The organism is Sporosarcina cyprini (genome assembly GCF_022048975.1).
GTDB classification, from domain to species: Bacteria; Bacillota; Bacilli; order Bacillales_A; family Planococcaceae; genus Sporosarcina; species Sporosarcina cyprini.
In genome coordinates, this window is record NZ_JAKMHX010000033.1 from 1 (window position 1) to 115343 (window position 115343).

The following is a 115343-nucleotide window of genomic DNA, read 5'->3' on the forward strand; positions in this document are numbered from 1 at the left end:
GAAGTTGGCCAGCTGGACATGGAAAGCACCAGCCGTGGCGTAATTAAAAGGAAAATAGAACAGTGCTAGGACGCATTCTCGCAAAAAAACACGAAAAAAACACGAAAAGGGTTGGAAATCAATTTGATTTCCAACCCTTTTGTCTACAGTCTGAGCCATCCCGTCTTAATAAAGACAGGATGGCTTTTTTTATGGCAGTATCGATTGAAGTTCTATCAGATCATTGATGACCTGATCAGCTTGAGCCAGTTCTTCCTCTTTGGCAAAATCAAATCGGCATCCGATTGAAAGTAGCCCGTTGTCTTTCGCGGCACGGATATCAGACAGCCGGTCTCCAATCATTGCTCCCTTTTTAATATCATATTTTTCAAGAATGCTTTTGACTAAATCACTCTTGTTCAAGGAATCGACTTGCTCTATGCTAAACGTTTCCGTCACCCATTCATCCAAGCCGTAATAACGTACAATAGCCGACAAATAGTCCGGCAATCCGTTGCTTGCGATAAAAATATCGATACTATGCTCTTTCAGGCACCTGAAAACTTCCTTGACGTTCGAATACAGAGCCCCTTTTCCACTAGTAATGTTATCAATTAAGCTCTCGAGAAAATGCGTATCCGCTAATTCCTTCATTTCCTCCGAATGATTCGGCAACAAAGCCGCCCACACTTCAGGCAAAGTCACTCCCATCATATTGCGGTATGTATTAATCGGCGTCTCGCCTTCCCAAGCACCCAATGAACGCAAATGCGCGAATGTGTCATCAAGCGACAGTTCCAGAACCAAATCGGTTTGAAACAAAGTGCCATCCATATCGAAAATCGCTGCTTGTTTTATGTTTCTCACTCCTTTTTCCTTAAAGTCAGTGTAGCATAACGAGTAAAGAAAGGGTTTTGACTGGATGGTGGCGAACAATCGGATTGAAAGGGTAATCAAGTTGGTTTGGGAGTTTGAATATACTCTTTTTAAAGTCAAGGGTTATCATAATCTGTTATCAAATACTAAAAGTAGTATTTTTCTAAGTAGGAGCACTTAGCGTTTTTCATTCCGAACAAACAGCAGAAAGAGCAGGGGAGATTCAGTAGGATGCATTGATAGTCGAATGGAGAATAGGAATGTGAAATGGAAGGAATGGGGTCTCTTGAATACTATTGATAAAAGAAATCGTTTAGGTGAAGAACCTTTTCAGTACCGGGTGTCTAAAGATAATACCGTCTTTTTGGATTATTACGGCAGGCAGGTGAAAATCTTAAAAGGAAAAGAAGCAGAGAAATTTTTAAAGAGGATTCATGCAGCTGAAGACACAACGGAAGAACAATTAATAATGGCAAAGGTAACTGGGAATTTCAAAAGGGGTAATGAAAGAAACTGAGAAGCTAGAATAACAATACTTAGAAACGGATAGTAAAATGCTGGCCTGGGAAATACAGCCGTCGGACAGCTTTCGCATCTCCCTTTGAAAAAGGGTTTTCTTCATATTTCTAATAAGAGAAAAGTTACTTATAGTGAACAATTGATGACGAAAAGGGGGATATAAATTGACTTATAAAATCATTTTCTTTGATGTGGATGGCACATTGATCGACTATCAAACGGGTGAAGTGTCAGCAACTACTCAAAGGGCGATCCGCCAATTAAAGAAAGATAATTATGTGGTGGTCGCTGCAACTGGACGGCCGCTATCTATGTGCCTTGATCTAGAGTTACTGGGAATCGATGCATTCATTACAGCGAACGGAGCTTATGTGAAGTATAAAGATGAAGTGATATACAAGTCGGTGTTGAGTAAGGAAACCGTGACGGGTATCCGCCAATTTGCGGAACGGAGCGGACATTCGCTTACTTATTTTACAGAGACATTAACGATGAATGGCATCCGAAATGAGAATACACTTGCTGCTTTACGAGAGACATTGTCATTGGACGCATATCCTGAGCAGGATGATCAGGCCATACATAAAGAAATCTATTTGATGTGCTTATATGGAAACCAGGATACGATACAGCTTTACGAAAAAGAATTTCCCGGTTTGCGTTTTCAACAATGGCATCCCCAGATCGCAAATGTGTTGCAGAACGAAGTTTCAAAGTCGATTGCAGCCCAACATGTTTTGGAGTATTTTCATTTGCAGCCGTCCGAAGCCATTGCGTTTGGGGATGGTGAAAATGATATTGATTTATTCCAATTGGTTGGTTTTGGTGTAGCGATGGGCAATGGTCATGAGAATCTCAAGCGAATTGCAGATTTTGTTACAAAGGATTGTGCGGATGAAGGAATTGAATATGCGTTAAAAACATTGAAACTTATCTAGTAAATTGGGGAAGGACATGCTTGAGAAGTTATTTCAATATAATTGGCAGGTACGTGAGGAATGGATGAAGTGGTGTGAAGAAATTCCCTACGATGAACTAATTCAAAAGAGAATTGGCGGGATGGGGAGTTTTCTGCATACGCTTTATCATGTTATTGATTGTGAGCAGCTCTGGATTAATCAAATGTGGAACCAACCAGTCATATCTACAGACCTCAATGCCATTACTCAATTGGATGAAGTCAAATCGTACGATATGCTTACCCAGCAAAGAACAAAACTTTTTTTGCAAGAACTTGGAAGTGATCATGGGGAACATAGGATACTCGAAATTCAAAAAAGGAATGGAGACATTGTAACGTTTTCCTTTGATAAGGTGTTGTCACACATTGTCACGCATGAAGTCCATCATATTGGGCAACTGTCTATTTGGGCCCGCCAGGTTGGGCTTGAGCCAGTCAACTCGGATCTATTGATTCGCGACTTCTAACGTTGTGACTTCAAATGACTATTTACAACAGATGAGCTGGCTTGTATCTTATATAAGTGATTACTTATATAGGAGGACTTATGGATATACATGTAATGGAAAAACAATTAAAAGCCTTAGCGGATGTAAACCGTTTAACATTGCTGGCACTCATGAAAAACGGAGAAGTATGTGTATGCCAATTTGTTAATGTTCTGCCGATTTCGCAGCCTGCTGTAAGCCAGCATTTACGCAAGTTGCGAGAGGCGGGAATTATTACAGAGCGCAAAGCTGGCAATTGGAAGCACTTCCGATTGGCAGAAGGGCTATCACCAGTTGTAGAGACTGTCATTGATGGGCTTGATGCAATTCCCGTATGCCCAAACGGTGGTGATATGCGATGCTGATACTAGCCGGCCTTATTTTTATTGCAACGTTGGTTTTTGTCATTTGGCAGCCGAAAGGCTTGAATATCGGTTGGTCTGCTTGTATAGGAGCTGTGCTTGCCTTACTTGCGGGTGTTGTGAATGCCGGGGATGTGCTGGAAGTGGTGCAAATCACTTGGAATGCAACTTTGAGCTTTATTGCGATCATTATCATTTCACTTATTTTGGATGAAATTGGTCTGTTTGAATGGGCGGCGCTTCATATGGCGCGAATTGCAAGAGGACACGGCGTTCGGATGTTCGTCTATGTGAGCCTGCTTGGAGCGGTGGTTTCAGCTTTATTTGCAAATGATGGAGCAGCGCTTATTTTAACCCCAATTGTTCTTGCAATGGTGCGGAATTTAAACTTTGAAGAAAAGATGATTTTCCCATTTATTATGGCGAGTGGTTTTATTGCCGATACGACAAGCCTGCCATTCATCGTGAGCAATCTCGTGAATATTGTTTCTGTCGATTTTTTTGGTATTGGCTTTGTTGAATATGCCTTACATATGGTGATTCCGAACTTATTCTCATTGCTGGCGACGATTGTCGTGCTTCTTCTCTATTTTAGAAAATCCATCCCGCGCACGTACCGGCTGGAGAAACTGAAAGAGCCGGAAGAGGCGATTAAAGACTTGCGCTTATTCCGTCTTTCGTGGGGTGTGCTCGCCGTCTTGGTAATCGGCTATTTCTCCAGTGAATGGACCGGGATTCCTGTATCGTTCATTGTGGGCAGCATTGCGCTGCTGTTTTTAGTGCTGGCGCGCAAGAGTGCAGCCGTGAATACGGGTGCTGTCATAAAAGGGGCACCTTGGAATATCGTCTTCTTCTCCGTTGGGATGTATGTTGTGGTGTACGGGCTCGGGAATGCAGGGCTGACAAACGCTCTCGCCGCTTTGATAGAAGCCGGGGCGGATCAAGGACTGTTTGTCGGTACTGTTTCAATGGGGTTCCTTGCGGCGTTCTTGTCTTCTGTCATGAATAATTTGCCGACGGTCATGGTGAATGCCCTTGCTATAGCGGAAACGGATACTACCGGGATACTTAGGGAAGCCCTGATTTATGCGAATGTGATTGGATCCGATCTAGGGCCGAAAATCACGCCAATCGGTTCCTTAGCAACACTTGTCTGGCTGCATGTGCTGAGCCAAAAAGGGATTAAAATTTCATGGGGAACTTATTTCAAGACAGGAATTGTTTTGACGCTTCCTATTCTATTCATTACGCTAGTTGGGCTGTATTTGACATTGTTGATCAAATAAAGAATGGATTGTTCTCAATAAATAAAGCTGTCCGGCCAGAGATCCGCCGGACAGCTTATTATCATTTTAATTTTCCTTTTCGAATGGCATGTGCCGTACCCCATTCATGCATGGTATTCAGTACGGTCTGCAGGCTTCTGCCGTATTCTGAGATTGAATACTCCACGCGGGGTGGTACTTCGGGATAGACGATGCGGTCTACGATGTCTTCCTCTTCCAATTCCCGCAGCTGCTTTGTCAGCATTTTTTGTGTGATGCCCGGCATGAGACGTTTCAATTCACTGAAGCGCAACGTACCTTCGTTGAAAAGGTTTAATAAGATGATCGGCTTCCATTTCCCGACTAAGATTCCGAGTGCTTCTTCAACCTTGCATTGTTCTGCTTCCACATTGATCGACTCCAATATTTATTTTACTTACGCCGAATTACGTTTTTCGTATCCGGACGCTTCCTTCTTTGTTGTTCTCTTCGTCCCATTCCACCTGTATTTCAAACGTTCCTTCCTCGAAAAACAGGGGGAATCTCCTTCTGACGGACGGCTGCATCGGGAGGTGGGTGGCTTCCTCTATGTGTACCCACATCGGTTTCCCTTCCCGTGTCTCTTCCGACAGGGTTCCCGTAAAGGTGTCCGTCCAATAATTGAAAATCATATATCTGTCTTTTTTGACTGGGTTAACGTATTCATATAAACCTTTGTATACCAAGTGGCTGACATCCAAACCTGTTTCTTCCTTCACTTCACGAATCGCGGCATCCGTAAAAGATTCTGGGAACTCGACCTTCCCGCCTGGCGGAATAAACCCTTTGAAATGATCATGCTGCCGGTCTAGCAGGAGAACGTAGTCGCCATTTTGCACCATACAAACGGTCCAGAATTTTATATTGATTGGTTCATTCATAATTTGACCACCTCAATTACTATCCTGCCACTTTCTATTTTAGCGCAAGGCAGGCCGGATGAACATGCTGTTGCTTTTTCCAATGTAATCTTCCTGCTATTTATTGTATAATTCATTTGCAATATTCAGGACTTTAAGAACTCATTCAATGAAGGGGAAGAGGGGGAAGGTATGGGAAAAGTGGTAGGGTTTGAGTTGAACAGTCAACATCCGGAGAAGGCTATCGAGTTTTACGGTGAAGTGTTTGGATGGAGCATAGCACCGCCGAATTGGGAGTATTGGCCGGTGAAAACGGAGGATAGTGATGGCGGTATTAACGGAGGCATTTGCAAGGGGCCGAGTGATTATCCACATGGCATCCGTATCCAAATCGAAGTGGACTCGATTGATGAAACTATCGGGAAGGCGACAGACATGGGCGCGCTCGTCGTACGGGAAAAGATGGAGTTTGACGAGTTCTACTTGGCGTATCTTGTCGATCCGACGGGTCTTGGCATTGGTCTGATTGAAAATAAAAAGAAGTGAATGCAAGTTGGCCAGACGTATGGTTCGAAAGGAGAACTGTGCGGCTGGCTTTTATTATGAATTTCTCAAGTGCCTGGAGGCTTCCGTGGAATACTTGGCTGTTTGGAAAATGACTTGTAACTTGAAAGGATATGAGCATGAGGAATATGAATGCAATGAGTTCTCGGCGCGCGATGAGACGCCTGCAACCTTGAGGCGACTAAGTTATTCGTTGCCATCCACTTGGTCACTCTCAGCTCTTGATTTGACTAACCTCTTCTTCAGAAAGAGGTAAATCCCGTTTAGTAATAATACAATCAGTGAACCCGTCCATATGCCTAACGCATAATAGAGATCTAATCCAAACAAAGAGCCAACGAGTGGGGCAATAATGGCCATAGCCAGTACAGAAATAATACCTCTAGTGTTCCTGCTGTAATGTTTGAACGCCATACACTCTCCTCCTCTATGTAATTCTAAAACATTTCCAATTAAAAGATAACCATAATTACCCAGAACATTACTTTTAAATCAAGTCTGCTTTAAGTAGAAGGCAAGGGAGTGTCAAAATACATTCACTTTTTGGCTTGTAGTATTGTATTGCGCTAGTATTGGAAACCGGAAGGATTAAGGAAAGCTACTTCTGTTTATTATTATTTGATTAAACACAGTGAGAGATTCGTAATAAGTCTCTTTTCATTTGAATAGATTGGCGTGGTATTGAGGATTCGTCCGTTTTGAAACCTTGCAAGAGGGAAGTCAATGAATAGAATCCGATAATGAGGTGAGGACAATGAAGGCTTTGTTGACGAAGGAAGACTTTGTGGAAAGAAAGGATTTGCCTGCTTGGCTGCTGGAGAGTTACAAGACATTTCACGAAACAGTGACGGAGAAGACATTTCCGTGCTACTTCGGTATGGGCGGGGAAATGAAGGGGGAACTGCGGTATGCGTACATAACGCAGCAGGACTGGTCAAATCTTCCTGATGCGCTTTACGAGTTTTTAAGGCTCTTCGATGAGCCAAAACATAAACGGCATGGGTTGTTCGCCTTCGTGGAACCATTTGAGAAGGAAGGGGACCTGGAAGCATACAGAAAACAATTCTGGGACATTCTTCAGTACTTGCACGAGAATGATAAAATCGAATGGCCGCCAGACAGCCCGAAGGACCCCGAACATTACTTATGGGATTTCCATTTTGGTGGTGAACCGATCTTCGTTTTTGGCAATGCTCCTGCATATAAGCAACGCAAAACGAGGGATTTGGGCCAATCAATGGTGCTCGGTTTCCAGCCAAGACGCATTTTCCAAGGCTTGAAGGGGACAGAAAAAGGCGGTATCATGTCGAGGGAGAAAGTGCGCCAGCGTGTTGAGGTGTGGGATCAGCTGCCGAAGCATCCTGACATTAGCCATTACGGCGATCCGAAGCACAACGAGTGGAAGCAATTTTTTATCGGGGATGATGCTGAGCCAATTGTGGCAAAATGCCCTTTTTCACATAAAGAGATGAAGACGATATAAGTTATTAGCACAACAACGGATTGGCTCTGAAGCCTTTCCGTTTTTTTGCGTTCTATTTTTTATAATTCCTCCTTACGATCTCCTTACTCCTTTTCTACCTTTCTCCTATGAAACTAAACACGGAATCGAGTTAAGGTGAAGAGGACGAAGAGATTGAAAGAATCTAATTAAGTAAATCAGTTAAGACAAATGACAAAAATGTAAGTTGCCGTCTCTCTTTTGTTCGTTACTTCGATGGATGGCCTTGTGCTTCCATCGTATGCTTGGAGTATTAGGTAAAGAAAGCAGGAGGATTCACATGGAAGTCTTGTCAGTAGAGAAGCTGTCAAAAACCTATGAAACTGCAGGCGGCTCTGTACAAGCGCTGAAAAGCATTTCATTTACATTAAAGAGAGGCGAGTTGATAGCCGTCATGGGCACGAGCGGCTCAGGAAAGAGCACGCTGCTTAATATACTTGGCGCATTGGATGAACCGACCTCAGGCAAGATAGTAATGAACGGTCAAACATCAAATCAAATGTTTCGGGAACCGTATGCGACAGATTTTCGCCGGGACCATATTGGTTTCATCTTTCAGTCCTTTCATTTGCTCAAAGACTTAACGGTGGAAGAGAATATTGGGCTGCCCCTATTAATAAAAAATGAGACGAAGGAGCAAATCCGGCAAAAGACTAGTGCCATGGTGGAGCTGATGGGACTTCGGGAATGGAGGCACCACCGTCCGGTCCAGCTTTCGGGAGGCCAGCAGCAGCGCGTGGCAATTGGCCGGGCGTTGATTACAGAACCTCCAATCATACTTGCGGATGAATTGACAGGAAACTTGGACACGAATACATCCAATGATATTTTGCGGGTGCTGACAGAGTTGAAGGCGAAGCTGAACCAAAGCATGCTCGTCGTGACACATGATCCGAATGTCGCAACGTATGCGGATCGCGTACTGTTTTTCCATGATGGAGAAATGGTGGATACGTATACGTGCAAAGGGACTGGAGATATGGAAGAAATCATGAGAATCTTCCAGGTGATTTTGGAGGGACGTGCACATGAAGTCGTTAAATGAACTCGCTTTCCGCTTTTTCCGTGCTAATCCGTTTATTGTTTTCACTTCGGTTGTTAGCATCGCCATCGCTGTGTCCTTAATTGTCACTTTGTCTGTCTTTTCGTCTAATGCGAAGCAATCGGTACTGGATGAAATGAAGGCGTTGTTTGGGGAACAGGATTTGGCGATCGTCTATGACAGCGAAGGGCCGGCCTATGATGAACAAGCATTATTCGACTTTGCGGCTGTGCATCCAGGCACTGAAGAAATTTCGGAAGTGTTTGTAACAAGAGCATTTGTTGAGCCTTTAGGCGGAAGGGTGTATACCGTTGGCATGGGAAACGATGGTCTTGCGAGAAGCCGGTACCATACAACGATAGATTTGGACGAAACATCCGTCGCCATGTCGGAGCAGTTGGCCCGCTCTTTGGAGCTCGCTGTCGGGGATGAGGTGGAAATCGAAAACAGCCGGTTCAAGCTGGTCGAAATAATAGGCAATATTGAAGGGGCGGGCATTGTTCCGGATATGCTTATTTTTTCGCTGGAGACAGCCAAATCGTTCCCGAGCAACGACTATGAGCTGACGACTACTGCCCTGATGATCAAGGCTGTTCCCGGGACGGATGTCGTTGACATGGCAATCGATTTGCAAAAGTTTGATGACAGACTGCGGATTGATGTCATGGAGCAAGAAGACTTCGTCAAACAGAATATGGAATCATTGACGGTTTTCATTGGCGTCATGGCGGTTTTAATATTGCTGGTGACGTCGATGATGGTCATATCCAATTTTGATTTGCTGCTGTACAAAAACCGCAATCAGTTAGCTATCATGCGTGCAATGGGAGCACGGACAAAACAGATTGCCAAGATTGTTTTCATTCAAAGTACGTTGATAAATGTCATCGGAACTTTCTTGGGACTGTTGTTGGCAGCAAGCGGCAATCAACTGATCCAACCAATCTTCGGGCGATTATTTTCGATAGAGACGGAGGCAGCGGCATTCGGCTGGCAGGTAGCGATACCGGTAACAGTCTTTTGTGCCATTGTCATCCAAGGATTTCTGGCCGTTCCCGCATATAAAGCATCTAAGGCACTGCCAATTCAATTGTTCGAGGAGAATGAAAAGATCGATTTTACCCACTCCTCAAGGCGACGAAACTGGGGCCTCTCGTTAGCTGCTTTCTCTATACTCGCCATCATAATCAGTTATCTTAGCCCGGATGGAGAAGGAGGCAAAGCGCTTGCCTTCTTAGGGGGCGGATTATCATGTATCATCGCGTTATTTTTGCTGATGCCGCTGTATATGTCCCTGATATTGAGGGCGATACTGCCGGCCGTGCGAAGAGTGTTCGGGAAAGAGGCGGCGGTTGCGGTTCAAACAATGCTGCCGCAAATACGAAAAAATACACTTGTTATTCTATCCATCAGCCTCGTCATGACGATTACAGTTTTCGGGTCGGTTTTATTGAACACCATTCAACAGAATGGATTAACGTATATCCATACGCAATTTCCGACTTCCATTGTGTTGAAGAGCAGGTTATGGGATTCCGAGATTCCGACATTGGACCTGCAGAAGAAGGTAGAAGAACAATATCCGGGACAAACTGTATATGCAGTCAGCAACGCGGCTCCGGGCGAAATGAAACTGGCTGGTAAACAGCAGGAGTTCAGCTATGTCATGACGGATTTATCCACGTCGGGACTGTTAGAGAAAAATGTGAAAGACCTGGTAAAGGAAATGGTCGTATCCAAGGAATTTGCTAAGAAACACAATTTGCAGATAGGTGACACTTATCCGGTTGGTGTTTATTCCAACACGTCGCTGCAAGTAGAGTGGATAGATGAAATGATCATAGGTGCAATTTCCCCAACCATGTCAGACGTAGATGCCATGATGGATTGGAAAGCTACTCCATTCCTAAATGAATACACGACGTTTCACGCCCTCTACATCGATGCAACCAATGAGGAAGAAACGATGAAGGAATTGGAACCGTTGAAACAGCAATATCCGGAACTCCAATTGTTTGGCCATCAAAAATCGGTGGATGAGGCAAATGCGATGTTCCTGCAACGCTGGTCGATTTTCCTAATGGTGCTCGTTGCGCTTGTGTTATCCGTAATGACGGGCGTTTGCAATACACTGATCAACACGATTTATGCGAAACGGAAAGAGTTTGCGGTTTTAAGGACAATTGGTGTGCGTCCGCGCGGCATTGGAAAAGTCATTTTGACACAAGTTTCTCTATATGTCGTAATCGGTCTTTGTTTTGGTGCAGTCTGCGGATTTTTATTATCGTGGATCATATTGCTAGTCGATTCCGGCAAGTTGTACGTCAACGCATCATTGTTATGGGCCGTCGCATCTGCCATGCTTGCCATCAGTGTGACGCTGTTTGTGCCAATCGGCCATAAACTAGGCGCTAGAAAAATTAGCGTAGAAGTGCTGCAAGATAATAAATGATAGTGCAAGCTGCCATGAAGGGGAAACTCTTCTTGGCAGCTTTTTATTCGTAAGTTTACGTTATAAAAGAGGCAGGAGCGGGAAATGATGATAGGAAAAAATAATATACAAAGGAGTAATAGTTTATGAAAAAACTAATATTATTCATGACCTCTGCCATGTTGGTGCTGGGCGGTTGTGGCAATAAAGAAAAAGCCAATAACGACGACAGTACAAAAGTCGAGACAAACCATGAAGCTTCCCATCACGACATGGAGCATACAGGTTCAGGCGATGTGCCGGACACTCTTCAAGTTGCTGCGAATCCAACATATCCTGTCGGCAGCGAAGCCATCGTGCAGGCTGACCATATGGAAGGAATGAAAGGCGCTGTTGCCAAAATCGTCGGCGCATACGAAACGACTGCCTATGAGGTGACCTACACGCCAGTTGGTGGCGGCGCGGAAGTCCCGCACCATAAATGGGTCATCCAAGAGGAAATCAAAGACGCGGGGAAAGAACCCTTGGCCGACGGCACCAAAATAACAATTGAAGCAGATCACATGAAAGGCATGAAAGGAGCAGAAGGCGTCATCGATTCTTCCGAAAAGACAACCGTCTACATGATCGATTACACCCCGACGACCGGAGGAGAGCCTGTGAAAAATCATAAATGGGTGACGGAGGAAGAACTTTCGAAGAAGTGATTGGTTAGGCTGGTGCGGAGCTGATTATTTGGCGTTTGCTCGGTGTTATTTGGCGCGTACCGGATTTATTTGGCGTTCGTCAGATGGTATTTGGCGCGGATTTGGATTATTTGGCGTTTGTCAGATGCTATTTGGCGCAGATCTGGATTATTTGGCGTTTGTCTGATGTGATTTGGCGCGAACCTGTACCATTTGGTGTTTGTCTAAGGGCATTTGGCATGAAACCGGATTATTTGGCGTCCGCCCGCTGTTATTTAGCTTAGATCCAAACTACTTGGCACCTAGCCGAATCAATTAGCATAAAGCGATTTTATCTAGCACCCGCCGAAAGGATTTACAATTCACTCTATGCACTCTATAGTTTAGAAGAGTTGAAAAATCCTTTTAAAGGAAGTGCAACATGATGTCCCAGTTAGAAATCAAATCGAATTATCAGCCGAGCGCGTTGCGGTCCGACTGTGCCAATTGTTTTGCTTTGTGCTGTGTGGCTTTGCCTTTTGCCGCTTCTGCTGATTTCGCTTTTCATAAAGATGGAGGCACGCCATGCCGCAACCTCCAGCAAGATTATCGTTGCAGCATTCATACGAAGTTGCGGGAAGACGGTTGCAATGGATGTGTCACGTACGAATGTTTTGGGGCTGGCCAAAAAGTATCTCAAACTATCTTCAACGGGATTGATTGGAGATCAGCACCGGAAAGTGCTCCATCAATGTATGCTGTTTTTCCGATTGTGCAGCAGCTTCATGAGATGCTTTATTATTTGGCTGATGCGCTGTCCCGGGAAGCCTTGCGTGATCTTCATGCTGATCTTCAGGCCGTATTTTCGGAAACGGAACAGCTTACCGAACTGCCGGTCGACCAACTTATTCGGTTGGACGTGCCAATCCATCGAGCCAAAGTGAACGAGCTTCTTTTGAGGGCAAGTGAGCGAATCCGATCGAATGTAACTGCATTGAGAGATCCAAAGCGACAACCAAAGAAAAGGCCAGGTGCAGGTGCTGACTTGATCGGTGCTAATTTTAGGAATACTGATCTGCGTGGAATGAACTTTCGAGGGGCCCTTCTTCTCGGCGCTGACTTGCGACAAGCCGATTTGCGCGAGGCCGATATGATCGGTGCTGACCTTCGAGCCGCGAAACTATGCGGAGCCGATCTTCGTGGAAGTCTCTTCCTGACGCAAGCGCAATTAAACGTCGCTTCTGGCGATGCGAACACTCGACTCCCTCATCACTTGACCCGTCCGGCTCATTGGAATGCCGAAAAGAAATGAAAAAACCAATCTCAATCAGGAGGTTGGTTTTTTCTTTCTCTTTATTTTGAAACATATATCCGAAAGGAACGTAGATAACTTTGTAAGATTATTTCGAAATCAATTAAAGGGGGAATGTATTATGGAATTTCCGTCCATGACAACAGATCGTCTGGATCTTGTTCAAATTGAAATGAAACATGCTGAAGCGCTTTTTACTAATTTTTCGAATCCCGAAGTGGTGAAGTACTATGGGATGGAAGTCATGACCGACCTTTCTCAAGCCGAAAGATTAGTTAGCCAGTTTGAGGATATGCAACAGGGGAAGCGAGGACTCAGATGGGGAATCGTAGTCCGAAAAGAGAACCGCTTCGTCGGCACTATCGGGTTAAATCAATTATCAAAAGGTATGAGACGGGCAGAAATCGGATTTGAGATCCATCCCGATTTTTGGCAAACTGGCATCACTTCTGAGGCGCTGCAAGCCGTTTTACGTTATGCCTTTGAAGAGCTGAACCTGCATCGGATGGGGGCAGTGACTTTCCTGGACAATGTCGCTTCGATCGGTCTTTTGAAAAAGCATGGATTTCAACAAGAAGGGATTCTGCGCGGTTATCTATTCCAAAACGGACAATCCCATGATGCCCGTGTGTTTTCACTTTTGGATTCAGAGTTCCGTTTAACCAAGGAGCGTGCCGATTGAAAACCTTCTTTCACTACAATTGGCAAGTGAGACAGGAATGGTATCGGTGGTGTGAGGAAGTGGAAGAAGGGGAGCTTCTTCGTGACAGGACAGGGGGCGTCGGAAGCATCTTGCAGACTTTATTCCATATTATTGATGTGGAATGGAGTTGGATCCGTAGAATGCAAGGGAGACCCGACCCTGCGGAGAACTTCGAGGGCTTTTCAAGTGTGCAATTAATTCGCGAACTGGATGCGCGGTATCATACGGAAGTCGTGGCATTCGTCGAAGCGTGGGAAAATCAAATGGAGCAAAACGTCTTGGTAGAAACATTGCCGGATGGACGGGTGAGCCAGGATACTTGGGGGGAAATCATGAGACATCTTATTGCCCATGAAATCCATCATATCGGGCAACTGTCAGTATGGGCACGGGAAGTAGGGAAGAAGCCGATTTCTGCGAATGTTATCGGGAGAGGGCTTATCTGATTGCAACAATGGAGTATTCGTGTTGTCCATGTAAGGTGCAGTAGTCCCTATAAACAATGAAAGGAATGGATGGGATGTTGTTTACGGCTTTGCCGATCTTCATGATGATCGTCTTGCCTGGTGTGTTCATTTTTGTTTTATGGAGAGCGGCCTTCAAGAGTAAGCTGGAGTGGGGCATGGATGCGGGTTCCACCATCTTCTTGATTGCCTGGCTTTTTCAGTCGGCCAACTGGAGCTGGATTGGCATTTGGGTTCGCTATGTATGGATAGTTCTGCTGGCAGTCGCCTTGATTATGTCTTGGAGAAAAATACGTGCACTGCCTATTAAGGTGGCGTATACGGGTTCACAGAAGTTTTCGCTCGCAATCTATGGATTCCTAATGCTTGTATTTGGTTATTACAATGTCATGATCATAACGAGCTACACAACAAAAGAAGAAGGAATCGACTTGGTGTTCCCCTTGAAAGAGGGTGCCTATTATGTAGGGCACGGAGGGGACCATGTCATGATGAATTACCATAATGAATATCCGCCTCAAAAGTATGCACTTGATATTTTGGGGCTAAATGGTCTGGGTACACGTGCGAAAGGCTTTTTACCTGAAGAGCTTAATAAATATGCAATCTATGGGGATAGCTTGATAAGTCCATGTAATGGGACTGTGGTGAAGTCCGAAAATGATCTGGTAGATATGACACCACCCGAAATGGATTCGGATCATCCAGAAGGAAATCATGTGTTATTAATTTGCGATCAACATCCAGCTACGGTGCTCCTGGCTCATATGCAGCAAGGGAGTGTCGCTGTGGTAGAAGGCGATAACGTAACGACAGGGCAATATCTCGGAAAGGTCGGCAACTCCGGCAATACGTCGGAACCGCATTTACATATTCATGCGGAGCTGGACGGAGAAGGGGTGCCCATTCGATTTGACGGGCGTTTTTTAGTGAGGAATCGTGTAATCAAACCGGGGAAATGACGTCATCTTTGGGAAACTTCTGCCCACAGGAGTTTTCCTTTTATTGGCGTTCATTCCGGGTTATTGGCGTTCAACCCGGTTTATTGGCGTTCGTCCGGAGTTACTGGCGTTCATCCGAAGTTATTGGCGTTCATCCCGGGTTAATGGCGTTCAACCCGAGTTATTGTCGTTCATCCGGAGTTAATGGCGTTCAACCCGGGTTATTGGCGTTCAACCGGGGTTATTGGCGTTCAACCCGGTTTATTGGCGTTCAGCTCGATAATCAGGCGTTCGCCCAGATATACCGGCGTTTATCCCCATCTACCAACGTTCATCCCGTTTAAACCACACGCTTATTCGCCCTCTCATTAAATCCATGACCCACCACTATACATAGTAATTTCTTAATTGGATAGCCTAACGGAAAGAAAAAGTTGGGTGAGGGGATGTATATGCGAATCGAGAAATCGTCTGATTGGATGGAAGGCTTGCAGAAGCGGTTGGATGGCGAGCAGGAGTGGGACAATTGGACATTGTATCAAATGAGCTACGACGTGGAGAAGCGGAAGTTGATTCCGACTTTTTATGGTCTTCAGTCCCCGAAGTTTTTGCCCGCTCTTAAGCCTTATCCACATCAGTTGGAGGCGGCGGAGACAGTCATTGAACGGATGAATGGCAAGGCGATTTTGGCGGATGAGGTCGGACTTGGAAAAACGATTGAGGCAGGGCTTATTTTGAAGGAGTATCTCATCCGGGGACTGGTGAAAAAAGCGCTGATTCTGACGCCGGCATCTTTGTCGACGCAATGGATTGAAGAGTTGAATCAAAAATTTCATATCCCCGCTGTCCCTTTCAATAAGAAGTACGACCTGAATTTATGCAATATCGTCGTGGCGAGCCTCGACATGGCGAAACGAAGTCCCCACAAGGAAAACATCTATAATCAGAACTATGATTTGGTCATCGTGGATGAAGCCCATAAATTAAAGAATCATAAAACGAAGAACTATGAGTTTGTCCAAAGCCTGAAAAAGAAATTTTGCCTGTTGCTGACGGCGACTCCCATACAAAACGATGTCTTTGAATTATTCCATCTCATCTCACTTCTTAAACCCGGTCACCTTGGAAATTTTGAGACGTTCCAGCAAGTGTTTTCGGCGAGCAAGCACAACGTGGAAGAAGACGAGTTTCTGAAGGAATTGATTAACCAAGTGATGGTGAGGAATTCCAGGCAGCATATCGGTCTCGATTGGACGAGTCGTAGGGTGCAGATTATCCCGATCGAATTCAGCCAGAAGGAAAAAGAAGTGTATGATCTCATCGCAAATTCTGCGGAGCATTTAAAGGCTTTTTCAGAAGCATTCACCGTGATGACCTTAAAAAGGGAGTTTTGCAGCAGCAAAGAGGCTGCATGGCTGACGCTCGAGAAGCTTGTTGAAAAATGCAACGGTGCGGAAGAGCGGGCATATATCAATGAATTGTTGATGAAACTCCAGGCGCTCGAGATCAATACGAAAGCCGATAAGGCGTATGAAATTATTAAGCAGGCGAATGATAAAGTCATCATCTTTACTGAATACCGGGCAAGCCAAACGTATTTGCAGGCGTATCTGTTCTCCAAAGGAATTACGAGTGTTCCGTTCAACGGTAAATTCAATAAAAGCAAACGGGAATGGATGAAGCAGCTATTTAAAGAGAAAGCACAAGTGTTGATTGCCACAGAGTCGGGCAGCGAAGGGATCAACTTGCAATTTTGCCATCATGTTATCAATTATGATTTGCCTTGGAACCCGATGAAGGTGGAGCAGAGGATCGGGCGTGTCCACCGGCTTGGGCAGGAGCATGATGTCCATATTTACAATTTGGCCATTAAACATACGATTGAGGATTATATGTTGGAATTGCTGAATACGAAAATAGGGGTCTTCGAAAAAGTGGTGGGCGAGCTGGACGATATCCTTTCAGAATATAGATTGTCAATCTAAGGGAGGTGATTAGTCTGTATCCAAAGCAGATCCAGCAATACTTGAGGACGTTTTTCATGGAGACGAATTGCCCGATCGTGCAGGAAAGCGACCATCATCTATCAGTTCAATTAACAATCGAGATGGATAAACGGATCATGAACCGGCCCTTTTACTGGAGCTACGTGGAAAGTACAGGAGGCGAGCCGAATCCGGCGAAGCTGACATTGATTACCGACAAAACCCGAATGGGCTTGAACATTCCAGGGGAAGTTGTGCACTATGGTTCTCCCCGATTGAATCAACTGTTTCAAGTGGCGAAGGAGAGAGGGGCTTTTGTCCAATTGTTTGAGAACGTGGACAATCAAACCGGAGCACAAACCGTATTGACCCCATGGCTCGGCGTGAACTATAAAATTACGTATAGCAGCGACCGGACGAAAGAAATGCTGTACTCGCTTGGGATGAATTTAATGACAGGCGCCATTATGGACGGATTCCACGAAGCGGTCGGCGAGTTGAGGCTACAAGCGGCTATTCCTCCAAACACTTTCTATTTGCCTTATATCATTAAACCGATGCGCGCTATGGAGCGGCTTGAAACATTAATCGATGAGTTGATTGCGCAGGACGACCATACATGGGCCGACGAAGCGGCGGCCAGACAGAAAAGAGATCTGCAAGTGCTGGAGTACTTTTATAAAGACACAGAGGAACGTCCTGAAAGCTATGAAATGGAAAAAAAGGCGATTAAAGAGCAATATGAGACGAAGATTAAGGTGGAAATTATTAATGGGGGCTTGTTTTATGTCCGTTGATAGGAAAACGCGCCACGTATCCATCGTCATGCTCCTACTTACCTTTTCATTATTCTTTAGTGAGAGAACTATTCAAGCTAAGCTAACTGAAAGGCCGCCATACGAGCGGATTTATCAGGAGATTGGATACAAAGAAATAGATGTGGCACTTGGTGAAGCGGAAACACATTTCGATCATAAAATCACCTTGCCTCTCCGGGTACCTCCTGTTGCATTTACACATCAGTTCGCTAGATTTTCTGATTTGGATGGAGCCATGAACGATTCGTTTGAAATCACAATGATCAGTGATCAATCTTCCGAGAACCATTATAAAATTGTCATCCGGCCACTTGCTGAAAAGCTCATTTTCAAAGACGAGAGCATTGTAGGTACGTACCAATTGCTTGATCAAAGCGAGGCACACTACATTAGGCTGGAAGGCTTCGATTTATTGGTCTTTGAAAAGGATATTTGGCAGTACAAGCTGATGGTAGATAAGCGGATATCAGATATTGTGACACCTCAAGTTCTTGTAGAGATTGCCAATTCAATTGGGTATCCGGTTGAACAATAGTGAGCAAAGCCTGCGCCTGCAGGCTTTTTTGATGTCTTTGATTTTGTAATCAACTGTTCACCTTCCGTTTATATTGCCGCCGTAATATAAAGGCAAGAACAATAACGGAGGCGATTTCAGTGAAGATAGCATGGAAAGAAATGCGGAAGAACAAAACAAAGTTTTTGATTCTCGGCTCGATTATATTTCTCGTCAGCTTTTTGACGTTTATTATTTCAGGATTGGCGAACGGTTTGTCGCAAGATAATGCGGCGCTGATTAAGGATTTGCCGGAAGGCCGGTTTTATTTGAATGAGAACGCCAAGCAAACCTACAATTTGTCCAAAATAGATACGGGTTTGCAAGATGAAGTATTGAAGGAGCATCCAGAGGCAACCGCTTTTTCGGTGCAAATGGGGTTTGTCAACGACGCGGAGGACAAGCAGCATAGTGTCGCGTTTGTCACCTCTACCGAATCTGATGTATTTGAGAATGTTAAAGAAGGCGAAATTGTCTTGGATAGCTCCCTTAAGGAAGATGGAATCCGTGTAGGCGATGTGTTGACCAACAACCAGTTCAGCGGTGAGTTCGTCGTCAAAGGCTTTGTCGACAAGAAGAAATACAGCCACGCGCCGGTTGCCTACATTAACATAACGAACTATCAAGAGATGTACCGTGTTATGGAAATGCAAACGATTTTCGTTCCAGGGAAAGATGCACCTGCTTACAATGGCCTTGAGTCATTCAGCAATAAAACATTTTTAAATGCTATTCCAAGCTATAGTGCCGAACAAATGTCATTGAACATGATCATTTGGTTTTTAGTTGTCATTAGCGGCATGCTGTTCGCGATTTTCTTCTATATGATGAACGTGCAGAAAATCGGATTGTACGGCATTTTGAAAGCGATCGGAATGAAGACCATTGCACTGTTTAAAATGATCTGGTTCCAAATGATTGCGATTACGCTTGTCGCATTGGCACTCAGCATTGGCTTAAGCCAATTGTTTAATTTCGTAGCACCGGAAGGAATGCCGTTCCATTTGACACTCGACACTGTCTTGATGCTGTCGGCAGTTTTCCTTGTTGTCGGTTTTGTCGGTGCGACGATTTCCGGATTCCAAATTAAAAAAATCGAACCGCTTCAAGCGATTCAGCTAGGAGAGATGTAAGATGGGGACGTTTCTAATAGAAGATGTTACGAAGACCTTCACGAATGGTGAAGTGGAAGAGCAGATTTTGAAAGGCGTCGATCTTACCTTGAAGGAAGGGGAGATGACGGCGCTCATCGGACCATCCGGCTCTGGGAAATCTACCATTCTGACGATCGCGGCTGGCCTGCAGCGCGCAACTGATGGAGAAATTCTGTTTGAAGGAAAAGACATGACGAAGATGTCGCAGGAAGAAATCCGCCAAGTGCGGGCGTCCGAATTCGGTTTTGTCTTTCAATCATCCCATCTCGTTCCGTTTTTGACAGTGGAAGAGCAGCTATTATTAATGCTAGATGTAGCAGAATCAAAGCTCAGCAAGAAAGAGCAGGAAAAAGAAGTCGACAATATCTTAAAGCTCGTGGAAATGGATCACCGGAAAGACGCTTATCCGGCTTCTCTATCTGGTGGGGAGCGGCAGCGCATAGCGATTGCACGGGCGATTATCCATCGTCCGAAAATCCTGTTCGCCGATGAGCCGACAGCGAGCCTTGATACGAAACGTTCCAAGGATGTAATGGAATTGTTGCGCCAGCTGACCAAAACGCTCAAGCTGACCACGCTGATGGTCACACACGACGAAGAGATGCTGCCGTATGTCGATCGGATTATCACGATGCGCGATGGCCATATTGTGGAATAAAAGAATATAGAAAAGGGAACAGCGTGATAATGCTGTTCCCTTTTTTTCATGCGTTATTCTGCAGGATGCTCTTTCGCGTCTCTGGCGAACTTCTTGCTGAAAACTAAAGCAATGATAATCATTAAGAGAGCGGCGCCTGCGGACGTTAAGTAGATCGGCTCGTATGCTGAATGGACAGCGCTTTGGAATGCTTCATTCAAAGCATCGCGTACGTCCGCCACAGGAATCTTATCGATGCTCTCCTGGATATTCGCATAGCCTCCGCCGCTGACAGACTCCATTGCTCCGCTCGGCATTGCAGCGGGATCGATTCCGTGCGCTTTTAACTTTTCAGGAATAAGCGTGCCTAATTGACTGAAGCCTTGTTGAATGAAAGCCGCAAAAATGGTAGGCGAAATCGTCAAACCGATTTGCCGGGCGACAGACAACGTGCCGATTGCAGAGCCTTTTTCGGTGCCGGCAGCATTCGACGTCAACACTGTCAGAGGGGCGCCAAGAACGAAACCGAAGCCGATTCCCGCAATTACGGAGAAGAGTATAAAAGTTAGTTTTGAATCTACAAAAAGACCGAGTCCCCCGAAACCGATAACTGAAATGATTCCCGAGAGGATAAGTGTCTTCACAGGACCTTGTTTATCAACAAAGAACCCGCCGCCTGCCGCACCAATACCTGAAGCTAAAGCAAGTGGTGTCATCCAATACCCTGACTTGGATGCAGGAATGCCGAGAATTTGCTCCGCATAAGAAGGGATGAAGATGACGGCGCCAATGAACAGTCCTGAAAGTGCACCCATCACCATCGTCATGGAATACGTTGGTTTGCGCAATAAATGATACGGTAAAATCGGATCGACATGCTTCTCTTCATTCCGCTTTTCCACAAAGATCAGCAACGCGAAAAGGACAACGCCGAGCAGTAATAAACCAAGAGTGCTCCAGCCGAGAAGACTATTCAGCAAGCCACCTTCGCCCAAATTGTTGACTGCAAACATGACACTTAAGATGGAAAAAGATAATAGGGAGATACCAAGAAAATCGATTTTCGATAGTACGGACGTTTTAGTTTCCTGTAAAGAAACCCAGCCGAAGATCACTAATAGAATACCGATCGGAACATTGATTAGGAAGAGCCAATGCCAATTACCCGTCAAATCGATTAGAAAGCTGCCGATATTCGGGCCGACAACAGAAGCAATTCCATTCATGGCCCCAAGCAAGCCTAGCTTACTGCCTTGTTTCTCTTTCGCAAATGTACTGAGGACATGGGAGCTGGCGATAATGAAAATTCCACCGCCGCCGAACGCCTGGAATAAACGCGCCGCTAGGAACAGAGTGAAATTTGGACTTAGTGCAACACCGAGTGAACCAATTGTAAAAATGGCGACCTCAATGAGGAACAATTTCTTACGGCCATAGCGGTCTGCCAGCTTCCCGACAATTGGAGTCGCGACAGCCAGGCCGAGCGTATATAGTGTGATTCCCCAGGCACCCGATGTCGCTGATACATCGAATGAAGAGTTGATCGTTGTCAAAGCGGCACTAATAATCCCGTTGTCCAGAGCAGCCATGAACACACCGATCAATAATATCGTAAAACCTAAGGTAGTCGTCTTTTTTTCCTTCATTGCCATCGATCACACCTCCACAAATAATGATTGATTATTATAATAATCGAAGATGAACGGAAGGTGAACTATATGTTACAAGTGGTGCTTCACTAATTGTTTCTCTTCTATTAATAAATTATGCCCGAAAATGTCCATCATCGATTCTAAATTGCTAAGAATCCTTTATGCTTCGTCTATTAGACTTGTTTGGTTACTCACGTAGTACAAAGCCCAATTGGTGAGGATTGTTCTCACGTTTACGGTTGCTATTATAGGAGGATTAATGAACCGCATCCTTTGTATTGGGACAATCTTTTATGCATCAAGCGTGATCGTTTATCATTGTTTGTATAGGAATTGAAGCCTTGTTGAAAGCATCACCGTAGAGGAGCCTTTGCATTTTTTTCGATTTTGAATTTTATTTAATGAACTTGATTCGAAAAACTTATGTAAGTGCATAGGAATTTGAAAATTCATGAAATATCTATTTCATGCTACAGTGAGAATGGGAGGGATGAATGTGAAAGCGATTATTCAAAAAGAGTTTGGTGGACCCGATGTTCTTTTGTTTGAGGAAATGGAACGTCCGAAAATTAGTGCTGGAGAATGTTTACTAAAAGTTGCATTTACTAGTGTGAATTATGCGGATATAAAAACTCGCAAAGGCAATAAAGGGAAAGGACAATTTCCTCTACTACTAGGGTTGGACGCAGCTGGAATCATTGAAGAAACTCATCCTCATTCGGGTTTTTCAAAAGGGGACCGTGTTGTTGCGTTCCCTAAATATGGATCGTATGCAGAATACGTGATTGCTGATGAACGTTTAGTCTATAAAATTCCCGAAAGTCTTTCATTTGAACAGGCTGCTGCTATGCCGACTGTATCGTTTTTAGCATTTATCCTATTGCATGAGATCGGACAAATTAAGAAAACAGATACAATTGTTATACATAGTGCCGCTGGCGGTGTTGGCTCCATGCTTGTACAGTTAGCGAAATCATTTGGAGCGCAGAAAATCATTTGTACGGTAGGCCATATGGATAAAGCAAAGTATGTAAAGGACTTAGGGGCAGATCTTGTATGCACCTATGATTCGTTTGTTGAAGAAGTCTTGTATCATACGGATGGTCAAGGAGCGAATGTAATCTTTGACTCTGTAGCCGGTGAGGTAACAGGGAAGAGCCTAGAATGCTTAGCGTTGTACGGTACACTTGTGCAATTTGGAAATAGCAGTGGTCTGCCAGGAACCTTTACTACAAATGATGTCCATAGTAGCTGCAGAAGTATTAAGGGTTTTAGTTTAGGTACTACGAGAAAGCAAGACCCCGCTCGATTGGCATCTATTGCTGCCCAAGTAATTGAGTTAATTGCTTTACATCAGGTTGCTCTTCCTATCGCTCATATTTTTACATTACAAGATGCCTCAGAGGCTCATCGATTAATGGAAAGTCGTAATTATGAAGGGAAAATACTATTGAGGGTAGAGTCAAAGGGTATTGCACTATGACGAATGAAAGGAGGAGAGTAAGAATGGAAAGACATATACTAGCCATTTCAGGCGGTGGATTTTCAGAAAACACCCCTTTTATTGATGAGTACCTGTTAAAAATTTGCCGGAAACAAGGACCAATTAAAATCGCATTTATTGGAACGGCAAGCAATGATGCGCCAGGCTATATTGATAAGTTTTATGAAGCCTTCCGAGCGGAGGAACCAAGCCATTTAACAAGTAAAGACTTCGAGTCGCCGGCTATCCAAGAGGTCGTAAATGCGTTGGACATCGTGTATGTAGGAGGGGGCAACACCCACTCTATGCTTGAAATCTGGCGCCGGACCGGTTTCGATGTGGTTTTGAAAAATGCCTACCAAAACGGAGTGATTCTTGCTGGGATCAGTGCAGGTGCGATGTGCTGGTTTGAGACGTGCTTCAGTGAAAGTGAGGCAGGATATGAGGAGTTTCAAGGGCTTGGGATCGTGAAGGGAAGTCTGTGTCCACATTATAATGAAGAGTCGAGGCGTCTTGCGTTCGATGCCTGGGCAAGCAGTCGGAAGGGCAGTCCCATCTATGCATTAAGAGACAACGAAAACTTGCACTTTGTAAATGAGGAACTGCTGGCGAAGATCACAACACCCTACAAATAGCTATGATGAGAAAATGCCAGGCTCCACTATCGTGTGAACCTGGCATGTATCTTTGCTAGTTGATCAATTCCTTGAAAAAGCTAATTCCTCATAGAGCGTCAAAGATTGGTATAAGCTGCGCAACTGATCGCTATTTAGCGGAATCATCGGCAACCGGACACCGCCAACGGGAATGCCTTTTAAGTTGAGAGCGGCTTTGACAGCAGATGGATTTGGGGCTGCGAATAGAGCCCGCATGATAGGAAGCAGTCTGCGATGCTCCCGGGCAGCTTGTTCAAAATCGCCCCGTTGGAAATGCGCGATCATCGTTTGCATATCATTTCCGACTACGTGAGATGCGACTGAAACGACGCCAGCGCCGCCGATTGATAATACAGGAAGTGTCAGTCCGTCGTCGCCACTATATAATGCAAAGCTCTTTGGCGTGCGATCAATGATTTCGGCCATGGTGTCCAAATCACCGCTCGCCTCTTTGATTGCCACGATGTTGCGAATCTTCGAGAGGCGGATGACGGTTTCAACGGACATATTAACGACACTGCGTCCCGGAATATTGTATAACATGATCGGCAGAGTCGTGACCTCTGCAATGGCTTTAAAGTGCTGATAGAGCCCTTCTTGACAAGGTTTGTTATAGTACGGGGTCACGAGCATAATGCCATCGACTCCCGCATTTTCCGCGAGCAGGGTCAGTTCCATGGACTCTTTCGTATTATTGGTACCAGTTCCTGCAATGACCGGCACCCTGCCATTTACAACGTTTACGGTAAACTTGAATAACTTGGCTTTTTCTTTGTTCGTCAAGGTCGGGGATTCTCCTGTTGTTCCCGAGACAACCAATGCTTCAGTGCCATTGGAAATCAAATAATTAATCAGGTTCTGTGTAGCCTGGAAATCAATTTCACCCTGTTCATCAAAAGGAGTCACCATAGCTGTTACAATTCGTCCGAAATTCATTGTTCTCCACATCCTATCATTTTTTTATAAAAAATAGAGGGAGAAGGGCAAGTGATCAATCACGCCTCGGAGTAATTGGCCGGGATTTAGTCGAGCTGCTACGTGCATCTCTCATAATGGCTGACCCTCGCCGAAGGCTTAACTTGGAGAAGCAGGAGCATGACCTCCGTGCATCTAAACGATCCAAGTGAATTGAACGCAAAAAAGCAACAACGAGGGCTCGTTGTTGCAGTTGAAATAATAAATTATTTCATTGCATAAGATAGCCCTCCATATAGTTTCCTATATGACAATTCTGTGCTTATTCAACGCAGAACCAGCTTCGAGATAATGAGCTTCTCTCCACTTCGGCAAATTCCCCTTTCCACAGTCTTCGTCGGATCTCATTATCCTCTGACTGTGTACTGATGGTCTTTGCGCCTCTATCCTTACTTCAAAACTTGCGAAATAAGTGAATGTTAAATTACTACGACTTTACCCCTTTTCAGAAGTAAATGCAAGCAAAAACTTAAAAAGTTTTAAAAATTCGATTGAAAAGTAACTTTACAGCATAAAAGCTATTAATCCGTTTCTCTCGCCTTTTGTGTATCCCGGACATTCTTCTGGACCGTAATTGCCGCGAAAATACTTAACACAAATGCCATTGCATAAAAACCTTTTTCACTTAAGAAGATACTGCCGGCATTGTACAGGCCAATCGCCATAAGAGCGATCGCGATGATCAGCGCAAACCAGCTGATGCCATAATAAATATTTGTCACCGGGACGCCTTCCTCTTTATCTCTGACCGCCTTTTGCAATGAAACGGATGCATAAAGACCGAAAATGAGAACGGCAAAGTAATAGCCTTTTTCATTTAATTCCATGCTCGCATTGAACAAGCCGATTAAATAGGATGATACTCCAATTAGCAACGCCGCAATGGATGCCCCTTTGAAAGCAGCTGTCGGTTCACCGTCTTTTCTTTCTACTTTTATTTTTGGAATGTGGGGTTTCTCTTTTTCAATTACATATTCCTTTTCCTGAGTCATTGAATCATCTCCCTTCCCTTTACTTCATCATAGCTAAAAGTTTACGAGGCGACAATTGATATTTGAAATATTGTTTCTCTTCGCAAATTATTTGCAAGAAAAAGAACGCCAGCCTGTTAGGAAGCGTTCTGTAAAGTTCAGCTATTTACTAGAAAATTAGAAAGCCATCACGATAAGGGCGAGGAGAAAACTAATGACGGCAACTATTGCCCAATCAAGTTTCCGAGTTCGACCGAAGAGGATCGTGATAATGGAACAGATGATAAAGTTGACGACGAATAGTATGCCGAGCGTAATAAGATAAACCATAGGAACACCCCCTTGGATTCGCACTAGTTCTCTTTTCGGTTCACAAACTCTTCCTTCTTCTCGACCCAGCCTAATATTGCTTTGAAGACATCCTTGAATTCATGACCCGGCGGGGTTAATTCGTATTCAACCTTTCTCGGTGCTTTCGCTATGATGCGCTTCTCCAGCAATCCTTCTTCTTCCAGATCTTTAAGTCGCTCTGACAGCAACCTATCTGAGATGCCGTCAATTGCATTCAGCAGTTCGTGGTATCGTTTTGGACCGTCAAACAAATTAAAGATAATGATACCCGTCCATCTCTTACCAATGAACTCGATGGCGCTTCGGTATTTCTGGCAGGTGGACTCCGTGCCGGTTTCTATCGTTTTAAGATCTTTTTCCATACTTCCAACTCCGTTTTTTACTTTTACTCATCATATCACATTGCAAAACACTTGACGCCCTTGCTTACTAAAAGTATGCTAGTTTCGTACTTACTAAAGATTAGTTCGAAACAGGAGGAATTGGAATGTCAGAACATCTATCCAAATTGATTCGGGAACGCCGGTCAGTCCGAAAATACGATCCGAATGCACAGATTGAAAAAGAGGAACTGCTTGAAATGCTGGAAGAAGCGACGCTGGCGCCTTCAACAAGCAATTTGCAGCCTTGGGAATTCATTGTCTTTCTGGATGCCGAGGAAAGAAAAGACTTGCGGGCGATCGCGTATGATCAGGAACAGATCGAAACTGCTTCTGCTGTCATCGCGGTATTAGGCGACAAAGAGTTTTATAAAAATGTAGGCCCGGTCTATGACAGTATGTCAGAGGCAGGCTATATTGACGATGCGAGCAAGGAAGTGCTTGTCAGCAATACAAACAAGACGTATCCTTACGCGCCGGAAGAAGCACGTAAGAACATGGCGACATTTGATGCGGGTCTTGCTGCGATGCAGTTCATGCTGATTGCAAAAAATCGCGGGTATGCGACTGGGCCGATGGGCGGCTTCGACAAAGCAAAGTTCTCTGAACGCTTCCAAGTAGATGAGCGGTATTTCCCAATCGTCCTCATTACAATTGGCAAGGAAAATGCTCCGGCGTATCCAACTACCCGGCTTCCGATCGAGAATAAAGTGAAATTTATCTAACAGAAAAAATTATATTCATTGGCTGGGTTCATATGGACCCGCCTTTTTTGTTATGTATTGAATCTTCTATCCGGTTTAAACGTATGAAGGGTAGTAGACAAGAAGGAGTGATTGGTGTTCTTTAATAAACTCAAAAATCCTTATAGCGGGCAGCCAGCTGAAATAACGGGGGAGCTGGAGGAATTGTATCCTGTCATTCTTTATTTCACCCCGACGGCCGTCTATGTGTATGAAGATAAAACAGATTCACATGTCATCCACGATGGCGGCCATATTGAATTATGGGACGACTATGACACGGTTTGGTCCGGAACGTATATCGTGACATACGTGCATAAGCTCCAACAAGCGCTCGATCGATACAAGGTGGATGAACTGGGGCTTCTCGTCGTGCCGCTTGAGCATTCGACTTAAGCGTGCTCTTCCAAGAAAGGAATGGCCGAGATCAGGAATCATTGATCTCGGCCGTCTTGTTTATTTCAATAAACCCGCATTCTTTAAAAATTCGCGTGCCACGTCTACGGGACTTTCTCCTTCCGCGTTCACTCGATAGTTCATGTCGCGCATTTCATCGTCGGTCACTTTGCCGGCGAGTTGATTGAGTACGTCTTCGAGCTCTGGATACTGTTTCAGAGTCTCCTCCCGCAAGAGAGGCGCTCCTTGATAAGGCGGGAAGAGCTCTTTGTCGTCCTCGAGGACCGTCATTTTATATTGTTGCAGTTCGCTGTCTGTTGAATAGGCATCCATCAGGTTAATATCACCGGTTTTTATTGCCTGGTAGCGGAGTTTCGGCTCCATCGTTTTAACCGATGGGAAGTCGAGACCATATAGGCTGCGAATGCCTCGGTAGCCGTCTTCGCGGTCTTTGAACTCAAGGGTGAATCCGGCTTTGACAGCACTTTCGACAGCCGCGAGATCCGAGATGGTTTTCACGCCATATTGTTGTTCAAAGGCTTCGGAAACTGCCAGTGTGTACGTGTTGTTATATGCCATTGGAGGCAGCAGGGCGAGGTCGAATTGCTCAGCCAAGCCATCCCTTGCCTGCTCATACACTTCGTTTCGGTCGTTGCTGACAGCCTCTTCTTTCAAAAACTCGGACAAAGCGGTCCCTGTGAATTCAGGATACATATCAATGCTCCCGGATTGCAGAGCTTGGAAGACGAACGATGTCTTGCCTAGACCGGGCTTCAGTTCAACGGACAAATCAGTCTCTTCTTCAATTAAGAGCTTATACATATTTATAAGAATTTCCGGCTCCGCTCCAAGCTTAGCTCCGATTACAAGCTGTTTGTCTTCGCGCAGCGAGATGAACGGCAGAATAATAACGAGAATCGCAATAACCAAGCATGCAGTTAATGCAATCGTTGCGCGCTTAAAGGACAATCCTTCAAACTTCCGCAACAAGAAATCAAATCCAAGTGCGAGCAGGGCAGCTGGAATGGCGCCAAGCACGATGAGATAAGGATCATTACGATCAATTCCCAGCAGGATCAGATCCCCAAGTCCACCGGCTCCAATCAGTGCGGCAAGTGTAGCCGTTCCAATGATGAGGACCATAGAAGTGCGGATTCCTGCCATAATAACGGGCATGGCAAGCGGGAGCTCAACTTTCGCAAGCCGTTTCCAGCGATTCATCCCCATCGCAGTCGCCGCTTCCTTCAAGGATGGATCCACTTCATTAATGCCTGTATACGTATTCCGTAAAATCGGAAGCAAGGCATAAGCGACAAGTGCGATAATAGCAGGCACTTTGCCGATGCCAAACAAGGGTATGAGCAGGCCGAGAAGGGCAAGCGATGGGATCGTCTGAAGCACTGCGCTCGCACCTATGATCGTTTCAGCCACCCGTTTCCGGTTCGTTAAATAAATGCCGATCGGAATGGAAATGAGTACTGCAAGAAAGAGGGAAATCAGCGAGATTTGGATATGCGTCAAAAGCGCACTAGCCAATTCAGCCTTCCTGTCTTGAAAGACATTCAAAAAATTATTCATTCGCTAGACGTCCCTCCCTTGCATCATCAGCCAAATAAGCAATTACAGTTTCCCGTGATATCATGCCAACCACTTCGCCTTCTTTTTGAACCGCCACCTGATCTGAATCAACTAGGGAATGCAAGAGTTCCGCCCAGCCGTCGTCGATTGAGATGGATGGAAAGCGATCGAATCCTTCTGCAATGGGCCGTAAATGGTCTGCTATTTTAAAAGGTTCCGGTATGCCGCTTGTAATAAATTCATGGACAAAAGCTGTAGCCGGCTGGGATGTCACTTCTTGGGGCGTCCCGATCTGTTCTATTTTTCCATCCTTCATGATACAAAGCCGGTCTGCCAGCTTTAAAGCTTCCTGAATATCATGCGTGACAAAGACGATCGTCTTTTGGATCGTCTTCTGCAGATGCATCAAATCATCCTGCAATTTCGCGCGGCTAATTGGATCAAGTGCGCTGAACGGTTCATCCATGAGGATAATGTCGGGATCAGCCGCCAATGCGCGGACCACACCAATTCGCTGCTGTTGCCCGCCGGATAGTTCACTCGGTTTCCTATGCCGGTACGTTTCTGCGTCGAGACCCACCATGTCGAGCAATTCGGTCACACGGGCATGAATCCGATCCTTTTTCCATTTCTTCAGCTCAGGGACAATCGCAATATTCTCCTCAATCGTCATATGCGGGAACAAGGCAATCTGCTGCAGAACGTACCCGATACGCCAGCGCAGTTCATGAATCGGATACTCGCTGACTTTCTTGTTGTCGATCCAGATCGTACCCTCCGTGAGGGGGATGAGGCGATTAATCATTTTTAACGTCGTCGTCTTTCCGCAGCCGCTTGGACCAATCAACACAAGAAACTCGCCCCGTTTGATTTCCAAATTGATCGAATCCACAACAACCGTTTGCTCATCATAAGACTTCGACACATTTTCAAAACGAATCATCGGTTCACTCCTTTCCTATTTTCCTATCATGCCATAAGTTATTAGTTGTAGGAAATGATATCCAATTTGGTTAGGGGATATTACAGAGTTGTAGACTTACTATGTATGAGAACAGCAGGAAAGTCATGAGCTTTCTGCTGAAGTCCGAACATCCCCGGTAAAAGAGGAATGACGGATAACCCTAACTAACTGACTGATACCCTTTTAGAAGAAATAGAAAACCATGGTAAAGAAACCGATAACTTTTTCAAAGGAATCGATAAAATCTAGGAAGTGATCGATCACGCATTTAATTTGCCTGATAAAAACGGGATTAATCGATTACCATGTCAAAGTGACCGATAACACTTTTAAAGTAATCGATAACTCATCAAAACTAACCAATAAAATCAAAGCGGGCATAATAGATAACGATCGCCCGGTGAAGTGCTACAATTAAGGCAGATGCAATATATACAGAAGATGATAGAGAGGAGTTTGCCAGAATGAAAGTGTATAAGTGGCTTGTCGGTGAGCAGGAAGCACAGGATTTGAAGGAACGATTTGAGGACAATACGATCATTCATTTGAAAAATAGTGATGAGCATTTGCTGTTGCTGGAGGCAGAGACTTCGCCGGTTGAATGGACCGAGTCGTACGAGGTTCGGGACCGGACTGGGGAACTGGAGCCGGGCCGTTTTGCTGTGCTGAATAATATACCGGTCAGCGAGGATGGAAGAGAGCTGTTTGAGCAGCGTTTTCGGAATCGGGCAGGCCTGATTGAACAGGAGCCGGGGTTTGTCGCGATTCGTGTTCTCCGGCCGCTGGATTCCGATACGTATGTCATTCTGACCATGTGGGAAAACGAGGAATCGTTTACTGGCTGGCAGCAATCGCAAGCCTACTCGAAAGCTCATGCCAAACGGGGGACGAGCGAGGGCATCGACAAGCGGCCGAATATTTTCCCGCGTCCTTCATTTGTGACAACTTATCAGTGAAAGGCAGCAACACTTCATACATCCAGAAGAGGGCACTCCAGAAAAATTACGGAGTACCCGCTTCTTTAATAATCGAATTGATCATATGAATAGAATCCCATTCGCCGGATGAAAAGCGGCTGATGGGATATTTTTTTGGAAATAACCTTGCTTGAATTTCTTTCGAATTACAACCTTTCGTATATAGCTCAAGGGTTTGCGCCCGCAGTTCATAGAGATACGCCAGCTTGTTTTGGAGCGCTTGTCGTCCCTCTTTGACATAGCCTGCGTGGCAGCAGAACAGTTCGTTGAATTCTAAGGCCAATACTTTTTCGATGGAAGCGATAATGGTTGGGATGCTCTCTTCGCGCATGATCAGTTTGGTCTTTGGATGAACGAATAAATCACCTGAGAAGAGTTGTCCGGTATCATTATTTAGGAAAGCCAAATGGTCATGTGAGTGACCGGGTGTCGTAATCACGCTCCACGAGCAGTTGCGGCTTGTAAAGGACTCTTCAATCGGCTGAGCTGTAAATGGCTGCCTCTTTCCCCAGAACCATTTCCGATAGAGAGGATACTTTGCTTTTTCGGCACATTCTTCGATGGACATGTCATTGATATAGATAGGCAGCCCATACTCATTTTGTAGAAATCCTGCTCCTCCTGAATGATCTTCATGTGCATGCGTGATGATGATTTGATCAATGTCCGCATTGGCAAAGAAAGGCTTGAACTCCTCCAGTAAAGATTGGGCACCCGTATCAATCAAAACCCCGTCCGTTTCAAAGCAGTGCACATTTAGCTGCACCCCTTTCCAGGAAAGGATGCCATTTATGTATCGCACACCGCTTGATTCCCCCAGAATGCATCTCTTCTTCATGAACAATGCTGCACCCCCAATTTAATCCCTTTTAAGTAGCTTATCATAAAATGAATGACTATTCAGTGCTTTTAGATAATAAATAATTGATTAGAGAAATAGTGTTACTTAATTAATTGCGATCCGTCTTATTCAATAATTAAGAGATACGAATAGGAGAGAAGAAATGAGAAGTCACCTTACTGGAATTGTCTTACTACTGCTGCCCATGATTGCCAGTTGTACGGTATTGAAAGAGAAGGACCCGTCTATTGCCTTGCAGGAAATTGAGAGCTCGTACAGTAAACCTTCCTTTCAACGTATCACAGAGGCAGATGTCCCAAAGCAACTGAAGCAGGCGGTGGAACGAGCAGAAAGGCTACCTGGTATTGCGGACATGGTGAATCCGGATTATCAATTTGAACTAGATGGCGACACGTACTTTCTTTGGATCTCCGAAGAGTCGGGAGCAATCCAGAACACCTTAGACACGCATATCGTTTATACCTTGCAGCCGGAAGATGCAATAGAAGTGCATCGCTTGATGGCGGCGAGGGATTGATCCAGCAGAATGTCAGTCGTTTTGAAACTCCTGAAGTTCAGTTACGTATATATAAATAAGTACACTGGAAGAAAAGGGGAATGTTATGTTTATATTCATTATTACCTTTATCTTATTCAGCCCTATCTATCTCTTTCTCATCCTCCAACTGAAATATCCCGAAGATACAACATTATGGGGAGAACGATGGATGTATAACGAGGATCCCGAGTTTTCGGATGAGGGGATAAAGTATATAAAAATTAGATCTATCATCGGGATAGTAATTTTAACACTGTTTTATCTCATCTGGTTCTTAAAGGTGTTATAGAAGCTATACGCATGAAGTGTTCCAGATGTGGTACCATGAAAGAAATGGACAAATGGGACAATTTAGTAATAGGAGGTGTTGGATTATGGGCATAGAATATTGGGTTTGGGTCTTTCTCACGCTGCTTGCCGTTATCGCAGTTAATTTCACCATTTATAAAGCGCTGAATAGGAATGTGAAAAATTCAACCGTCTTAAAAATCTCTACGGCCTTCACTTTCGTCCTATTTGTCGCCTTTGTCTGCTTTAAGATGTGGAGTACTTATCCGTGGCAGTAGACCGACAGGGATCATCGATCATGATAGGAGGGACAGCATGAAGATCGGTATTATCGGAACAGGCAATATTGCGACGTATTTACTTGAGATATTCAATGAAGAAAAGCAAGTGGAAGGAAAGGTCGTTTCGCTGTTTGGCAGAAATAGCGAAGTAGGAGAGCGACTGGAACAACAATATGGTGTTGCTTTCTATACGGACTTTCAAGCGTTTCTTCAATCATCGATTGACATAGTTGTGGAAGCGGCAACAGTGGAGGCTGCTGTCCAGTATATGAGACAGATTGTAGAAAATAAAACGGACTTGATCGTCAGCAGTATTGGTGCATTAAAAGACGATGCATTCCTGAGGGAAATACGAGTTCTTGCAGAAAGGAATGAAGTCACAATCTATCTCCCTTCCGGAGCCATCGGAGGACTGGATCTTCTGCAATCGGCAAATGCCATAGGCGGGCTGCACGATGTCCGGATTACAACGAAAAAATCACCTCGTTCGTTAGGGATGGAATCCATCAAAGAAGCGGCAGTGATATTCGAAGGGTCTGCGAGAGAGGCAATCGATAGATTCCCGAGGAATATCAATGTCGCATTATTGTTATCCTTGGCTGGGCTTGGCTCCGAGAAAACGAGGGTGCGTGTCATCGCCGATCCTGATATTGATCGAAACACGCACTGTATCGAAGCTGCCGGGGACTTTGGAGAGATGCGCATGGAGATTGAAAATAGACCGATGCCATCAAATCCGAAAACGAGTTATCTCGCCGCTTTGAGCGTCATTTCGACCCTCAAGAACAAAGGGAATGCGGTTCGAATTGGAAGCTGAACAGAGGGATGTGTTGCACATGAAAAGGATCTGTCTATCACTTAGCTGTGTGCTTCTCCTGGCAGCCGGTTTGTTTTGGCTCATTAATCAATTAACCCCGCGCCCAGGCGGTGTGTCAGGGAATGGAAATGTCGCCCTCTTGGTCATGATGCCGTTGCCACTTCTTTTTATCTTAGCTTTCGTCCTCTGGTACTTTATCTTTAAAAAGATACAACCAAGACTTCCGATCGTAGCAGGTATGTTGCTAGTTCTAGCTGCCGGGATAGCGGCCGGTATTTATTTTCAGCAGCTTTGGCTTGAGGAGTACCGACAGTATTTATTTCAAGTAAACAAAGAATTACACGGATATGGTGACTGGGATTACATCCGTTCCATTACTAGTTCGCTTGCTTCCCCGCACGTCAACAGCCAGTACTTCAATGGCTTTACGTATTTATTGTTTCTTGCTGCCACCATCGTTGCTGGATTGCTCACCTATGCGGTTCGGGGCGTAACTGACTCTAGGAGGGGAAAGTCCATTGAGTAGTAATCAAGACCGAAAATATTTGGAAATGGCATTGGAGCAGGCGGAACTGGCATTACAAGAGAATACATATCCGGTCGGCGCCGTTCTCGTGGACGAGCAGTACAACGTCATTGCTATTGGACGGAATCGAGTACATTCCGCCCAAGATACTACCGCTCATGCGGAAATAGACGCGATACGTAATGCCGGTGAAGCGATTTTTGACGCCAAAATTCGTCAGAAGACATTTACGCTTTACAGCACATTGGAGCCTTGTCCGATGTGCACAGGAGGAATTCTGTTCTCCAAAATCAAGCGGGTTGTATGGCTGTTGAATGACGAAATGGGCTTTGGAGGCTTACGCAAAATGAAAGAAGCGGGCATTTTTCAGGAGAAGATGGGCCGCATGGAATTGATTGAAGAGCCTGAGGCGGACTTGAAAGACAAGCAGCGACAGCTCATGCGAGCATGGGAGGATCATCCAAACCATGTGGCCCATTTAAGGGAAGCTGCTAAAAGTAAAGCAGAAACAGTTTAAGATTGATCATGGGAGGAGACATCTGATGGAGCAGAATAAAGACAAGGCAGTGGCGTTTCTTCAAACTATCGTTGCTGGACAGATTGACAAAGCATTTGAAACCTATGTGAGCCCTGAATTAATTCATCATAACCCTTATTTCCCCGGAGATGCGGAAGCATTGCGGTCGGCAATGAAAGAGAATGGGGACAGGAGTCCGGAAAAAATCATCACGGTGAAGCAGACCATAGAGGAAAACGGAAGAGTCATGGTTTATTCACATATACAACAACATGCTGGCGATATTGGGGCGGCGGTTGTGCATCTGTTTCGCTTCCATGAAGGAAAGATCGTGGAAATGTGGGATGTGGGACAACCGCTGAACGCAGACTCGCCTAATGAGAACGGGATGTTTTAACACGGTCTTGACTATAAATAGAAAAGTCCTCGGCAAAATTGCCAAGGACTTTTTTTAATGCAACACAGAGGACTGCAAGGCCCGCTGCAAAGTGGAACAAATGGATATGTTATCGAATGACAGGCCGAGCTGCGTTGCGGTTTGCGCAATTTCCGGACGAATGCCGCAAATGGTTGTCTGAATACCAAGCAGCCGCAGGGATTCGTGTAACTGGAATAGTTGCTGAGCAACCATTGTATCCACAACGAGAACGCCTGATAAGTCGATGAATAGGCGATCCAGTCCTTTGCCGGCACTTTGTTCCAATGCCTCATCCAAAATGGATTTAGCACGTACCGTATCAATATCGCCGATGAGCGGCAGCAATCCTGTAGTAGGTGTCAGTGATATGACGGGCACGCTCAGTTCATTGATCAGTTCCCGATGGCTGTGAAGCCGCTCCATCGAGTATCTGTCATACTCTTCCAGGAACCAGATGGTCACATGGTCCATCGTATCGATAATGACTTGGCTCCAATTATTTAATTCTTCTTCCGTACCATTCTGTTCGGCAATGAATTGTTGAACGAGCTCCAAGTAATGATTTCGGACACGATAAAACTCTTTCATAATGGAGTTGATTGGCGTTACTTGATGGCTTTCATCTTTAGCGACTGCCAAAATCCACTCCTCTAAGTTTTTCAGGAATATGTCCTCATCCTCTTTTAATACTTTAAAGAATTTAAGATGAAATAACTTATTTTGTTCTTTTAAGAAACTTATTTCTTTAGGATTCGTAGAAGCATAAACGCCTGAAGTCTTGTCCGCCTCTTCATACCATCTCTCTGTTAACTCTGTTGCTTTGCTCATCAAGAATTCGTATAGTTCCTCACATCTTGTCACTGCTTTGCCTCCCCTGGTTGGATTGCGTAATCGAGCTCTAAACCTTTCTATTACTTTAATATAAATGGATGGCTATTGCTAATAATTTACGGTTCGGGATGTCAGGAGATAAAAGAAGCACATGATTAAGCAGGTAAGTGGGCTTGATCAGAAGCATCTCAATATTATCAGGCTTGCTGCAGCCGAAGGACATCAGCTTTTGTTTCTAGCAGTTCGTTTGAAAGAATGATCGCTTGCGTCTTCTTTCTGTATGGTATCACTTAGATTTTCTGAATGCTTCTTCAAATAGAATAGCTTCGACAAATAATCACCAAATTATTGGTGGGTATCAATGAAGATTGTAATAATGAGCTGTAGATTTCTACAGTAAAATAAAGGATTTAGCAGGTAGATGAAGAAATTAATTAGTAGAGCAGAAGAGTAGATACTAGATCATGAAGACAAAAGAGGTGAAGTTTCGTGAAACTTGCGGAAGCATTAATTACACGGGCGGACTATCAAAGAAGAATTGAGCAATTGAAAATGCGGATCGGAAATAACGTGAAAGTGCAAGAAGGAGAACAGCCCGCAGAGGATCCGAATACGTTATTGACGGAATTGGATGACATTATGAAAGAGCTGACGTCTCTCATTCAACGAATCAATCGAACGAATTGTTCTGTGCAATTCGATGATGACCGGACACTTGCTGATGCTCTTGCAGATCGTGATCAGCTGTGGGAAAAACGGTTAATACTTGGGAAAATTGCCGAGCAGGCATCCGTACGGGCAGACCGCTACAGTCGTGCAGAAATCAAAATGATCAGCGCTGTGGATGTGGCGGCTATGCAAAAGAAGATAGACCGGCTATCCAAGGAGTTCCGTGAATTGGATACGAAAATCCAAGGATTAAACTGGTCAGTGGATTTATTATAAAAGAGAGTCGGTAGCTACCGAATCGCAAAGGTGAGTGCAAACCCGCCAACTGGGCAAGTTGGACTAACGGTAGGCAGATGGGGCTATGCCACTCGGTTCGAGTCCGATACGAACAATTGACGCCCAGTACCGTAACATCAGTACAAGTAGATTGTCATTGTAACGACCATGTACTAATTTGCGACGGCAGTGAGGGTGGGAACGGGGACTTCATTACAAGCATGCACCTACATGAAGATGTGTAGGTGCTTTTTGTGTTGATGGAAATAAAATAAAAAATGAGTAATTTGAAAAAAATACTTTGACCTTCAACCAAGTGGAACCTTTACAATGAACAATATAAAGGGTGACGAAAGGGAGGATATGAAATGGCATTTCGATGGGATGGCGGTTTTATTATGGTGGAATGGGACAAATTTGACGAAGGGGTAGAATGGTATACGACCCATCTCGGTTGGACATGTTTGGATAAAATCATTACGCCGGTCGGGAAAAAGGCTTTCTTGAAGATGCCCCGGTTGGGGGTCGTGACGTTAAAATCATTCGAGTCAGAACTCGATCATTTTCAGTTGAGGGAAAAGTTTGAGGGCGAAACTCGCCTTTGTTTTGAAGCGATCGATCTGGAAGATACGCTCGCTTATTTTTCGAAGGAAAAAATACACTATACCGAACTGGCCCCATTGCCGACGGGACATCGGCGTTTTGACATCCAAGCATTCGACGGGGCAAGATTGACTGTTGTCCATAATCCGAAGCAGGACGGCCAATTTGAAAATGTTCGAGTGACCGGTTTCAGTGATATCGTATGTATGAGTATTGGTGTTGCTGACATTGGGCAGTCCATTGATTGGTATGAGAAGCATTTGGGATTCATCTTAGAGGGTCATAAGGTTCGACATGCTTTTTTGAAGGTCGAGGACGCCTATGATTGGAATGAATTAAAGCAAGTCGTATACGATGCGATTTTATTCGAACAGATCGATAGGTCCGATGCCAAAAATGGTTATCCATCAGTACGCAATTATTTCGATGTGCGTCCGGATGTTTTTTATGAGACGTATGAAAAACTTTCGGAAGAAGGGATCCAGCTGTCTGAAATTGCAGGCAATGCAAATACAGGGTGGGCCGGCTTTCATTTTCACGACCCGGATGGCAATCAAATCAACGTTTGGTCCTATCCATTACGGTGATACGCAAATGACATTTACAATTAACGAATTTTCTGCTCGGACAGGGTTGCCCGCCAGCACTTTGAGATTCTACGATCAAAAGAATCTACTGAAGCCAGCCCATCGATCCGATAGTGGGTATCGACTCTATGATGAAAAGCAAATTTCCTCTGCCAGGATGATCCATTCGTTGCGTCATGCAGACGTGGCCATTGAGGAAATTAAACAATTTCTCGGGTCATCAGAAGAACAGAAACATCATTTCATAACGAAATGGCAGCAGGAGGTGGAATCCAAGCTCTCCTCCATCCAAGTTGCGAAACAATACCTTGGCGGGATTCGGCCGGCAGAAAATCATGTCCATTTAGTAAAGTGGAATGAGCCCCGGAAGTTCATCTGGTTTACACATGCTGTGGAGCGAAAAATCCATCCTTTTCACGCCGTGATAGAAGCGGATTTGGAGGAGATAAAGAAATGGGGGATACGCATCGCCCCTGGCATTTACATAAAAACATTGGATTCGGTTGGCGATAGGATGACGGGAGAGGTTGGGTTTCTTTTGGAGGCAGATTGCAAGCTGCCTCAGTCGATGGGCGACGATGTGTATGTGGAACACTACCATCCCCAGCTCTACGCCACAATGGAAGGCGACGTAACGGACCCGTTTCTCTGTTTCTCTTTTATTCAAATGCTGCAGAAATTCGGGTTCCAAACAAAAGGCCAAAAATTGGAGCGGTTCGCTTCTTTAGAGGATACAACATTTACGTATTTAATTCCCTTGATGGAAAAGGAGAGGTTTTGATGGCGGTAAAGGAAATTGTAGAATGTATGGCGGTTTTTCCTGGGGGCGAGGAGGTGCAGCGCATTCAGACAGAACATCGACTGAAGCTTATTGATTTCTGGGGAATCAGCAAAGGCAGCAAGGTGTTGGAAATTGGTTGTGGTCAAGGGGATACGACCGCTGCATTAGCGTACACGGTTGGCAAACAGGGAAGTGTCATTGGCCTTGATATTGCAACCCCATCCTATGGAAGTCCGGTTACGCTTGGAGAAGCGGCTGCTCATTTGAAGCAATCTCCGCTCGGGAGCCAAACGGAAATTCGATTTGAATGTGATGTATTATCGGAGGACGTCGATTTTCCACCTGGGACGTTTGATTTTATTGTCTTCTCCCATTGCTCATGGTATTTGGAGTCGTTTGAAACACTGGCGGCCATATTTTCTAAAATCAAGAAATGGGGCGGGAAACTTTGTTTTGCAGAATGGGATACGCGTATCCAAACGATCGAGCAATATCCTCATTTCTTGGCGGTATTGATTCAATCACATTATGAGTGTTTTAAAACAGATAGTTTAGCCAATGTGCGGACGCTGTTCACTCCGATGGACGTAGAGCGGATTGCAAAAAGTACAGGCTGGTCCATTCAACGAGAGGGAACCATCGTTTCCCCGGAACTGCAAGATGGGGAATGGGAGATTGAGATGACTTTATCCGAATATAAGGATCTGCATAATCTCACAGAAGTGCCGGATAAAGTGAAGAGCTTGCTCCATGCAGAAATTCAACTGTTGGAAGAGGCACGGAACCAGCATTCAATCAAACCTCTCTCTACCTATGCATTCGTTGCAACCTGCGAGTAACCATAACAATTCCACTTACTGGGACAGCATGATAAACTGGTCATACGACAAGGGGGAGATGTAATGACTACAACACAAACGATGTCAATTCATCGGGCATTATCCGAACTGAAAACCTTGAATGACCGGATCCCAAAAGCGATCAATGAGGCAGACTTCATCGCAACAGACCGAAAATCGGCACAGAAAATAAATGGCCTCACCATCGAAGACTATGAAAAGACAATCCAAGCTGGTTTCGACAAGGCAGTATCCCTGCTCGAACGTCGCAACCGGTTAAAGGATGCGATTGTCCAGTCCAACGCGGTTACGGAAGTCGTGGTCGCCGGGGAAAAAATGACGGTTGCGAAAGCGATTGAGCGAAAATCTTCGATTGCACATGAAGAGAAATTGCTTTCGACTATGATTGGGAAACGTCGAATGGCCATCAATAAACTATCCACGGAAAACGAGTCCCTCCCAAGCCGCTTGGAAGACTACTTGACTGCCATCTTAGGCAACAAAGAACATGCGAAAAAAGAAGAAGTCGAATTGCATACAAAGTCATTCATGGAACGTAATGAATACGTCCTGATCGACCCGTTGCATTTGGATAAGAGGATTGAAGAGTGGGAAGAGCGGGTCTCGAGCTTCAAAGCCGAAGTTGATGCCGTCTTATCCGAATCAAACGCTATCACGACCATTACCATATAATGTTCACCAATGCATGAGTAATCGAAAACGATATCCACAAGACCCTTCTTTTACCGGAATTTCTTTGGGTCAAATAGAAAACCGGCCTCAACTAATCAAATGACTTTTACTGAGCAGAATAAAAGCTCAAAACTCAGCGTTCAAAGCTGTAAAACTTAGATCTTAAAGTTCTTCATCGATTAAAGTTAAACGCTTAACAATCAAGGCTCTTTCAAACCTTGGGGAACCAGTTACGGGATTCTTGTGTTGGCCCATCGTTCACTGCCAAGCTGATTATTTCGTGCATTATCTGTATCTAGCCCCTCCCTGGAGCCTGCTCCGGTGGATGGGTTTTTTGATTTATTGGCGTGAATTTGTAACCGCTCGATTAGGTGGGATAAGCGCTCGTATAACTAGGTAACCTCTCGTATCTTCCCTCGAACCACTCGTATCCACCGACAACCGCTCGTATAATTTGTGGACCGCTCGTATATTCGAGTTAACCTCTCGTATCTGCCTTCGAACCACTCGTATCCGCCTCTCGTATAATCTGTGAACTGTTCGTATCACCTTTCCCGGTCTCGTGTAGTTGCGACGGTACGGAAGTATCTCTTGTTTTATCAATCGGAAGTCGTGTCAGTATTAAAACTCGATCTCTCACAAGCGTGCCTCACCTGAAGCAGTTCTAAAAATCACTTCATCACCCCCTAAATCTCAGGCAGCATAACCCATATAGGCGAAAAACCTCCTTGCTATTTCAAAATACATTTGGTAGTCTTAAAATTAATTCCGAGTAAGTTGATAAGAAAAGGGTGTTTTTAATGGGAATTGAGTTTAATGAGCTGTTCGATCAATGGGCGGAGTCGTATGACAGTACAGTGGCTGGTTTTGATTTGGAGTATAAAGATGTGTTTGCGAAGTATGAGGAGATTTTGGAGAACGTGGCACAGCGGAGTGAGGGCTTTGTTGTGGAATTTGGGGTGGGGACAGGGAATTTGACGGAGAAGCTATTGGCTCAAGGCTTGGAAGTGTATGGGGTGGAACCTTCCAAAGGAATGAGAGAAAAAGTTCTTCAAAAACTTCCCGACTTGGATGTAGTCGATGGGCACTTTTTGGAGTTTCCGGAGCCTTCTGTGCAGGTCGGCACGATGGTCAGCACGTATGCTTTTCATCATTTGACAGACGAGGAGAAAGCGGAGGCGCTGGTCAATTTTCATCGCCTGTTAAGACAGAATGGTCGAATCGTTTTTGCTGACACCGTTTTTATGACGGAGCTGGCGAAGGAGCAGAAAATTGAAGAATCGGAGCAGAAAGGGTATTTCCGGCTGGCGAGAGATTTAAGGACAGAATATTATTCCACCATTCCAAGCTTGATGGAGATGTTTCATACTGCAGGGTTTGACGTGAAGTTTGAGCAGCAAAATGATTTCGTTTGGCTAATGGACGCTACAAAAAAGGAGAGATGAACATGTCTGCTACGGAAAAGAAGATGAACGTGGAAAGTTTCAATTTGGATCACACGAAGGTGAAAGCGCCGTATGTACGTTTGGCTGGGGTGAAAGAAGGAATCAATGGGGATGTGATTCGCAAATACGACATTCGTTTTACACAACCGAACAAGGATCATTTGGAAATGCCGGCGATTCATTCCCTTGAGCATATGATGGCGGAATTCAGCAGGAATCACTCTGATCGTATCGTTGATATTAGTCCGATGGGATGCCAGACGGGTTATTATATGGCGCTCATCAATCATGATGATTATGATGAGGTGCTTACGATACTGGAGAAGACGTTGCAAGACGTGTTAGAAGCAGACGAAGTGCCGGCGTGCAATGAAGTTCAATGCGGTTGGGCGGCAAGTCACAGTCTGGAAGGCGCGAAGGAAGCGGCAAAAGGCATGCTTGAAAAACGGAGCGAGTGGACCCAAGTATTTCAATAAAAGAGGGACAGCATGAATTACGTAAAAAGTATAAAAGACTTGATTGGAAATACGCCATTGCTCGAGTTGAGATCCTTCCCCCTACCGCATGGAGTCAGGTTATTTGCCAAACTGGAATACTTTAATCCGGGCGGCAGTGTGAAGGACCGGCTCGGCTACTATTTGATCGAGCGTGCGTTGCTGGAGGGGAAGCTGATAAAGGGTGGAACCATTATTGAACCGACTGCCGGCAATACGGGGATCGGCCTGGCCCTTGCGGCGATCCACCATGGAATCCAAACGATTTTTGTCACGCCGGAAAAATTCAGTGTGGAAAAACAGGCTTTGATGAGAGCGCTTGGTGCAACGGTTGTAAATACACCAACAGAACTCGGGATGGCAGGCGCTATTCAAGAGACAAAGCGACTACTTGAAGAGGTGCCGGGTGCCTATAGTCCAGGACAATTTCAGAACGCGGCCAACCCTGATACGTATTATCATACGTTGGGACCTGAGCTATGGGAGGCTCTGGAGGGGGACATCGGTGTTTTTGTCGCTGGCGCTGGTTCGGGCGGAACGTTTACTGGAACAGCCCGTTATTTGAAGGAGAAGAACCCGTGTATTCGTTGTGTTGTCGTAGAGCCAGAGGGTTCGATTCTAAATGGGGGAGAACCGGGAAGTCATCGCACGGAGGGAATTGGAATGGAATTTATCCCTCCATTCATCGATCAAAGCCTGTTTGACGGTATCCATACGATTTCAGATGAAGAGGCATTTCATTTCTTGCGGGAAGCGGCACGAAGAGAAGGGCTGATGATTGGCAGTTCATCCGGGGCTGCATTGGCAGCGGCATTGAAGGAAGCGGAGCAGGCGCCGCCATGGACGAATATCATTACCATTTTTCCGGACAGCAGTGAACGATATATGAGCAGCGGAATCTATGACGAGGTGAAGAAGCAATGAAGAAGAAAACTAAATTGATTCACGGCGGAATCAGCCGGGACCCTTATACGGGCGCAGTCTCGATACCGATTTATCACGCAAGCACGTACCAGCAGGACGGTGTAGGGAATTTCAAATATGAGTATGCCAGAACGGGCAATCCGACACGGGAAGCCCTGGAAACATTAATTGCGGATTTGGAAGGCGGTGCCAGAGGGTTCGCCTTTGGTTCCGGAATGGCTGCGATTGCCGCAGTCGTTCAGCTGTTTTCTGCTGGGGATCATCTCCTGCTGACGGATGATGTCTACGGGGGAACGTACCGGATCATGACGAAAGTGTTTCATCGTTTCGGTATTGACGTGACGTTTGTGGATACGACCGATCTGGAAACCGTTAAGAAATCTATTCGGCCGGAAACAAAGGCCATTTTTGTAGAAACTCCGACGAACCCGCTTTTGAAGGTGACAGACGTCAAGGCGATAGGTGAGATAGCCAAAGAGCATGGCTTGCGGTTTATTGTTGATAACACATTCAGCACTCCGTATTGGCAAAACCCGATTGCCCTTGGTGCAGACATTGTTTTGCACAGTGCAACCAAATACTTGGGTGGCCATAGTGATGTTGTAGCCGGATTGGTCGTGGCGGCCACTGATGCATTAGGCGATGAACTGCATTTTATTCAAAACTCGACCGGAGGCATTTTGGGCCCGCAGGATAGCTGGCTGTTAATCCGCGGCATTAAAACGCTCGGTGTCCGAATGGAGGAAGTGGAGGCGAATACAAAAGCGATCGTCTCCATGCTGCAACAGGAGAAGGCAATCGGGAAAATCTATTATCCGGGCCTTGCGGATCATCCGGGCCATGCGATCCATCAATCGCAGGCAGGCGGGTTTGGAGGAATGGTTTCCTTCACAGTCGAAAATGGAGAGAAGGCCAAGGACATTGTTAAATCGGCTCGCTATTTTACGCTGGCGGAGAGTCTCGGAGCGGTAGAAAGTTTAATTTCTATCCCATCCTTGATGACGCATGCCTCCATCCCGAGGGAGAGAAGACTGGCACTCGGAATCGAAGACGGGCTAATCCGAATTTCGGTTGGCCTGGAGGATGCGGAGGATTTGGTGGAGGATTTGAAGTCAGCAATACGTAGGGTCGACGAATAATAGGGAAGCGGGCTCGCAACTTTATTTGGTTGCGGGCTATTCTTATGGTTGTTTCTTTAGAGAACGAGGCTGGAGAATCCTAAGAATGGAAGTCCCCCTGTCAAAGCGCTATCATGGATGTGGACAGGGAATGAAAAGCCCTTCTTTTAAATAAATACTAGGTGGCAATTCAAATAGTAGTTGGGAGTGTGTTCACATGATCCAGTCAAACGCAAAAAAGTTCAATGGCATTCCATTTTCTATTCTCGATCTGGCGATGATCAATGAAGGAAGTGACGCCGCCCAATCGTTTAAAAATACGGTCGACCTTGCGCAGCATGCAGAGCGCTGGGGTTTTAATCGATATTGGTTGGCGGAGCATCATAATATGCAGGGTGTTGCAAGTTCAGCGACGTCCATCATTATAGGGCATGTGGCAGGTGCCACGAAGACCATGCGTGTCGGCTCAGGCGGCGTCATGCTGCCAAACCATGCGCCACTCGTCATTGCGGAACAATTTGGAACGCTTGAAGCCATGTATCCTGGACGCATCGATCTCGGGCTAGGTCGGGCGCCAGGAAGTGACCAGGCAACGGCGTACGCTCTTCGCAGGACATTGCATAGCAGCGGGGAGGATTTTCCTGAACAACTTGCTGAGCTGCGGGGCTATTTCGAGTACAACCCGACGGCACGTGTACGAGCAGTACCGGGAGAGGGACAAGACATTCCGATTTGGCTACTAGGCTCAAGCGGATTCAGTGCGCAGCTGGCGGCTGAACTGGGGCTGCCATTCTCGTTTGCAAGCCATTTTGCACCTGCTTACCTGATGCAGGCGCTGCAGCTTTATCATCAACGGTTCAAGCCGTCGAAGGATCTTTCTGAGCCGTACGTCATGCTTGGCGTCAATGTCATTGCTGCTGATACAGATGAAAAAGCGCACTATCTGGCGACGTCTTATATGCAACAATTTTTGAATATCCGCAAAGGTGTCACAGGCAAATTTAAGCCGCCACACGAAGATCCGGATGCTGCCTTCGACGAATATGAAAAGGCAGCCATCGAAGAGTTACTGGGGTGGCCATCGACGATTGTCGGAAGTCCTGACACAGTTAAACGGAAATTGGAGGCATTTCTGCAGACGACCAAAGCGAATGAGCTTATTATCAGTTCAGGAATCTATCATCATGCGGATCGCTTACGATCGTATGAGATTCTTGCCGAAACGATGTCGTAATGCATAACAAAAGCATGCCGGATCACTTTTCAGATCTGGCATGCTTCTTTTTCGTGCTAATAAATTCAGTGGAACATTATCGTTTTCGTTTCTTTGGATCCAGTGCATCTGCCTTTTTGGCTACTATCTTCTCAAATTCCACGTACACAAAATACTTGTTGTCCTCCATTGCCTCGACACTGACGACTTTTCCATTCCTTCCTTTAATGCGGATTTCTTCATCAACAGCAGGCAAGTTCCGTAATGCTTGATTGAGTACGTACGTTTTATTTTCATAGAAATGAACTGCAAACATGGTCTTGTCCCCTTTTTCAATTTAGTTACATGTCATCTATTTATTCTATGTATGTCATTTTGAAATAGACCGCTCTATCCTTTAAAACAAGTACCCTTGCAATTCGCAATAGTGTAACATGTATGGTAAGAGGAATTGCATTCGTATAGATGCTGGAGGAAGGGAAGATCTGTTTGAAACCGAAGTCTCTGCAATTTCGAATTTTTGCGTACGGAGCGCTTTTCGTTTCGCTCGTTGCTGTTATTATTGGTATTTCCTTTTATTTCACAATGTCACAGGGGATTGAAAAGCAAATTGGCGTCAGAGCGCTCAGCATAGCAGAAACGACGGCCGACCGTCCCGATATTCGAGCTGCCTTTGAACAGGCTGATCCATCGCATTACTTACAGCCGATTGCAGAAAAGATTCGCAGGCAAACTGGAGCTGAATATGTAGTCATAGGAAATAAAGAAGGAATTCGCTACGCACATCCAGTAGTAGAACGAATCGGGAAAAAAATGGTGGGAGATGATAATGAGCGGGCTCTCATATTTGGAGATTCTTATGTTTCGGAAGCAACAGGCACACTTGGACCTGCGTTAAGAGGAAAAGCACCAATTAAAAACAATGAGGGCGAAATAATTGGTGTTGTTTCTGTAGGTTACTTAAATGAAAATATATCTCATACCTTTTTTGAGTATGTCGATAACATATCCTATATCGTGTTGATTGCAATTGGCATTGGCATTATCGGCTCTAGTATTCTCGCGCGTAATATCAAAAAGGAACTGTTTAATTTGGAGCCTGTAGAAATTGCCAATCGGTTAACGGAACGAAATGCTCTCATCGAATCAGTACGTGAAGGCATAGTTATGGTTGACGCTAATGGGTGCATCACAACTGTCAATGCAGCCGCTTATGACACGCTATCCATTCCCGACCGAACAGAGATGATAGGCAAGACCATTCAAGAAGTTCTTCCAAATACGTTGTTGCCAAGAGTGCTTGAAACCGGGGAGAGGCATTTGGATCGTCCCATGGAGATTAAAGGAAAAAAGGTAATCGTCAACCGAATTCCGATTCACTCGAACGGGAAAATTATCGGAGCAGTTTCTACGTTCCGGCTCCAGTCGGAATTGGATCAGCTTGTTACGGAGCTGTCTCAAGTGAAACGATATACGGATGCCTTGCGTGCACAAACACATGAATATCATAATTTCTTGTACACCATCTCGGGTCTCATTCAACTCAATTCCTACGAGGAAGCATTACATTTAATTCATAATGAAACCGCTGAACAACAGTCGTTAATCCAGTTTGTTTCAAAACGACTGCAAGATCCTTTTCTCGGTGGTATAGTCATTGGTTTTTTCAATCGAGCCAAAGAATTGAAAGTCCGTTTTTTGCTGGATGAAGATAGTTTCCTTAAAGAATTGCCGCCCCATCTACAAAAAACTCATTTTGTCTCGATTATCGGAAACTTGGTGACGAATGCATTTGAAGCGGTCGAATGGCTTCCGGAAGAAAGAAGGATGGTGCGTATCTTTATTTCGGATAACGGCGAGGAAATATTGCTCGAGATTGAAGACTCAGGAAAAGGAATTGATTCAGAGATCTTCAATGCATTATTTCAAGAGAGAGTTTCAACAAAAGAAGGGAAGAGCCGGGGGTTTGGATTAATGAAAGTGGCGGAAAATGTTGAGGATTTAGGAGGGTCCATTACATTTGAAAAAGGAGATCTGGGTGGTGCGCTATTCATCATCTCCATTCCAAAGAGGGGAATAAAAAATGAGAACACCGATCGAAGTTTTGATTATAGAAGATGATAAGCGAATTGCTGACATCCATCGTCGGTTTATAGAAAAGATGGAAGGATTTAAAGTCGTAGGTACTGCGCATAATGGCGAGGAGGCAAAAGAATGGATACAAGCATTGTTGCCGGAACTTGTACTGCTGGATGTTTACTTGCCTGATACACTTGGTACTGAAATCATGGAGTTTATCCATACTAACAGCCCTGATACGGACATTATCTTTATTACTGCGGCAGCAGAGGTGGATATTGTCAAACATGCATTTCGAGGCGGAGTCGCCGATTATATATTAAAACCACTCACCTTTGACCGTTTCCAGGAAAGTCTCCTGTCATATAAGTCGAAGAAAGAAACTCTTGGAAGGGATGGTACTCTGGAAGAGGATTCCATCCAATTGTTATGGAATAAGTCTGCCTCAAAGCCGACAAATAATACGCCGCCTCTTCCGCCGAAAGGAATCGACCCGTTAACACGCGAGAAGGTCGTTCATCATCTCGAACAGATGGATGGAGGCGTGACTGCGGAGCAATTGGGTTTGGAAATCGGGGTTAGCCGCTCTACTGCAAGACGCTATTTAGAGCACCTAGTTACAGAAAAACGTGCCAGTACTGAATTGTTATATGGATCGGTTGGGCGTCCTGAAAGAAGATATTTCATTACACAACAACGGTGAACAATATGAGCAAAATGAACTTAACCCCCATTATCCAACTTATCGTCATAAACATTTAAAACTAGTAACTTTCTGATAAATTGATGGTAGCGAAAATGAAAACGCTATCATCAATTTTTTATATTAAGGGGGAAGTAAGATGAAGTGGAAAAAGTTCACGAAAACTGCATTGGCAGGGGTGTTGGCACTTAGCCTTGCAGCATGCTCAAGTGCGGATGGGGAATCGACCAAATATCCTGAGCGAAATATTACAATTGTAGCGCCTTCTGGTGCTGGTGGAGGATGGGATCTAACTGCCCGTGCGATTGCAAAGACGATGAACGATACGAAGTTGATCGAAAAGCCGATTACTGTAGAGAACAAACCAGGTGGTGGCGGAGCAGTATACATGGCGGAATTCGCGACAAAAGAGGTCAAGAATGACTACGCTTTACTTGTGAAATCACCACCCATCTTAATTAACAACAATAAAGCAGAAGGAAACAGCCCTTATGGTTACAAGGATACGAAGCCATTAGCGCAATTGACACGAGATTATGGAGCGATTGTCGTTAAAGCAGATTCGGAATTCCAAACATTACAAGACGTACTGGAAGCCATTAAAAAGGATGCTTCAGCTGTAACGCTTGCTGGTGGATCGGCACCTGGCTCCATGGACCATCTGGTTGGTGTCCTGCCAGCCTTTGAATATGGAATTGATCCGAAAACAGTCAAATATGTGTCTTATGATGGCGGTGGAGAAGCAATTGCAGCATTGCTTGGTGGAAATGCCGATGTTATTGCGACGGATGCTTCTACCATTGGCGCTTACATGAAATCAGGAGATGTCCGTGTGTTGGCGGTCAGCTCGTCAGAACGGCTGGGGGGAGAACTAGCTGAGGTCCCAACATTTAAAGAAGAAGGTCTTGATGCTGAATTTACAATTTGGCGAGGTCTTTTCGGACCTAAAGAGATGTCAGATACCGCGGTTGACTACTGGTCTGAGAAGCTAGAGAAAATGGTGGAGACAGACGAGTGGAAAGCTGAATTGGAGAAGAACGGTTGGGAAAGTGAATATCGTAACTCCGACGACTTTACGAAGTATTTGGAAGAACAGGATAAAGTGATAGTGGAGCTGCTCACAGCACTTGGTATGCAAAAATAAAATTCTTTCAGGGCGGCTACAACGCCGCCTTTTTCTATTAGGGGGGTGTTAAAGACTATGAGTAAAACATTCGATCGTTATGCAGGTATCGCTTTTTTACTGATTGGTCTTTTATTTGTTATTGAAAGCTCAAAAATAGCTGATAGCGCATATGGGTCAGCAGTTGGTCCGAAAATTTTCCCGATGTGGCTTGGCATTATTTTAATGATGCTCAGCTTGCGCTTGCTGTACGAAGCGTTTAAAAACAAATCCGAGGTGGAAGCGAGCGACAAGCTGCAAGTCAAAAAGTTCCTCATTATTTTCGCAGCCGCAGCGCTGTACGCATTTTTACTTGAGAAGATAGGCTATGTCATCTCGACATTCCTCTTTTTACTATTGGCATTTCAAACGATGGAGCGTGGAAGAATCTTAGTATCCACTGTTGTGGCGGCCTTGTTTTCGGGAGGAGTTTACTATTTCTTTGCGGAGTTTCTCGGCGGTTCATTGCCCGGATTCCCTGTCTGGTAAACGGAAAGGAGTTACACTATGAGCACAATACAATTTTTAGCTGATGGGTTTGGTATCGCGTTTCAATGGCAAAATCTATTGTTCGCGCTAGTCGGCGTCGTAATTGGAACAGCAGTTGGCGTATTGCCGGGTATTGGACCGATGAGCGGTGTTGCCCTACTCATTCCAGTGACGGCCACTTTAACATCCGGCATGCCGACGAGTGCCGCAGCGGCCAGTTCCATCATCTTACTAGCCGGTGTTTATTATGGAGCAATGTATGGGGGATCGACAACGTCCATTCTCTTAAATACACCAGGTGAATCATCATCTGTCGTGACAACGCTCGATGGGTATCAAATGGCGAGACAAGGTCGCGCTGGTGTAGCACTTGCCATTGCAGCGATAGGATCATTTTGTGCAGGTATCATTTCGCTGATCGGTCTTGTTTTATTGGCAGAGCCATTATCAAATGTCGCGATTAAATTTGGGCCGGCTGAGTATTTCTCTCTCATGTTATTAGGATTGGCAGCGGTTAGCGGATTAGCAGGGAAGTCTATGACGAAAGCGTTAATTATGACGGTTTTCGGTCTCATGTTGGGAACGATTGGGATAGACGCGGTTTCTGGTATTGCCCGCTTTACATATAACCAGCCGATTCTTTTTTCAGGATTGGAGTTCTTGACGATTGCAGTTGGGCTCTTTGCTTTAGGTGAAGTGTTCAAGACGATCTTGGAACGGGATCATGAAGATGGTGCCATTGCAAAAATCAATCGGATCCTTCCAACGAAACAAGATTTGAAAGACAGTTCTGTCCCGATTGTTCGTGGATCGCTGCTTGGATTTTTCATCGGCGTGCTCCCGGGCGCAGGGGCAACCCTTGCATCATTTTTTTCTTATATGACGGAAAAGAAATTCAGCAAACGTCCTGAGACATTTGGCAAAGGGAATATTGCTGGAGTTGCAGGTCCGGAATCAGCAAATAACGCAGCATCCGGCGGAGCAATGATTCCACTTCTAACGCTAGGAATTCCTGGTTCGGGAACGACAGCTATTTTGATGGGAGCACTCATCATGTATAACATCCAGCCAGGCCCACTTTTGTTTGACGAACATCCAGAAGTCGCGTGGGGATTGATTGCGAGTATGTTCATCGGCAACTTGATGCTGCTTGTGCTGAATATGCCACTAGTTCGCGTGTTTGCTAAAGTTATCCAAACGCCGAAGAAATATTTATTGCCGATCATTGTAGCCATTTCTTTTTTCGGCGTATATGCAGTGCAATATACAACATTTGATCTGTATTTGTTGTTAGGTTGCGGTATTCTAGGTTACGTGCTTTCTAAAAATGATTATCCTGTCGCTCCTCTTGTGCTAGCACTTGTACTAGGTCCAATGATTGAAAATAATATGAGAAGAGCATTGACGATATCAAACGGAGACTTCAGTATATTTATCACAAAGCCTCTCTCGCTTATTTTTATTATTGTCGCAGCAGCATGGCTCCTCATTCCCCTTCTATTAAAATTAAAAGGCCGATCGGTCATTGTTGAGGAAGAAGGGTAAGGAAAGTCTCAAAATCGGATTGCCTGGTAGTGTAGGTAATCCGTTTTTGCTTTGATTCGAAATCAAACGAATTATTGTCATGACACCTTTGACAGTTTAAGCTATAATAGGAACGTTCCAATCACCCTTTAGACGATGAAAGGGGATTTTTTTATGATTTCTTTACATAAGGTAAGTAAAAATTTTGCTGGATTTCAAGCTGTGCGCTCTCTGGACCTGACAATCCCGCAAGGCGAGATACACGGAATCATTGGGTCAAGCGGAGCTGGAAAATCGACCTTGCTGCGGTTAATGAATTTGTTGGAGATTCCTGATACGGGTGAGGTAGTTGTGAATGGACAGCAGCTGACCAGTTTGAAGGGAAAGAAACTCCGGCAGGCGCGCATGTCGATCGGAATGATTTTTCAACAGTTTCATTTAGTTTTAAATAAGACGGTCTATGAGAATGTTGACGTGTCATTGCAGCTAGGGGGCATGCCAAAAGCACAGCGGCAAGAACGTGTGATGGAGTGCTTGCAATTTGTTGGACTCGAACAGTTGAAGGATAAGTATCCTGCTCAGCTGAGCGGCGGTCAGAAACAGCGAGTCGCCATTGCCCGAGCTTTGGCAAATAAACCGCAAGTCTTGTTATGCGATGAGCCGACGTCTTCACTTGATCCGGACACGACCATTGGGATTCTTGGCATTTTAAAAGATATTAATAAAAACTTCGGCGTCACTATTGTGCTGGTCAGCCACGAAATGGACGTCATTAAAAGTATTTGCCAGCGGGTCACTGTGATGGCGGATGGCGGCATTTTTGATACGGTTTCGATTGAGCCAAAGGGGATCGGAACTGTTTCAAGCAATCCGCGTAACTTTGTCGAGCAACTGACAAAAGGCGGTGAAACAGACCATGCCTGAGATTCTGCTTCAATATCAAGATGAGATTTGGCGTTCGATCGGAGAAACAATGGTGATGGTGGGTGTGTCGATTGCAGCCGCAGTACTCATTGGACTTCCAGTAGGCACACTTTTGTACCTTTGCAGGAAAGGGCAAATTTATGAGAATCCATTGATCTTTTCCACTTTAAATTTAGTCGTTAATATTATCCGCTCTTTCCCGTTTTTATTATTAGTCGTCTTTTTAATACCCTTCACTCGATTGGTTATTGGAACGGCAATCGGAACCGAGGCCGCCACTGTGCCATTATCGATCATCGCTATTGCGCATTATTCCAGACTAGTCGAACAGTCATTATTGGATGTGCCAAGAGGGGTTGTGGAAGCGGCCATTTCGATGGGCGCCTCGGGGAAGGATATCATTTTTAAATTTTTGTACGTGGAAGCCAGATCCGGATTGGTCCTTGGTTTAACGACATCTATCATTAGTTTCATTTCGTATTCGACGATCATGGGTGTCGTAGGAGGCGGCGGGATTGGTGACTTCGCCATCCGGTACGGATACCAGCAATTCAAGACGGACTTAATGATGTATATGATTCTCATCATGATTATTCTGGTTCAGTTCATTCAATTTACAGGCATGACAATTGCTCGGAAAATCGATAAAAGATAACAGGAGGCAACAACATGAAAAAACTACTTATGCTGATGGCGGTACTCCTAGTCATCGTAGCGGGTTGCAGTAAAGATAAAGGCACAGACAAAGAGAAAGCTCTAGACGGACAAGAAACGGACAAGCCCGTTACATTGAAAGTCGCTTCTTTAATTCCGCCAATGACGGAAATCTTGGATTTGGTAAAACCTGAATTGGCAAAGGAAGGCATTGAGCTTGAAGTAGTTGTGCTAAGTGACAATGTTCAGCCGAACAGTGCGCTCGCTGCAAAAGAAGTGGACGCAAACTTCTTCCAGCACGTGCCGTACATGGAAGAGTTCAACCGAAATAATGATGCGAACCTGGTGCCGATCCAGCCAATCTATTTTGCAAATTATGGCGTCTACTCAAAAGATTTTGCTTCAATCGATGAGCTGCCGGAAGGAGCAGTCATCGCCATCGCGAATGACGTGTCCAACATTGACCGTTCACTCTCTCTTTTGGCGCAGCATAACGTCATTTCATTGAAAGAAAAGACAGGCAGCTATTATACACAAGCGGACATTGTAGAAAATCCAAAGAACTTTAAGTTTGAAGAAGTGGATCTGCTTATGCTTGCACGGATGTATGACGATGCAGACGCTGTCATCATGACACCGGCATACGCAGCACCGCTCGGCTTAACACCAAAAAGCGATGCCTTACTAACAGAAGGCGTGGAAAATGACTTTGCGATCACCCTTGTGGCACGCGAAGACAACAAAGACTGGGAGCCAATACAAAAGCTCGCCAAAGCAATGACAAGCGACGAAGTGCGCGAGTTCTTGGAAGAGAATTACGATGAAACAGCGATTCCAGCATTTTAATGACATTAATTAAACCTTGAGAGGACGATTGTCTTCTCAAGGTTTTTGTGTGGAGTGACTTATGTTGTTGAATTGTGTGATTGTTGTTTTAACCATTTAGTAGATGCTGAATTGTATTCTCGATTGAAGTAATGACACTAGAATAATTAAAGATAATGAGTATGGCCATAACAATATATAACGAAGCTGATATAATAACAGCTTTTTTCATCTTTAAGTTATGAAAAGTAAATAATCCCAACAGTACTGTTGCAGTAAAGATCACACCAACATACCAAAGAGTTTTAAGGTAAGAAATATTGGATTCTAAAGAAGTTATTTTCAGCTCACTATTCACACTGTCATCTATTGCAACTCGATTACTGTCAGCACCTTTTGCAATTAACACCTCGCCATTCTGTTTCTCAAGTGAATAACCTCCAGGGTATATTGCGAAAAAGTGAGTAAGTAAAAAGATAGATACCACGGCCACCAATGTACATACGACTATCCAACGCACTTTCTTTTTCTCGTGTTGGATATTCATTATCGTTTCTACCTTAACCATTCCTTTCATCGTACATTTTGGAAATATACATATATAACCATTATATTACAGGAGGATGGAAATTTCAAATAGTTATAAAAATATTTAGTTAACAGTTTCATTCAGAACACAGTGAACATACATATCATGCGTTTAGCCTGCCATCAAACATAAAGAGTTCTCGTAAAGGCCCTGAAATTCTCGACCTACAAATGAAAGCAAGTATCGGCAGGACATCATAAATGGCTTCATCTGAAAAGGACCAATTGACATGCGGTTGACTTGTACGGTAGCCTAAATGACAGTACATAGAGAGTTTGGAAGCAGGGGGATGGATATGGAGTTTCAATATGAGTTGACGGAAGAGGATGTGGTGGCGTTTAACGTTTACCATGTGAAAAATTCGAATTTGGGGCGGAAATCGTTGCGCTGGCAGCGGGTCGTTTCGCCGTTGTTGTTCCTATTGTTTGCTTTCTTTTTGTCGGTGTCGACGGAACTAGAGACAGGGCCGCTATTTGTTGTGTTCGGGTTGACAGCCATTCTGTGGGCCATTTACTATCCTAAGTATTTTTATTGGCATGTGACACGGCAAGTGCGGAAGGCGCTGAAGGAAGGGAAGAATGATGGGCTTGTCGGCTCCCATGTGCTGAAGATGAATAAGCAAGGGCTGACCGACATCTCTTCCAATGGGGAGTCTAAAATGACCCGTGAAGCCGTGAAACAGTTTAAAGAAGATGTCGGCCATTTCTATCTATATAATAGTGCAGTCAGTGCGGTTATTATCCCAAAGCGGGATGTGGATGCAGAGGCATTCCGTAAGTTTGTGAATAACTGGCTCGGTCACTGATCGGGCTTCATCTGGCGGATGCCGGCTTTCATGAAGACGATGGCGCTTGTAATATTCAGTAATAAGGCCATGGCGAGAAACGCCCATTTTACAGGGTTGGGCAGCTCGACGGTCAAGGAGAGTAAGAGCAGCAGGCAGCCGATCGCAAGCATAAGTATGTAGACAGACACTTTTTTGAACAAGAGAAGCACACCTTTCATACAATCTGTTTTCATTGTAGCATGAAAGATGGAAAACATGCCGGTCGCTTTGACCGGCATGTTTTTTATAGTTGCGTTGATTTAATTTGTTTGGTCAATCCCGTTTCTTCCTTGTTTCGCGATCTGTTTCATTGAAATCGGCTCCAAATTCCGCAGTACGGTTTTCGTTGCGATCATTGGTGTTGCTGTTCGTATTTTGTGCTTCTTTGTATACATCGAAGCTATTATGGGTACGCTCGTTCATCGTCTTCTTATTGTTTTTATTCACAGTCCGTCACCTCCTCACTCTACTATGGATAACCGGGAGAGATCTATACGTTCAGGGGATCGGATTTTCGGGTATAAAATAAATGAATTCGTAATCTCAAAAACTTGTAACCTTTTATTGATTGATTCGACTACTTCTATGAAGGTATACATAAAGGAGATGAAATTCATGAAAATGAAAAAAGCAGTACCATTCGCCATGTCGGCCCTATTGATCAGCGGGGCTGCCATACCAACTGCAGTATTTGCAGAAGAAGGGACGCAAACAGAAAACGTGCAAGTACAACCGGATTTCGTGAAATTCACAGGCACGATTGAAAAAGTGGAGACGCGTGAGAACTCGACACATTATTTCGTAAAAGAGGGCGAGCAGGAAGGCTACCTCGTTGTTACGAAGGATACGCTCGTATACGATAATACAGGCAAGAAAGCGGAACTGAAAAAAGGCGATAAAGTGTCGGGTTATACTGACGCTGATAAGCCAATGATCATGATTTATCCACCGCAATACAGCCCAGATGTGGTGATCGTGGAAACGGAAGAACTCGGTTCCGTGGCAGTTGGGAAGTTCGATGATAGCTTATTGAATCAATCACTTTCACTCAAATTGAATGTGGGCGACAAGACAGAGCTTTCGAGCGTATCAGGTGAGAAAGTGACTGCTGACGATCTTCAAGGAAAAGATTTAGTCGTCTTCTATACGATGACAACTCGCAGCATCCCAGCTCAAACAACACCTGAAAAAATTGTGGTATTGGATAAAGCAGCATCAGAAGACGATGCAGAAACCCCTGGCGAGGATCCAGTGACAAACCCGGCGGTTGATAAAATCGTGGAGGCCGATCACTATGATGTCAATGGCGTGAAAATGGTGCCGCTTCGACTGATTGCCGAAGAACTCGGGTACAAAGTGACATCGACTGGCAAAGGCGCCATCGTGTCGAAAGGTGCTCTTTCATTTACCATCACTCGTGGGGAAAAGGCGTATGGGTATAATAAATCCCTTCGTTATTTTGAAGCAGCTCCGGACCTTCTCGAGCCTTCGAAAACGTATGTGCCCGCTTCATTAATTGATGAATTAATGGAAGTAGGATCGTAAAAAACTTCTATAAGTCAACCAACTATAGATGAATAACGTCCATTTTAATAAAAGAGCCAGTCTTCCTTCAGTATGAAGAGGCTGGCTCTTTGTCATGTCAACCACCTGGCGAATGAAACCTTTCGGCCATGGAACCGTAGAAGAGGAAGGTTAAATGAAATTAGGTGAATTCCATGAATAATACTTTGCTTGAAATGCTCTCTACTGATTGGATTCTGCCGCTAGTCGTTGCTTGGATCCTCGTATTGAGCTGGCAAGTGATCGAACATAAATCCTTCACCTTCATGGCGCATCTTCACGTCGGGATCGATTTGCCGACGGAGGCAGCCGTTGCTGTTCTTGACAGTATGCCTCCGCTGACCGATCATATCCAATTGCGCAAGACGGTTTGCCGGTTAGAGCGTCCAGAAGACACGGAAGGTCATCACCTTTCTATGTAGAAATCAAAATTCTATATAGAGAGGAAACTTATATTGAAAAAATCCATCAACGTTTTTATTATCATCTTCAGCATCTTGCTTCTCGGTGGCTGTTCGGCCTCTGGTGAGCAGAGTGGTTTCTTTTACGACATCTTCGTGCATCCCATGACATGGAGTATCCATGAACTCGGTGCCCTTTTCGGGGGCAGTTACGGGATGGCCATCGTTGCCATTACGATTTTAATCCGTTTGCTGCTCATGCCGCTCATGATGAAGTCCTATAGAAATCAACGGGCCGCGAAAAGTCGCATGCAAAAGGTGCAGCCTCAGTTAGATGCCTTGAAAGCAAAGGCGGAAACGGCTAAGACACCGGAAGAACAAAAGAAGATTCAATTCGAAATGATGGAGATATATAAACACAATAAATTATTTAACATCGGTTGCTTACCCACATTGGTACAAATGCCGATTTTAATGGGATTATATTTTGCTATCCGTACTTCGCAGGATACGGCAAATGAAATGTTTCTATGGTTTAATTTAGGCTCGCCGGATTTGATCATTACCCTACTGGCAGGGTTGGTTTACTTTATTCAAGCCCGTGCTTCCACTGCAGACATATCAGGGCCACAAAAACAGCAAATGCAAATAATGACTTATCTTTCTCCATTAATGATCGTGTTCTTTTCATTTTCTGCGCCAGCAGTTTTCCCGTTATATTGGGCGGTCGGTGGTTTGTTTTTAATTGTGCAGACATGGCTGGCACGGAAATTGTACAGAGAGGAATAGTTGTTAGAAAGCGCTTGGCGATTCAAAAAGCCGGGCGTTTTCTTTTTTTGGAGCATGCAACCATTTGGGCTGGTCATTTATCTAATGTATTGAAACCGAAAGAAAGGGGGCCTTGCTATATGGAACCAATTGCGAAATGGGTCAAGAAAGCGAAAAAAGGGGATGGCGATGCATTTATCCTCTTAGTAAAGCAGTATGAAGACGTACTATTCCGTGCGGCTACTCGAATGCTTCGAGATGAGCAAGATGTGGCGGACGTGCTGCAGGACACCATCATGACAGCCTATGAGAAGCTTCACACGCTGAAGAAAAATGAGTATTTCAATACATGGATTTATAGAATACTCCTGAATCAATGCAATCGCCTGCTAGCGAAACGAAATAAGGTGGTTTCACTTGAGGGACACACCTTGCAAGGGCAAGAAGATGGGAACTTCCGGGCTATTGAATTGGATGAGGCGCTGGAGGGTCTTGCCGCCGATACAAAAACTGTTTTTATCTTGTACTATATTGTCGGAATGAACAGCCGGGAAATCAGTGAGTTTTTGAATGAACCGGAAGGCACAATTAAATCAAGGCTTTCCAGAGGGAGAAACGAGTTGCGGACAACTTATTTTCAAAGCGAAGGGGTGCTGGCAAATGAAAAAGGATCTTGAAAAAGAATTGGAACAGGTAATGAATGAAAAGGTAGAAATGCCTGAGCACGTGAGGGCATCACTCGATCAAACGTATAAGATGATTCAGCAGAAATCCAAAAAGAAAAGAAAGCGGATGGTTTGGAAAAGGTCGGCGGTGGCAGCTTGTGCTTTGTTGATGACAGGCGTGCTTTTATCGAATGAACAGGTACGTGCGAATATTGATGGGTTTTTCAATTTTGGTGATCGTGGGGTGGAACAAGTAGTTTCACAAGGGCTTGCACAAAGTGGTGAAAGTATGGCGACCGATCAAGGGATCACAGTCAAACTAGAAAAAAGCTTCTCGGATCCATCGAAAATCGGATTAAGCTTTTCATTGGAATTTGAAGACGCTTCCTTGTTAAAAGATGACGTTTCCCTCGTGACGATGGATTATCGAGTGAAAAATGGCGACGGTGAGTACCTGGTTGAGTTTATTCCCGATACGAAACCGTTAAAAGGAAAGGTGTTTTACACATCTGGCTTGGATGATCGGAATACAAAGCTAAACAAAAAAGAGGGGACGATCCAGTATCATGTCGTAATTGACTCTAATCAAGCGGCATTCCCAGACTTGCAAGACGCGGTTGTCGAAGTAGAAAGCATTAACATCTTTTCTGAGTTCTCGGAGAGGGGGTTGCTTCGAAAAATTGACGGAAAGTGGGACTTGCCAATACCTGACCATGGCACTGATGTAAGAACACTTGAATACGTACAGGAAGATGGAAAATCGAAACTACATGTTCTGTCTGCCCAAGCGAATTTATCTTCCTTGAATGTGAAATTTTCAATCGATCAGGAATTTGAGGATGAGACCCCATTTACGTGGTCAATGAAGCTTGTGGATGAAAAGGGAAATGGATATTATCCTAACGGCTTTTCGATGGAAACGAAGAATGGCCAAACTATCATTTCTACTAACTTCCCGGTAACTGCAAATGATCGTTATGATCAGGTGACCTTGGTAGTGGAAGGGATTGCAGAAGTGAAGCTTCAGAAAAAATAACGGTCACTCGCCAAAAGCTTCAGTCAATTGACAGCCGGTGTATAATGAATCAGAAACTATATTGAAAGAGATGAAGAGTTGATGATGACACCGAAGACAGATCCATGGGAAGCTTATATGGATATGGATCAACACGGAAAATTGACCTTATCAAGCATTGAGTTTACAACGACGTATTTGTGCAATATGCGTTGCGAACATTGTGCAGTTGGAGATATGCTGGCGCTGAAAGATCCCGATGCATTGCCGATTGATCTGTTAATTTCGCGTTTGGATGGAATTCCTCATCTGCGTACAATCAGCATTACAGGCGGAGAGCCGATGTTTTCAAAGAAATCGGTCGATCAATATGTGCGTCCTTTACTCAAATATGCTCATGAGCGCGGCGTCAAGACGCAAATGAACTCTAACCTGACAATGCCGCTTGACCGGTATATGGAGATAGTCCCTTATTTGGACGTCTTGCATATTTCGCATAACTGGGGAACGGTTGAGGAATTTATTGAGGGCGGATTTGCCAATATGGAACGGAAGCCGCCGATTGAAAAACGAGCCGAACAATTCCAGCGCATGATTGACAATAGCCGTGCCTTGGCGGAAGCGGGCGTTTTCGTCTCGGCTGAAACGATGCTCAATAAAAGAACGGCCCCTTATTTAGAATCGATTCACCGCCAAGTGGTGGAGGAGATGAAATGCAGCCGCCACGAAATTCACCCGATGTACCCGGTTGACTTTGCATCTCAGCTTGAAGTGTTGCCGCTAGATGAAATTCGGACTGCCATCCACCGGCTGCTCGATGTTAGAGACGAATCAATATGGATGCTGTTCGGAACGCTGCCGTTCTATCCATGCAGTAGCGTGCAGGAAGATCTGGAGTTGCTGGAGCGGCTATATGCCGCCAAAAATGTGTCAGTCCGAAACGATCCGGACGGCCGGTCCCGCTTGAACGTCAATATTTTCACGGGGAATGTAATTGTCACGGACTTCGGTGATGTAAAGCCGCTCGGAAACATCCAAACCGATGCACTCCCCGGCCTGCTAGACAAATGGCTGGACAGCACGCTCGCCCGAACGGTCAGCTGCCACTGCCCTGCAGTTCGTTGCCTCGGACCAAACTTGCTTGTGAAACATGCCTATTACCCGGAAGAAGATTTCACAAAAAAAGAAGCACGTCTCGCTGTAGAGGCGACAAGATAAGTAACCGCTTGGCTCATGGGAGGCCAAGCGGATTTTTTTATGGTTTGAGACTGCTGTGGAAGAGACGGTGGTAAATGGTTGAGAGTCGGTGGTAAACCCCCGAGAGTCGGTGGTAAACTCCCAAGAGTCGATGCTAAAAACTCAAAATGCCCTAGCAGTTGTACATTATTTGAATAAAAAAGGGGTGCAGGGGAGAATTCCCCTTGCACCTCTACATCTTTCGATATACTTGTGGTGTAAATTGTTCCCAGTTTTGTTCCAGATCGGACCAATCTACTATTTTCCACGGATTAATAAATATTTGTCCGCTCTTGTTAAAGAATAAGTCGCCCTCAATGCAATAAGCGGCATGTTGAACCACACCACTATCATTCACCCAGGCGACGACATCGCCGCCTTTGAAGCTGTCCTCTGTTTTCACATAAGAGGCAAGCCTTAGTTTTTCCTCGAAGGTTTGATCATGGACCCATTCCTGAATAATCCATTCTTCTAATTGCGGTTCTGTACTGATCGCGAATAAAGTAGCAGCCAGACAATTTGCTCCAGACTTCGTAGCAAACGTATTGGCGTAAGGAACCAGATGAGCAGGCAATGTACTAGGTACCGGCTTTGCATCCCATGCATCATACTGCTGAGCAATGGTGCACAACATTACTTCTTTCACTTCATTCGGCAGAGACTCCCATAAAGCTCGCTGCATAACTACATGCTGCTCGCCTTCCGCTTCGATTATGTACTCTTGCGGGAAATTTCCAAATCTCGAAAAAAGCGATAGCGGTCCGGTCATTCCTCTGCCTAACTCAACCTGTCGTTTGAGTAAATATTCTTTTTTCTCCTCATTCAATGCAATAATCCAATTAGATGGAGCGACGATAACAAACGCAGCATCTTTCTTTATCATCCAGTACGTATAACTGTTCACCAATTGGATTTCAGAGTAGGAAGAATGAGAAAAGAATTCGTTCCTCGGAAAAATGAGAGTGCCGGTCAGTTCCTTTTGTAAAAAGGAAATGTCCTCTGCACGAAGGAAAAACAAATCCTTTTCAGGAACGTATGCCTCAATCCACGCCTGCAGTTGTTCGGGTGTCGGTCGTATTGCAATATCTATCATTCTGTCAAATCCTTTCAAAATTACCTAGACGAACTAGACTACAATATCATGAAAGTTCTGAATCCGTCAAAGCGAATCCATCTCGTAATGAACCTTTTTGGATGGCCACAGGCTAAAGACGCAAAGCACATTGGAAAGGAAAAACATAACGAGCACCCCCGTAATAACCGCTATCTGAATGGTCGCTAATTCTGCCAATAAACCGAGCAATCCCGTCAATGCCATTGTCAGGATTGACTGGACAAATTGATAAAAGCTGATGACTCTGCCCAGCAAGTGGGTAGGAATGTTATGTTGATAAAACGTTAGAAATCCTGTATTGGCAAAGGCGATAAAAAAAGCGAGGAAGAAGAATCCAACGGCGGCTATCAATAAGGATGCTGAAAAAGCGTACATGAGATATCCCGTGGACACGAGCAATGAACCGAACCCAATTAGATAAGATGTTTTCGTCTTTTGTACAAGCAAGGAATTTAGCAACGCACCGCCCACAATGCCGCCCCCTGCGATGGAAACCAGAAATCCGTATTCGCTATCAGTAAGCGAAAGCACTTCCTTTGCAAAAGATGCTTCCAACGAATCGACTGCGCTGGCAGCGACGACCATGACCGACATAAAGAGCGTATAGATCAATATGACATACGGAGATTTGTGGCTGAAACGAATCACTTCTTTCCAATCGTTCTTCACCATTTGAAAAGATAATCGATTCATGGAAGACGTGTTGTCATCCACATCTGGCAGCAGCATGGTAATAAGAGCAGAAAAAAACAACGCGACTGCATTTACATAGACCGTCACGATTGGTGTACTCACCATAAACAGTAATCCTGCGACTGCTGGGCCGATCAGGAAAGCACCAGATGTGATTAAGCTATAAAGAGAATTGAATCTTTTTCTTCTTTCCACAGGAATTAATTTTGTAATATACGACATAGATGTCGGGCTAAATATGGCGCTAGCGATGTTAATAAGGAAAACAACCGTATAGATAAGTACAAGGGATGAAAGCCAAGGCAACAGTGCAATGAGAAAAGCACGTAGAAGGTCGAGCGTCACCATCAATTTGCGTTTATTTACCTGATCCACCAAGGTACCTGCCCATATATTCGTAAACAAAGAAGCAAGTGGCTTCAAGATGTACAAAGCAGTAACAGCCATTGCAGATCCAGTCATCGAAAAGATGATCAAATTAAACGAAATGAAATATACCCATTCGCCAATTGTGGCGATTCCGATTCCGGAAAGTAATAAAGATGGTTCCTTCCAATGGTTGATTCCTTTACTCAAACTATCATCTCCCTTTCATAATTTGGCAAAATAAAAAACCCGTCTCCAAGACAAAATGTCTTGGGGACGAGTTTTCAGCCGTGGTGCCACCCCTATTTAGCAAGCATGGCGTCATACTTGCCCTCTCAGGTACTAATTTTATACCCTTCCTCTATAACGGGAGTTCCCGTCACATGATCCTCTCTGAAGGTTCCCATGTGCCGCTCTGAGACTTGTTTCCATACAATCTCCTTACCTCTTCCCACCTGCCGAGGCTCTCTGTGAAGGCTAAATGTATGTACTCTTCTCATCATTGCGTTAAGTATTGTTGTTTATCGTACTGGAAAAGACTCCCTATGTAAAGCCCCTATTTTTCTTCATAATCCTCAGTCCGCAGCTGTTTATCAAATCGTGCTCTCCCACCAAACATCCTTCAAACCATTCACATACTGCTGAACAAGCTTTCGAAGTGGAAAGGGTTCCAAATCTTCCAGGTCCTTAACATCGCCCCGAAAAAAGTCAGGTGCGGTTCGAGAGCGTGGGGAGGAGAATTATCCGTCAAATTATCACATTTTATTACAAACAGTTAGTTCACTTCACATTGTAGCTCGTCTCGTTTCATCCAATGATGTTCCACATAATATACTTACTCTATAAGATTGCAAATTTCCTGAATGATAAACGGAACATCATTCTCCTGTCGAATGGTGAACAAATCGTCCGCTTCCCCCACGACCGGCACTGCTGCATCGCTGTTATAATTGTCCGCCTGTTGTCGAGCCAGTACCTCATCAAAACTTGAAGCACTGCGAAAAATCTCTGTGCCGCGTGTTGTCCTCTTGACCCGTTCCTGTAAGACTGCATCCGGGATATCAAAGTTGACGATAATTGTATCAAAGCCTTTATTCCGAAAATAGGACAACAGCTCCTCACGGCCTTTGCGGCTACGATTGGAATTGCAAATGATCATATGCAAATTTGTCTCGTGAACGGCATAATCGACAATGGTATGCGTGAGCGTATATTTCAATGTGTTTGGTCCTGACGTCGGCATCAGTTTGCCGTAATGCTTATTAATAAAAGCAGCATGGTTGTCCTGGTCGATTACGAGAGAATTAGACATGTATTGCTCTAATTCTCTTGCAAAAGTTGTCTTGCCGCTATGGGTTTTACCTACTGTTAAGATGGCATATCGTTTCATCGTTTCGTTCCCCTTCATTCCCGAATCGCCTCAATCCTGTTTCCGTTCAAACCCCAAATAACGGGTTCCTTGAAACGTTAAAATTCCAAAATCGCCTTCTGCCAGCATTCCGGTTTCAGATCCACTTAATTGCAGCTCCATCCGGTCTCCGCTTTCCACTTGGAAGGTAACGTAATAGGATGTTTGAGCTGACGAATCCCCGCTTCCTCCCCATGTTTCAGTCCTCTTCGCTACTATTTGGGCTGGTACTGACAACTTAGGGGAATTGTTATTGGATGCCCACGTGCCAATGCCTTTTATCATTGTAAAAATAAACATTCCAATTACGATAATAAAGACAGCTCCTATGAAAAACGGGCCGATAGAAAACATAGCATTGTCAAATGAATTAAATCCCACCGTATCACCTCTGAACAAGTTATACTTATCATACGATAAACTGCCTGAATAGTTTCGACTTTCGCTATGGATTGATTTATCGGAAAGAGAAAGGACTTTGTGCTAGTTATCTAGAATATACTAACCAATGTCCAAAAAAGGGGAAATGAACATGACAGTGGAGCAGTTCTTACAAGAACAGAACGACGCAATTAAGGCATTACATATCGCCAGCACATCGAGTTCATGGATGGCAGCGACGACTGGCGAGGATGAGTGGAATCAAAAAACAGCGGAGGCTTCGACAGCCTATAATCTCTACTTTGCTGACCCGGAACGATTTGAACAAGTAAAAACGTATTTAAAACACGATGATTTGACAGACGTACAGCGCCGTCAATTGGAAGGCCTGTATAACGGAATGGCGGAAAATCAAATTGCTGAAAGCGATTTGAAAGAGATGGTTGAACGCTCGACAGAATTGGTTGGACTCTTCAATACGTTCCGTGCGACGATCGGCGAGCAAGAAGTTTCTGAGAATGATATCCGCCAAATACTTTTAAAAAGCAATGACCTTGCAGAGCGGGAAGAGGCTTGGCATGCGAGTAAACAGATCGCGAAAGAAGTGGAAGCGAAGCTCTTGACGCTCGTTAAAAAGCGGAACGAAGTCGCTCGTTCTCTTGGATATGATAACTATCACCAAATGAGCTTCAAACTGCAGGAGCTGGACCGTGATGAAGTCTTTTCGATTTTTGATAAATTAAAAGACTTGTCGGATGAGCCATTCCGTGAAATGAAATTGGAGATGGATACGGAGCTTGCAGAACGTTTTGGCATTACTTTGGAGGAGCTGCGTCCTTGGCATTATGCAGATCCATTCTTCCAAGAAGCGCCGCCGATGAAGGAGCTCGATTTAGATCCGTATTATGAGGGGAAAGATCTGGAGCAGCTGACAATTTCAACTTTCGAAGACATGGGCATGGAAATTAAAGACATGCTGGCGAAGAGCGATATGTATCCGCGCGACAAGAAAAACCAGCATGCTTTCTGTACGGATATCGATCGGGAAGGGGACGTGCGGGTCCTTTGCAACAACGTGCCGTCTGACTACTGGTCCTGCACAACGTTGCATGAATTTGGTCACGCAGTGTATTTCAAATATGTCGACGAGAGCTTGCCATTCCTATTAAGAACTTGCGCCCATACATTAACGACTGAAGCGATCGCGATGCTTTACGGCCGATTTGCAAAGAATCCGGAATGGTTGAAGCGATACTTGGAGATCGATGAAACCGAAGTGAATCGTTTGACGCCAATCATCGAAGAATCCTTGCGTCGTCAAATGCTTATTGCAGGCCGCTGGATCATGACGTTTTCTTACTTCGAGCGGGAGCTTTATGAGAATCCGGACCAAGACTTGAATAAATTATGGTGGAAGCTTGTGAATGACATCCAGTTCGTAAACCCTCCGGAAAATGTAGACTATCCGCACTGGGCAGCGAAGATCCATTTCACGCTCGTTCCGGTTTATTATCAGAACTACTTGCTTGGGGAGTTGACCACATCCCAATTGGAAGCGCATATTTACAAAAATGTTTCGGCTGATATGTTTACGAAAGAAGTCGGAAGTTATCTGATTGAAGATTATTTCAAGCCAGGCGCACTTTACGCGTGGAATGAAAAAATTGAAAAAGCAACGGGTGAAAAATTAAACCCGCAATATTTCATCGACCAATTCGTATCAGTCAAGCAAGCGAACTCCTGATTACATCACATGTAAAATAGAGCAAATGCCGGGTTCATAGGAGCCCGGCATTTTGTTTACGAGAGGAAATGCATGGTCTTGCCATTTTTTCAATTAACGCTGAAAGCTTCTGTTTGCTCCAGCCCTTCCTTTATATAATACCCGCCACACATACTCGAGTGGACCCGTTCGAAAACGCCGGAGCCAAAGGGCGCTAATGGCAATTTGCAGTCCAAACAAGAGGAAAGCAATCGCTGTCGTTTGCCATACCTCCATCGTACCAAAAAGGCCAAATCCGTAGCTGTAGAAGATGAACCCACAAAGGACGGATTGCAGGATGTACATAGTGAATGCCAATCTTCCCGGATAACTGAACATGTGCAGCCATTTCGGACTCGAAGTATACCATAGCGAAAAACAAGCGACGTACGACAACATCAGCAACGGGGCACCGATAAAGACGCTGAAAATATCCAGCAGACTATTAGATGACTCCCATAGTATCCGGGGTACTGTCAATGCCAAGCCGGCTATACCGCCAATAAAGCCAAGTCTAACAAGGAACCGCTTTTTCGAAGGAATATCCTCAAGCAATTTCCGTTTCCCAAAATAAGCGCCAAATAAAAATGTGCCTAAAACTTGCGGCATAAACAGAACCATATTAAAAAAGCTAGCTATATAATCCCCGATTCGTTTCTTTGTAATTTCTCCATAGGAGCCTTCCCCGTAAATTCTTTGGTCTTGCTGCTGGTACTGTTGGATTTGCAAGGGGTCTACTGCATACATGTCATCCATGTTTTCAGCGCCGGACAGGCTGCCGAATAGCATGAATGCGGACATGATGAAAGGGATGAAAAGTGTAAAGACCATCGACAGGGTCAGCAAAGTCTTTGGTCGGCGTCGTACAAACAAAACAAATAGCAAGCCGACTATTGCATAGGTTGTCAGAATATCTCCGTACCATAGGAATACTCCGTGCAGGATGCCGAAAAGAAGCAAGGCGAGCATTCGTTTCACAAACATCCAAGTAAATTTTTTGCCTGCCGTTTCTGCGTTGCGATATAAAATGATCGCTCCATACCCAAACAGAAATGAAAACAGCAGCATGAATTTTCCTTCTACAAACAGTGTGGAGAGATATTGAATTGCTTTGTTCAGCCATCCTTCGACTGGAAGCCCGCCGAGACTGATTGCAAAAAGCGATTCATTGAAAAAATTAATGTTCACGATCAAAATGCCAAGCAAAGCAAACCCTCGTAAAGCATCTAATACGTTAATCCGTTTCATTCTCAAATCCTCCTGTATATTCGTTACTTCTACCATACGGATAGAGAATAAAGGATTGATAACGGCTGCTATTATACTTTCGTTATAATTGAGATATAGAGTGAAGAGACAAGTTCAGCAAATTACAAGAACTGAGGAAAAGGAAAGATGTGAGATGGCGAAAGCGACTGTATTGATTGTAGATGATGAATCTGAAATTGTTTCCTTTATTAAGGACGCATTAGAAGATGAAGGCTATGCGATCTTGACAGCATCGAATGGAGAAGAGGCGATCCGACAGGCGGAGAAAAAGCCGGATCTGGTGTTGCTTGATGTGATGATGGAAGGGCTGGACGGGTTTCAAGTATGTGAGCGGATCCGTTCGGTCATCCGAGGACCGATCCTGTTTCTCAGCGCCTGCCAGGATGAGATGGATCGGGTAAAGGGGCTTGTCGTTGGGGGCGACGACTATATCGTCAAACCGTTCAGTTTGTCTGAATTAAAAGCGAGAGTCCATGCACATCTCCGTCGAGAACATCGAAAAATGGATGATAGAGACCGGTCAGCGCTGCAATTCGATGGGATGATGATTGATTACAAAGGACGTTCGGTCAGTTTGAATGGAATAGAGATTGAGTTGACAAGCAAACAGTTTTCCATCGTCTGGTTTCTTGCCATGCATCGTGGACAGGTCTTTTCGAGATCTGATATTTATGAACGGGTATGGGGCCTTGAGGCAGATGGAGATGATGCAACCGTGACAGAGCATATTAAAAAAATCCGTGCGAAGTTTCAGGAAATCGAGCCGACACGGTCGTTTGTCCAAACAGTTTGGGGAGTGGGATATAAATGGCTGTAAAAACCGTGCCGATCCGAACAAGGCTCCATAGGATGATTGCGGTCATTTTGCTGTTGAGTTTTGTATGCACCATCATGACGTGGGGTGGACTGTTGTTGATCAGCGAGAAGAATATGAACTATGCCAATCATTATGAGAATATGATACCGGCCATTAAAGAACGTGTGAAGCAGAGTAAGGGGGACTGGCTGGACGGTTCCGGCAAAGAAATGCTGGATAGCCTTTTGCCAAAGGAAGGTATCTCGTATAAGGTAGTGGATCACGCAGGCGTCTATCAATATGGCAATTTCGGGGATCATGCCGACATACCTGAACGCGATATCTTGGAAAATATAAATACTGTCGAGCATGGGCCCGGAAAGTATTTTGTGAACTACATTCCATTATTTGATAAACGGGATGCTATGCAGGGCGTATTACTATTGTATTACACTCTACAAGTTACGCCCGTTCACGAATCCCAAACTGGGTTAGTGAGAATTTGGTCCTTCTCGTTTGCGGCAGCTCCGTTCGTCTACATTCTGCTTTTCACGCTTCTGTTTGTCAGCCGGCTTAGCAGGCAATTGAAAATACCGCTTTCGCAATTGATGGAAGCAACAGCCCGAATTCGCGATAAAGATTTGCAATTTCATTTCAACCAAGAAGAAAAGATAACGGAAATACGAGAATTGACGAATGCCTTCGAACAGATGAGGGATGAATTAGCGGAGTCGTTACAGCGTGAATGGAACACACAAAAGGAGCGGAAAAATGCCATTGCCGCACTGGCGCACGATATCCGGACACCTTTGACGGTCATTCAAGGCCATGTGGAAGGATTGGAAGAAGCACATCGGAAAGGGATCGACCGTTTCGAACAATATCTTCCTGTTATCAAATCAAATATTTCAAGTGCTGTAAAACTGGTCCATGATCTGAATCAAACCGCAATCCTTGATAGCGATTCGTTTTCTTTAAATAAAATCTCATTTGACCCAGAAGAATTTTTTACTGAAAAAATGGGGGAATATGAGCTGTTATGCGCGAGGCAAGGAGTGCAGTTCAACTCAGCCATTCATGATAACCGAACGGAGAGCGGAACCATTCATGCTGATCCGTACAGACTGACACAAGTTTTCGATAATCTGCTGTCCAATAGTCTGCGGTTTGCTAAGAATGGTGCCATTTCCTTTTCAGTTCAATTGGAAGATGAACGATTCGAAGTGACATGGATCGATAACGGACCGGGATTTTCAGATGGGCAGGAAGCTAAAATCTTTGAATCCTTTTATCAAGGAAATCGACGTAAAGGGCATGCGGGGTTGGGTCTTTATATCGCCAAGTCGATTATCGATAAGCATGGCGGGCTGATTAAGGCTGGGAATGCTGTCGATGGCGGAGCGGTTATTTCCATTAGTCTTCCGACAGGTTTGACTAGTCGATGAGTTCCATTTATCGCCAGTTGATTAATGCAATTTTCACATGATGTGTTTACAAAAATAATATATTATTGTTGTTCAAAAATGGTATGCACATGCCAATATCTATGGTAAGCTATTCCTGTTTTGCGAATTTGATTAGCAAAGAAGGCGATGAAATAGATGGCAGCAACTGCAGTCAAGGGCCCGGGGACGAAACTGAGTTTGTTTCACCTAACGTGGCCTATTTTTCTTGAGTTATTTTTATTTATGTTGATGGGGTTGGCTGACACATTCATGCTTAGCGCCTTGTCAGATGAGGCGGTGTCAGGAGTAGGGGCGGCGAATCAATACGTCCAGATTGCCATCCTGGTTTTAGAAGTTGTCGGGAATGGGGCAGCGATTGTTGTCGCGCAATATCTTGGTTCGCGGCGATTTGTGGAGGCGTCTAAGATATCAGCGCTTGCCGTGTCTCTTAACTTGTTGGTCGGGATTGGTATCAGTGGAGTATTCCTTCTGTTTACAAGCCATATGATGCAGGCGATGAACTTGCAGGGAGACGTGCTGGCACATGCCAAAGCGTATTTGACGATTGTCGGCGGAGCGATTTTCCTTCAGGCGATCATTAACTCGCTTGCGGCAGTCATCCGGGTGCATGGGTTTACGAAACAGACGATGTTTGTCTCACTCGGAATGAATGTCATCCACGTGATTGGGAACTATGCACTCATTTTCGGTAAATTCGGCATGCCGGCGCTTGGTGTCCAAGGTGCAGCGATTTCGTCCGTAGGGAGCCGGCTTATCGCATTGTTCGTCTTTGTGTGGCTGTTGTATCAAGTGTTGGAGTATCGAATTGAATTCCGCTACTACATCCAGTGGTCTAAAGAATATGTTCGGAAAATCCTAAGTATCGGTTTGCCATCGGCGTTCGAGCAGATTTTGTATCAGGCGTGCCAGATCGTTTTCCTCTATTATGTTACCTATTTAGGGACGGAGGCGCTTGCAGCCCGGCAATATGCAACGAACATCTCGATGTTCAGTTATTTATTCGCTCTCGCCATCGGGCTTGGCACCTCGATCATCGTTGGACGTCTTGTCGGCAGCGGCGATAAAGAGGAGGCGTATCGTCAATTATGGGCGTCGTTCCGGCGGGCAATCCTTTTTACGATTGCCGTTGTGGCGGTTGTCATGGTGTTTCGCTACCAACTCATGCGGCTGTTTACGGATAATGAATCGATCATCCAGCTAGGGGCATCAGTCTTGCTGCTGTCCTGTCTGCTGGAAACGGGCCGCACATTCAACATTGTTATTATTAACTCCTTGCGGGCGTCCGGCGATGCAAAATTTCCTGTCCTGATGGGTGCTATTTCGATGGTGATGATTAGTTTGCCGCTCGGGTATTTCTTTGTTTTTGTGCTCGACATGGGACTCGTCGGCATTTGGCTCGCCATAGCCACGGATGAATGGATTCGCGCCATTGCCATGGCACTGAGGTGGAAAAGCAGGGCATGGGAGCGATATGCACTCGTCGATCCGATTCCTGTAGTTGAGGAGCAGCCTCAACCCGAGGTAGTGTAATAAACGATAAAAGGCCGGGCGATAATGCCTGGCCTTTTGTTTTGTCTAATGAAGTAAAGAGAAAACTTATATTTTTCGCTCCTTTCTTTAAAAGTGAAGGAGTTGGTTGCACCCTTATCGAATTGATTCAGAGGAAGCAAAAGTTGTTGATTCATACATAACCAAGTACGGAAAGGGGCAGAGCCGTGTTTCAATCAAAGAGGGTCAGACTGCGAAAAATGGAAAGCGAAGATATCCCAACATATCATGCTTGGCGAAATGATATGGAAGTGATGATTTCGACAAACCCTATGCTAGATCTGTTCTCCTATCAAGAGACGGAGGCGTTTGTCAATGAGGTCATCCTCGGTTCTCCGGATGCCAAAAGCTACATGATTGTGGATCAGCTTAGCGGGCAGGCGATCGGCATTACGTCGTTAATTCATATCGATCTGAAAAACCGGAATGCGGAATGCATCATCGATATCGGGGAGAAGGAATTCCACGGAAAAGGATATGGTAGGGAAGCATTGACCTTGTTATTGGATTACGCTTTCCGTGAATTGAACCTGCACCGGGTATCATTGCGCGTGTTTTCATTTAATGACAAAGCGATCTCCCTTTACGAGAAAATCGGGTTTCAGCATGAAGGGGCCAGCCGGGAGGCGTTGTTCCGGGATGGGCAATGGCATGATGTGATCGGAATGGGTATCTTGCAAAGTGAGTATAGGAAATTGGTTGAAAGTTTTGGAGAGAAATAAATCCCATACAGTACTCAGTTCCATTCAGATTTAATATGAAGGAGGAAAACAACATGTCAATCGGTACAGAATATTTACGGGTAATCCAGGAACGGTTTGCGACATTAAAAGACCAGGCGGGAAAGACATTTCAACAGCTGGACGATGAGGATTTCTATTGGACCATCAATGATACTTCCAACAGCATCGCCATTCTCATGCAGCATATGGCGGGAAATATGATTTCACGTTGGACTGATTTCTTGACGACAGATGGGGAGAAGGCAAGCCGTAATCGGGAGGCAGAATTCATTGAATCCCGTCTATCCCGGGAGGAGCTGCTGAACGTTTGGGAGGAAGGATGGGAAGTATTCTTCAAGACGCTTGCTGAATTGAGAGAGGAAGATTTGCTGGCGAAGGTTCGAATTCGGGGACAGATCCATTCCGCTATCGATGCGATCGAGCGGCAAATGGCCCATTACGCTGCTCATGTGGGACAGATCATGTTTATTGGCAAGCAAATTAAAGGGGAAGAATGGAACAGCCTTAGTATACCGAAAGGCGAATCAGCCGCCTATTTAAAGAAAATGCTGGAGATACATCAATCGACGAATTGATGGGAGAGGGAAACTATGAAGAAGCCATGGGATCATAAAGGACTCATTGAAAAATTTGAAGCGCACCGAAATGAAGAACTGGCAGGACCGATGGAAGCGTATATGAAGAATCACTTCCCTTTCTTGGGAATCAAAAGCCCGTTACGGAAAGAGCTGATGCGGGAGCAGTTCGCGGAATACGAATTGCCTGTGCCAGATCAGCTATTCGTTGAGGCATGGAAGTTATATAACATGCCAGAGCGGGAGTATCAGTATGCTGCTATCGGCTTGATCGAAAAAATGAGGAAGCATTTGACGGTTGAAGATTATTCGACATTGCGGGAGTTCATTGAAACAAAATCGTGGTGGGATAGTGTCGATGCAATTGCGCCGGCATTTGTCGGCCATATCGTGAAGAAGGATCGAGCGCTCGGAGAACGGATGATGTTGGAGTGGTCGGATGCGGATAATATGTGGGTCAACCGTTCCGCCATTTTGCATCAATTGAAATTCAAAGGGGACACGGATACGGATTTATTGTTTAGGATCATTCGTAAGCATACGGGCTCGGGTGAGTTTTTCATTCAGAAAGCCATCGGTTGGGTGCTGCGGGAGTATGCGAAAACAGATCCTGTTACGGTGAGGACATTTGTCGATGAAAATGAGCTAAAGCCATTAAGCCGACGGGAAGCGTTGAAGCATATCGGCAACAACTAAAGGAGAATTGGGATGGATACAAGAATTGTCACGAAGATGAAAATACAAAAACGTCCTGAAGATGTATTTGAAGCGCTGGTGGATCCTGCCCAGATGTCTAAATATTGGTTTTCTTCGGGAACCCATCGAATGGAGCCGGGAAAGACGATCATTTGGCGATATGAGGAGTACAATGCGGAAGGCAAAGTGCATGTCAAAGAAGTAGAGAAACCGCGAAAAATCCAGTTCGTTTGGGGAGAGGAAGGCCAAGAGACAACGGTAACAATCAGCTTAGAAGAACTGGGTGACCAAACAACTTTAGTGACAGTGGAAGAGGAGGGGCTTTCTGAGGAAGATCCGCATCTCATCGCTAAAATGCTCGGTCAAAAAGAAGGCTGGGTGTATATGCTTACCTGTTTGAAAGGATATGTGGAAAACGGGATTTCGTCATTGCGGGCTTCTTTAGTCCATTGAATGAGTGAGGGGGTAGGCCATGGGAGGGTTACAGAAAGCGATTGAAAGCGGCATCGTGGAGGTGGAAGGAATCTGGGCTGTGGCGGCTGAAGAATTAACAGATGGCTCCATTTTCACCTTGCAAGGCGACCGGCAGTACTATGCAGCAAGCCTGATTAAAGTTCCAATTATGGTGGCAGTGTTCAAGCTCGCTGAGAAAGGCGAGCTTCGGCTTAGGGATCGGCTTACGTTGGAAGCGGAAGATCAAGTCGGAGGCTGCGGTGTTTTGCAGCATATGTCACCGGGGATCAAACTGCCTGTTCATGATCTGGTCACTTTAATGATGATTCAAAGTGATAATACGGCGACGAATATGTTAATTGACTTTGTGGGTATGGAACGAATTCAATCGGTTATGCGGGACATAGGCATGACGCAGAGCGAAATCCATCATAAATTGATGATTGTAGCTGCCGATCGGAAAGCGACTAATTGTGTAACTGCTCTAGATATGACAACCGTCCTCCGTTTGCTCGCAAAAGGCGAATGCGTCTCATTGCATGTGAGCCAGCAAATGATACACATCATGAAGCAACAGCAGCTGTCCAATGGTTTTACGTCTTTATTGCCAGCTCCTCAGGAATCCGTGGTCGGATCCATAAGTGATTGGGAAGCAGCGAGCAAGACGGGGAATGTGGAGGGGATAACACATGAAACGGCTATCCTGTTCGCCGGAAAACGTGCCGTGGCGATTACAATCCTTGCAGAGGGAGTCGCTGAACGGCAGGCGCAGGAAACGATAGCGCAAATCGGCAAGAGCATTTATTCATACATGACAACATAATGGGGGAATGGATATGAAAGAGACAGTAACGGAAACATCAATGGAACAGCATGCCGCGGAGTGGGTTGAAAAGGGGTTGGTTCCTGGAGCGATGCTTGGCATCAAACGGGACGGTGAATCTATTTTTGAAAAAGGGTTCGGCTTCCGGAATGTGGAGGCACAATTGCCTGTTACTGCTGATACGGTGTTTGGCATCGCGTCGATGACGAAATCGTTCACATGTGCCGGCATCATGAAGCTTCAGGAAGAAGGGAAGCTATCCGTTCGTGATTTGATTGTCACGTATTTACCTGAACTGAAAGGCTCCAGTGAGCAGGCGGAACAAATTACGATCCATCATCTCATGACGCATACAGCAGGCTATCCGCCGCTTGCGACGCATGTGTATGCCCGGAAAAACAGCATTGAGGCTGATCCGTCCGCGAAGGATTATGGACTGGACTTGTTGAATAATCCAGGGCCGCATATCGAAACGTACGATGAAATGCTTGCGTTCATGGCGAATGATGATTTCAAGTGGCTTGGCGCTCCTGGCGAGTATTATAGCTATTCCAATGATTCCTACGGTTTGCTCGGCGTTATTATTGCACGTGCGAGCGGCCAGTCGTATGAATCTTTTATCGAAGAAAATGTATTGATTCCGGCAGGCATGACCCGCAGTTTCTTTGATATGAAACGTTTGGACGAGTTGGACGATGTGACGACGCTGTACATGAAGGCGAAGGACGGATCCCATGTATATGAAGCGCCGCTCTGGTGGGACGCGCCTTCGATGCGTGCGGTCGGATATTTGAAATCAACAGCAAATGATATTCTCCGGTATCTCGAGATGTATATGAACGAAGGGGTAGTCGCTGGCGTCCGGATTTTATCCAAGGAAAGCATTGAGCAGATGATGACGCCGCACGTGGAATATGAGCCGGGCAAATGCTATGGGTATGGACTGCGGATCATTCCGGACTATTTTGGCTCAAAACTTATCAGCCATGGAGGCGGATTAAAAGGGGTCTCATCATATATGGTGGCCATTCCGGATAAGAAGCTCTCGGGCGTCATTTTAACAAATGTGGCCGACGTGGAAGCGGGCGACCTGTTGATGGATGCGTTGAATAAAGTGGAAGGTCGTTCCTATGATGCGTCCCCGTTCACGTATGACACTCAGCAAGTTACCGAGGAAGAACTTCGGAAATTTGAAGGAGTGTATATTTCCGGCGAAGGAATGAATGTGGAAATTGCTATGCGAAATGGACAATTTGGCGTGGAGTCCAATGGGGTCTTCCGTCCGCTTCGGTGCATCGGAAAGAATGTGTTCATGGGCTTGGAGGACCAATCGGATATTCTGCAATTCGTCGAGAATGATAGCGGAGAAATCGAACGGATCGTTTACGGTGGAAGGCATATTTTGAGGCAGTAATGCGGAATATAGCACGAAAAAAAGCGAGGAAGCTTTCCTCGCTTTTGCTATGTCGATTAATTTCGGCTGTGAACCTTCTCGCCTTGAACCCACACTTCGTGGATGTTTTCCGGTCTTGCCAAGTAGATGATTTTCTGGAAGATGTCCAATTCGCTTTCCTCCGGATCGTAGAGCGGAAGCCGGGCTGTTGCTTTTTTCGTATCAATCAGTTGAACATCCCACGCATAGCCTTCTTCCAAGCGGCCGACCTGGAGGCTGAGGCTTTCTCCGCCGCCGGCAGTCGCCAAATAGAATGCCTCGTTTAGCGTAATACGGGAGTTTGGTACTCCACGTTTTTCCGCTGGCAGCCCCGTGTCTACTCCATCTTCCAGCATTCTGGACGACATCACAGCCTGGCGTGCATTGTCATACAAGCTAGGAGAGAAACCGCCAGAAATATCAGAGCCCAAACCGATTTCTACGCCCATTTCCATGAAACGGGCAAGTGGCAGGACGCTGTTAGCAAAATAGGCGTTGGATACCGGGCAATGTGCGATGGCACTGCCGTTTTTCGCAAACAAGCGGGCATCCTCATCCGTTAGGAAATTGGAATGTGCCATGACCGATTTCTCTCGGAGTAAGCCAAAACCATGCAATGCTTTGGCGTCATTCATGCCAAACCGCTCCTGCACATACCCGTGCGCCCAGTCACTCTCGCTGCAATGAGATTGAATATGTGTATCATATTTCTCGGCCAATTTGCCGAGCCCCTGCAACGCCTCGTCTGTGCAGCTCGGAATGAACCGGGGTGTCACAACTGGATAGACCCCTTGCTTCGCCTGTTTCGCGAGTTCCTTCACTGCGACAATGAATTCCTCTGTTTCCTGGAGTGCGATTGCTGTATCGTGATCACGATAAAAATCGGGCGTCTGATCTACGTTATCTGCAACGACTTTACCGACCAGGCCACGCTGTCCTTTCTGCACACAAATTTCAGCCAGCGCGAGACTCGCTTCTTTATGAACCGTTGCAAAATAAAGAGCGGTTGTCGTACCATTTGCCAGAAGCGTATCAACCACATCGGCATACACCATTCTCGCAAAATCCACATCCTCAAACTTTGCCTCGGATGGGAAGGTGTAAGTCTGCAGCCAATCACTCAGCGGAATATCAAGCGCCGTTCCTGCTTGGATCCATTGAGGCGCATGCACATGCAAATCCACGAATCCCGGCAATAAGTAGGTCCCTTCCTCAAGGCGTTGGAATGCATCCGTCTGCTCATACGTTTCCAGCAGCTCCGCATACTCCGCATCGCTAGGCTGAACGATTTTGGCAATCAACCCGTTCTCCTCAATGCAAAATAAGCAATCTTTCCAAACCGCCACTTCCTTTGGCGACTTGCTCGTAAAGGCCGTGCCATGGAACACTCGTCTATAGGAACCCAATCGTACCACTCCTTCTATGTAGTAGGTCGAACTATGCAATTGTAGTATGGGAAATTAATAATACATTAACACACTAAAAGTTTTTACAGGCGAATGCAATAGTTTTCTGCAAACCTTAGCGGAAGCTTGCGTTTGATTGAGGAGTTGATTGATTCTAGCGGGTAAGTTCTTGAAAGTTGGTAAGTAGGCATGGAGGATTCGGGGGAGTGCTGGTAAGTACACCTGATATTTGATGGTAAACCTCCAGGTCGGTGGTAAATGCTCGAGAGTCGGTGGTAAGTGCCCGAGAGTCGGTGGTAAACGTTCGAGAGTCGGTGGTAAGCGCTTATAGAGAGAGCTGGAATAAGTTGGCGTGTGCTCGGTAGATAAACTCCAGCAACCACTCGTATCTTCTCTTGAACCGCTCAAATAACTCTGACAACCACTCGTATATTTTCTGAACCGCTCGAATAACTTCGGCAACCCCTCGTATATTTTCTGAACCGCTCGAATAACTCCGGCAACCCCTCGTATATTTTCTGAACCGCTCGAATAAATCGGGCAACCCCTCGTATCTTCTCCCGACCTCTCGTATCAATCCCGGCAACTGCTCAATCCCTCCCGAGCATCACAACAAAGCCCCCTCCACAAAGAGGGAGGGGGGCAGGACTCATGGTTCCATTACTAAGCTAGATTCATTCACCGATACGCTTTTTCTATCTCGATGTAGAAAGACGGCACCTGCTGTGACGAGCAGCGCCACTCCCGCGATGAGGAGGAGTGGGCCGATATTGGTGAAGAGGGCTCCTTCATTGCCGCCGAAGACAATCGTGTAATAGCCGTCTGCGCCATAGGTGGCGGGCAGGAAGGAAGCCAGTGCATGGTAGCCGGACGGCAGCAATTCTCTCGCGACTAAGACGCCCGAGGTTACAAGTTGCAGGGACAGGGCGAGAATGTTGAAGACCATTCCGTAGTTCCCAAAAACGTAGACGAATACTTGGGCAAACAGTAAGAAGGAAAGGAACATGACGCCTTGGAATAAATAGATGGGGAGGAATGATTCCCCGGAAGCCACGTCAAACAGCTTCATCAGTCCAATCGTTAGCAAAGGCAGGAGGAATGCGACGGCGACATTAATGACCTGCCTGCCGAAAAATAATCCCCATTTGGAATGAAAGGTGCGGATTGCTCCGGCTGCTTCGTTGATTTGCATGATCATGACCATCGCTCCTACGAAAGAGGAAATGATAACCATCAACGGGACCAGGTTGGCTGAAAATTGATCGACTGCATTCGTTTTGTTGATGACTTTGTTGATCGGTTCCGGCTGGATGGTCTTCGTGAAAGATTCGAATGCTTCTCCGATTGCCAAGGCGACAGGCGGTTCAACTGGCAACTGGCTTAGTTGTTGTTCGATGGCTCCGGCTGCAGCCGCTTTTTGTTGCAATGATACTTGTGCATTCAATTTGTTGGTCAATTCAGCAGCGACTTGCTCCATCATTGTTTTGCTTGAGGTGGCGTTTGCCTGATTAATCCAATATTGAATGGAAGGTTGATCTCCTGTCGTCAACGCGGACATAAAAAGATCAGGAATGTGGATGACCATGCTCACTTCTTTTGCGTTCATTTGTTCCAGGGCTTGCGCAACCGTTGAAAATTGTTTTGTTTGGAATGGCATGTTTCCTTTGATTTCTTCCGCAATCATGTCAGCCTTCCTATCTTCGTTTACGATTCCGATGGCTAAGTTGCCAGTCCGATCCAGGACACCATCATAGGCAGTCAGCCACACCGAAAAGAAAATTAGCTGGAACATGACCGCTGCTATGATTCCAATATAAGTTCCACGTAAGCGCAATAAAGCCTGTAAAGCTTTCATTTAGTTCTCCTCCTAGTAATGTAAGTACTTGCTTGCATCTATAATAAAATTTTTTCTAGGGGGTAATGCCCCTAGAAAAAATGGTGACGCTCGTTTGCAAAAGTTCTGTCAGATCGATTGCCGTCACATTCGTGCCGAGCCTCGCCGCTGAGATAAAATGGCCGAAATTGATGGCAATGAAAGACATGGCGATCGGTTCTACATCAATGTCCACAACTTTTCCCCTGCGCTGCATTTCCGTGAAATACTTCATGAGTTCTTCTTTGATCACACGGGGGACATTGGCAATCTCTTCATCGATTTCCGGGAATGATCCCGCTTCTCTGAAACCGATTAGCACAAAATCCTTAATGGACAGCATATAACGCAAGTATTCCTCGGAAAAGAGAAGCAAGTCGTCCTGTAACTCGTAGGACACTTCCAATTGGATGGTCTTCTGCAAGATCGGTCCATAGGAGAATTTTTCAATGATCGCTTTTAAGATGCCTCGTTTATTGCCAAAGTGGCGAAATATCGTCACTTCATTGACTCCTGCCAGTTCTGCAATTGATTTTGTTGTGGCGGCAGCATATCCTTTTTCGCTAACTAGCTCGATGGCCGCGTCCAATATTCGTTCCGTTGTCGATTTTGTTGACAACAGCACCCTCTCCCTACTGAATGTAAGTGTGTACTTGCATCCTATCATGCCGAAATAAAAGATGCAACTACAAAAAAATCGCTGGTCATCATAATGGATGTCCAAGCGATTTTCTTTGCCTTCCTTTTTCATGCTGATCAATCACGCGGGTCCCAACTAAATCCCCGGTAATATTCAAAGCGGTGGCGCCCATGCCAATCAAGGCATCAATGGACGTCAGCAGAGCGACAGCCTCCATTGGCAGACCCAGCTGCACAAACACCGTTGCAATCATGACGATACCGGCGCCAGGAACACCAGCTGTTCCGATCGAAGCGAGAGTTCCAATCAAAACAACCATCAGCATATCGGTAAGACTAAGCGGATGCCCGGTCACATTCGCTGCGAAGACAGTGGAGACGGCAATCCGAATCGCCGCTCCGTCCATATTGACCGTAGCGCCAAGTGGCAAACTGAAACTATAAAGACTTTTGGAGACCCCCATATGATTCGCTGCATTTAACGTCAGGGGAAGTGTGCCAGCACTGCTTTGCGTCACAAATGCAGTGAGCATTGGAGTTCTGGCATATTTGAAAAAGTGCAGCGGATTCACGCCAAACAAGAGCATAAACAGGATATACAGCACAATATGAGCGAGAAGGGCAATGTAAAAAACGCCAATCAAGCCACTGAGCGATACAAGAGTTTTTATCCCTTGGCTTCCTACTGTGTTTGCCATAATGGCAAATACGCCAATCGGGACATACTGGAGAATCGCTTTTAAAATGATCATCGATGCTTCATTTAATGCATTGAATAATTTCAGCAGCATCTCGCCGTGTTCGTTTAGTTTAGGTATGGAACGCATAGCGGAAATGGCAATGCCAAAAGCGAGAGCAGTAAAAATAATGCCAAGCAGGTTCATTTCTGAAAAAGCCGTCACTATATTGGAAGGGACAATATTGAGCAGAACCTTTACAATGCCTGGATTTTCAGGTACATCAAACGTTTCATTACCGGTCAGCTCCATTCCTGTACCAGGACGGAACAGGCTGGCTACTGCCAGACCGACTCCAATAGCGATTGCTGAACTGAATGTATAGTATACAAAGACTTTGGTTCCCATTCGCCCCAGATTACTGATGTTTGTTTGATTGACCCCGACAATGAGTGTGAAGAGAATTAAGGGGATGATCAAAAATGTCAATAAACGAAGAAGAAGATCACCGAACGGAGCAAGAACAGAGGCATTGTCTCCTAAAAGAAATCCAGCGATTATCCCAAGTATGAGAGCAATCGTGATTTTTAGAATCAATGAAGCGTGAAGGTAGCCTGTTATTATTTTCTTCAAGGAAAACCCTCCTTTGTATTGAGTGGACGCTGCATTGAAGCAATCGGAAATAAAGGATTCCTTATTTTATGGGATTGCCTAAAAGGAATGATTTCAAACGTTTCCTGTCTATATAGAATAAGCGCCAGAAGCTTTTGCGGCTCTGGCGCTGCGTAATTAGAAAAAGAAGAAGGGAAGAAGCGCTAGCGTTACAATGGAACCGATAGCAATTCCCAATCCGAAGGCCCAGCCTCCGCCGTATCCAATACCGAAGCCAAATCCGATGCCTCTTGAGTTTCGCTGATTGCCAATTGGCTGCAAATAAACTTTATTGTTACGAACCCCTTGAATGACGCCTCTATGTGTTTGTCCATCTCGCGTCCCGATAACGACCGCTCTGCCTACATAGCGGTTGCACATGGCATGATGGTGTTCAAATGAAGACATATTCTATTCACCCCATTTCCGTCACATCTATACCAGTATATGAGTCCGCTGAAGCAATAGTGGGGCGGACAAACCAGATGGTGTTTTAGGAATCGGCATTGAGGCCGCATCTGTCATTGGGCCGCTACAGCACATTTGAAAACATGCAAAAAATATAGGGAAGTGTCAGTTGCCAAATGGAATCAGCCACATACACTATCACTATCCCCTGAAAAGGAGGTGTTGTGGAATGTCTGGAAACGGAGGAGGCGGCTACGGTAGCGGTTTCGCTTTGATCGTAGTCTTGTTTATCCTGTTGATTATTGTTGGTGCTGCTTTCTTGGGCGGTGGGTACTATTAATTCCTCGTGCATCTAGGACGAGGCAGTACACTCTGTCTTCATCTAGTAAAGACATACGTGCCGGATGGCAAGCTTGTGGATGAAAGATTCAGTAAGAAGTCCACCCGTTTAGTTGGAGCCGGGAGCTTTTATTTACAAGCAGAGGCACATGGCACGTGTGTCTTTTTAACCCGATTTTCATTATGGCATCGAAAATGAACAAGTTTGGGTATGTGTCACGATAGACGATTGCCATTACACATACAATATGAACATCAACCGTTTGGAGGTGTTTCAATATGTCCGGAGCTGAGGGAGGAACAGGAGGATACGGTGGCGGTTACGCTTTAATCGTCGTCCTATTCATTTTATTGATCATTGTAGGCGCTGCTTTTTGGTGGGGCGGCGGCTATTAAGGCTAAGTAAATGTAAAAGAAAATCAGGCCACAGCATGATCGGGGACCTTCCTGCGGATCGTTCAATCGGCTTCTATGGATGTACTAAAACCAAGGAGACCGTAAGACGATTTGCTGGCAGGCACCGACGGCAGCTGTGTGCCTTTTTATGTTATAAGGAAGGATAAGGGACGGTTCATCCCGGAATTGATATAATGAACTAGCTGTTACATAACAAAGTGACATGACAACAAACTTAGAAAATACAAAGAGGTCATCTATGAAAAAAACGACAGTTACATTACTAATCCTGTTGATTAATCTATTTATCGCTTTCCTAGGAATTGGCCTCGTCATACCTGTATTACCGACATTGATGAATGAGTTGCATATTTCGGGCAAGGTCGTCGGGTATATGGTGGCAGTTTTTGCCTTTGCACAATTAGTAGTGTCCCCGCTAGCCGGTCGCTGGGCCGATACATTCGGAAGGAAGCGGATGATTGTCATCGGTTTGTTTATCTTCAGCTTATCAGAGCTGTTATTTGGAATGGGACAATCCTTATCGGTGCTCTTTATTTCCCGGATGCTTGGCGGTGTTAGTGCTGCATTCATCATGCCTGCCGTTACTGCCTTTATTGCGGATATTACGACAACGGAAATGCGTGCGAAAGCGCTAGGTTATATGTCTGCTGCCATCTCAACGGGATTTATTATTGGGCCAGGAATTGGTGGGTTTCTAGCGGATTTTGGCACAAGGGTTCCGTTTTTCTTTGCGGCGGGTCTTGCTTGCTTTGCGGGCATATTCTCTATGGTGTTATTGCGTGAACCTGAAAGGCAGATACAAGATGTTGTCGAGGGTCCGCAACAGTCAGGACTTCGAAAAATCTTTATTCCAATGTATTTCATTGCCTTCATGGTCATTTTAATTTCATCTTTTGGATTGGCTTCCTTTGAGTCGATTTTCAGCCTGTTTGTAGATCACAAGTTTCAATTTACGCCGAAGGATATTGCCATTATTATTACCGGTGGAGGTCTGGTTGGGGCAATCGCGCAGGTGGCCTTATTCGATCGATTGACCAAGTATATGGGGGAGATTCGAGTCATCTTTGTGAGCCTGCTCTTCTCGGCGGTGCTCGTGTATTTTATGACGATCGTCCATTCGTATTACAGTATTCTATTCGTGACAATGATTGTCTTTGTCGGCTTTGATTTAATCCGGCCAGCCGTCACATCATATTTATCTAAAATTGCAGGCAATGATCAAGGATTTGTCGGGGGAATGAACTCCATGTTCACGAGTATCGGCAATATCTTTGGCCCGATTATGGGCGGTGCGCTTTTTGATATTAATCTGGACTATCCGTTTTACGCAGGAGCTATCTTCTTGTTAATCGGTCTCGTGCTAGTACTGTTTTGGAAGCAGCCAAAAGAGAACTTATAATCAAATAAAAAAGGTGACGGGACTGGCTCCCTTCACCTTTCTTCATATCTGATTTGGTTTGTCTTATGATGCGTTTTCTTTGCAGGCACAGCCATGGATAAGGAAATGACAGCGCAAAGAAATGCAATGACCACGATTCCTGATCCAGCTGTCGCCGTACTGACAACGGATTCCGTATGCCCAAGAACCATACCGCCGATAGCTGAGCCGAGCGCGATGCCGATTTGCAAAGCGGAGTTATTGAAGCTTTGATGGATATCCGAAGAAACCGGATCGGTTTGGATGATGTAATCCTGTTGCGGGGGTGCCAAGGCCCAGCTAAGGGCGCCCCAAATCATCATGACGACAATAAATACTGGGAGCGAAAAAGTCGAATAAGGGAGCACGAACAAGCTGATGGCAAAGGTGCCCAAGATGAATAAAATACTCTTTTTCGAACCGAGTCGTGATCCAAGTGCTCCACCGAATGCTCCTCCGCTAACAGCAGCCAGGCCGAAAAGGAAATAGCAAATGCTGATCCAATATTGATTCAGCTGAAGCGTCGTTTCAAGAAACGGAGTGAAATACGCATACACAGTGTAGTGGCCTGCGAGCATGAACATCGTCGCCAGATGGGCAAAAACGATTTTTTTATTCGCAAGAGCTCGTATTTGCTCGGATAACGGCTGCACATCTCCAGTCGGGATCTTTTCAAGATAAGTGGAGATCAGCATGATCGACCCGACAGACAGAATGGCAATGCCTAAGAAGACGGTTCTCCATCCAAATGCATTTGTAATGAGAATGCCTAAAGGCACTCCTAGGACGAGTGATGAGCTGATTCCCATATAAATATAGCCTAACGACTTCGCCCGTACTTCCGGTTTAGCGATCCGGGCTGTAATGGTCAAGGAAAGAACGATGACGAGTGCTGCACTCATTGCTGTAATAATTCGTGCCATCATCATTATTGTGAAGGTCGGGCTGAAAAATGTTATGACATTCCCGGCAAAGAAGACGGAAAGTGTAATGAGATACAATTTCTTGCGTTCAACTTTGGCCGTCAAGGAAAGCAAGACGGGTCCTGCTATGGCATAAACGAGCGCGAAAACGGTGATCAATTGACCGGCTGTACCGATGGAAACCCCTAAATCATCTGCGATTACCGGTAAAATACCGCCGACCACCAATTCGACTAACCCAACTGTTATTGTGGATACCGCTAATAGTAATACTCTAAAGTCCATGAACATCCCTCCTAAATGGTCTGAAAAATATAAAAAATCCTGACCACAAATGTTCCGTTGTAGTCAGGATTTAAAGGTTCCTGGTAGAGACTCTCAAACCATATTATTGAGATTATACGTTATGTTTGCTATCAAGTTTTCCGTTCTCCAATCTATCATGGATTCGAAAGGAAATCAAGTCCTCAGAAATTGGTGGCAGTTGGAATAGCGTTGCACCAATAAAAACGTACTAACAATACTCTTTTCGAATCATATCGACAAAGTGCTGTGCGGCTTTAGACAAGTAATGATTCTTTAACCACACTAGGCCGACAGGTGCCAATAGATTGTCTGGTTTTGCTAATCGATAAGAACGAATCGATTTTTCTGGGTGGCGTTTCAAGACTGTTTCGGGAACGATGGAAGCCCCGAGACCCGACGATACCATATCCAATAAGGTAGATATATCGGAGCATTCACCGATGATATTCGGTTTCAATTCTAAGCGTGAGAACCCCTCTAGTATGATGTAATGAAGCCCCATACCCTCCTTGCTTGGCAGAAGCAACGGGAACTCCTTGATGTCCTGAAGGGACACTTCTGTTTCAAAGGGCTCGCATTGATCGGAAGTAATGAAATAAAAAGGTTCCTCGAGCAGATGAATAACAGAAAGATCTCCAATTTCAAGCGGGAGCCGAATGATGGCGAGTTCCACGACCCGATCTCGTACTAGCTTGCAAAGATGAGTGGATTCATTTTGTTTTATTTTCAGGTAAACCTTTGGGTATTGGATGTGGAAACGCTGAAGCAGCCCGGGCAATTCTGCCAAAGACAACGTATTAATGCCTAATGATAAGGTTCCATTAGCTCCATTGCCAACCGATTTTACTTCCATTTCTGCCTCTTCCATCAACCGCGTCACTTGTAGCGCATAGGCATAGAGGGCTTTTCCTGCTTCCGTCACTTCAAAGCGTTTCCCTTTGCGAATGATCAGCTGGGAATCAAGCTCCTCTTCCATACTTTTTAACTGTTGACTGAGCGGCGGCTGTGAAATATGAAGTCGATCTGCTGCAGCCGAAATTTTACCTTCTTCCACTATTGCGATAAAATAACGCAGTTGTCTAATGTCCAATCGGCAGGCACTCCTCTTCTGTATATGATAAAAGTATGCAAAATATAGTTTTTTTATATTTTTCATATAATTAATTTCATGTTACCATACTCAGTAAGCTAGAAAAAGAGATGGAGACATGTAGTTCGTATGTTGGGAAACTGAAAACATACCAAAAATATAACGATTGTAAGATTAGTCGTCATGCAAATGATTAGCATTGAAAAGGCACGGAAGAAGAGGACGACAAGTAACAGGTTCCCTTATAACATAAAGTAAATCACAAAGGTAGCCATCCAAGAAGGGTGTATAGAGAGAAACCATGGAAAAGTTATCAGTGAATAGTCTAATGCAGGCATACATCTTAGCAAAGAAAATCGGTCTTGATCCGCATTTCATTAACTTGCTGGAATCGGAGCTAAGGCGCCGATCCATCAATCTCAAGAAAATCATGGTATTTAAAAAAAGTGATCCATCCTTAAGTTCATAACTGGGATGGATCACTTTTTAGTTTCTGCTGAGTTATAAAACTGTTTCATAAAGCAGGAAAAGATTAAGGAAGATGACAACAACGGCGACAGCCCAAGCTGCGATAGTCGTGATCTTATGATTTACCAAACCGCCCATTACCCGTCTGTTGGAAGTAAACATAACGAGCGGAATAAGGGCAAATGCGATACCGAACGATAAGATTACCTGGCTTAAAACAAGGGCATGTGTCGCATTGACGCCAGACATGATGATGGCAAGCGGAGGAATCATAGTGATGGCTCTTCGAAGATATAAATTGATCCGCATGTTGATAAACCCTTGCATAACGACGTCTCCGGACATCGTACCAACTGATGAACTGGACAGCCCTGCAATGAGAAGACCAAGTGCGAAGGATAAAGCGGCAACTGGCCCGATCGTGTCGCCCAGTTGGTTGAAAGCGACGTCCAAGTCCTCCACGACTCCGCCTTTTTTAAAGAAAAGGGCGGCCGCAATGATGAGCATGCTCATATTAATGGCTCCTGCAATGACCATGGCGATGATGATATCGATGAATTCGAACCGGAATATCCGCTTTTTCTCCCCTTCGTTCCGCCCGACAATCCGTCTCTGCGTCAATGACGAATGTAGGTAAATCGCATGTGGCATAACAGTCGCACCGAGAATACCCGCTGCTAATAAAATACTGTCCACGCCATCAAAGCGGGGCGTCACAATACCTTGCACAACTTCTCCAATATTCGGTCTGGCTAAAAATGTTTGAAATGCGAAGGCAAGCACGACAATAAATAACATTCCCGCAATAACTGCCTCCAACATGCGATACCCTCGGCGCTGTAATTCCAAAATAACAAACGAGCCGACCGCAGTAATTAGCGCGGCTGGCAGCATAGGAATACCGAATAATAAATATAGCCCTAAAGCGGCTCCAATAAATTCTGCCAAGTCTGTTGCAATGATCACAAGCTCTGCCTGAATCCACAGAAAAACAGAAACGCCCTTCGGGAACCTTTCCCTCGCAACCTCCGGCAAATTCATCCCCGTTGCAATTCCTAGTTTAGCGGACAAGGATTGAATTAAAACAGCTAGCAAATTCGAAACGGCAATGACCCATAATAGCAAATACCCGTATGTAGACCCAGCCGTAATATTCGTAGCGAAATTACCGGGATCAATATACGCGACGGCTGCAATGAAAGCAGGCCCAAGAAAGGGGAGATACTTGCGGATCCCTTTTAACTCTCCTCTAAGCGCAGCCTCCGCTGAAATAGTGGTTTTCTCACGTCCACCCGCATCTCGCATGAATGCATCCCTCCCGGCTGTAATCAAGTATTTCTTTACTATGTAACACTATTTAAATAATGTAAACCTATTTTAATGTGTGCACAATCGTTAGGATGCGCATTTCGTTAGAGATTAAATCCTTTTAGTGAAAGTGCATTCTGTTGCTAGTTCGGATGCCGTTTGTTTCATACTGGCGGCCTGCTCGTTGTGTATGAATTACTTATCGCAATTGTTGTGGCAGTAGTTAGTATGTGTGTCGGAATCACACAGTAGCATGTAAATTTTAGGAGTGCTCGAATATGCCGCGCAAGTGCTCGAATAAGTAAAAGACAGCTCGTATGTGCCGTGTGAGTGCTCGATTAATTTGAAAGACGTTGTCGGAATCACGCAGTAGCATGTAAATTTTGGGAGTGCTCGAATATGAAGCGCAAGTGCTCGAAAAAGTAAAAGATAGCTCGTATATTTTTGTAAGTGCTCGAATAAGTAAAAGACAGCTCGTATGTGCCGTGTGAGTGCTCGATTAAATGAAAGACAGCTCGTATGTGCCGCGCAAGTGCTCGATTAATCGAAAGACAGCTCGTAAGTGCTCTCCAAGTACTCGATTTAGAAGCAGAAGACTTTTCGAATTCTCCTAAAAACGAGATGACACAATCTGTTTCAAGAATTGTTTATTAAATTGACTATATTTCGTTTCTTTTATGGTAGCTTATGGTACTATTTAATTAGATGTTGTTTCCTTTCAAAACAGGATTTGGAAATGGGGTATGGGATGAATTCTGACGTGAATAGATCGCTTGCATATTGAGAGATTCTTGAGGCACGAACTTGTACCATTTCATCCATGAAAGCAGTTGCTTTGAATGGGTGAGAAATTAGGGAATGCCCGCTTTGGAATGAAGGGAAGGGGGAGTATAGAAAATTAGGCATATTGGGAGAGTGCGGGACATACACATAAATTGGAGTGTTAAAATGACATCCAAATACAGGGGGATCTAATTGTGAAATTAAAAAAATTTGGAATGGCACTATCATCTTCGGCCTTGGCATTTAGTCTTTTAACTTCTGCAGTGGCGGCACAGGAAAATCCGACAGGACAAGCAGCAGAAGCAGTTGCACAAACGGTTACTAAACAAGATTTGATTGCAAAATTCAAAGCGTTGTTTCCCGAATTGGATTATGTAGCTAACGGCGAATCTCATATGAACAGTGGCAGCAGTTACAGAGGAGACGAGCAGAAAAGATTTCACTTGTCCCTCAGTGGCGTAAAAGGTGGTAAAGACTATTACGCCAGTGTAAGTTTTATAGGAGAGGAATTGAATCTAGAAAGTTTTTCTTTTGGTTCACCTAACGTAGCAGATGCGTTATTTCCTCCAAAGATCTCAAATGACGAAGCAGAGGAAATTGCGAAGTCTTTCATGAATAAAATGGTAGATAAAAACGAATTTCAGCTTGAAGAGTCACCGTACCACTATTACAATACAAAGCTGACCGAACCGGTCCGTTATACATTTACCTTCAAAAAGCTGAAGGGAGGGGTACCTGTTGCCGATCAGAATGCCCAAGTAACGGTCCTGGGTAATGGAGATGTAGTAGAGTTTTATTATATGTCTAGCCAGCCTAAGGATTTGACGTTTGATAAGACGGAGGGAAGCCTGGACAAGGAAAAAGTGCTGAAACAGGTCAAAGAGAATTTGGCTGTCGACTTGCAGTATGAAGTCAATTGGGATTACCGGACTGGTGAAAGAACAGTCGGCCTCGTTTATACACCACGAATTTCAAATGTTCATGCCCTAACTGGCAAGTGGGAGACGGTTAAAGGCTTTGGGGATGCGCCGCCTGCAAAATCAAAGGTCGAACGGATTGTAACCGAACCATTAAAGCCTAGGGAGTCAGATTTGACACCTGAGGAGGCGAAGAACTTAGCAGAGCAACTGCTGAAAGGGTCCGAACCGAAAGGGAAGCTGACGATCGAGGGAATCGATGAACGGACAAATTATAATGGTGCAGAAGTCATCAGTGTCCATTATATGTATGAGACACGCAATGGCGGGTTTGGCTCCAGCTTGGAATTTGACAAAAAGACCGGAGATGTATTGAACTACTATCAGATGCGCGACTACAGTATGACATTTGAAGAAGAAGAAAAAGATTGGAGTCATGCGATTTCTGAGCAAGAAGCGAAAGAAGCGGCTATCGGATATCTGAAAGAATTAATGCCGTCGAAACTGCATTTGTATGCCAAGCCTATAATGGATGGCCAATTTGAAGAGCGGAGCGGCATTTATCAATTTTCGTTCCCTCGGGTAGAAAAGGGAATTACTGTGCTTGGCGATCAGCTATTTGTCGCAATCAATGCGGATGGGACGTTAAGCTCCATTTACAGCGATTATAGCGAATTCAGTGAATGGCCTGATCCTGCTAAAGCGGTAGCTGAAGATGAGGCACTGGCAAAGTACAAAGAAAATCTTACGGTTGAATTGAACTACATGCGAAAAGGTGAATCCAAGCATTACGATCTCGTCTATACTCCAAAGTTCAATGACAATCTGTACGGAACGATTGACGCGTTGACTGGTGAGTGGACGCAACGCTTTGGCATGCGAAGCGATGTAACTGTCTCTCATCCGTGGGCCGAAAAGGAATTAAACTATTTAATTAGTGCCAATATCCTGGAAGTGAAAGACGGAAAAGCTTTCAATGGGGATGCTGCCGTCTCAAGGGGAGAGGCGCTGCGCGTGATCATGAGCTCGCTGACGTATTTTTACGATACACGGTTCGGCAGGCAGGAAGAAGTCAAGCAGACGTTTGAAAACATTGATCCTAAACACCCGCTTTACCCAGCGATCGAACACGCTGTATCCATTGGCCTGATTAATGCAGACCAAGCCACATTCGATGTAGATGCGCCAATGACGCGAGAGGAATTGGCGGTCTGGTATGTCAAGGTGCTTGGTTTGGAGAAAGCAGCAGAGCACACTGATTTGTATAAAGTAGACTTCGAGGATAAGGATCAGATCTCTAAAGAGTTTGCAGGCTATGTCGCTATCGCCAATGCGAAAGGACTTGTGAAAGCGGAAGACAATAAGTTTAATCCGAAACAAGAAGTATCCTATGCAGATTTAGCTGTTTCCACAATCCGTTTGGCTCATCAAATGGCCGATCGGAAAGGCAGATTCTTTTATTAATACAATCAGATAAGCAGAAGCCAGACAGGCAGAGTCGGATAAATAGATCCGCTCTGCCTGTTTTAATTGGAGAAAAGTAGAAACGGACGACTCAGAAGGTCGGCCGTTTACTGTTATTTTGCTTGATACGCCTTAAATACCTCAGCAGCCATTACGGCTACGTATCCACTTCCATTGTTGTCTTCGACATGTTCAATCATCATGGCGAGGAGGAGTGTCGGATTTTCTGAATTATATGTTACAAAAAAGCCGTTTTCCTGTCCTCTTCCTTCACCTGTCGATTTCAATTCGGCAGTACCGGTCTTGCCAGCAAGCGGGATGTCTGGTAAATTTGCAGCTTGTGCGAATCCGTCCACAACGACGCTGCGCAAATTCGAGCGCATCACAGCTGCATGGTCTGCACTAAGAACATCTTTCTTCCAAACTTGTCCCTTTTCCTCCTCGGTAAAAAGCGTTGGCTTATAAATGACACCATCTGTCAAAAAGGCCTCATACATGGAGGCTAAATGCAAGATGTTCGTCAGCATTTGTCCTTGTCCGAATGAGCTGTCAGCAAGCTGCCCCTCTGAGGTGATTTTGCCGTCATTTGAGATTTGAGAGGCCGACAGGTTCAAGGCGAACGGCAGCTGCTCGCCGAAACCATATTCATGCACCCCATCAATGAATGTCTGGCGTCCCATTTTCAATGCTTGCTGGGCAAAGTAAATATTGTCTGAGTAGATAAGTGCTTTTTTCAAATCCATTGGGTTCGGTGCTTCGGGATGAAGACGTGACACTTTGTAATTGCCCCACGAAGCGTCCTTTTGCCAGGTGCGGCCATTGATGACAATGCCTTCGGTTGGGTTCAGTGTGCCCGCTTTCATTCCGATAGCTGCCGTAATCGGTTTCATTGTCGAACCTGGTGCATAGGCAGCAGCAAAACGATTAAATAATGGCTGCAATGGATCTTCCGATAATTGCTTGTAACGTTCTCCACTCATGCCGAGCATGAAATGGGCAGGGTCAAAACTTGGCGAACTGACGAGAGCAAGCGTTTCGCCTGTTTTCGGATTTACTGCTGCACTCGTGCCAGGTTCGCCTTTCATCGAATCGTAAATCAGCTTTTGTAATTCTGCGTCGATTGTTACGTGGATAGTCTCGCCATCAGTGGCGGGCTTCTCTGCAATTACAACCGGCTCCGCTCCGACATCAGGTTTTTTAATGTAAATCCGGATTCCATCTTGCCCTCGCAGGCGGTCTTCCAGCAAACGTTCGAGGCCTTGGCGTCCGATCAGGTCGGACTCTTTGTAGCCCTGATCCTTTTTTTTCTCCAGCTGTTCGGCCGTAATTTTACCGATATAGCCAGAAAGGTGGGCAAGGGCTTCGCCATAAGGATACTCACGCATCGGCGTCTTTTGGTACGTGACACCAGGGATGGCAATGAGTGAATCAAGCAGATTGGCATCCGTTCTCGCCATTTTTGCAATCGGCACGAAATAATCGGGCTTCACCCAACTTTGGTTTAATTGCTTATCAATGTATTCCGGCGTAACCCCAACCGATTTGGCGAATTCTGCTTTTCTTGCATGATCGAATTTCCCGGGGACAATGCCAACTTCAAAGCCTTTGCCATTGATGGCTATCGGTTGATCATTGCGATCTAAAATTTCTCCGCGTTTTGATTCAATTGTTGCGATTCCTACTGTATCCTTTACATCAAGCTCGGGAAAAATGAAGGACGGATCCCATTTGGCATACCAATTTTCTTCTTCGTCTTGTGTTTCATGAATGAAAACTAGCTTCTTCTCAAAGGAGACAGGGCCAGCTAGCGTGTTCATCTTCACTTGAATAGTGAAAGTTGCAGGTTCTTTTGGGTCCCATTCCGTTTCTTGATCCGGTTTTGTATAGGTGATCTCCAGATCATCAATCGATAAATCCTTTATCAATTTCTCTTGGCGATCGATAAAATTGGCGGTGTCAAATTCCTGTTTTGTCTCATTCGTCAAAAACTGATTGTACATTTGTTTAAAATCATGTTTATTCCAATGATCTACATAGGCTTCAAGCCGTTCTACAGGCGTCGGTTTTTTTTCGCATCCTGCCAGTATGAAGATGAAGCAAAATCCTATCAGGATGAGTAGTCGATTTCTCATGCATTTCCTCCATTCTTTTCATTACTCTGTGTGTTGCATCTAGCTTCTTTTGCATCAGAATAGTACCCTTATTATAAACTTAGAAAAGATTTCCTTCAAATGGATTTGGAAAGGAGTTCCCAATATGTTCGATCCGACAATTTTTGAGAATATTAAAGTGGCGCTAGAAAACCGTGTTTATGATTTAGATACACTGGAAAGAAAAATTTTGATAACGAACCGGACAGATCAAATGGATTTCGCTATTTTGTCCCGCCGGTTTGGTCTCGAATTTATTCTGCTCGACAATGTAGATTTGCGGGCGGAGATTGTTCTGAGCACTTCGCTGCGAGACTTGGCTGGTGAAATTCTGGAGATGAAAGGAGAAGAGCCCGGCTGTTCTTTGACGCTCCGTTTTGTAAGCACCGTCCAGTCGGATGCGGTTCCATACCGCGAAATCGGACAGGTACTGCACACGATTTGGGAGCAGGAAATAGATGTCACGCAGACGGTCAGTTCCGTTCTTGGTGAGGAACCGGCCGAGTTTACGTATACCATTGAAGCTGCGTTCCATACGCGGATTGATGAAGAGCATATGCAGGAAATCGGGAACTTCCTTGTCCATGTGCTGCGTACAATGGAAGCGCTCGGGCGCATCATTGAAGCGATTCAGGAATAACCCCTATCCCTGTGCCGCAAATCCCTATATAATAAGAGAAATCTAAAATAGAAAAGGTGCACGTAAATGAGTTTATTAACAGTAAAAAACATGAGCCACGGATTCGGAGACCGCGCTATATTTGACGATGTTTCGTTCCGTTTGTTGCAAGGTGAACATATCGGTTTGATCGGTGCGAACGGGGAAGGTAAATCCACGTTTATGAATATTATTACACGGAAGTTGGAACCGGACGCAGGAACAGTTAGCTGGGCGAAGCGGGTCCGTGTCGGTTATTTGGATCAGCATGCTGACTTAAAACAGGGAATGAGCATCCGTGATGTACTGCGTACGGCGTTCCAATATTTATACGACGTAGAAGCGGAAATGAATCTTCTGTTTGCCAAGATGGGCGAAGTTGGGCCGGATGAACTGGAAAAGCTACTCGAAGAGACGGGCCAAATGCAAGATGAACTGACGAATAAAGATTTCTACATCATTGATTCGAAAGTTGATGAAGTGGCGAACGGACTTGGCTTGGATGAGTTTGGCCTGGAACGGGATGTCCACGATTTGAGCGGTGGGCAGCGGACGAAGGTACTTCTAGGCAAGCTGCTTCTTGAAAAGCCGGATATCCTCCTTCTCGATGAGCCGACCAACTATTTGGACGTGGAGCATATTGAATGGCTTCGTGGCTATTTGCAGAATTATGATAATGCCTTCATTCTCATCTCGCATGACATTCCTTTCTTGAACAGTGTTGTCCACCTCATTTATCACATGGAGAATCAGCAAATTACCCGCTATCCGGGAGATTATGATGAGTTTTTACGTGTTTATGACATGAAAAAGCAACAGCTGGAAGCGGCTTATAAAAAGCAGCAAAAAGAAATTGCCAATTTGAAAGACTTCGTTGCGCGCAATAAAGCAAATGCTGCAACAAGCCGCATGGCGATGTCACGCCAGAAAAAGCTAGATAAAATGGACGTCATCGAATTGGATGCAGAAAAGCCGAAGCCGCAATTTGATTTCAAGCTCGCCAGGACGCCGGGACGATTCTTGTTCCAGACGAACGATCTTGTCATCGGCTACAACGAACCGTTATCGAGCGCTTTGAATCTGACGATGGAGCGCGGGCAGAAGATTGCCCTTTCCGGAGCCAATGGTATTGGGAAAACGACACTTCTGAAGAGCATCCTCGGTGAGATTCCCGCGCTGTCGGGTTCAGTGGAACTGGGAGAGCATCTTCACATCGGATATTTTGAGCAGGAAATTAAATCGGAGAATAACCGGACTTGTTTAGAAGAAGTATGGGAGGAGTTTCCTCACTTCACGCAGTATGAGGTGCGTGCTGCGCTTGCGAGATGTGGGCTGACGACCAAGCATATTGAGAGCAAGGTGAAGGTGTTAAGCGGGGGAGAACGTGCAAAGGTACGACTATGTAAGTTGATTAACCGAGAAACCAATTTGCTTGTCCTCGATGAGCCCACCAACCATCTCGATCAAGACGCGAAAGATGAGTTAAAGCGCGCCTTACAGGAATACAAAGGAAGCGTCCTCCTCATATCGCATGAACCTCATTTCTATGAGGATGTTGTGACCGATGTATGGAATGGAGAAACATGGACAACAAAGGTATTCTAATGGTTGGGTACCATATTAGCTAAATTGAAAAAGAGTGCTTGGGGGATCGGCAATCATTTGTGCATACTTGAAAAGAACCATCAAATGTTGCCGGTTATCTGCTTGAATTCCAAATGATTGCCGTACGATAGATATCGCGCCTTTGAATGAACGCTAGGAAACAGTATGTTCCGAAGCGTTCTTTTTTTGGTGTATCGCCGGTTACCACCTTCTCGGATTGGATGAACGCTTCATTTGATCCATTTCTTTTGTTAATGCATCCAATTGTTGCTGCATCTTATTCAAATCATTGTCGCGGTTTGAGCCATTCCCAGAGGAATTCCCGTTCCCTGAAGACTTCGCATTGCTGTTTGCTAAATTCTCAAGTGCCATTGCTGCTGAAATAGTTGTAATCCCATCGCCGATTGTGGCAAGCAGACTTCCGAAGAAAGCGAGTTTCGCTATAAGAACCTCGTCGTATACTGACCCGCTGTCCGCTTGGTAAAACAGTCCTTCTTTATTCACGATTCCACCCCTCGCTTCATCTCATCTCCCTTATTTTATGCGGGCATGGCGGACGATGTTTGGGGGAATGAAAAAAAGGAATGCAAGCTCCATTCGGATTGCCTGCATTCCCGTATTATGCCTCATATTCTTTTAAGATTTCATCGACTGTCGACACGACTTCATCCCGCTTCATCTTGTCTTCGCCGTTCTTCAACGCATGTAAAGTGCGTTTCGCCAGTGCAAGAGGTATATTGCAGAAGAGCAGGATATTTTTCGTGGAGATGGATTCAATATATTCATCTGCCATCCGCAAATTGGCCTCCGCATACTCAAACATGTCTCCCCTTGTCCATCCGGCAGGGAAGAACCGGACTCCGCGTTCTGAATCTTCTTCTTGATTCCGTAAAATATTCACTGCCTGTAGGCCTCGTCCATATCCAATGGCAAGCTCCTGATCGGTTTCTGTGCCATCGTACTGCTTCCAAATATCCGACAACATGACACCAACGAGTCCTGCCACATAATATGTATAATCGTCCAAGTCTTCTTTTGTTTGGACTAAGAATGCTTTTCCAACCCATTTGGCCATTCCTGTTGCCATGATGCTTGTCGATTCTTTCACTTTATCGACGTAATCTACAGGGCAGACTGTGAGCCAATCGTCCAAACGCATCGTCACTTCAGGCAGCAGCTCTGCATAAGGGGAGAGAAGTTGAAGGTAGGCTTCTTTGTCAAATCCATTCGCCAGCATTGCCCCGGTTGCTTCCAGCAACTGCTGTTTCACGTCAGCATCCAGTTGTTCGTGGTCTTCGATTTCATCAATGGCGCGCATGCAGAGGTAGGCTGATCCTACTGCCATACGCAACGTAGGATTCAGAAGTTTAATCGGTATATAAAAGGTTCTGCTCGTTTGTTTCAATACGCGCATCGCTTCTTTTTGCAATTTTGTATCGGTAATCAAGAAAACTCCCTCCTTTAACTAAACACGTTCAAAAATCACATTTGCATACTATCCATCATACACTATTTAAGTGGACACATGCCAATCCAGAAACTGCATTAGGAACAATCCCAATTCGATATTTGGAAAGGATTAAAGAATAGATCGAATAAATTATCTTAAAAAAATATATAAAAAGTATTGACAATTGATAACTGGAAATGCTATCCTGAAGAAGTTAGAACAACCAAAACAAGAAAGGGAGGTACGATTATCATGACTAATGTTATTTTTTCCAACACCATTTCCATATTGTATTCGTGCCGTTCCGCTTGGTAATCATTTAACTTTTGACACTCGGAATGGCAGGATTTGCCGTTCTTTTACTATGAGCACACGCTTATGCAAAAGGCGTGTGCTTTTTTGTGTCTAAAAATGAGGGTGTACCCACGCAAAAGCGTGTGACATAAATAAATTAAAGGAGTGCATCAACATGGGAAAGGTATGTAATATCAAGTTTGCAATGAAGGAATATGTAGAAGACGGTTAGTGAAAACCGCAAGTCAACGAATGCAATGAATAAAAAAAGGAGGAAAATGAAATGATTAAGTTATGGATGTCAAAAGAGAACAACAAACGAAAAAATACAAATGAGAAAACGGAGTGGGATTCTTCACCCGACGATTTTGGGATACCATTGCCCCGAAAATAATTGAAGTTCCTTCTCCGCCTAAGGAGAATATAAATTATGCAACAACATATTGATAGAGAAGTTATATATCGACATATGAAGGATTTACAGCTGAGAACGCGTAATCATCGTGCAACTGAAATCCGCCAGAAAAGTGAAAAGAAATGGAAGTTGTCCGCCATTTGGGCATTCTTCCTGTAAGACAACAAAAACCGCCTGGATCATTCCGGCGGTTTTTGTTGCGCTATTATTTGTTTTTGTTATTGCGGTTATTTTTGTTGTTGCGGTTGTTACGCTCAGTATTAGTGTTGGTGTTATCAAAATCAGTACCGAACTCAACACGGTCGCGGTTTTGATTTTGGTCTTGATTTTGATTTTGCTTTTTGTTGTTGCGGTTGTTTTCACGGTTGTTATTTGGCATTGGTTTTCACCTCCAACATTAATATGGTCAGGTCAGCAAGTTTTATCCTCATGGAAAATAAGACAGCTAATGATCGTTCTGCCTCCAAATTTTTCACTATAAATTGGTTTGTTTTGATTGAGTTAAAAAGGGCAAAGCAAGAGAAATGGTTATTGGCCAAAAAAAGAAGCTCCATGCATTGGAGCTTCCCATCAATTTTCTATGGCTTAATCGTTCTTCCGTTGCTTGGCGCGAGCTTCTCCGCCTTTTTCACCGGCTTCTTCCAAGCTCATTTTGCCATTGCTTGTGTTGCCGTCATGCTGCTGGGCACGAGCTTCGCCACCTTTTTTACCGATTTCTTGGTAAAATTCCTTATCGTGATTGCGGGCTGTTGCTTCTCCGCCTTTTTTGCCGATTTCCTCGTAAAAGTCTCTACCATGTTTCTCGGAAGTTGCTTCTCCGCCTTTACGTCCTGCTTCTTCCACCGTCATTTTGTTGTCTTTGTTGTTGTCGTTGTTAGCCATTTGTAAAGTCCTCCTTTGAAAATAGTAGTATCGTGTTGCTATTGTTTTAGTTCCCTGGAGTACTTTATATTAAACGTTGCGATAGATAAAATATGATGTAAGAATCAAAGCTTGCTTGCTTCGAGTACTGTTATGACAAGGTTCTTAAGGTGTGAAAGTTCCTGAAATTTTTTTGCGTTTTTGGTGGATATTTAAATTAACTTCTTACAATCATATTTGTAGTATCGTACATTCCAGTGAAAACAATGGATTTATTTGCTTTGATGAATTCAAATGGCCTATTAAAAACTTACGGAAGAAAAGAGGCCTATTCTGTCAAAACGAAACAGAATAGGCCTCTTCATTGTTATGAGGAACGTATCGAGTTGATTCAAGATATTTTCAGGTTCCACTTCTTATCTTCTGTCGCTTTTCGGATCGAATGCATCCCGCAGACCATCCCCAATGAAGTTGATTGCCAGTACCGTAATTAGAATGCTAAGTCCCGGCGGAATCCATGCTTCGGGGTGATACCTCAGAACCCGGATGTTTTGAGCCTCTGAAATCATGTTGCCCCAAGTCGGTGTCGGTTGCGGTATGCCCATTCCGATGAAGCTTAAGCCTGATTCAAACAAAATCATGGATGCCATCATTAATGTGGCATTGACAATGATAGGCCCTACGGCGTTCGGTATGAAGTGACGGAAAATGATTCGTGAATCTCTGGCACCAATTGCTCTCGCTCCTAACACAAATTCCTGTTCGCGCAGCGAGAGGAATGTCCCTCGAACAATTCGGGCGAGGGAAGGCCAGGCAGTCACGGCAATAATGACGATGAAGAGCCCAATCGTCACTTTTTCGAGCAGCGCCATGATGGTCATCGCCAAGACGATGAAGGGAAGAGCTAGAATCAAATCGGTAATGCGCATGATGATGTTGTCGATAATTCCGCCATAGTAGCCGCTAACCGCTCCCATAATGAGCCCGATTAATACGGTGAAGAGCATCGCACTGAATCCAATGGTCAAAGAAATGCGGGAACCGTAAAGCAACCGGGCGAAATTATCGCGACCCGAGCTATCCGTGCCCAATATGTGGTCACTGCTCGGTTTCTGCTCTACCATGAGCAAGTTTGCTTCCTCCGGGTCGTATTCTGTGAGCAGTGGTGCAAATACAGACGCACAGACGATGAGTGTCAGAACCACGAGTCCGGCAATGGCGAGTTTGTTCCGCATGAAGCGACGCATCGATAATTGGAAGGGGCTTCTATGTTTCCGGTCCATGTCCAGCGTTAGTTCTTCTGCAGGACGTTCATTATTAGATATGGATTGCATTAGTATTCACCTCAATCATAGCGGATCCTCGGATCGACAATGCTGTAGAATATATCTGCTAATAGATTTCCGACGAGTATGGCGACTCCTAGCAGAAGGGCAATTGCCATGATGACGGGATAATCACGATTCACGACAGAGCCGATGAACAGTGTTCCGAGACCAGGAAAATTAAAAACTTGTTCAGTAATGATGGCGCCGCCCAAGAGAGCTCCGAATTCAAACCCCATCAACGTAATGATTGGAATCATGGCATTGCGAAGCGTATGCTTATACAACACGTTCCGGTCGCTCATTCCTTTAGCTTTTGCGGTCCGTATATAATCGCTGCCGAGCACGTCCATTACTTCGGATCGCATATACCTCATATAAGTCGCAGTTCCTGCTAGTCCCAAAGTTAGTCCAGGAAGTACCATATGATGAATACGGTCTTTGAATTCCGCGAAACCGGACAAGTCGTTGCTCGAAACGGTTCCTTGTGCGGGAAACCAGCCAAGATTGATAGACAGCAAATAGATGGCTACGAGACCGAAAAAGAAATTGGGTACTGCCAAACCGAAGAAACCGAAAGTCGTTGCCCCATAGTCAAGAAGCGAATAAGGATGACGGGCGGAATAGATGCCGATTGGAATGGCTACGATCAAAGTTATGCCAAGAGAGAACAATCCTAGGTAAACGGTGTTTTTGACGCGCTCTTTAATCAGGCTTTCAACTGAACGGCCGTTATAGGTAATTGATTTCCCCAAATTGCCTTTAGCCACGGAAGAGACCCACGTCAAATATTGTTCTGGAATCGATTTATCAAGGCCAAGTGCTGCACGTTGCTGTTCGAATACGATCGGATCTACATTCGGATCAAGAATCTTACCTGTGAACGGATCGCCGGGAGCAGCTTTCGCCAGTCCGAATACGATGATGGAAAGGGCTAGCAGCATGGGGATGAATACTAAAATTCTACGTATGATATACTGATACATTTTTTATCCTCCCATGAAGAGGGAGAGTATGCCGCATCCAGCCGGCATACTCCCACAGTGTCTTCAATTACTTAGCGTCCTCTACCCACCATTCGTGAGCATCCTGGTACATCGTATGCGGCATTGGCTTAATTCCTTGGATGCGGTCATTGTATGCCCAAATACTGTTTTGTGCATATAAAAGTAATGCCGGCAAATCCTCGGAGAAAAGTTGTTGCCATTCTTTATAAACTTCTGCGCGGAAATCCTTATCGAATGCATCAGGAGCTTTCAACCCTTTTTGGAGTAGCTCTTCTGATTTTGGATTGTTCCAGCGGGAGAAGTTATAGCCAACTTTAGTTCCCCATAGGCCGGATGGATCCGGATCAGTGCTTCCAAGGCTCCAGCCGATCAAGTAAAGGTCAAAGTCTGTATTGTCGTTTGTCAAATCAGGTACATACGCAGACATTTCCTTTGGCTGGCGCATGTTCACTTGAATACCGACTTTTTCAAGATCGTTCTTCAACAGTGGAGCTGATCTTTCACGCAATTCATTGCCTGTCGGATAGTCAAGGTTAAGAACCCACTTATTGCCTTCCGGATCTTCACGGAATCCATCGCCATCCTTATCGACATATCCTTCTTCATCTAGCATCTGCATCGCCTTTTCAGGGTCGTATGTGTAGTTTACAGCTGCTTTATCGTCATACACCCAGAATTGTGTCGCGATTGGAGAATTGATTGGCTGGCCACGGCCATGCAGCAATCCTTGCCCGTGTCCTTCACCGACAAGTCCTTGACGGTTTACAGAATAAGCAATCGCTTGGCGGACTTTCTGATTGGACAATTTTTTGTTTGGAATCCAATTGTCAGGATTGATGGCTCCAGATTCAACGTCTGCTGTCGTCCTGTGGTTATGTTTGAAGCCCATTAACTGATAACCGAAATCAGGCTGCTCAATAATTTTAACATTGCCATACTCGCTGACCATTTCATAATCAGCTGGGGCAATACCGCCTGGGCTTGCGATGAAATCAATTTCACCTTTTTCAAGCAGGCCGGTCATGACCGACTGGGCGATCACTTTCCAAACGATTTTGTCTAAGTGTGGCGCACCTTGCCAGTAGTCGCCATGTTTCTCAAGAACATATTGTTCCCGCTCAACCATATCCGTAAATTTGAAAGGACCTGTTCCAATCACTTTTCCTGGCTGCAAGGATGCTTCCGCTTCAGGGATTTCCGCTACAGGGATGTCCTTGAAAATATGCTCAGGGATGATAGAGAAGCTGGCCGTGTAGAGTGGTGTGACGTTCGGCTCTTTAAATTTGAAAGTTACTTGGTAGTCGCTGTCTGCCACGACGCCGATGAACTCATCTGTTTCGCCGGAGACATACTCGTCATATCCTAGCAACGGCGTTACATAGTTCGTACGGACACCGCCCGCATTGACGTAATCCGGATCAGAAATTGCTTTGTACGTATAGACGACGTCATGCGCAGTAAATTCTTCTCCATCGTGCCACTTAACGCCTTCTTCCAAAGTAAACGTAATCTCAGTCTGGTCATCATTTACTTTCCATTCCTTTGCAAGGCTTGGGGTGAACTCTAAATTCTCGTCTTGCGAAACTAAGCCTTCATGGGTGAAGTTAAGGATATTGGCTTCATAGGCTTCTTGATAGAATATTGGGTTGAACATACCAGTAGGTGCCGAGTACATTGCACCCGTGATTGTTCCGCCTTCCTTCGGGCCGGAAGAAGCATCGGCCTCATCATCTTTATTTGTCTCTTCAGCTGTCGGTTTTTCTGCTTCTGCAGGCTTCTCTTCGCCGTCTTCCTTATTGCAGGCTGCCAGCACCATGCCGAAAACCAATAGCAAAAGAAGAAGGAATACGTACTGTTTACTTCGTTTTACCAATTGAAATCCCCCTTTATATTTTGTTTGATGAAAAACTGAGGTTCGTATGAAAGCCGGTCATCTCCACTCGCTGCATCACCCCCTACAAGGAAATCCATTTTGTTATGCGGACAGACGAAGGCTTCCTAGAGTATATTTAGTTGCTGTCATATAAATGACAAGCGACAAAATGGTCTGCTTCAATCTCTATCAGCTCTGGCCGGTCAATTGCGCATCGATCGTGTGCCTGGGGACATCTTGTCCGGAATGTACAGCCCGACGGCGGATTGGCGGGGCTTGGAAGATCCCCGGATAATTTAATTTTTTCCCGTTTCGTTTTGCCTGTCTCTTCATCCAAATCGATAATTGGAATCGATGACAGCAACGCTTTTGTATATGGATGTAGCGGATTTTCGTATAACCGGTTCTTTGGCGCAATCTCAGCGAGGCGGCCCAAATACATGACCGCTACCCGTTCGCTAATATGTTTAACGACGCTTAAATCATGGGCGATGAATAGATATGTCAAGCCAAACTCATCTTGAAGATCTTTCATGAGATTGAGCACTTGGGCTTGAATGGACACATCGAGCGCGGATACGGGTTCATCACAAATGACGAATTTAGGCTTTAAGACCAATGCCCGGGCGATGCTGATTCGCTGTCGCTGGCCACCGGAAAACTCATGCGGATACTTTTGCCGGTCACTTGGCCGCAAGCCGACCTTCTCGATAATTTCCAAAATCCTCGCTTTGCGTTCTTTTTTGTTCAAAAGTCCTTGGACAATGAGGGGCTCCTCGATCAGCTGCTCGACACTCATTTTGGAATTCAGCGAGGCAAAAGGGTCTTGGAATACAATTTGCATATCCTGCCGGTATGGGCGAACTTGCCGTTGCTTTAAATGGGTGATGTCCGCGTCCTGGAACATGATCTTACCTTCGGTTGGATCCAGCAGCCGAATCAGCAGCCGGCCCAACGTTGACTTACCGGAGCCTGATTCGCCGACAATCCCTAATGTTTCACCTTTATAAATAGTAAATGAAACATCATCAACGGCTTTTAATTGGCCGATTGTACGCTTCAAAACGCCACCTTTTATAGGGAAATATTTTTTGACGTTCTTCACATCAATTAATACTTCTTTCTTTTCTTCAGATGTTTGATAGTGACTGGACTCGGTGGTTGTTTTCAGAGTCATGGCGTCTCACCTCCATCGTAGAGAAAACAACGGACGTAATGATCTTTCTCCAATTCGGTCAATGCGGGGTTCGATTCTTTGCAACGATCCATGACAAAAGGGCAGCGGGTAGAAAAACGGCATCCTTTTGGAAAGTTGTACGCTGGTGGAACAGTGCCCTTAATAGTGCCAAGCCGTTCAACGTCTTGATCGATGCTTGGCAGGCTGCTGAGCAACCCTTGTGTATATGGGTGTTTAGTCAGTTTCAAAAGTTGTTTTGTTGGGGCTTGTTCAACAATTTGACCGCCATACATCACCATGACGCGATCCGTGTATTCATAGACGACACCAAGATCATGTGTGATGAGCAAAAGCGCCATATTGTACCTCTTTTGCATTTCGAGAAGCAGGTCGAGGATTTGGGCTTGAATTGTTACATCCAGGGCAGTTGTCGGTTCATCGGCAATCAGCAGCTCCGGTTCGCAAGATATGGCCATCGCGATCATGACACGCTGGCGCATACCGCCCGATAATTGGTGGGGAAACTCGTGGATGATTTGTTCGGGTCTTGGGATACCGACGATACGCAATAATTCAATTGCTTTTTCATGTGCTTGCTTTTTCGAGAGTTTCTTATGCTTGCGGAGAGTTTCCGTCATTTGGCTCCCAATCGTGAAAACAGGATTCAGTGCGGTCATTGGTTCTTGGAAGATCATGCCGATATGATTGCCGCGGACGGATGTCATCTGTTTCGATTTCAGCGTAGCCAGATTGCGTTCATTCAACCGGATCGCACCGTCGACGATCTGGCCCGGCTTGTTAATCAACTGCATGATGGAAAGGGCTGTAATGCTTTTTCCGCTGCCAGACTCCCCGACGATTGCGACTGTTTCACCGGGATAGACGGAAAAAGAAATATCATCCACCGCTTTTGCAACAACATCCTTCTCCAAATAAAAATATGTCTTCAGATTACTGACATCCAGTACAGGTTGATTGCTCATAGGGTCACTCCATTTCAATGTGATGACACTTCCGATACGGCCAGAGCCGCCCGTATAGGAGATTGTCCTGACAATTATCTATGATACTAATGACTAATGAAGAGAGTGTCAATATAAAATTAAGAAAAATCAGTTTATTAGACAAGATAGCACCGGTTTCGACAATTTTTGATAAAAGTAGAAGGGTTTATTGGGGAGATATTCTACAAAATATTCAGTTTTTATTTGATCTAAGACTGATACGAAAGGTGAGGGATTGATAGAAAGTAACAAAAAAAGCAAAGGGAAGCTGGTCCCTTTGCCGGAATTTCTAACTATTATTCAATTGGTTAAGGCAGTATTGCAAAAGACCGAACCGGGAAGCCGGATGCCTTTTCGGGTTTCGGAACAATATTGAAGATGACAGCTCCTTTGGCAGGGCACTTGTCCAAATTCGTCATCAATTCAATCTGGTACGTATCTTGATCGAGTACATAATACTCACCTTCCAATTTTCCTTTCGCACGGAAATCTGCGGCGGAGTCAGTATCATACGTTTCATGGCCAACTGCTTTCACATGGCGCTGCTCGAAGAGGAATTGTAGGGCATCAAGACCCCAGCCCGGAATCCGGTTGTTGCCCTCGCTGTCCTTGTTATTGAAGGCTTCTGCATCCGGCCATCTTTTACTCCAATCTGTACGAAGCGCCACAAACGTTCCTTCTTCGATCGGTCCATGAATCTTCTCAAAATCAAGGATATGTTGAACCCCCAGTGTAAAGTCGTTATCTTCCGCCGCTTCTTTTGATTTATCGATGACGACAAGTGGCAGAACTAACTCTTTTAACTGCAGTTCTTCAAGATAGCGGGTATCGCGGACAAAGTGAATAGGTGCATCGATATGCGTCCCATATTGCCCTGGAAACGTAAATTGTTGAGCTAGAAAACCATCATCATGGTTAAAAAGTGTCTCAAATTTGGCGTCGTCGAACATGAAAAAGTGTGGAGAATCAGGGCCGAACGTATGGGTAAGATCAATCCACTCTTTTGATTTCAGAAGCTGCAGAGCCTCATGTATTTCAGTACTGGTTTTAATCGTCATTTCCATCCCTCTTTCTTCGCGTGTTTTCTATATTAAATGAGCAGTTTCATGTAACTCTGAAGGTACTTTACGACAAGGAGGACACTTGCTCGGTCGTTCTGCTGGCGGCTTTCAATGCTTGCTGAACATCTTCAATTAAGTCTTCTGCATCCTCCAGGCCAACTGAAAACCGCAGAAGCCGGTCATCAATCCCACGGCGCAGGCGCTCCTCGAGCGGGATATCCATATGAGTTTGTGTCGTCGGATATGTAATGAAGCTTTCGACTCCGCCAAGACTTTCAGCAAACGTAATCAGCTTTAGATTTTCTAGGAAGGGGCCGATCCATTCGCTCTTTTGAAGACGGAAGGATACCATGCCGCCTTGCCCTGCGTACAAGACACTATCGATCAGCGGCTCTTTTTCTAAATAGGCGACAATCTCCTTGGCATTCGCATCATGGGCGCGCATCCGTACGTGAAGTGTCTTCAACCCACGGACAACAAGCCAAGAATCAAATGGGGACAATGTCGCGCCAATGGCATTATGATTTTTGCCGAGCTGTTCACATAATGACTCTCCCTTGGCAACGACGAGGCCAGCAAGTACATCATTATGTCCGCCGATATATTTCGTAGCACTGTGGATGACGATGTCTGCTCCATCTTCAATCGGCCTTTGATAAAAAGGTGTTAAGAATGTATTGTCGACGATGAGATAAAGGCCGTGCTTCTTTGCCAAATCAGCATAAGTGGCAACATCGATTTGCTGCATGAGTGGATTTGTCGGTGTTTCTAGAAAGAGAGCTTTAGTCTTATCGGTAATTAATTGTTCAACTTCTTCTACGGTTTCAAAGGAAGCGTATGTTGTCTGGATGCCATAAAGATCTTCATATTGGTCAAATAGGCGGTAGGTGCCGCCATAAAGATCCTCCGGCGCAATCAATTCATCACCTGAACGGAACAAGGAGAGAACGAGTTGAATTGCTGCCATGCCAGAACTGCAAGCATAGCCTTGATCTCCACCTTCCAATTCTGCAATGCCTTCCTCCAAAATGGTGCGTGTTGGATTTTTCGTACGGGTATAGTCGTAACCTGTTGATTGACCGAGCCCGTCATGCTTATAAGCGGTGGACAAATAAATAGGCGGGTTGACGGCACCCGTCCTCGGATCACTCTGATTCCCCAGCTGAACAAATTTCGTATCTAAACATCGTTTTTTCATTTTTGTATCTCCTTTGTCAGAAAAATAAAAAAGGACCCTGCAAGAAGAGGGCCCTCAACATTCGAGTGTTGAATTCAATCTTCTCATCTTCATGACGCTAACGTCACTTGGAATTAGCACCATACCAAAATCGGGCTGGTTGCTGAGACTTCTTCGGGCCAAATCCCTCCGTCTCTCTTGATAAGAATAAAAATATGGAATTGTTTAAAAATAGTTTATCTAACGATAGCATGAAAGAGTCTCATTTGCAAGCTAGTATTTTTGTTATACTAGGGGTTGATTAGACAGTCTCCATTTTATAGAGAGTAGTTCATTGATTGGTGAGTTGGCCGGGATGACGGGAGGGAATTGCCAATGGCTTGGCTATATGTTGTCTTTGCAGCGATTGTTGAGATATTTTGGGTGATCGGCCTACGGTATTCAGATTCACTGCTGGAATGGACGGGCACTGTTGTTGCCATTTTGTTCAGTTTCTTTTTCATAATAAAAGCTTGCGAGAAATTGCCGAGCGGAACGGTATATGCCGTGTTTACAGGTTCCGGGGCGGCAGCGATTGTCTTAATTGACTTTGTATTATTTCATGCCGATTTTTCTTTCGTGAAACTTATATTTATCGGAATGATTATCATAGGCGTCATCGGAATCAAGATGACGACAACTGAAGAGAAACCGCAAGAATCGAAAGGGGGAGAGGGGTAATGGCGTGGCTCTACCTGGTCATTGCGAGTTTCGGTGAAATTTTTGGTGTGTATTGTATAAATTTATTCCTCCACAAGAAAACAGTCCTCCGCCTTATCCTATTAGCTGCTGTGTTTTCGGCTGGATTTTTCTTTCTTTCTCTTGCGATGCGCGATATTCCGATGGGTACCGCATATGCAGTCTGGACAGGGCTTGGAGCAGCTGGCGCTGTGACGGTCGGAATCTTGTTTTTTAATGAACCGGCAGGCTGGAAGCGGATGTTGTTTTTGATGTTGATTATCGGGGGCGCGGTTGGGTTGAAGCTGTTTGGATGAAGTTTTTCATTTGAGTAAACTACTAACGTCAGATTAGGTTGACATTTCCTGATACTCGGTTAGACTATGAGTGTACGACCAATTTAATAGATGCAAACTAGGGGTGTCCGGCATAACCGGACTGAGAGGGAGATATTGATTGCTCTCCTAACTCTTTGGACCTGATCTGGCTCATACCAGCGTGGGGAAGTTTCTATAACGATTAGTGGCATGCATATGCGTATGTTTTGGAGACCAGGTCTGTTTTGTGACAGAGCTGGTCTTTTTTGCGTCTAGGCAGCACTCCCTTTTGGATAGAGTCATTGGTTCACCCGCAAATAATGATGAGGGGACGATGACAAGATGAGTAACATGAAAGAAGAAACACCGATTCACATCCATTCTTGCTTTCCGGCTAGTAAAAAGGTGTATGTGGAAGGCAGCAGAAAGGACATTCAAGTTCCGATGCGGGAGATTGAATTATCTCCCACCATTACAGAAGAGGGCGAATTTCCTAATGAACCGTTCCGTGTATATGATACGAGCGGAAAGTATACGGAGACTGGCTATAAGGTAGACATTCGCAAAGGACTTCCAGAAATTCGAAAACGATGGATTTTCGAACGTGGTGATGTAGAGGAATATGAAGGGCGGGAAGTGAAGCCGGAAGATAACGGATACCGAGCTGGCAAGGAAAAAAGAGATGAGACGTTTCCTTTACTGAAGCGCAAGCCGCTTCGCGCAAAGCCAGGGAAAAATGTGACACAGATGCATTACGCTCGGCAAGGAATCATAACCCCTGAAATGGAATTTATCGCAATCCGGGAGGGAATAGATCCGGAGTTTGTCCGAAGCGAAGTAGCTCGTGGCAGAGCGATTATCCCTGCAAATATTAATCATCCGGAAGCGGAACCGATGATTATCGGACGCAACTTCCATGTGAAAATCAATGCCAATATCGGGAACTCGGCTGTTTCCTCCTCCATCGGTGAGGAAGTAGAAAAGATGACATGGGCGACGCGCTGGGGAGCGGATACGATTATGGATCTGTCCACGGGCAAGAATATTCATACGACGCGCGAATGGATTATCCGCAACTCTCCTGTTCCGGTTGGTACTGTACCGATTTACCAGGCGTTGGAGAAAGTGAATGGGAAAGTGGAAGATCTATCATGGGAAGTGTTCCGCGATACACTTATTGAACAGGCGGAACAAGGAGTGGACTATTTTACAATCCATGCCGGTGTGCTCTTGCGCTATATTCCATTAACAGTCAATCGTGTCACCGGGATTGTTTCACGTGGCGGATCCATCATGGCCCAGTGGTGTATGCTGCATCATCAGGAAAGCTTCCTGTATACACACTTTGAAGAGATTTGTGAAATTATGAAGACGTATGATGTTTCGTTTTCTCTCGGAGACGGCCTGCGTCCAGGATCCATCGCCGATGCTAACGACGAAGCACAATTTGCGGAACTGGAAACACTAGGTGAATTGACTAAAATTGCGTGGGAACATGACGTGCAAGTCATTGTTGAAGGGCCGGGACATGTCCCGATGCATTTAATTAAAGAAAACGTCGACAAGCAAATGGAAATTTGCCAGGAGGCTCCTTTCTATACATTAGGACCACTGACGACAGATATTGCTCCTGCGTACGACCATATTACGTCCGCCATCGGAGCTGCCATGATTGGCTGGTTCGGAACGGCGATGCTTTGCTATGTAACCCCGAAAGAGCATCTGGGATTGCCGAATAAAGACGACGTCCGCGAAGGCGTCATCGCATATAAGATCGCTGCCCATGCAGCTGACTTGGCAAAAGGCCATCCAAACGCCCAAAAGCGTGATGATGCATTGTCGAAAGCTCGATTTGAATTCCGCTGGCGTGACCAGTTCAATTTAAGTCTGGATCCGGAGCGAGCTATGGAATACCATGATGAAACGTTGCCGGCGGAAGGTGCAAAAATTGCTCATTTCTGCTCCATGTGTGGCCCGAAATTCTGCAGCATGCGCATTTCGCACGATATCCGAAAATATGCGGATGAAAATACATTGGAAGAAAAATTGGCCATTAAAAAAGGGCTTGAAGAAAAAGCGAAAGAATTTCAGGAAGCCGGCGGCACCATCTATAGCTAACATGGTGGGAGGGAAGGAGATGACAACTGCGGAAGCTCTCCTTATGGAGATTATGAAAGGGAAACATCGGCTTTTTCAGCTGGAACAGCAATTGCGTGAAATCCAGTTGCAATGCCAGCATGACTTTCAAGAGGAACAAACGCATCGGATTTGCCGCAAGTGTAAGCGGATGGAAAGTCTTCATTATTAATTATTACCCCTGTTGGTCAACTGCTGACAGGGGTTTTGTCATGTGTAGTGGGGAGTTTACTGTTAAGACCCCCATTTTGTTGCATGCACCACGTCTAAAATCTTTCCTGGTATCCCGCATCTGCCACAATTTATGTTAATTGCGTTCGATTTCCGGGTAAATGGTGTATACTAAATCCAAATAGTGATTGTGGAAGAAGGGAATTGCATGAGTTCGCAATATGCAGATGACAGTTTAGCTTTACATACCGATCTTTATCAAATCAATATGACAGAGTCCTATTGGGCAGATGGCATCCATGAAAGGAAAGCGGTGTTTGAGATTTATTTCAGGCATTTGCCATTTGGCAACGGATATGCGATTTTCGCAGGGCTGGAACGAATTCTTGATTACCTGAAGGAATTTCATTTCAGTGAGAGCGATATCGCTTATTTGCGCGATGAGGTTGGATATCGGGAAGATTTCTTAGACTACTTGAAAGACGTCCGGTTCACTGGCGATGTTTATTCGATGGTTGAAGGGGAACTTGTATTTGCAAATGAACCAATTGTCCGGGTGGAAGCAACGCTGGCGGAAGCACAGCTTGTTGAAACGGCGTTGTTGAATATCGTTAATTTCCAGACGTTGATTGCAACAAAAGCGAGCCGCATCAAACAAGTCGTCAAAGATGAAGTGGTGATGGAATTCGGAAGCCGCCGGGCCCATGAGATGGATGCGGCTGTCTGGGGAGCGCGTGCAGCGTTCATCGGCGGCGTCGAGGCGACAAGTAACGTAAGAGCGGGAAAACGCTTCGGCATTCCGGTCGCGGGTACACACGCCCACTCGCTTGTACAGGCGTACAAGAGTGAATATGAAGCATTCCATTCGTATGCGAAGCGTCACAAAGATTGTATTTTCCTAGTGGATACGTATAATACGCTGAAAATTGGAGTGCCGACTGCTATTCAGGTCGCAAAGGAACTTGGAGATCAAATTAATTTCCTTGGTATCCGGCTCGATAGCGGAGATATTGCGTTTTTATCCAAAGAAGCACGCCGCATGCTGGATGAAGCCGGATTCCCGAATGCAAAAGTCGTTGTCTCAAACGATTTGGATGAATATACGATCTTGAACTTGAAAGCACAGGGCGCCCGAGTGGATGTCTGGGGAATCGGAACGAAGCTCATTACGGCTTATGATCAGCCTGCTCTCGGTGCAGTATATAAAATGGTGTCCATTGAAAATGAGCAAGGCGAAATGGAAGATACGATTAAAATTTCGTCGAATGCGGAAAAAGTCACCACACCTGGGCTCAAGAAATTGTACCGTATTATCGATAAGGAAAATGGCAAAGCGCAAGGTGATTACATCACGATGTACGATGAAGAACCGGCATCAGAGGAACGAATTAAAATGTTCCACCCTGTCCATACCTTCATTTCAAAGTTTGTGACGAACTTTGAAGCAGTCAATCTCCATACAAAAGTGATGGAAAAGGGTAACGTCATCTACACGAACCCTACCTTGCAGGAAATGCAGAAGTATGCACATGCCAATTTGGATTTATTATGGGAGGAATACAAACGCTCTCTCAATCCGGAAGAGTATCCAGTCGATTTAAGCCAGAAATGCTGGGATAATAAAATGCGCAACATCCGTGAAGTGCGGGAGAAAGTGGATGCCTATTCATTACGGTGAGGAGGAACAGATATGTCACTTCAACAACAGATTATTGAAGCATTAAAAGTGCAACCGTCGATCGATCCTCAGGCGGAAATACGCAAATCAATTGATTTCATGAAGGATTACATTGAGAAAAATACATTCCTGAATGGCTTTGTACTCGGGATTTCAGGTGGGCAGGATTCTACCCTTGTCGGGAAACTTGCCCAGATGGCTGTCGATGAATTAAACGAGGAGCACAGTACCGACCGTTTCAAATTCATCGCGGTCCGTCTGCCTTATGGAAAACAATTTGATGAGGATGACTGTCAAGACGCCCTTGATTATATTAAGCCTTCCATCATCTATACGGTAGATATTAAAAATGCGGTCGACGCAAGTGAAAAATCACTCGCCAAAGCAGGCGTCATCATTTCAGACTATACAAAAGGAAATGAAAAGGCCCGGGAACGAATGAAGGTGCAATATTCAATTGCCGCTGCTCAAAGCTGCGTCGTCCTAGGAACAGATCAAGCAGCTGAAGCATTAACCGGATTCTACACCAAATTTGGGGACGGCGGGGCTGACTTGATGCCCATTTTCCGCCTTAATAAACGCCAAGGCCGCGAGATTCTGAAAGCATTGAATTGCCCAGAGCATCTATACAACAAAGTACCGACAGCCGATTTAGAAGAAAATCGGCCGGCGCTCCCGGATGAGGTCGCTTTAGGCGTCAGCTATGAAGAAATCGACGACTATCTTGAAGGAAAAAAAGTCTCCGAAAAGTCACGAGAGCAAATTGAAAAACTATACTTGCGCTCAGCTCATAAACGGCATATGCCTATTACTGTGTTCGATGACTTCTGGAAGTAAAAAGAGAAGCACCCCTAAAAGTACTAAATGGGGTGCTTTTTTTATGTAAAACGTGGAAATTGGGTAGGATGTTATTGATAACCACTTTTTGGTTGTAGCTGCTGCGTGACCGACCTGTTCATATAATGTTCAAATGCTGGGGTAGTGCTTACTTTTCGGGTGAATTTGCAGAGACCTCGAATCGGTTGCGGGAGTGCTCGTATAATTGAAAGAATGCTCGAATCGGTTGCGAGAGTGCTCGCATAATTGAAGGAGTGCTCGAATCCATTGCCTAAGTGCTCGTATATCCAGAAGAGTTCTCGAATCCGTTTCATGATAGCTCGTATTATTTAAAAGAGAGTTCGAATAACCGAACAAGTACACGAAATTTTTCTTGCTCTATCCTATCGCAGGAAGGTCAATTTGGATGAGTTATTCACCTGCTGCCAAGTAATTCACAACATCCTCTCCAGCGGTGAAAAGGTTGTAGGGAAATTGGATGTGATGTATTATTAAGTTACATTTTGTTAATTTTCGGACAGTGATATGGTTTATTGTGGAAGTAGGCTAACTGACTTGCTTGTTAGTAAGATAACTATAGTTGTTTGTATCAGCTAAAATGGAGGATTTATTATGACTCATGCACAGACGATCGACAAGGTATTAGCGAATATTGATAAAGTGATGATCGGTAAACGGAACATCGCTGAGCTGAGCTTGACGGCACTGCTTGCAGGTGGCCATGTCTTGCTGGAGGATGTGCCGGGTGTCGGCAAAACGATGATGGTCAAATCGTTAGCGAAATCGATAGGCGCTTCCTTTAAGCGAATCCAGTTTACACCGGATCTATTGCCTTCGGATGTGCTAGGCGTTTCGATATACAATCCGAGGGAGATGGAGTTTGAATTCAGACCGGGGCCAATTGTCGGTAATATTGTATTGGCGGATGAAATCAACCGGACTTCTCCCAAAACCCAGTCCGCTTTGCTTGAAAGTATGGAGGAGTCTTCTGTCACTGTCGATGGGGAGACAATTCGAATTCCGCAGCCTTTCTTTGTAATGGCGACGCAGAACCCGATCGAGTATGAGGGGACGTATTCGCTTCCGGAAGCTCAGCTGGACCGATTCTTGTTTAAACTCAAAATGGGCTATCCAGAGCGGCTTGCCGAGGTGGAGATGCTGCAGCGTGCCGAGAAGGCAGTGCCGATTGAAAAATTGGAGCCGGTCATTACGCTGGAAGAGCTCAGGGAACTGCAACAGGGTGTGTCCGATGTGAATGTGGACGATACGATTAAGAAGTACATTGTCGATTGCGCAGCGGAGACGCGGACAAATCCTTATGTCTATTTAGGCGTCAGTCCAAGGGGATCGTTAGCGTTAATGAAAGCTTGCCAGGCGTTTGCCCTCATGAGGGGACGGGATTATGTTACACCGGATGATGTGAAATATTTA

Annotated in this window: 127 protein-coding genes, 4 riboswitches and 1 other annotated feature (1 of these 132 running past the window's edge); of the genes, 82 read left to right on the forward strand and 45 right to left on the reverse strand. The window is 45.0% G+C overall.

Going from position 1 to position 115343, the window contains the following annotated elements; genetic code table 11:
• Positions 1 to 189: 189 nt before the first annotated feature.
• Entirely contained in the window at positions 190 to 837 is a 648-nt protein-coding gene (locus L7D49_RS17310) for an HAD family hydrolase (protein WP_336246406.1), read from the reverse strand.
• Between the two features lie 304 nt (positions 838 to 1141).
• On the opposite strand from L7D49_RS17310, the gene L7D49_RS17315 reads away from it, so the two are divergent.
• The 5 genes from L7D49_RS17315 (at position 1142) to L7D49_RS17335 (ending at position 4471) form a co-directional block, all read left to right on the forward strand.
• The gene (locus L7D49_RS17315) at positions 1142 to 1372 is read left to right on the forward strand and encodes a hypothetical protein (protein ID WP_238083483.1); all 231 of its coding nucleotides are present in this window, start codon (positions 1142 to 1144) and stop codon (positions 1370 to 1372) included.
• A 166-nt stretch (positions 1373 to 1538) separates the two neighbouring features.
• Positions 1539 to 2312 (forward strand): Cof-type HAD-IIB family hydrolase, encoded by a 774-nt coding sequence (locus L7D49_RS17320; protein WP_238083210.1) that lies wholly within the window; start codon positions 1539 to 1541, stop codon positions 2310 to 2312.
• Positions 2313 to 2328: 16 nt separating this feature from the next.
• Positions 2329 to 2802, forward strand: coding sequence for a DinB family protein (locus tag L7D49_RS17325; protein WP_238083212.1), 474 nt, complete (start codon positions 2329 to 2331; stop codon positions 2800 to 2802).
• Positions 2803 to 2882: 80 nt separating this feature from the next.
• Positions 2883 to 3188, forward strand: a complete 306-nt coding sequence (locus tag L7D49_RS17330) for an ArsR/SmtB family transcription factor (RefSeq protein WP_238083214.1) — start codon at positions 2883 to 2885, stop codon at positions 3186 to 3188.
• Complete coding sequence (locus L7D49_RS17335) at positions 3182 to 4471, forward strand: arsenic transporter (protein WP_272493182.1); 1290 nt, start codon at positions 3182 to 3184, stop codon at positions 4469 to 4471. Before L7D49_RS17330 ends, L7D49_RS17335 begins: the two co-directional genes overlap by 7 nt.
• 61 nt (positions 4472 to 4532) lie before the next feature.
• Here L7D49_RS17335 and L7D49_RS17340 read toward each other — a convergent pair whose 3' ends face one another.
• Both L7D49_RS17340 and L7D49_RS17345 read right to left on the reverse strand, forming a co-directional pair.
• Positions 4533 to 4859, reverse strand: a complete 327-nt coding sequence (locus tag L7D49_RS17340) for a winged helix-turn-helix transcriptional regulator (RefSeq protein ID WP_418895902.1) — start codon at positions 4857 to 4859, stop codon at positions 4533 to 4535.
• A 37-nt stretch (positions 4860 to 4896) separates the two neighbouring features.
• Positions 4897 to 5370 carry an 8-oxo-dGTP diphosphatase gene (locus tag L7D49_RS17345; RefSeq protein WP_238083216.1) on the reverse strand — a complete coding sequence of 158 codons (474 nt, stop codon included), beginning with the start codon at positions 5368 to 5370 and terminating at the stop codon, positions 4897 to 4899.
• Between the two features lie 171 nt (positions 5371 to 5541).
• Here L7D49_RS17345 and L7D49_RS17350 point away from each other — a divergent pair, with 171 nt between their 5' ends.
• The gene (locus tag L7D49_RS17350; protein WP_238083218.1) at positions 5542 to 5895 is read left to right on the forward strand and encodes a VOC family protein; all 354 of its coding nucleotides are present in this window, start codon (positions 5542 to 5544) and stop codon (positions 5893 to 5895) included.
• A 204-nt stretch (positions 5896 to 6099) separates the two neighbouring features.
• Here the strand turns inward: L7D49_RS17350 and L7D49_RS17355 are convergent, their stop codons facing one another.
• Complete coding sequence (locus L7D49_RS17355) at positions 6100 to 6327, reverse strand: hypothetical protein (protein WP_238083220.1); 228 nt, start codon at positions 6325 to 6327, stop codon at positions 6100 to 6102.
• 340 nt (positions 6328 to 6667) lie between these two features.
• On the opposite strand from L7D49_RS17355, the gene L7D49_RS17360 reads away from it, so the two are divergent.
• The 15 genes from L7D49_RS17360 (at position 6668) to L7D49_RS17430 (ending at position 20140) form a co-directional block, all read left to right on the forward strand.
• Positions 6668 to 7396 (forward strand): YqcI/YcgG family protein, encoded by a 729-nt coding sequence (locus L7D49_RS17360; protein WP_238083222.1) that lies wholly within the window; start codon positions 6668 to 6670, stop codon positions 7394 to 7396.
• 298 nt (positions 7397 to 7694) lie between these two features.
• A complete protein-coding gene (locus L7D49_RS17365) occupies positions 7695 to 8459 on the forward strand; it encodes an ABC transporter ATP-binding protein (RefSeq protein ID WP_238083224.1) in 765 nt (254 codons plus the stop codon).
• Positions 8443 to 10908 (forward strand): FtsX-like permease family protein, encoded by a 2466-nt coding sequence (locus L7D49_RS17370; protein ID WP_238083226.1) that lies wholly within the window; start codon positions 8443 to 8445, stop codon positions 10906 to 10908. The genes L7D49_RS17365 and L7D49_RS17370 overlap by 17 nt, the downstream gene beginning before the upstream one ends.
• Before the next feature lie 125 nt (positions 10909 to 11033).
• A complete protein-coding gene (locus L7D49_RS17375) occupies positions 11034 to 11594 on the forward strand; it encodes a YdhK family protein (protein ID WP_238083228.1) in 561 nt (186 codons plus the stop codon).
• Between the two features lie 28 nt (positions 11595 to 11622).
• Entirely contained in the window at positions 11623 to 11760 is a 138-nt protein-coding gene (locus L7D49_RS17380; protein WP_238083230.1) for a hypothetical protein, read from the forward strand.
• Positions 11761 to 11997: 237 nt separating this feature from the next.
• Positions 11998 to 12864 carry a pentapeptide repeat-containing protein gene (locus L7D49_RS17385; RefSeq protein ID WP_238083232.1) on the forward strand — a complete coding sequence of 289 codons (867 nt, stop codon included), beginning with the start codon at positions 11998 to 12000 and terminating at the stop codon, positions 12862 to 12864.
• A 121-nt stretch (positions 12865 to 12985) separates the two neighbouring features.
• Positions 12986 to 13546 carry a GNAT family N-acetyltransferase gene (locus L7D49_RS17390; RefSeq protein ID WP_238083234.1) on the forward strand — a complete coding sequence of 187 codons (561 nt, stop codon included), beginning with the start codon at positions 12986 to 12988 and terminating at the stop codon, positions 13544 to 13546.
• Entirely contained in the window at positions 13543 to 14013 is a 471-nt protein-coding gene (locus L7D49_RS17395) for a DinB family protein (protein ID WP_238083238.1), read from the forward strand. Before L7D49_RS17390 ends, L7D49_RS17395 begins: the two co-directional genes overlap by 4 nt.
• A 74-nt stretch (positions 14014 to 14087) precedes the next feature.
• Positions 14088 to 14993: a M23 family metallopeptidase gene (locus L7D49_RS17400; protein ID WP_238083242.1), complete on the forward strand. Its 906-nt coding sequence runs from the start codon at positions 14088 to 14090 to the stop codon at positions 14991 to 14993.
• Positions 14990 to 15316, forward strand: coding sequence for a hypothetical protein (locus L7D49_RS17405; RefSeq protein ID WP_238083245.1), 327 nt, complete (start codon positions 14990 to 14992; stop codon positions 15314 to 15316). Before L7D49_RS17400 ends, L7D49_RS17405 begins: the two co-directional genes overlap by 4 nt.
• A 102-nt stretch (positions 15317 to 15418) precedes the next feature.
• Positions 15419 to 16957, forward strand: coding sequence for a DEAD/DEAH box helicase (locus tag L7D49_RS17410; protein ID WP_418895903.1), 1539 nt, complete (start codon positions 15419 to 15421; stop codon positions 16955 to 16957).
• A 14-nt stretch (positions 16958 to 16971) separates the two neighbouring features.
• Complete coding sequence (locus L7D49_RS17415; protein ID WP_418895906.1) at positions 16972 to 17754, forward strand: YqhG family protein; 783 nt, start codon at positions 16972 to 16974, stop codon at positions 17752 to 17754.
• Positions 17744 to 18310 (forward strand): hypothetical protein, encoded by a 567-nt coding sequence (locus L7D49_RS17420; protein ID WP_238083254.1) that lies wholly within the window; start codon positions 17744 to 17746, stop codon positions 18308 to 18310. The genes L7D49_RS17415 and L7D49_RS17420 overlap by 11 nt, the downstream gene beginning before the upstream one ends.
• A gap of 119 nt (positions 18311 to 18429) precedes the next feature.
• Positions 18430 to 19461 (forward strand): ABC transporter permease, encoded by a 1032-nt coding sequence (locus tag L7D49_RS17425; RefSeq protein WP_238083257.1) that lies wholly within the window; start codon positions 18430 to 18432, stop codon positions 19459 to 19461.
• 1 nt (position 19462) lies between these two features.
• Positions 19463 to 20140, forward strand: a complete 678-nt coding sequence (locus L7D49_RS17430) for an ABC transporter ATP-binding protein (protein ID WP_238083260.1) — start codon at positions 19463 to 19465, stop codon at positions 20138 to 20140.
• A gap of 53 nt (positions 20141 to 20193) precedes the next feature.
• On the opposite strand, the gene L7D49_RS17435 is transcribed toward L7D49_RS17430, so the two are convergent.
• Entirely contained in the window at positions 20194 to 21765 is a 1572-nt protein-coding gene (locus tag L7D49_RS17435; protein WP_472908865.1) for an MFS transporter, read from the reverse strand.
• A 502-nt stretch (positions 21766 to 22267) separates the two neighbouring features.
• Here L7D49_RS17435 and L7D49_RS17440 point away from each other — a divergent pair.
• Together L7D49_RS17440 and L7D49_RS17445 are read left to right on the forward strand one after the other, a co-directional pair.
• The gene (locus L7D49_RS17440) at positions 22268 to 23254 is read left to right on the forward strand and encodes a quinone oxidoreductase family protein (protein ID WP_238083265.1); all 987 of its coding nucleotides are present in this window, start codon (positions 22268 to 22270) and stop codon (positions 23252 to 23254) included.
• A gap of 23 nt (positions 23255 to 23277) precedes the next feature.
• On the forward strand, positions 23278 to 23889 hold the full coding sequence (locus tag L7D49_RS17445; RefSeq protein WP_238083268.1) for a Type 1 glutamine amidotransferase-like domain-containing protein: 612 nt from the start codon (positions 23278 to 23280) through the stop codon (positions 23887 to 23889).
• Positions 23890 to 23952: 63 nt separating this feature from the next.
• On the opposite strand, the gene dapA is transcribed toward L7D49_RS17445, so the two are convergent.
• The 4 genes from dapA to L7D49_RS17465 all read right to left on the reverse strand — a co-directional run bounded on the left by dapA (position 23953) and on the right by L7D49_RS17465 (position 26569).
• Entirely contained in the window at positions 23953 to 24846 is an 894-nt protein-coding gene (gene dapA, locus L7D49_RS17450; protein WP_238083270.1) for a 4-hydroxy-tetrahydrodipicolinate synthase, read from the reverse strand.
• Positions 24847 to 25101: 255 nt separating this feature from the next.
• Positions 25102 to 25279: riboswitch (Lysine riboswitch) on the reverse strand.
• 127 nt (positions 25280 to 25406) lie between these two features.
• A complete protein-coding gene (yiaA, locus tag L7D49_RS17455) occupies positions 25407 to 25877 on the reverse strand; it encodes an inner membrane protein YiaA (RefSeq protein WP_238083272.1) in 471 nt (156 codons plus the stop codon).
• Positions 25878 to 26033: 156 nt separating this feature from the next.
• Positions 26034 to 26186, reverse strand: coding sequence for a hypothetical protein (locus L7D49_RS17460; protein ID WP_238083274.1), 153 nt, complete (start codon positions 26184 to 26186; stop codon positions 26034 to 26036).
• 23 nt (positions 26187 to 26209) lie between these two features.
• Positions 26210 to 26569 carry a winged helix-turn-helix transcriptional regulator gene (locus L7D49_RS17465; RefSeq protein WP_238083276.1) on the reverse strand — a complete coding sequence of 120 codons (360 nt, stop codon included), beginning with the start codon at positions 26567 to 26569 and terminating at the stop codon, positions 26210 to 26212.
• Positions 26570 to 26694: 125 nt separating this feature from the next.
• On the opposite strand from L7D49_RS17465, the gene L7D49_RS17470 reads away from it, so the two are divergent.
• Together L7D49_RS17470 and L7D49_RS17475 are read left to right on the forward strand one after the other, a co-directional pair.
• Positions 26695 to 27312, forward strand: coding sequence for a nitroreductase family protein (locus tag L7D49_RS17470; RefSeq protein WP_238083278.1), 618 nt, complete (start codon positions 26695 to 26697; stop codon positions 27310 to 27312).
• Positions 27313 to 27426: 114 nt separating this feature from the next.
• The gene (locus L7D49_RS17475) at positions 27427 to 27726 is read left to right on the forward strand and encodes a hypothetical protein (RefSeq protein WP_238083280.1); all 300 of its coding nucleotides are present in this window, start codon (positions 27427 to 27429) and stop codon (positions 27724 to 27726) included.
• Positions 27727 to 27786: 60 nt separating this feature from the next.
• On the opposite strand, the gene opuFB is transcribed toward L7D49_RS17475, so the two are convergent.
• Both opuFB and L7D49_RS17485 read right to left on the reverse strand, forming a co-directional pair.
• Entirely contained in the window at positions 27787 to 29304 is a 1518-nt protein-coding gene (gene opuFB, locus L7D49_RS17480; protein WP_238083282.1) for an osmoprotectant update ABC transporter permease/substrate-binding subunit OpuFB, read from the reverse strand.
• Positions 29297 to 30247: an ABC transporter ATP-binding protein gene (locus L7D49_RS17485; protein ID WP_238083283.1), complete on the reverse strand. Its 951-nt coding sequence runs from the start codon at positions 30245 to 30247 to the stop codon at positions 29297 to 29299. The genes opuFB and L7D49_RS17485 overlap by 8 nt, the downstream gene beginning before the upstream one ends.
• 485 nt (positions 30248 to 30732) lie before the next feature.
• Between L7D49_RS17485 and L7D49_RS17490 the strand changes: the two genes are divergently transcribed.
• Complete coding sequence (locus L7D49_RS17490; protein WP_238083285.1) at positions 30733 to 31224, forward strand: antibiotic biosynthesis monooxygenase family protein; 492 nt, start codon at positions 30733 to 30735, stop codon at positions 31222 to 31224.
• A 46-nt stretch (positions 31225 to 31270) separates the two neighbouring features.
• Here the strand turns inward: L7D49_RS17490 and L7D49_RS17495 are convergent, their stop codons facing one another.
• Positions 31271 to 32089 (reverse strand): MBL fold metallo-hydrolase, encoded by an 819-nt coding sequence (locus L7D49_RS17495; RefSeq protein ID WP_238083287.1) that lies wholly within the window; start codon positions 32087 to 32089, stop codon positions 31271 to 31273.
• Positions 32090 to 32249: 160 nt separating this feature from the next.
• On the opposite strand from L7D49_RS17495, the gene L7D49_RS17500 reads away from it, so the two are divergent.
• The 6 genes from L7D49_RS17500 (at position 32250) to L7D49_RS17525 (ending at position 35471) form a co-directional block, all read left to right on the forward strand.
• The gene (locus L7D49_RS17500; protein WP_238083289.1) at positions 32250 to 32624 is read left to right on the forward strand and encodes a YhfM domain-containing protein; all 375 of its coding nucleotides are present in this window, start codon (positions 32250 to 32252) and stop codon (positions 32622 to 32624) included.
• Between the two features lie 395 nt (positions 32625 to 33019).
• Positions 33020 to 33211 (forward strand): hypothetical protein, encoded by a 192-nt coding sequence (locus L7D49_RS17505; RefSeq protein WP_238083292.1) that lies wholly within the window; start codon positions 33020 to 33022, stop codon positions 33209 to 33211.
• A 37-nt stretch (positions 33212 to 33248) separates the two neighbouring features.
• Positions 33249 to 34031, forward strand: coding sequence for an aspartate dehydrogenase (gene nadX, locus L7D49_RS17510; RefSeq protein ID WP_238083294.1), 783 nt, complete (start codon positions 33249 to 33251; stop codon positions 34029 to 34031).
• 19 nt (positions 34032 to 34050) lie between these two features.
• Entirely contained in the window at positions 34051 to 34557 is a 507-nt protein-coding gene (locus L7D49_RS17515) for a hypothetical protein (RefSeq protein WP_238083296.1), read from the forward strand.
• On the forward strand, positions 34550 to 35074 hold the full coding sequence (locus L7D49_RS17520) for a nucleoside deaminase (protein ID WP_238083298.1): 525 nt from the start codon (positions 34550 to 34552) through the stop codon (positions 35072 to 35074). Before L7D49_RS17515 ends, L7D49_RS17520 begins: the two co-directional genes overlap by 8 nt.
• A 25-nt stretch (positions 35075 to 35099) precedes the next feature.
• Positions 35100 to 35471, forward strand: a complete 372-nt coding sequence (locus tag L7D49_RS17525; RefSeq protein ID WP_238083300.1) for a nuclear transport factor 2 family protein — start codon at positions 35100 to 35102, stop codon at positions 35469 to 35471.
• 54 nt (positions 35472 to 35525) lie between these two features.
• On the opposite strand, the gene L7D49_RS17530 is transcribed toward L7D49_RS17525, so the two are convergent.
• A complete protein-coding gene (locus L7D49_RS17530) occupies positions 35526 to 36353 on the reverse strand; it encodes an STAS domain-containing protein (RefSeq protein WP_238083302.1) in 828 nt (275 codons plus the stop codon).
• Between the two features lie 459 nt (positions 36354 to 36812).
• Here L7D49_RS17530 and L7D49_RS17535 point away from each other — a divergent pair, with 459 nt between their 5' ends.
• The 5 genes from L7D49_RS17535 (at position 36813) to L7D49_RS17555 (ending at position 40771) form a co-directional block, all read left to right on the forward strand.
• Complete coding sequence (locus L7D49_RS17535) at positions 36813 to 37268, forward strand: DIP1984 family protein (protein ID WP_238083304.1); 456 nt, start codon at positions 36813 to 36815, stop codon at positions 37266 to 37268.
• Between the two features lie 368 nt (positions 37269 to 37636).
• A complete protein-coding gene (locus tag L7D49_RS17540; RefSeq protein WP_238083307.1) occupies positions 37637 to 38458 on the forward strand; it encodes a VOC family protein in 822 nt (273 codons plus the stop codon).
• 7 nt (positions 38459 to 38465) lie between these two features.
• Entirely contained in the window at positions 38466 to 39239 is a 774-nt protein-coding gene (locus tag L7D49_RS17545) for a helix-turn-helix domain-containing protein (RefSeq protein ID WP_238083309.1), read from the forward strand.
• Positions 39239 to 40078 (forward strand): class I SAM-dependent methyltransferase, encoded by an 840-nt coding sequence (locus L7D49_RS17550; RefSeq protein WP_238083311.1) that lies wholly within the window; start codon positions 39239 to 39241, stop codon positions 40076 to 40078. The genes L7D49_RS17545 and L7D49_RS17550 overlap by 1 nt, the downstream gene beginning before the upstream one ends.
• 63 nt (positions 40079 to 40141) lie before the next feature.
• Positions 40142 to 40771: a hypothetical protein gene (locus L7D49_RS17555; protein WP_238083312.1), complete on the forward strand. Its 630-nt coding sequence runs from the start codon at positions 40142 to 40144 to the stop codon at positions 40769 to 40771.
• 339 nt (positions 40772 to 41110) lie between these two features.
• On the opposite strand, the gene L7D49_RS17560 is transcribed toward L7D49_RS17555, so the two are convergent.
• On the reverse strand, positions 41111 to 41278 hold the full coding sequence (locus L7D49_RS17560) for an Elf4 domain-containing protein (RefSeq protein WP_238083314.1): 168 nt from the start codon (positions 41276 to 41278) through the stop codon (positions 41111 to 41113).
• Complete coding sequence (locus L7D49_RS17565) at positions 41250 to 41411, reverse strand: hypothetical protein (protein WP_238083317.1); 162 nt, start codon at positions 41409 to 41411, stop codon at positions 41250 to 41252. Before L7D49_RS17565 ends, L7D49_RS17560 begins: the two co-directional genes overlap by 29 nt.
• Positions 41412 to 41571: 160 nt before the next feature.
• Here L7D49_RS17565 and L7D49_RS17570 point away from each other — a divergent pair, with 160 nt between their 5' ends.
• The 5 genes from L7D49_RS17570 (at position 41572) to L7D49_RS17590 (ending at position 45986) form a co-directional block, all read left to right on the forward strand.
• Positions 41572 to 42216 (forward strand): class I SAM-dependent DNA methyltransferase, encoded by a 645-nt coding sequence (locus tag L7D49_RS17570; protein ID WP_238083319.1) that lies wholly within the window; start codon positions 41572 to 41574, stop codon positions 42214 to 42216.
• Between the two features lie 2 nt (positions 42217 to 42218).
• The gene (locus L7D49_RS17575) at positions 42219 to 42692 is read left to right on the forward strand and encodes an S-ribosylhomocysteine lyase (protein ID WP_238083320.1); all 474 of its coding nucleotides are present in this window, start codon (positions 42219 to 42221) and stop codon (positions 42690 to 42692) included.
• Positions 42693 to 42704: 12 nt separating this feature from the next.
• Positions 42705 to 43634: a PLP-dependent cysteine synthase family protein gene (locus tag L7D49_RS17580; RefSeq protein ID WP_238083322.1), complete on the forward strand. Its 930-nt coding sequence runs from the start codon at positions 42705 to 42707 to the stop codon at positions 43632 to 43634.
• A complete protein-coding gene (locus L7D49_RS17585; protein ID WP_238083325.1) occupies positions 43631 to 44773 on the forward strand; it encodes a bifunctional cystathionine gamma-lyase/homocysteine desulfhydrase in 1143 nt (380 codons plus the stop codon). The genes L7D49_RS17580 and L7D49_RS17585 overlap by 4 nt, the downstream gene beginning before the upstream one ends.
• Before the next feature lie 196 nt (positions 44774 to 44969).
• A complete protein-coding gene (locus L7D49_RS17590; RefSeq protein ID WP_238083327.1) occupies positions 44970 to 45986 on the forward strand; it encodes an LLM class flavin-dependent oxidoreductase in 1017 nt (338 codons plus the stop codon).
• Between the two features lie 76 nt (positions 45987 to 46062).
• Here the strand turns inward: L7D49_RS17590 and L7D49_RS17595 are convergent, their stop codons facing one another.
• Positions 46063 to 46281, reverse strand: a complete 219-nt coding sequence (locus tag L7D49_RS17595; protein ID WP_238083328.1) for a hypothetical protein — start codon at positions 46279 to 46281, stop codon at positions 46063 to 46065.
• A gap of 167 nt (positions 46282 to 46448) precedes the next feature.
• Here L7D49_RS17595 and L7D49_RS17600 point away from each other — a divergent pair, with 167 nt between their 5' ends.
• The 8 genes from L7D49_RS17600 (at position 46449) to L7D49_RS17635 (ending at position 54346) form a co-directional block, all read left to right on the forward strand.
• A complete protein-coding gene (locus L7D49_RS17600; RefSeq protein ID WP_418895907.1) occupies positions 46449 to 48086 on the forward strand; it encodes an ATP-binding protein in 1638 nt (545 codons plus the stop codon).
• On the forward strand, positions 48049 to 48747 hold the full coding sequence (locus L7D49_RS17605) for a response regulator (RefSeq protein WP_238083333.1): 699 nt from the start codon (positions 48049 to 48051) through the stop codon (positions 48745 to 48747). Before L7D49_RS17600 ends, L7D49_RS17605 begins: the two co-directional genes overlap by 38 nt.
• Positions 48748 to 48886: 139 nt before the next feature.
• Positions 48887 to 49891 (forward strand): Bug family tripartite tricarboxylate transporter substrate binding protein, encoded by a 1005-nt coding sequence (locus L7D49_RS17610; RefSeq protein ID WP_238083335.1) that lies wholly within the window; start codon positions 48887 to 48889, stop codon positions 49889 to 49891.
• Between the two features lie 57 nt (positions 49892 to 49948).
• Complete coding sequence (locus L7D49_RS17615) at positions 49949 to 50398, forward strand: tripartite tricarboxylate transporter TctB family protein (protein WP_238083337.1); 450 nt, start codon at positions 49949 to 49951, stop codon at positions 50396 to 50398.
• Between the two features lie 18 nt (positions 50399 to 50416).
• Positions 50417 to 51943 (forward strand): tripartite tricarboxylate transporter permease, encoded by a 1527-nt coding sequence (locus L7D49_RS17620; protein WP_238083339.1) that lies wholly within the window; start codon positions 50417 to 50419, stop codon positions 51941 to 51943.
• 153 nt (positions 51944 to 52096) lie between these two features.
• Positions 52097 to 52846 carry a methionine ABC transporter ATP-binding protein gene (locus tag L7D49_RS17625; RefSeq protein WP_238083341.1) on the forward strand — a complete coding sequence of 250 codons (750 nt, stop codon included), beginning with the start codon at positions 52097 to 52099 and terminating at the stop codon, positions 52844 to 52846.
• On the forward strand, positions 52839 to 53501 hold the full coding sequence (locus L7D49_RS17630) for a methionine ABC transporter permease (RefSeq protein WP_238083343.1): 663 nt from the start codon (positions 52839 to 52841) through the stop codon (positions 53499 to 53501). The genes L7D49_RS17625 and L7D49_RS17630 overlap by 8 nt, the downstream gene beginning before the upstream one ends.
• Positions 53502 to 53515: 14 nt before the next feature.
• Positions 53516 to 54346, forward strand: coding sequence for a MetQ/NlpA family ABC transporter substrate-binding protein (locus tag L7D49_RS17635; protein ID WP_238083346.1), 831 nt, complete (start codon positions 53516 to 53518; stop codon positions 54344 to 54346).
• Positions 54347 to 54434: 88 nt separating this feature from the next.
• Here L7D49_RS17635 and L7D49_RS17640 read toward each other — a convergent pair whose 3' ends face one another.
• Positions 54435 to 54872, reverse strand: coding sequence for a hypothetical protein (locus L7D49_RS17640; RefSeq protein ID WP_238083348.1), 438 nt, complete (start codon positions 54870 to 54872; stop codon positions 54435 to 54437).
• 337 nt (positions 54873 to 55209) lie between these two features.
• On the opposite strand from L7D49_RS17640, the gene L7D49_RS17645 reads away from it, so the two are divergent.
• Positions 55210 to 55719, forward strand: coding sequence for a YcxB family protein (locus L7D49_RS17645; protein ID WP_238083350.1), 510 nt, complete (start codon positions 55210 to 55212; stop codon positions 55717 to 55719).
• On the opposite strand, the gene L7D49_RS17650 is transcribed toward L7D49_RS17645, so the two are convergent.
• Together L7D49_RS17650 and L7D49_RS17655 are read right to left on the reverse strand one after the other, a co-directional pair.
• Positions 55713 to 55919: a hypothetical protein gene (locus L7D49_RS17650; protein ID WP_238083352.1), complete on the reverse strand. Its 207-nt coding sequence runs from the start codon at positions 55917 to 55919 to the stop codon at positions 55713 to 55715. The genes L7D49_RS17645 and L7D49_RS17650 overlap by 7 nt on opposite strands.
• Before the next feature lie 94 nt (positions 55920 to 56013).
• Positions 56014 to 56187: a hypothetical protein gene (locus tag L7D49_RS17655; RefSeq protein ID WP_238083354.1), complete on the reverse strand. Its 174-nt coding sequence runs from the start codon at positions 56185 to 56187 to the stop codon at positions 56014 to 56016.
• A gap of 168 nt (positions 56188 to 56355) precedes the next feature.
• Here L7D49_RS17655 and L7D49_RS17660 point away from each other — a divergent pair, with 168 nt between their 5' ends.
• The 6 genes from L7D49_RS17660 (at position 56356) to yfkAB (ending at position 61370) form a co-directional block, all read left to right on the forward strand.
• Positions 56356 to 57285, forward strand: coding sequence for a stalk domain-containing protein (locus L7D49_RS17660; RefSeq protein ID WP_238083356.1), 930 nt, complete (start codon positions 56356 to 56358; stop codon positions 57283 to 57285).
• Positions 57286 to 57458: 173 nt separating this feature from the next.
• Entirely contained in the window at positions 57459 to 57725 is a 267-nt protein-coding gene (locus L7D49_RS17665) for a hypothetical protein (protein ID WP_238083358.1), read from the forward strand.
• A 33-nt stretch (positions 57726 to 57758) separates the two neighbouring features.
• Complete coding sequence (yidC, locus tag L7D49_RS17670) at positions 57759 to 58493, forward strand: membrane protein insertase YidC (RefSeq protein WP_238083360.1); 735 nt, start codon at positions 57759 to 57761, stop codon at positions 58491 to 58493.
• A 119-nt stretch (positions 58494 to 58612) separates the two neighbouring features.
• On the forward strand, positions 58613 to 59149 hold the full coding sequence (locus L7D49_RS17675; RefSeq protein WP_238083362.1) for an RNA polymerase sigma factor: 537 nt from the start codon (positions 58613 to 58615) through the stop codon (positions 59147 to 59149).
• Entirely contained in the window at positions 59133 to 60173 is a 1041-nt protein-coding gene (locus L7D49_RS17680) for a DUF4179 domain-containing protein (RefSeq protein ID WP_238083364.1), read from the forward strand. Before L7D49_RS17675 ends, L7D49_RS17680 begins: the two co-directional genes overlap by 17 nt.
• An 81-nt stretch (positions 60174 to 60254) precedes the next feature.
• Complete coding sequence (yfkAB, locus tag L7D49_RS17685) at positions 60255 to 61370, forward strand: radical SAM/CxCxxxxC motif protein YfkAB (RefSeq protein ID WP_238083365.1); 1116 nt, start codon at positions 60255 to 60257, stop codon at positions 61368 to 61370.
• Positions 61371 to 61581: 211 nt separating this feature from the next.
• Here the strand turns inward: yfkAB and L7D49_RS17690 are convergent, their stop codons facing one another.
• From L7D49_RS17690 to L7D49_RS17705, 4 genes are all read right to left on the reverse strand, one after another.
• The gene (locus tag L7D49_RS17690) at positions 61582 to 62481 is read right to left on the reverse strand and encodes a hypothetical protein (protein ID WP_238083367.1); all 900 of its coding nucleotides are present in this window, start codon (positions 62479 to 62481) and stop codon (positions 61582 to 61584) included.
• A gap of 66 nt (positions 62482 to 62547) precedes the next feature.
• Positions 62548 to 63771: an MFS transporter gene (locus L7D49_RS17695; RefSeq protein WP_238083369.1), complete on the reverse strand. Its 1224-nt coding sequence runs from the start codon at positions 63769 to 63771 to the stop codon at positions 62548 to 62550.
• A gap of 59 nt (positions 63772 to 63830) precedes the next feature.
• Positions 63831 to 64073, reverse strand: a binding site (T-box leader).
• Between the two features lie 323 nt (positions 64074 to 64396).
• Complete coding sequence (locus tag L7D49_RS17700; protein WP_238083489.1) at positions 64397 to 64951, reverse strand: ATP-binding protein; 555 nt, start codon at positions 64949 to 64951, stop codon at positions 64397 to 64399.
• Positions 64952 to 64981: 30 nt separating this feature from the next.
• The gene (locus L7D49_RS17705) at positions 64982 to 65350 is read right to left on the reverse strand and encodes a DUF2500 domain-containing protein (protein WP_336246402.1); all 369 of its coding nucleotides are present in this window, start codon (positions 65348 to 65350) and stop codon (positions 64982 to 64984) included.
• A gap of 151 nt (positions 65351 to 65501) precedes the next feature.
• Between L7D49_RS17705 and L7D49_RS17710 the strand changes: the two genes are divergently transcribed.
• Positions 65502 to 67094: a M2 family metallopeptidase gene (locus tag L7D49_RS17710; protein WP_238083371.1), complete on the forward strand. Its 1593-nt coding sequence runs from the start codon at positions 65502 to 65504 to the stop codon at positions 67092 to 67094.
• Between the two features lie 93 nt (positions 67095 to 67187).
• Here the strand turns inward: L7D49_RS17710 and L7D49_RS17715 are convergent, their stop codons facing one another.
• Positions 67188 to 68360, reverse strand: a complete 1173-nt coding sequence (locus L7D49_RS17715; protein WP_238083373.1) for a DUF418 domain-containing protein — start codon at positions 68358 to 68360, stop codon at positions 67188 to 67190.
• Positions 68361 to 68460: 100 nt separating this feature from the next.
• On the opposite strand from L7D49_RS17715, the gene L7D49_RS17720 reads away from it, so the two are divergent.
• The 9 genes from L7D49_RS17720 to L7D49_RS17760 all read left to right on the forward strand — a co-directional run bounded on the left by L7D49_RS17720 (position 68461) and on the right by L7D49_RS17760 (position 76895).
• Positions 68461 to 69198, forward strand: a complete 738-nt coding sequence (locus tag L7D49_RS17720; protein ID WP_336246403.1) for a response regulator transcription factor — start codon at positions 68461 to 68463, stop codon at positions 69196 to 69198.
• Positions 69189 to 70622, forward strand: a complete 1434-nt coding sequence (locus L7D49_RS17725) for a HAMP domain-containing sensor histidine kinase (protein WP_238083375.1) — start codon at positions 69189 to 69191, stop codon at positions 70620 to 70622. Before L7D49_RS17720 ends, L7D49_RS17725 begins: the two co-directional genes overlap by 10 nt.
• Positions 70623 to 70778: 156 nt before the next feature.
• On the forward strand, positions 70779 to 72173 hold the full coding sequence (locus L7D49_RS17730) for an MATE family efflux transporter (protein ID WP_238083377.1): 1395 nt from the start codon (positions 70779 to 70781) through the stop codon (positions 72171 to 72173).
• Positions 72174 to 72358: 185 nt separating this feature from the next.
• Positions 72359 to 72913, forward strand: coding sequence for a GNAT family N-acetyltransferase (locus L7D49_RS17735; RefSeq protein WP_336246404.1), 555 nt, complete (start codon positions 72359 to 72361; stop codon positions 72911 to 72913).
• A gap of 53 nt (positions 72914 to 72966) precedes the next feature.
• Positions 72967 to 73509: a DUF1572 family protein gene (locus L7D49_RS17740; RefSeq protein WP_238083379.1), complete on the forward strand. Its 543-nt coding sequence runs from the start codon at positions 72967 to 72969 to the stop codon at positions 73507 to 73509.
• A 15-nt stretch (positions 73510 to 73524) separates the two neighbouring features.
• Entirely contained in the window at positions 73525 to 74205 is a 681-nt protein-coding gene (locus L7D49_RS17745; RefSeq protein ID WP_238083381.1) for a DNA alkylation repair protein, read from the forward strand.
• A gap of 12 nt (positions 74206 to 74217) precedes the next feature.
• Positions 74218 to 74658 carry an SRPBCC family protein gene (locus L7D49_RS17750; protein WP_238083383.1) on the forward strand — a complete coding sequence of 147 codons (441 nt, stop codon included), beginning with the start codon at positions 74218 to 74220 and terminating at the stop codon, positions 74656 to 74658.
• Between the two features lie 19 nt (positions 74659 to 74677).
• Positions 74678 to 75481, forward strand: a complete 804-nt coding sequence (locus L7D49_RS17755; protein WP_238083385.1) for a serine hydrolase — start codon at positions 74678 to 74680, stop codon at positions 75479 to 75481.
• A gap of 13 nt (positions 75482 to 75494) precedes the next feature.
• On the forward strand, positions 75495 to 76895 hold the full coding sequence (locus tag L7D49_RS17760) for a serine hydrolase domain-containing protein (RefSeq protein ID WP_238083387.1): 1401 nt from the start codon (positions 75495 to 75497) through the stop codon (positions 76893 to 76895).
• Between the two features lie 56 nt (positions 76896 to 76951).
• Here L7D49_RS17760 and guaD read toward each other — a convergent pair whose 3' ends face one another.
• The 6 genes from guaD to L7D49_RS17790 all read right to left on the reverse strand — a co-directional run bounded on the left by guaD (position 76952) and on the right by L7D49_RS17790 (position 82567).
• Positions 76952 to 78319, reverse strand: coding sequence for a guanine deaminase (gene guaD / locus L7D49_RS17765; RefSeq protein WP_238083408.1), 1368 nt, complete (start codon positions 78317 to 78319; stop codon positions 76952 to 76954).
• A gap of 325 nt (positions 78320 to 78644) precedes the next feature.
• Positions 78645 to 78905: a hypothetical protein gene (locus tag L7D49_RS17770; RefSeq protein WP_238083411.1), complete on the reverse strand. Its 261-nt coding sequence runs from the start codon at positions 78903 to 78905 to the stop codon at positions 78645 to 78647.
• Positions 78906 to 78968: 63 nt separating this feature from the next.
• Entirely contained in the window at positions 78969 to 80174 is a 1206-nt protein-coding gene (locus L7D49_RS17775) for a YhgE/Pip domain-containing protein (protein WP_238083412.1), read from the reverse strand.
• Between the two features lie 55 nt (positions 80175 to 80229).
• On the reverse strand, positions 80230 to 80817 hold the full coding sequence (locus tag L7D49_RS17780; RefSeq protein WP_238083414.1) for a TetR/AcrR family transcriptional regulator: 588 nt from the start codon (positions 80815 to 80817) through the stop codon (positions 80230 to 80232).
• A gap of 82 nt (positions 80818 to 80899) precedes the next feature.
• Entirely contained in the window at positions 80900 to 82141 is a 1242-nt protein-coding gene (locus L7D49_RS17785; protein ID WP_238083417.1) for a dicarboxylate/amino acid:cation symporter, read from the reverse strand.
• Between the two features lie 156 nt (positions 82142 to 82297).
• On the reverse strand, positions 82298 to 82567 hold the full coding sequence (locus L7D49_RS17790) for a hypothetical protein (protein ID WP_238083419.1): 270 nt from the start codon (positions 82565 to 82567) through the stop codon (positions 82298 to 82300).
• 229 nt (positions 82568 to 82796) lie between these two features.
• On the opposite strand from L7D49_RS17790, the gene L7D49_RS17795 reads away from it, so the two are divergent.
• The 3 genes from L7D49_RS17795 to L7D49_RS17805 all read left to right on the forward strand — a co-directional run bounded on the left by L7D49_RS17795 (position 82797) and on the right by L7D49_RS17805 (position 84722).
• Positions 82797 to 82907, forward strand: coding sequence for a YjcZ family sporulation protein (locus tag L7D49_RS17795; protein ID WP_238083421.1), 111 nt, complete (start codon positions 82797 to 82799; stop codon positions 82905 to 82907).
• A gap of 278 nt (positions 82908 to 83185) precedes the next feature.
• On the forward strand, positions 83186 to 83302 hold the full coding sequence (locus tag L7D49_RS17800) for a YjcZ family sporulation protein (protein WP_238083423.1): 117 nt from the start codon (positions 83186 to 83188) through the stop codon (positions 83300 to 83302).
• Positions 83303 to 83561: 259 nt separating this feature from the next.
• Entirely contained in the window at positions 83562 to 84722 is a 1161-nt protein-coding gene (locus L7D49_RS17805) for an MFS transporter (RefSeq protein WP_238083425.1), read from the forward strand.
• Between the two features lie 32 nt (positions 84723 to 84754).
• Here the strand turns inward: L7D49_RS17805 and L7D49_RS17810 are convergent, their stop codons facing one another.
• On the reverse strand, positions 84755 to 85948 hold the full coding sequence (locus L7D49_RS17810) for an MFS transporter (RefSeq protein WP_238083427.1): 1194 nt from the start codon (positions 85946 to 85948) through the stop codon (positions 84755 to 84757).
• Between the two features lie 40 nt (positions 85949 to 85988).
• A riboswitch (purine riboswitch) is annotated at positions 85989 to 86088 on the reverse strand.
• 89 nt (positions 86089 to 86177) lie between these two features.
• The gene (locus tag L7D49_RS17815) at positions 86178 to 87059 is read right to left on the reverse strand and encodes a LysR family transcriptional regulator (RefSeq protein WP_238083430.1); all 882 of its coding nucleotides are present in this window, start codon (positions 87057 to 87059) and stop codon (positions 86178 to 86180) included.
• 301 nt (positions 87060 to 87360) lie between these two features.
• On the opposite strand from L7D49_RS17815, the gene sda reads away from it, so the two are divergent.
• Entirely contained in the window at positions 87361 to 87528 is a 168-nt protein-coding gene (gene sda, locus L7D49_RS17820; RefSeq protein WP_238083432.1) for a sporulation histidine kinase inhibitor Sda, read from the forward strand.
• Between the two features lie 32 nt (positions 87529 to 87560).
• Here sda and L7D49_RS17825 read toward each other — a convergent pair whose 3' ends face one another.
• On the reverse strand, positions 87561 to 88832 hold the full coding sequence (locus L7D49_RS17825) for an Nramp family divalent metal transporter (protein WP_238083434.1): 1272 nt from the start codon (positions 88830 to 88832) through the stop codon (positions 87561 to 87563).
• Between the two features lie 980 nt (positions 88833 to 89812).
• Here L7D49_RS17825 and L7D49_RS20380 point away from each other — a divergent pair.
• Entirely contained in the window at positions 89813 to 91999 is a 2187-nt protein-coding gene (locus tag L7D49_RS20380; protein ID WP_238083436.1) for an S-layer homology domain-containing protein, read from the forward strand.
• A 113-nt stretch (positions 92000 to 92112) separates the two neighbouring features.
• Here L7D49_RS20380 and L7D49_RS17835 read toward each other — a convergent pair whose 3' ends face one another.
• Positions 92113 to 94131 (reverse strand): penicillin-binding transpeptidase domain-containing protein, encoded by a 2019-nt coding sequence (locus L7D49_RS17835; protein ID WP_238083438.1) that lies wholly within the window; start codon positions 94129 to 94131, stop codon positions 92113 to 92115.
• Between the two features lie 124 nt (positions 94132 to 94255).
• Between L7D49_RS17835 and L7D49_RS17840 the strand changes: the two genes are divergently transcribed.
• Complete coding sequence (locus L7D49_RS17840) at positions 94256 to 94789, forward strand: hypothetical protein (RefSeq protein ID WP_238083440.1); 534 nt, start codon at positions 94256 to 94258, stop codon at positions 94787 to 94789.
• A 66-nt stretch (positions 94790 to 94855) separates the two neighbouring features.
• A complete protein-coding gene (locus L7D49_RS17845; RefSeq protein ID WP_238083442.1) occupies positions 94856 to 96412 on the forward strand; it encodes an ABC-F family ATP-binding cassette domain-containing protein in 1557 nt (518 codons plus the stop codon).
• Positions 96413 to 96613: 201 nt separating this feature from the next.
• On the opposite strand, the gene L7D49_RS17850 is transcribed toward L7D49_RS17845, so the two are convergent.
• Together L7D49_RS17850 and L7D49_RS17855 are read right to left on the reverse strand one after the other, a co-directional pair.
• Positions 96614 to 96916, reverse strand: coding sequence for a hypothetical protein (locus tag L7D49_RS17850; RefSeq protein WP_238083444.1), 303 nt, complete (start codon positions 96914 to 96916; stop codon positions 96614 to 96616).
• Between the two features lie 115 nt (positions 96917 to 97031).
• Positions 97032 to 97826 carry a squalene/phytoene synthase family protein gene (locus tag L7D49_RS17855; protein WP_418895908.1) on the reverse strand — a complete coding sequence of 265 codons (795 nt, stop codon included), beginning with the start codon at positions 97824 to 97826 and terminating at the stop codon, positions 97032 to 97034.
• Between the two features lie 760 nt (positions 97827 to 98586).
• On the opposite strand from L7D49_RS17855, the gene L7D49_RS17860 reads away from it, so the two are divergent.
• A complete protein-coding gene (locus L7D49_RS17860) occupies positions 98587 to 98730 on the forward strand; it encodes a hypothetical protein (protein WP_238083448.1) in 144 nt (47 codons plus the stop codon).
• 46 nt (positions 98731 to 98776) lie between these two features.
• Here the strand turns inward: L7D49_RS17860 and L7D49_RS17865 are convergent, their stop codons facing one another.
• From L7D49_RS17865 to L7D49_RS17905, 9 genes are all read right to left on the reverse strand, one after another.
• Complete coding sequence (locus tag L7D49_RS17865) at positions 98777 to 98950, reverse strand: hypothetical protein (protein WP_238083450.1); 174 nt, start codon at positions 98948 to 98950, stop codon at positions 98777 to 98779.
• Positions 98951 to 99156: 206 nt separating this feature from the next.
• Positions 99157 to 99453, reverse strand: coding sequence for a KGG domain-containing protein (locus L7D49_RS17870; RefSeq protein WP_238083451.1), 297 nt, complete (start codon positions 99451 to 99453; stop codon positions 99157 to 99159).
• A 395-nt stretch (positions 99454 to 99848) separates the two neighbouring features.
• Entirely contained in the window at positions 99849 to 100766 is a 918-nt protein-coding gene (gene opp4C, locus L7D49_RS17875) for an oligopeptide ABC transporter permease (RefSeq protein WP_418895904.1), read from the reverse strand.
• Positions 100767 to 100777: 11 nt separating this feature from the next.
• On the reverse strand, positions 100778 to 101743 hold the full coding sequence (locus tag L7D49_RS17880) for an ABC transporter permease (RefSeq protein WP_238083453.1): 966 nt from the start codon (positions 101741 to 101743) through the stop codon (positions 100778 to 100780).
• Between the two features lie 67 nt (positions 101744 to 101810).
• Positions 101811 to 103637, reverse strand: coding sequence for a peptide-binding protein (locus L7D49_RS17885; RefSeq protein ID WP_336246405.1), 1827 nt, complete (start codon positions 103635 to 103637; stop codon positions 101811 to 101813).
• 136 nt (positions 103638 to 103773) lie between these two features.
• Positions 103774 to 104814, reverse strand: a complete 1041-nt coding sequence (locus L7D49_RS17890) for an ABC transporter ATP-binding protein (RefSeq protein ID WP_238083455.1) — start codon at positions 104812 to 104814, stop codon at positions 103774 to 103776.
• Positions 104811 to 105797, reverse strand: a complete 987-nt coding sequence (locus L7D49_RS17895) for an ABC transporter ATP-binding protein (RefSeq protein WP_238083457.1) — start codon at positions 105795 to 105797, stop codon at positions 104811 to 104813. Before L7D49_RS17895 ends, L7D49_RS17890 begins: the two co-directional genes overlap by 4 nt.
• 329 nt (positions 105798 to 106126) lie before the next feature.
• On the reverse strand, positions 106127 to 106876 hold the full coding sequence (locus tag L7D49_RS17900; protein ID WP_238083460.1) for a cyclase family protein: 750 nt from the start codon (positions 106874 to 106876) through the stop codon (positions 106127 to 106129).
• A 67-nt stretch (positions 106877 to 106943) separates the two neighbouring features.
• Positions 106944 to 108077 (reverse strand): methionine biosynthesis PLP-dependent protein, encoded by a 1134-nt coding sequence (locus tag L7D49_RS17905; protein ID WP_238083462.1) that lies wholly within the window; start codon positions 108075 to 108077, stop codon positions 106944 to 106946.
• A gap of 80 nt (positions 108078 to 108157) precedes the next feature.
• Positions 108158 to 108264: riboswitch (SAM riboswitch) on the reverse strand.
• A 167-nt stretch (positions 108265 to 108431) separates the two neighbouring features.
• Between L7D49_RS17905 and L7D49_RS17910 the strand changes: the two genes are divergently transcribed.
• The 7 genes from L7D49_RS17910 to L7D49_RS17940 form a co-directional block, all read left to right on the forward strand.
• Entirely contained in the window at positions 108432 to 108776 is a 345-nt protein-coding gene (locus tag L7D49_RS17910; protein WP_238083464.1) for a DMT family transporter, read from the forward strand.
• Entirely contained in the window at positions 108776 to 109090 is a 315-nt protein-coding gene (locus L7D49_RS17915) for a DMT family transporter (protein WP_238083466.1), read from the forward strand. Before L7D49_RS17910 ends, L7D49_RS17915 begins: the two co-directional genes overlap by 1 nt.
• An 89-nt stretch (positions 109091 to 109179) precedes the next feature.
• Positions 109180 to 109295, forward strand: a riboswitch (TPP riboswitch).
• Between the two features lie 137 nt (positions 109296 to 109432).
• The gene (gene thiC, locus L7D49_RS17920) at positions 109433 to 111208 is read left to right on the forward strand and encodes a phosphomethylpyrimidine synthase ThiC (RefSeq protein WP_418895905.1); all 1776 of its coding nucleotides are present in this window, start codon (positions 109433 to 109435) and stop codon (positions 111206 to 111208) included.
• A 19-nt stretch (positions 111209 to 111227) separates the two neighbouring features.
• Complete coding sequence (locus tag L7D49_RS17925) at positions 111228 to 111398, forward strand: serine protease (protein ID WP_238083468.1); 171 nt, start codon at positions 111228 to 111230, stop codon at positions 111396 to 111398.
• 207 nt (positions 111399 to 111605) lie between these two features.
• Entirely contained in the window at positions 111606 to 113075 is a 1470-nt protein-coding gene (locus L7D49_RS17930) for a nicotinate phosphoribosyltransferase (RefSeq protein ID WP_238083470.1), read from the forward strand.
• A gap of 12 nt (positions 113076 to 113087) precedes the next feature.
• A complete protein-coding gene (gene nadE, locus L7D49_RS17935) occupies positions 113088 to 113912 on the forward strand; it encodes an ammonia-dependent NAD(+) synthetase (RefSeq protein ID WP_238083472.1) in 825 nt (274 codons plus the stop codon).
• 612 nt (positions 113913 to 114524) lie between these two features.
• Positions 114525 to 115343 carry the 5' portion of an AAA family ATPase gene (locus L7D49_RS17940; RefSeq protein WP_238083474.1) on the forward strand. The gene runs 132 nt beyond the window's last position, so the window shows 819 of its 951 coding nt (coding positions 1-819); the start codon lies at positions 114525 to 114527; the stop codon falls past the right edge of the window.

Coding starts and splice junctions, on each gene's coding strand:
- L7D49_RS17325 (WP_238083212.1), top strand. CDS start 2,329: ATGCTTGAGAAGTTATTTCAATATAATTGGCAGGTACGTGAGGAATGG.
- L7D49_RS17330 (WP_238083214.1), top strand. CDS start 2,883: ATGGATATACATGTAATGGAAAAACAATTAAAAGCCTTAGCGGATGTA.
- L7D49_RS17335 (WP_272493182.1), top strand. CDS start 3,182: ATGCTGATACTAGCCGGCCTTATTTTTATTGCAACGTTGGTTTTTGTC.
- L7D49_RS17345 (WP_238083216.1), bottom strand. CDS start 5,370: ATGAATGAACCAATCAATATAAAATTCTGGACCGTTTGTATGGTGCAA.
- L7D49_RS17350 (WP_238083218.1), top strand. CDS start 5,542: ATGGGAAAAGTGGTAGGGTTTGAGTTGAACAGTCAACATCCGGAGAAG.
- L7D49_RS17355 (WP_238083220.1), bottom strand. CDS start 6,327: ATGGCGTTCAAACATTACAGCAGGAACACTAGAGGTATTATTTCTGTA.
- L7D49_RS17360 (WP_238083222.1), top strand. CDS start 6,668: ATGAAGGCTTTGTTGACGAAGGAAGACTTTGTGGAAAGAAAGGATTTG.
- L7D49_RS17365 (WP_238083224.1), top strand. CDS start 7,695: ATGGAAGTCTTGTCAGTAGAGAAGCTGTCAAAAACCTATGAAACTGCA.
- L7D49_RS17370 (WP_238083226.1), top strand. CDS start 8,443: ATGAAGTCGTTAAATGAACTCGCTTTCCGCTTTTTCCGTGCTAATCCG.
- L7D49_RS17375 (WP_238083228.1), top strand. CDS start 11,034: ATGAAAAAACTAATATTATTCATGACCTCTGCCATGTTGGTGCTGGGC.
- L7D49_RS17385 (WP_238083232.1), top strand. CDS start 11,998: ATGTCCCAGTTAGAAATCAAATCGAATTATCAGCCGAGCGCGTTGCGG.
- L7D49_RS17390 (WP_238083234.1), top strand. CDS start 12,986: ATGGAATTTCCGTCCATGACAACAGATCGTCTGGATCTTGTTCAAATT.
- L7D49_RS17400 (WP_238083242.1), top strand. CDS start 14,088: ATGTTGTTTACGGCTTTGCCGATCTTCATGATGATCGTCTTGCCTGGT.
- L7D49_RS17405 (WP_238083245.1), top strand. CDS start 14,990: ATGACGTCATCTTTGGGAAACTTCTGCCCACAGGAGTTTTCCTTTTAT.
- L7D49_RS17410 (WP_418895903.1), top strand. CDS start 15,419: ATGTATATGCGAATCGAGAAATCGTCTGATTGGATGGAAGGCTTGCAG.
- L7D49_RS17420 (WP_238083254.1), top strand. CDS start 17,744: ATGTCCGTTGATAGGAAAACGCGCCACGTATCCATCGTCATGCTCCTA.
- L7D49_RS17430 (WP_238083260.1), top strand. CDS start 19,463: ATGGGGACGTTTCTAATAGAAGATGTTACGAAGACCTTCACGAATGGT.
- L7D49_RS17435 (WP_472908865.1), bottom strand. CDS start 21,765: ATGAAGGAAAAAAAGACGACTACCTTAGGTTTTACGATATTATTGATC.
- L7D49_RS17445 (WP_238083268.1), top strand. CDS start 23,278: ATGGAAAGACATATACTAGCCATTTCAGGCGGTGGATTTTCAGAAAAC.
- dapA (WP_238083270.1), bottom strand. CDS start 24,846: ATGAATTTCGGACGAATTGTAACAGCTATGGTGACTCCTTTTGATGAA.
- yiaA (WP_238083272.1), bottom strand. CDS start 25,877: ATGACTCAGGAAAAGGAATATGTAATTGAAAAAGAGAAACCCCACATT.
- L7D49_RS17460 (WP_238083274.1), bottom strand. CDS start 26,186: ATGGTTTATCTTATTACGCTCGGCATACTATTCGTCGTCAACTTTATC.
- L7D49_RS17465 (WP_238083276.1), bottom strand. CDS start 26,569: ATGGAAAAAGATCTTAAAACGATAGAAACCGGCACGGAGTCCACCTGC.
- L7D49_RS17470 (WP_238083278.1), top strand. CDS start 26,695: ATGTCAGAACATCTATCCAAATTGATTCGGGAACGCCGGTCAGTCCGA.
- opuFB (WP_238083282.1), bottom strand. CDS start 29,304: ATGAATAATTTTTTGAATGTCTTTCAAGACAGGAAGGCTGAATTGGCT.
- L7D49_RS17485 (WP_238083283.1), bottom strand. CDS start 30,247: ATGATTCGTTTTGAAAATGTGTCGAAGTCTTATGATGAGCAAACGGTT.
- L7D49_RS17490 (WP_238083285.1), top strand. CDS start 30,733: ATGAAAGTGTATAAGTGGCTTGTCGGTGAGCAGGAAGCACAGGATTTG.
- L7D49_RS17500 (WP_238083289.1), top strand. CDS start 32,250: ATGAGAAGTCACCTTACTGGAATTGTCTTACTACTGCTGCCCATGATT.
- L7D49_RS17505 (WP_238083292.1), top strand. CDS start 33,020: ATGGGCATAGAATATTGGGTTTGGGTCTTTCTCACGCTGCTTGCCGTT.
- nadX (WP_238083294.1), top strand. CDS start 33,249: ATGAAGATCGGTATTATCGGAACAGGCAATATTGCGACGTATTTACTT.
- L7D49_RS17515 (WP_238083296.1), top strand. CDS start 34,051: ATGAAAAGGATCTGTCTATCACTTAGCTGTGTGCTTCTCCTGGCAGCC.
- L7D49_RS17525 (WP_238083300.1), top strand. CDS start 35,100: ATGGAGCAGAATAAAGACAAGGCAGTGGCGTTTCTTCAAACTATCGTT.
- L7D49_RS17540 (WP_238083307.1), top strand. CDS start 37,637: ATGGCATTTCGATGGGATGGCGGTTTTATTATGGTGGAATGGGACAAA.
- L7D49_RS17545 (WP_238083309.1), top strand. CDS start 38,466: ATGACATTTACAATTAACGAATTTTCTGCTCGGACAGGGTTGCCCGCC.
- L7D49_RS17550 (WP_238083311.1), top strand. CDS start 39,239: ATGGCGGTAAAGGAAATTGTAGAATGTATGGCGGTTTTTCCTGGGGGC.
- L7D49_RS17555 (WP_238083312.1), top strand. CDS start 40,142: ATGACTACAACACAAACGATGTCAATTCATCGGGCATTATCCGAACTG.
- L7D49_RS17570 (WP_238083319.1), top strand. CDS start 41,572: ATGGGAATTGAGTTTAATGAGCTGTTCGATCAATGGGCGGAGTCGTAT.
- L7D49_RS17575 (WP_238083320.1), top strand. CDS start 42,219: ATGTCTGCTACGGAAAAGAAGATGAACGTGGAAAGTTTCAATTTGGAT.
- L7D49_RS17580 (WP_238083322.1), top strand. CDS start 42,705: ATGAATTACGTAAAAAGTATAAAAGACTTGATTGGAAATACGCCATTG.
- L7D49_RS17585 (WP_238083325.1), top strand. CDS start 43,631: ATGAAGAAGAAAACTAAATTGATTCACGGCGGAATCAGCCGGGACCCT.
- L7D49_RS17590 (WP_238083327.1), top strand. CDS start 44,970: ATGATCCAGTCAAACGCAAAAAAGTTCAATGGCATTCCATTTTCTATT.
- L7D49_RS17595 (WP_238083328.1), bottom strand. CDS start 46,281: ATGTTTGCAGTTCATTTCTATGAAAATAAAACGTACGTACTCAATCAA.
- L7D49_RS17605 (WP_238083333.1), top strand. CDS start 48,049: ATGAGAACACCGATCGAAGTTTTGATTATAGAAGATGATAAGCGAATT.
- L7D49_RS17610 (WP_238083335.1), top strand. CDS start 48,887: ATGAAGTGGAAAAAGTTCACGAAAACTGCATTGGCAGGGGTGTTGGCA.
- L7D49_RS17615 (WP_238083337.1), top strand. CDS start 49,949: ATGAGTAAAACATTCGATCGTTATGCAGGTATCGCTTTTTTACTGATT.
- L7D49_RS17620 (WP_238083339.1), top strand. CDS start 50,417: ATGAGCACAATACAATTTTTAGCTGATGGGTTTGGTATCGCGTTTCAA.
- L7D49_RS17625 (WP_238083341.1), top strand. CDS start 52,097: ATGATTTCTTTACATAAGGTAAGTAAAAATTTTGCTGGATTTCAAGCT.
- L7D49_RS17630 (WP_238083343.1), top strand. CDS start 52,839: ATGCCTGAGATTCTGCTTCAATATCAAGATGAGATTTGGCGTTCGATC.
- L7D49_RS17635 (WP_238083346.1), top strand. CDS start 53,516: ATGAAAAAACTACTTATGCTGATGGCGGTACTCCTAGTCATCGTAGCG.
- L7D49_RS17640 (WP_238083348.1), bottom strand. CDS start 54,872: ATGAATATCCAACACGAGAAAAAGAAAGTGCGTTGGATAGTCGTATGT.
- L7D49_RS17645 (WP_238083350.1), top strand. CDS start 55,210: ATGGAGTTTCAATATGAGTTGACGGAAGAGGATGTGGTGGCGTTTAAC.
- L7D49_RS17650 (WP_238083352.1), bottom strand. CDS start 55,919: ATGAAAGGTGTGCTTCTCTTGTTCAAAAAAGTGTCTGTCTACATACTT.
- L7D49_RS17660 (WP_238083356.1), top strand. CDS start 56,356: ATGAAAATGAAAAAAGCAGTACCATTCGCCATGTCGGCCCTATTGATC.
- L7D49_RS17665 (WP_238083358.1), top strand. CDS start 57,459: ATGAATAATACTTTGCTTGAAATGCTCTCTACTGATTGGATTCTGCCG.
- L7D49_RS17675 (WP_238083362.1), top strand. CDS start 58,613: ATGGAACCAATTGCGAAATGGGTCAAGAAAGCGAAAAAAGGGGATGGC.
- L7D49_RS17680 (WP_238083364.1), top strand. CDS start 59,133: ATGAAAAAGGATCTTGAAAAAGAATTGGAACAGGTAATGAATGAAAAG.
- yfkAB (WP_238083365.1), top strand. CDS start 60,255: ATGATGACACCGAAGACAGATCCATGGGAAGCTTATATGGATATGGAT.
- L7D49_RS17690 (WP_238083367.1), bottom strand. CDS start 62,481: ATGATAGATATTGCAATACGACCGACACCCGAACAACTGCAGGCGTGG.
- L7D49_RS17700 (WP_238083489.1), bottom strand. CDS start 64,951: ATGAAACGATATGCCATCTTAACAGTAGGTAAAACCCATAGCGGCAAG.
- L7D49_RS17710 (WP_238083371.1), top strand. CDS start 65,502: ATGACAGTGGAGCAGTTCTTACAAGAACAGAACGACGCAATTAAGGCA.
- L7D49_RS17715 (WP_238083373.1), bottom strand. CDS start 68,360: ATGAAACGGATTAACGTATTAGATGCTTTACGAGGGTTTGCTTTGCTT.
- L7D49_RS17725 (WP_238083375.1), top strand. CDS start 69,189: ATGGCTGTAAAAACCGTGCCGATCCGAACAAGGCTCCATAGGATGATT.
- L7D49_RS17730 (WP_238083377.1), top strand. CDS start 70,779: ATGGCAGCAACTGCAGTCAAGGGCCCGGGGACGAAACTGAGTTTGTTT.
- L7D49_RS17740 (WP_238083379.1), top strand. CDS start 72,967: ATGTCAATCGGTACAGAATATTTACGGGTAATCCAGGAACGGTTTGCG.
- L7D49_RS17745 (WP_238083381.1), top strand. CDS start 73,525: ATGAAGAAGCCATGGGATCATAAAGGACTCATTGAAAAATTTGAAGCG.
- L7D49_RS17750 (WP_238083383.1), top strand. CDS start 74,218: ATGGATACAAGAATTGTCACGAAGATGAAAATACAAAAACGTCCTGAA.
- L7D49_RS17755 (WP_238083385.1), top strand. CDS start 74,678: ATGGGAGGGTTACAGAAAGCGATTGAAAGCGGCATCGTGGAGGTGGAA.
- L7D49_RS17760 (WP_238083387.1), top strand. CDS start 75,495: ATGAAAGAGACAGTAACGGAAACATCAATGGAACAGCATGCCGCGGAG.
- L7D49_RS17775 (WP_238083412.1), bottom strand. CDS start 80,174: ATGAAAGCTTTACAGGCTTTATTGCGCTTACGTGGAACTTATATTGGA.
- L7D49_RS17790 (WP_238083419.1), bottom strand. CDS start 82,567: ATGTCTTCATTTGAACACCATCATGCCATGTGCAACCGCTATGTAGGC.
- L7D49_RS17795 (WP_238083421.1), top strand. CDS start 82,797: ATGTCTGGAAACGGAGGAGGCGGCTACGGTAGCGGTTTCGCTTTGATC.
- L7D49_RS17800 (WP_238083423.1), top strand. CDS start 83,186: ATGTCCGGAGCTGAGGGAGGAACAGGAGGATACGGTGGCGGTTACGCT.
- L7D49_RS17805 (WP_238083425.1), top strand. CDS start 83,562: ATGAAAAAAACGACAGTTACATTACTAATCCTGTTGATTAATCTATTT.
- L7D49_RS17810 (WP_238083427.1), bottom strand. CDS start 85,948: ATGGACTTTAGAGTATTACTATTAGCGGTATCCACAATAACAGTTGGG.
- sda (WP_238083432.1), top strand. CDS start 87,361: ATGGAAAAGTTATCAGTGAATAGTCTAATGCAGGCATACATCTTAGCA.
- L7D49_RS17825 (WP_238083434.1), bottom strand. CDS start 88,832: ATGCGAGATGCGGGTGGACGTGAGAAAACCACTATTTCAGCGGAGGCT.
- L7D49_RS17835 (WP_238083438.1), bottom strand. CDS start 94,131: ATGAGAAATCGACTACTCATCCTGATAGGATTTTGCTTCATCTTCATA.
- L7D49_RS17840 (WP_238083440.1), top strand. CDS start 94,256: ATGTTCGATCCGACAATTTTTGAGAATATTAAAGTGGCGCTAGAAAAC.
- L7D49_RS17845 (WP_238083442.1), top strand. CDS start 94,856: ATGAGTTTATTAACAGTAAAAAACATGAGCCACGGATTCGGAGACCGC.
- L7D49_RS17855 (WP_418895908.1), bottom strand. CDS start 97,826: ATGCGCGTATTGAAACAAACGAGCAGAACCTTTTATATACCGATTAAA.
- L7D49_RS17860 (WP_238083448.1), top strand. CDS start 98,587: ATGCAACAACATATTGATAGAGAAGTTATATATCGACATATGAAGGAT.
- L7D49_RS17865 (WP_238083450.1), bottom strand. CDS start 98,950: ATGCCAAATAACAACCGTGAAAACAACCGCAACAACAAAAAGCAAAAT.
- L7D49_RS17870 (WP_238083451.1), bottom strand. CDS start 99,453: ATGGCTAACAACGACAACAACAAAGACAACAAAATGACGGTGGAAGAA.
- opp4C (WP_418895904.1), bottom strand. CDS start 100,766: ATGCAATCCATATCTAATAATGAACGTCCTGCAGAAGAACTAACGCTG.
- L7D49_RS17880 (WP_238083453.1), bottom strand. CDS start 101,743: ATGTATCAGTATATCATACGTAGAATTTTAGTATTCATCCCCATGCTG.
- L7D49_RS17890 (WP_238083455.1), bottom strand. CDS start 104,814: ATGACTCTGAAAACAACCACCGAGTCCAGTCACTATCAAACATCTGAA.
- L7D49_RS17895 (WP_238083457.1), bottom strand. CDS start 105,797: ATGAGCAATCAACCTGTACTGGATGTCAGTAATCTGAAGACATATTTT.
- L7D49_RS17900 (WP_238083460.1), bottom strand. CDS start 106,876: ATGACGATTAAAACCAGTACTGAAATACATGAGGCTCTGCAGCTTCTG.
- L7D49_RS17905 (WP_238083462.1), bottom strand. CDS start 108,077: ATGAAAAAACGATGTTTAGATACGAAATTTGTTCAGCTGGGGAATCAG.
- L7D49_RS17910 (WP_238083464.1), top strand. CDS start 108,432: ATGGCTTGGCTATATGTTGTCTTTGCAGCGATTGTTGAGATATTTTGG.
- L7D49_RS17915 (WP_238083466.1), top strand. CDS start 108,776: ATGGCGTGGCTCTACCTGGTCATTGCGAGTTTCGGTGAAATTTTTGGT.
- thiC (WP_418895905.1), top strand. CDS start 109,433: ATGAGTAACATGAAAGAAGAAACACCGATTCACATCCATTCTTGCTTT.
- L7D49_RS17925 (WP_238083468.1), top strand. CDS start 111,228: ATGACAACTGCGGAAGCTCTCCTTATGGAGATTATGAAAGGGAAACAT.
- L7D49_RS17930 (WP_238083470.1), top strand. CDS start 111,606: ATGAGTTCGCAATATGCAGATGACAGTTTAGCTTTACATACCGATCTT.
- nadE (WP_238083472.1), top strand. CDS start 113,088: ATGTCACTTCAACAACAGATTATTGAAGCATTAAAAGTGCAACCGTCG.